We start from the raw sequence: 115,343 nt of genomic DNA on the forward strand, positions 1-115,343 counted from the left end.
GTTGATTACGGTGTGGTCCTCATCCGCCAATAATGGGAAAGGAAATTCATATTTTTTCTTAAAATTAGATTGCTTTTTCTCGGAATCCGCACTTACGCCCAAAAGTTCATAGCCTTGCGCTTGCAATTCCTTATAATTGTCCCTTAAATTACAGGCTTCCGCAGTACAGCCCGGGGTATTTGCTTTGGGGTAGAAGAAAACCACCAATTTCTTGCCTTTATAATCGGTAAGATTAATTGTGTTACCGTCTTGGTCTTTTGCTGAAAAATCAGGTACTTTATCACCTACTTTTAACATATTCATGTGCGTCGCTCTTGAATTAATTGTTTAATATTTACTTTATCAAAGTTAAACAAATATGACCAAACAAGAAAAGGTTGATTTTACTATTAAGACCCTGGATGAGCTTTATCCCACCATTCCTATTCCTTTAGACCATAAAGATCCTTATACCCTGCTGATCGCAGTTTTATTATCGGCCCAAAGTACCGACGTTCGAGTCAATCAGATCACACCCTTATTATTTGCAAAAGCAGATAATCCTTTTGATATGGTAAAACTAACGGAAGAGGAAATCCGGGAAATCATTAAACCTGTGGGCCTCTCCCCTATGAAATCAAAGGGAATATATGGTCTGTCGAAAATTTTGATAGAAAAATATAATGGTGAAGTTCCGAGAAATATCTCCTTATTGGAAGAATTGCCCGCTGTGGGACATAAAACAGCAAGTGTTGTGGTTTCCCAAGCCTTTGGAATACCTGCCTTTCCTGTGGACACCCACATTCATAGGTTGATGTACCGTTGGGGTTTTAGCAATGGAAAAAATGTTGTCCAAACGGAACGCGATGCCAAGCGTTTGTTTCCCGAGGAAATCTGGAACCGTTTGCACCTTCAGATTATTTGGTACGGCCGTGAATATTCTCCCGCAAGGGGTTGGGATTTGGAAAAAGATATAATTACCAAGACGATTGGGAGAAAAACTGTGATCAATGACTATTATAAAAACAAAAAGAGCCGCTAATTGCGGCTCTTTTCGTCAGTTTGATCCTTAAATTAATTCAATGTTACTTCAAACTGGTGTTTTTTGTAGTCAACTACATGAATCGATTTTGAAAAGCTAAGCAAGAAATCAACAGTTTTCTGGCTCGCTTTTACCGTTTTTACGGATTTTTGTTCTTCAGAGTAAATGTTTTCCATATTCTAGCGTAAGTAATTGTTTCCATAGTATAACGGCGCTAGATTGGAAATATTGCAGGCTTCGACGTAATGCTCGATTAATTCGTTAAAACGATATTCTTACGCTCAACAATCTTTCTTAGGTTAATAAGTGCATAACGCATTCTTCCCAAAGCTGTATTGATGCTAACATTCGTGTTTTCGGATATTTCCTTAAAGCTCATGTCCTTATAGATTCTCATGATCAATACTTCCCTTTGGTCGTCCGGCAATTCATCTATCAAAAGGGTAAGATCGCTCTCGATTTGATCTTTGATGATTTGCTTTTCGGCATTCAACTTTTCGTCATGGATAACGGAAAAGATGTTGAAGTCATCACTGCCCTCGAATTTGGGCATTCTTTTGTTCTTACGGAAGTGGTCTATCACCAAGTTGTGCGCAATACGCATCACCCATGGTAAAAATTTACCTTCTTCGCTATACCTTCCCTTTTTCAAGGTTTTGATGACCTTGATAAAGGTGTCCTGGAAGATGTCCTCTGCAACATCTCTGTCCAAAACTTTGCTATAAATAAAGCTGGTGATTCTTTGGTTATGCCTGTTGATCAAGATTTCAAGAGCCTTTTCGTCTCCGTCAATATAATTTCTTACTAAAATCGAGTCATTAATCTGTAGTTGTTCCATACAAATTACTTTTTTTGGGTTAAAATCACAGTCCTCCCCATAAAAGGAAAACCTTAGTTATTCAGTTTTTAATCTTTAAAAAGTAATTATTCTGTATAGGCCTATCAGGATTTTAATTACACTTCAAATATAGATAAATAGCTAGGCGATCTAAAAATCTATGTTGTGAGTTGACGATTTTTATATGTTAACTGATGCAATATACGTATTAAGTGTGGCGTATCGTATCTTTGAGACCCTAATTTTAACGAATGGCAATCAATATAAACGTAGATCCCAAGCAGAATATTATCATAAAAGGTGCCAAACTGCATAACCTTAAAAACATAGATGTAGTCATCCCAAGGGATAAGTTAGTGGTTATCACAGGTTTATCAGGTTCAGGGAAGTCCAGTTTAGCTTTTGATACTTTGTATGCAGAAGGCCAGCGTAGGTACGTGGAGAGTCTTTCCTCTTATGCTCGTCAGTTTTTGGGCAAATTGGACAAGCCCAAAGTGGACTATATTAAAGGTATAGCCCCAGCCATTGCCATTGAACAAAAAGTAAATTCCACCAACCCTAGATCCACTGTTGGGACGACTACCGAAATATACGACTACTTAAAGTTGTTGTATGCAAGAATCGGGAAGACCATATCCCCTATTTCTGGCAAGGAAGTAAAAAAACATACCGTTACCGATGTCATTAATTATATAAAGGAACTTAACGAAAGGGACAAACTCCTATTGTTGGCGCCTATCGTTATTACTGAAGAACGGGAACCTTTAAAATCGTTGGAGCTGTTCTCCAAGCAAGGATATGCGCGTATCAAATACAACGGAGAAGTTATTAGGATCGACCAAGTTCCTGAAGATATCGGTAGGGAATTCGACCTTGTTGTGGATCGTATTATTGTAAAGGATGATGAAGACTTTTACAACCGTTTGGCCAATGCAGTTGACAATGCCTTTTTTGAAGGAAAAGGCCAGTGCGCCATTGAAAACCTTCAAACGGGTGAAATAAAAACGTTCAGTAACCAATTTGAGCTGGATGGAATGAAGTTTTTGGAGCCGAACGTTCATTTGTTCAGTTTCAACAATCCATACGGAGCTTGCCCCAAGTGTGAAGGATACGGTGATGTTATCGGTATTGATGAAGATTTGGTGATTCCTAACACGGCCCTATCCGTTTATGAAAATGCAATTTTTCCATGGCGTGGCGAAAGTATGGGCTGGTACCGATATCAGTTGGTGAATGCTGCTTATAAATTTGATTTTCCAATTCACAAGCCTTGGTTTGAACTTTCCGAAGAGCAAAAACAATTGGTCTGGGACGGGAACGAACATTTTATAGGAATCACTAAATTTTTTGAGCAGCTAGAAGAAAAAAGCTATAAGATACAGAACAGGGTGATGCTTTCCCGTTACCGAGGCAAAACAAAATGTACTGTCTGTAAAGGAAAACGACTGCGCAAAGAAGCTGATTATGTTAAAGTAGGTGGCAAATCCATTTCAGATTTGATCGAACTGCCCATCAACCAGATAATGCCGTTTTTTGAAGCATTGCAGCTTTCCGAACACGATACCTCTATTGCCAAAAGATTATTGACCGAAATCACAACGCGGTTGGACTTTTTGGAGAAGGTAGGCCTCAGTTACCTTACTCTAAACAGAAAATCCAACACACTTTCAGGAGGGGAAAGCCAACGTATCAATTTGGCGACTTCTTTAGGTAGTAGCTTGGTAGGTTCCATGTATATTTTGGACGAACCCAGTATTGGATTGCACCCACGCGACACCGAAAATTTGATTGAGGTCTTAAAATCGCTTCGGGACTTGGGCAACACCGTTATTGTGGTAGAGCATGACGAGGATATAATGAAGGCTGCTGATGAAATCATCGATATTGGACCAGAAGCAGGAACCTTGGGCGGAAACGTAGTGGCCACGGGAAATTGGGAAACTATCCTTCAATCGGATTCATTAACGGCTTCCTATCTTAATGGAACCATGGAGATTCCAGTTCCTAAAGAGCGTAGGAATTCCAAACATTATATTCAGATTAAGGGTGCACGCGAAAACAACCTAAAAAATATAGATGTTACCTTTCCATTGAATGTGCTTACGGTAATCACCGGAGTATCAGGAAGCGGAAAAAGTACCTTGGTCAGAAAAATACTTTATCCTTCTATATTGAAGGAAACAGGCGGATACGGAGAAAAAGCAGGTCAATTCTCTGCAATGGAAGGCAAGTTTTCCCATATTAAACACGTGGAGTTTGTGGACCAGAATCCTATTGGCCGTTCCTCACGGTCCAACCCTGTCACCTATATCAAGGCCTACGATGACATCCGAAGTCTGTTCGCTTCACAAAAGCTAAGTAAACTACGAGGCTATCAAGCCAAACATTTCTCGTTTAATGTTGATGGTGGCCGCTGCGAAAAATGCAAGGGCGAAGGCGAGATTACAGTAGAGATGCAATTTATGGCCGATGTACACTTGGAGTGTGATGCTTGTGATGGAAAACGTTTCAAAAAGGATATCCTAGAAGTACAGTTTGAAGGAAAGAACATTGACGACATCCTTAACATGACCATTGATGATGCCGTTGAGCATTTTTCAATCCACCAACAAGACAAAATCGTAAACAAGTTAAAACCTTTGCAAGATGTCGGATTAGGTTATGTTGCTTTGGGGCAGTCCTCCTCTACCCTTTCTGGTGGTGAGGCACAGCGGATAAAACTTGCTTCGTTTTTGGTAAAAGGACACACTAAGGAAAAGGCATTGTTCATTTTTGATGAGCCAACGACCGGACTTCACTTCCACGACATTAAAAAACTACTTAAATCCTTTGATGAACTGATAGACAAAGGACATTCTGTAATTGTGATCGAACATAATATGGAACTCGTAAAATGTGCCGATTACATCATCGACCTTGGTCTTGAAGGAGGCGATAAAGGTGGAAATTTAGTGGTTGAAGGAACTCCCGAGGAAATTATAAAAAATAAAGAATCGTACACAGCTAAATATGTAAAGGAAAAGTTATAGGGATAGTTCTATTTTTTCAAAAAACATACAATCAATTCCTATCCAAAAATTGGTGTTTTATACCAAGGTGTATAAAAATCGATTAGTTCATAACGTGCATATATCAATTCATTTGGGGCATCCGTCAATTGACCTAGTAAATAATTAGGTCGATTCCTTAATATTGTGGGTTAGAACTCAACTCATATAGCCATGCTCTTTTCCAAATCATCCCCCGTAAAGAAACACGACTTCCTACTTGTGTTTTTTATTCTAGTTGGTATTATCTCGGTTTTGTTTGATAATGCAGCCAAAAAATACCAATTTTAAGAATCCACGGATTTTATAGCAGGTATTTCGGATGAAGAATCTCTGAATACCATAACAAGGTCTTTGGGGGCTGAAAACGCCTTTGTTCCGAGAATTGCTATAACATTGGGAAGCAGCACCTTGACGCCCTACAACGATTCTCCAGGTTGTACCACCATACGATATGCGATATGGGTGTTCAATACAAGTACAAATAATGAAACCTTTGATGGAAACAATATTGTAATAGACATGGGGCCGGATATTGTTTACACGGAACAATTATATCAATGGTAAAAAGAAAAGAGGGGAAAAAAAGAGGGAAAAAGAGATTGGTGAGCTTAAAAATTTACAAGGCACCAAAAAGGATGATGGTACATAGGGCAATGTCGTGGTACTTCCCTTTAACGATGATTCTTATTCAACAGCACACCCAGCACTGAACAATGAAGAAACAAAGCTCTACTTTTCTTCCAACATGGAAGGTACTTTGGGCGGATCGGATATCTGGTATGTGGATATTCTAGAGAATGGAAGCTTATGGCAAACCAGTGAACATAGGGCCGGAAATAAATACACAAGAACGTGAAACGTTTCCTTTTATAAGTGATAAAAATAAACTCTTCTTTTCCAGTGATGGTCATATTGAACTTAGGGGCTTGGATATTTTCATGGCGTCTTTTAATGATGGGATGGGCTATTGGAGCATTCAAAACCTAGGTCAACCGATAAACTCCAATCAGAATGATTTTGGATTTATTGTTCGCGAAGAAGAAAAAACAGGTTACTTTTCCTCCAACAGAGGAGGTAGTGGCAGCAGTAGTTTTGATGATATAAAACTGTAAACCTGTTGTATATGGTGCCGTTACGGATGCCAAAACAGGAAAGCCTTTGGAAGGTCCAATAGTATATTTAATAGACAAGGGCAATAAAATCGTATCACAACAAATCACCGAACAGAATGGCAATTATGCATTTGAAGAAAACATAGCTTGCGAAAATCAATATGTAGTAAGGGCTTCCAATGATGAAAAGGAATATCAACCCTTGGAAAAAGTGATAAGCACACCCTCAGGTTCAATGTCTTTACAAGTTGATCTAACCCTTGTTCCGCCCGATTGTCCTGTGAATGATCTAGGATGCAGATTGGATCTACAACCTATTTATTTTGACTTTGACAAACACAATATACGTTCAGATGCTGAGGTAGAATTGGCCAAAATACTGCAGGCCATGAAACAATATCCTCAATTAAAAATCCACATAGAATCACATACTGATTCGAGGGGCGACGATAATTACAACATGCAACTGTCGGAAAGAAGGGCTAAATCTACTCTTGAATGGCTTGTAGAAAAGGGTATTGACCGAAATAGATTGACTTCAAAAGGATATGGGGAAACACAACTGATCAATGATTGCGACAATGACGCAAATTGTACGCAAGAAGCACACCAATTAAACCGAAGGTCAATGTTTATTATTGAGAAATAAGTCTTAATACACTAATTTTTTACTGATAATCAGCGTTTTACATTTTTTGGCACGCTGATTGATTTATACAGGGTGGATGTAAATAGTTGCATCTAGAACTTAAAACCTTGTAGTATGAAAAAGTTAGTACTCATTATAGCAGCAGTGGTTTTCGGAATACCAAGTATTCAAGCAGAAACAACCAATTCAATGGTTGATGCCACAAATTACAATTATGGAAACTCCTTCATCTTTGTGGAAGATGGTGTTACATTTTCCGTATACCCAGATGGTGAGTTTGATTTTTATATCGACAACAGGGTAAATGTAGGCGTTGGAGCCCAGATTGGAAATGTTGGAATCACCTTCAATTCAGGATACAACTATAATCCATTTGTTCAATACGATGATTATGGGGCCGTAATCCAAGTAGAGAACACACCTATTTTTTATGATTATTACGGACGTGTTTCTCAAATCGGAAATGTAGATATCTGGTATAACAATGGTAGGGTTCGCAGAATCGGTGGATTGCATGTTTACTATAATGGTGGCGTTTTTAGCCACTATACAGGATACATCAACATTTACAACAGAGGATATGTGTACAGACCGTTCCATAGATATTTTGCAAGACCTTCAATAGGGTTCTGTAATGTATATGCAAGGCCCTATAGAAGATATTATAGACCTGTTAGATATACCTATTATGCTCCGTACAGACATAACACAAGACGTGCTTATGCCAGATTGGGTAAGGTTTACAGAAACAATAATACCTATAGAAGGGAAAATATCTATAGAAATGACAGAAGAGTTGCTGTTAGGGACAACAACGTTAGAAGAGCTGATTACGGTAGAAGCAATGCTACGGTTTCCAATAATTCTTCTAGGAGAGGAAATAGCAATGTGAATCGCTCCAGTAATTCTGTGCAGAGACAAAAAGTTGCCACTAGAGATTCTAGGAGCAATGCAAATAGAAAGTCGAATAATGTAACAAGATCATCTGGAAGAACAACGGCTTCCAATAATAAAGCTACAAGAGCGTCCAATAATAGGAGCTCAAGTGCAAGAAAGGTAACCTCTGGTACAAGCAGTAGAACCGTGAATCGTTCTGCCCAGAGTACTTATAGAAAGCCTCAGACCACATCGAGAACACCAAATAGGTCTGAGATTAGCAGAGGGAACTCTTCTTCAAGGAAAACCGTTTCCAGAAGCTCCAGCCCTAGTGTTAGAAAAAGCTCTGTAAGTAGAAAGAGTAGCTCTAGGCCAAGTGTGAGCAGAAGTTCAAGTGCAAGGAAAAGTAGTGCGAGAACAAGTAGCTCCAGAGGTTCTTCCAGAAGAAACAATTAAAAATAAGTTTTTAGGTTGGTTAGTTGTTTACCCCGTAGTTGAATTTATTCGCTACGGGGTATTTTTTTTGAGCCATTTGGATAGGAAGCCCGTCACATCTTCAGAAATATTGAAGCGATACAAAATACCTACGTACATAACCACCACAAGTAGTGATTTTAAACCGATATTGATAACGGGGTGAAATTGAAACTGCACCAAATCGAACAACACCGCCAAAAGCACCAAGGTTGCAAAAACTTTGAACGTAGCCGATGTAAACGGCATTATACCAAACTTCATTTTCACAAAAACCAGCTTTACCAGATTGAATATGAAAATGGAGACAAAACTTGCCAAGGCCGCTCCTTCCAAACCTAACTTTGGAATCAGCAAATAGTTTAGGATAATCGTCAAAGCTGCCAAACACACTCCAAATACGAGTACCGTTTTGTAATAATCGGAATTGTACAGAATAGAATTAATGTTTCCCAAAATGGAATCCATCACTTTGGCCAAACCAATCAAAAACACAATGGTAAAACCGTTTCTGTAATTCTCCGGCAACATTAAATAGAGGTCGTTCAGGTTAAGAATAATGAGCACAAACAATATCCCAGAAGCAATAAAGAGTGTCAGCGAACTTTTCTGATATAACTTCTCCAATTCCGATTGATTCCCAAGGTTCATGAGTTCGGCGGTGAGTGGATATGTAATCTGGTGCATCGCACGGGAGGGCACAATAATCACCGTTGCAATATAAACCGACACCCCATAATACGCTACATTTTCAATACTGATGAATTGGTTCAGCATCACCTTGTCAATTTCCAAAAGAATGAGCGCAGCGGAACCACCTAGAATAATCAAAAAGGAATAGGATAAAATTTCTTTGGTAAAGGGTGGAAGATTAAAATCCATTTTGGGCATCCGAAGGGTAAACGCATAAATTTTGATGATGATGGTTCGCAAAAGATACAGCCCCACCAAACACTTAAAGAAAACGTCCAATGAAATTACATCAAAATAAAAAAGGAGAAGTAAAATAGATACCCCTATCCTTGCGAAAACCTCTTTCATAAAGTTTCCAAAAACCGATTTAAGGTATACCCGGCACCACGAATAGAACACCTCAAAATATGCCATGGCCAATCCCACAAAAAACACGTACCAAAGATAATCCTTCACCATAGGGTTTACTTGTGAAACCCAATTACCTATTGGCTCGTACCAAATCAAACCCACCAAAGTAACGGGAAGTATTCCCAACAAAGGAATCAACAACATCAAAGTGAAAAAACCATCCTTTTCACCCTCTTGATGGTTACTGTAGAACTTTACCAAGGTATTATGCACCCCAAAAGCCATCAATGGCATCAAAATGGCGCCCGAAGCCAAAATAAAAGTCACAAGACCGTAGTATTCATCAGGGAGAATCTTGGTATACAAAAACAACGTATTGATGGCCCCAAAAAAGAACCCCAAATACGTAACCACAGTATTTTGTATGGATTGTTTTAGAACAACGCCCATTAGATAAATTTAGCCAAAGATTCCGTTAATGCCTTTCTGTGGTACTGCTCCACTCCTTCTGAATCACAGGACAAAGTACCATTTTGATATTCTTGAAATGCATTCAAAAGTACATTTTTTAAGGTCGCAACATCGGTATGCAAGCACATATTTCCAGCGTGGTGCCGTTCCACCATTTCACCTGCCTCCCATCCTTCGGGGCCGATGGCCAGAATAGGCCTCCTGGCGTTCAAATACTCAAACAGTTTTCCTGGGATGATGCCTTGGGTCTCTTTGGAATCAATTTCCAATAAGAGAAGTATCTGTGATTTCTGCTGGGTTTCCAAGACCTTATCGTGCGAGAGATAGCCTAATTGCTCCACATAATCCGAAAGTCCAAATTCTTTGATGGATTGCAGTACTTCCTCCCCTACTACACCCGCCAATTGTATTTTTAACGCCTGCTTGAGATCTTCGCTCTCTGATATCAATTGCTGTAGCGCTTCCCATAAACCCAAAGGGTTTCTTCCTGTCAATAGCGAACCTATATGGGAGATGGTAAATTTGGAATCTAGGGCTACGGGTTGCAATTCATCATCAAAACCATTGGTGACTACCTTTATGGGTTTTGGAGTAATGGCTTCAAATTCCGTTTTAGTAGTGTGGCTGGTAACCACAATCTTATCCGCTTTAACCAAAACTCCTTTTTCCAAAGCTTTGTGTTTTGCTTTTGATGATTCCGTCAATCTTAGGTTTTTATGGTAGCCTATCGATGTCCAAGGGTCGCGAAAATCAACAATCCATTGAATGTTGTATTTCTTTTTAAGACCAAGTCCTATCAAATGCAAACTATGTGGTGGTCCCGTAGTAACAATCGTTTCAATTCCCTCGTCCGCAATTACTTTTGCCAAAAAGGAAATAGATGGTTTCACCCAAAATTTCCTCGCATCCGGAATAAAAAGATTACCACGAATCCATAGCAACACCTTCTCGATTATCGACGGGTCTTTTTCTTTGATGATTCCCGAACTAATGGTCTTCGTCTTTTTTTTGGAAAGCAATGAAGCCCAACCATATGGCTCCTTAATGGGCTGTTTTAGGATTTTGATGGATGATGGAACTTCATCAATCAATTTTTCGTCCATTAAAGGATAGCTGGGGTTTTCGGGAACATACACAATAGGTTCAATACCAAAATCGGGCAAATATTTAACGAACTTCAGCCAGCGCTGTACCCCTGGTCCCCCAGCAGGAGGCCAATAGTACGCTATGACCAAAATTTTTCGCATTAGGATTCTTCCTTTTTACCACGGAATAGCGTGAAGCCCAATCCCCCAACAATGATCAATCCCAATAAAATATTGGCTGCCAAGGTAATCTGGCTTCCTGTTTCCACCACTTCGGGCTCGAACTTGAACTCGATTTCGTGCTGACCGGCAGGCACTTTCATACCACGAAGTGCATAATCCACTTTGTAATGGTCCTGTGGTTTCCCATCGATAAAGGCATTCCAACCCGATGGGTAATGCATCTCGGAGAATACGGCAAAACCGTCATTGGAATTGTTGGAGCTGTATTTTAGATAATCGGGGTGGTAATCCACCAAATCGATACTTGCAGTAGAATCGACCATATATCGAAGTTTGGTCAATTCCGGATATTCCTTGGTATTCACCACTGCCTGCGTTTTGGAATTGAAGTCCTTGAGCTTTAAAATTTCTTCATTGGCAGACGAAACAGGCACTAATTGATCTACAAACCACGCGTTTCCATTGGCATCGGGGTTAACGGCAGGGTAACTGTTCCCTTCATCATCTTGCTGAATTACATATTTAACATTCAACATATTCATTACCTGAAGATTGTTCTGGTACAAATGGTATTCGAACAGGTTCTGAAGCGCTCTAGGTTTTGCCGCATGATACCCTCCAACGGATTTATGAAAATAGGAAGTCCTTGCTCCATTGAGTCCTTCTTGCGGGTCAAAAACCCTGTAGATAGAATCATCCTGCTGAATCATCTGGTCCAGCTGACTGGCTTGGAAGGGTTCGTTCACCTGACGCTGGCGTACAAAATCATCCTCGTTCACATATCTGAGGTCCACTCCTACCAAATCAAACAGGATCAGTGCGCCCAAGGCGAACACCAATATATTTTTATTGATTTTATCTTTGATAAAGAACCAAAGTGCCGCGGCTGCCAAAGTCACATAAATCAAAGAGCGGATAGTGTCGTTAACATAGACAGCTTCACGATCGCGCTGAATCATTGTCATTACTTCATCGCCAAAATATCCACGATACGTTTCGTCCCTCATCCCTTCAAAATCGAAGAAACCTTTTAACAAGAAAATCACAATACCCAATCCCAAAGAGATAAAGAAGCTCAGCTTTAAAGCCTTTAGTTTTTCTTTTTGTTCCACGGATGATTTGAACAATTCCCTAATTCCCAAAACTCCCAGTAAAGGCAAACAAAGTTCCAATACCACTTGAATAGAAGAAACTGCCCTGAATTTGTTGTACATTGGGAAGTAATCAATCATAAAATTGGTGAGCAGCGGAAAATTACGTCCCCATGAAAGTAGAAGTGACAAAATAGCACCTGACAACAACCACCATTTCTTTTTGCCATCCACCAGAAATACACCCAATAAAAACAAGAAGAACACAATGGCCCCTACGTAGGCAGGTGCAGCCACAATGGGCTGATCTCCCCAATATAGTGGTAGACTGCTTGAAAATTCCATGGCTCTGGTTGGAGAAAGACCTTGATTGGTCAAATACTCGTAAGCTTTTGAATCCTTACCTAAATCCTCCCCTCCTGAACCTCCGAACAATCGAGGAGCAAATAGATTGAGTGATTCGGCAATTCCGTAGCTATATTGCGTGATGTATTCTTTGTCCAGTCCAGTGGAAATCTCCTTTTCACTCCCATCAGGATTTATAGTGAGTTCGGATTTACCACGGGTACTCCAATCGGCATACTCCTTGGTGGCCATAAGGCTCGTAGCATTGGTGAAAATAGAAAGTACTACGGCCAATATCAAAATACCGACAGACGCAAAAAAATGTTTAAGCTCCTTTTCCTTGATGGCATAAATAAGATAGACCAATCCCATTACCAATACCAAAAGCATAAAATAATAGGTCATCTGGTAGTGGTTGGCATTTATCTCCAAGGCCATGGCCAATGCCGTGAGGATAAACCCTAGAATGTAATTTTTTCGAAAAACGAGAACGATTCCACCCAAGACCATCGGAATATATCCCAATGCATGGGCCTTGGCATTGTGCCCCACACCAAGAATAATAATCATATAGGTGGAGAACCCAAAAGCAATGGCTCCCAAAGCCGCCAATCTAAAATCAACTTTTAAACATAAAAGCAGAATGTAAAAGCCTATCAAATACAAAAAAAGATAATCTGCAGGTCTGGGCAAAAACCGAATCAAACGGTCCAATTCCTTTACGTAGTTGTGCGGATAGTTCGCCCCCAATTGGTAGGTGGGCATGCCGCCAAAAGCGCTATTGGTCCAGTAAGACTCCTCGCCCGTTAGGTCTTTGTAAGCATCTCGTTCCTGAGCCATGCCCTTATACTGGGCAATATCCGATTGGTAAATGGCCTTTCCCTGCAAAACTGGGTAAAAGTAAACCAGCGAAGCGAGAATGAATAAAGCGATAACACAAATATGGGTGATAATGGCTTTTGGAGAAAAGTTCATGGATAGGTTTTGATAGCGCAAATATTAATCAATTTCCTCAAAATCTATGTATTCTCCAACTTTTTTTGAGGGATTGGACTTGCGCGGCGGTTTTTTGGAAATGGTAGTCTCCCCTTCGGTACGTTGTCCACGGTCAAAATCTTGGGGATTCCCGAATTGTTGTACAAATCGTTCGCTCGTTTTTTTAACTGCATAATTTAACAGCTTCGGGGCCAACCACTTTAAGAGGAATTTGAACCCGTAGTATACTAATATGACAATTAAAATCGTTTGTAGTAAAACCATATAACCTTCGTTATTGAATCAAATTTACACTGTTAGTCTCGTAAACCCATCAAACGTATCTTAAAATAGTATTAAAAACCCAGTTATATGGACATTTCCATGATCAAAAAGTTATTATTTCTTTTCGTTCTAATCCCAACCTTTACTTTCGCCCAATATACCGATGTCATCAACTCCAACCGACCCGGAAGGGCTGCCAGTGCCTACGCTGTTGGAAAAAATGTGGTACAGGCCGAAATTGGGATGCTGTACGAGCAGCAGGATAATGCAGATTTAAATTCGGACTCCAACATTTTTGGGGCCGATTATGCTTTTAGGTACGGTTTGCTTTTTGAAGAACTGGAAGTAATCGTTGAGGGATCGTTCATCACACAGAACATTACCTACCCCGATCTTGGCATTGAAGGTACCTTGACGAATTTTTCAAGGAATCGGGCTGGGCTAAAGTATTTGGTTTTTGACCCGTATAAAAATCCGGAGCGCAATAAACCCAACCTATATAGCTGGAGGGCCAATAATTTATTCCAATGGAAAAATTTGATTCCTGCCGTATCGGTATACGGGGGAGCCAATTTTGTAGTGGGCGATAATCCTTTTTACCCTGGGGAACCTACGGTTTCGTACCGTGGGGGCATACAGACACAGAGCAGGCTTTCCCCTAGGTTTGTATTGATTTCCAATATTGCCTATGATCGTATTACCACCGATTTCCCTGAATGGCGCTATGCTCTTTCGGTTACGCATGCTTTTCGTGATCCTAGATGGAGCGTGTTTTTTGAAGGCCAGGGCATTTCTGGGGACCGCTATTCCGATATCATTCTTAGAACAGGTGTAGCCCGTTTGATCAATCCGAATTTTCAGGCCGATTTTCATTTAGGTTCTAATTTTCAGAGCGACCCTTCGCGCATTTTTGTGGTACTCGGCTTTTCTTACCGTTTGGATTTTCACAAGGATGAACTCATCCCTATCAACGAACAACAATCGGGCATGAACGGAAAAATCAAGAAGAACTCCAATAAAAAATCAAAAAGGCGTAACAAAAAGAATGGCGGGGGCATAGATTTTTAAGTTTTCCGTCAACTTCATTTTTCTACCGCAAGTAATATTCATAATATTGAGCATTAATTTGCATGTATGATATCCGTTAAGCAAGTTCAGTCCAAGTCCGACCTTAAGCGTTTTGTAAAATTTCCTTTTTCGCTATACAAGGACACCCCGTATTGGGTTCCGCCTATCATTAAAGATGAAATGGCTTCGTTTGATAAGAACGAGAACCCTGTTTTTAAGACAGCGGAAGCGCTGTTCTTTTTGGCCTACAGGGACAACAAGATTGTGGGTCGTGTAGCGGCCATCATCAATTGGTTGGAAGTAAACGAACAAGGCCTTAAAAAAATGCGTTTTGGATGGTTCGATTTTGTGGACGACCTTGAGGTTTCCAAAGCTTTGTTGGACAAAGTGCAAGAGATTGGGAACGAAAATAAGCTTGAGTATATGGAAGGTCCCGTGGGATTTTCCAATTTGGACAAAGTGGGCGTACTCACCGAAGGTTTTGACCACATCGGGAACATGATCACTTGGTACAATCATCCATATTACCAATCGCACTATGAGCATCACGGGTTTAAAGTGGAGAAAAAATACAGCGAGAGCAAGTTTTTGGCTGCCAATGCGGACCCAAAACTATTTTATAAGGCCAACTTGTTGATTAAAAAGCGATATGGTCTCCGAGAACTTAACTTTGAAAAAAGTTCCGAGATTATGCCATGGGTGGACAAGATGTTCGACCTTTTTAACGACTCCTACGCCAAACTGTCCTCTTTTGTTAAGATCACGGACATTCAAAAGGAATATTTCAAGAAAAAATATATCAGTTTCATCAATCCCGAATACATCAAATTTGTGGTTGATGGAGATGATAACCTAGTGGCCTTTGCCATTGTTATGCCTTCTTTTTCGGAAGCACTGCAGAAGGCGAACGGCAAGCTGTTCCCTTTTGGTATTTTCCATTTGTTGAGTGCTCGAAAGAATAGCAAGGATGCCATTTTCTACTTGATCGGTATTCATCCGAAATATCAGAATAAAGGGGTTACCTCCATTATTTTTAATGAGTATTACCATACTTTTAAAAAGCGGGGCGTGGTGAACTGCATTCGTACACCCGAATTGGAGGACAATATTGCCATACACCAAATGTGGAAGCATTTCGACCCTAAGGTCATTAAACGTAGGCGTACTTATGTAAAGGATTTATAGGCCTTCACCTTTCTCGGTTTTGATGATGCTTTAAAGGATTTGTGCAGGGCATTAAATTGTTTGGTGGAATGTCATATCATTTTGTAATTTGAGCTTTATTATCGATTTCCATAGTGCAGCAACCCCTTTATCGTAAAACATCTATGGATGAAAACCGTAAAATTGATTCCGGGGGAGCTACATGGTGAAAAAATCATTTTAATCCTTTTTGACCCCAATCCTGTGATACATAATCACGTCCTTGGTTTGCAGGGCATAAAAAGAAGACCTTTAGATGGAAACCTTTATTTGAAGTATTCTGCCACAAGCGTAGGTGTTCTGTTCCATCATCTGCGAAAGATAAATTGCTATGTGGACTACTCCGAGTTTCCTCCCAAGCCATTTGAGGCACCAATTAAGGAAAAACGGCTCTCTTTACCCCCCACTGACCCGTTTCACCATGAAGAATTAATAAGGTTCCGGCGTTGGCTTGAAGAAAAAAGGCTGAGTCCCCACACCGTAAACACCTATGTGGAAGTAACCCGTTTTTTTATGCGGTATTCCATCAATCTTAAACACAAAACCTTGTTGGCACTTATTTATTCTGGAGGTCTACGCATTGGCGAGGCCGTTAACCTGAAAGTGAACGATATTGATCGCCATCGGATGCTGATACACATTAAGGGCGGAAAAGGGAAAAAGGATAGGTATACGCTGTTATCCCAAAGTTTTTTGACCCTATTCCATGAGTATTATAAGCACTTTAAACCGAAGGTGTACCTGTTTGAAGGGCAGAATTCTAAAAAATACAGTACGAGCAGTGCGCAGCGCGTTTTACGAAATGCAGTTGTAAAAGCTGGAATTCAGAAGGAAGTTACGTTGCATACGCTTAGGCATAGCTTTGCAACGCATTTTCTGGAAAATGGAACGGATATCCGCTATATACAAGAGTTATTGGGGCATAGCAGTCCTAAGACCACCATGATCTACACCCATGTTACCGAGAATAGCATACAGAATATTGGCAATCCATTCGATGAGCTATAATAATGGTTATATTGCGATGTAAGAAAATAAAACATGCAACTATACTGAACGAATATTATCAAAACCTAAGCATAGCCTTCCAATTTGGCGGCCTAATAGGGAGAAAGTTCAGTTACCTGCAAGCTAAAAAAACATCGTGCTTAAATAATGAACAGTCATAAAATCAACAATATTTTAGAACATTTCGATTATCGACTGTTGGAAAACCCTGAATTTAAGGAAGATTCAGTTCGTGAAGAAATAGTTCTTCCAATAATCAAAGGTTTAGGGTATAGTGCAAATAAACCAAACCAAATTATTCGGAGTAGAAATTTAATCCATCCATTCGTTGCAATTGGCTCGCAGAAAAAGAAAATTTATATTATTCCAGACTATCTTTTTGAAGTCAATGACAAGCCAAGCTGGATTTTAGATGCAAAGTCACCTACGGAATCAATAATAAAATCTAAAAATGTTGAACAGGCATATTCTTACGCAATTCATCCTGAAATAAGAGCAAGATTTTTTTCGCTCTGTAATGGAAAAGAATTTGTCCTTTATAGTGTAGACAATTTTGAACCACTTATGCATTTCCAAATGCAGGCAATACCATTATACTGGGAAAATCTTAAAGCTATTTTATCACCTAAAAATGTATTTTCAACAAATAGTCTTGAATACAAAAAAGATTTAGGATTACACCTTAAACGGCTTGGATTTGACAAAAATACGATTTTAATTTTCCCTCAAATACCAGTTACAAACATAACTCAACTTGACAATGATATGTTCACTATCAATGTCGGCGGAGCTACTTTAAATGAAACAACTTATGTGGCAACGTTTGATTTTCATCTGGACGTTCTAAAACAACTGAAAGGAAAAATTCCTGATGACGGATTTGAAATGTTATTGACTCGTAAAAAAGAAGGTCGTGTCGCTGTGCGATTTCCGGACAGAGCTTATATGGTGGATGTAGAATGTGAAATCGGACAAAAATTGGAGGAAAATGATAAAGAAATTTTCTTGCCATTAAAATTAACACGAATAATAAACTGAAAAAAGCCAGCAGGTAACAATGTATATAAAAAATAGGCGAAATAGTAATGAAATCAAGGCTTTTGGCTCGTTTGAAACTTTGTGCTCAACCGAAAGTTTAGAGCTTCGAAATCGCCTACTTTCCATATACTAACCGTTGTGCGTAATTTAAAATTAGTACTCTGAAGCAAACATTTGAATATAAATCAAGATGGATTTGGTACTTCTTTTGGAGTTGGCTCCTCTTAGGAATAGTTTTAATTTACTGGCTGTTTATTGAAAAGTCTGAAATTTTAATTGCATTAAAAAATCTGGACTTGCCACAAATACTCAAATATGGAATTCTTACATATTTTTTAGTTCTAATCATCAACGAATTACTTTGGTTCTTATTTGGTAAGTATGAGATAATTATTGACCGAAAGAATATATCGACAAGAAAAGGATATGGACTTTACAAGTTGAAAAAGAATTACAAAATTTCAGAAATTGCTAACCTCAAAATTCTTCACAATGTCAAAAGTGACCCCTATATCAGACTGAATATTTTTTGGAGTCTATATGCACCTCACAAGGAGGTTATTGGATTTGAATACAACGGAAAGGAAAGAAAAATAGGAATGGGAGCTAAGGATTTTGACGCAAATGGAATTAAAAGTAAAATTGAGGAAAATAAAAACTACGCACAACAAAGAACTGAGTTAAAAAACAAGTTCTTTTAGTTTAATTTCGAAACATAGTTTTCATCATAGGGCAGCCCAGATTTTGCAATGGCAAATGCCTGCTTCAACAGTTTGTTCGATACCGCTATCAATGCCAGTTTCTTGCTTTTTCCCTTGGCCGTTGCGTTCATAGATTTCCAGGCACGCTTTGTTGTGCTTGCAGGCGGAAAAAGCGCATAGGAACAATAGATTTCTCAATTTTCTGTTACCGACCTTACTTATCCTGCTCTTTCCCCTTACGCTGCTGCCCGAACGTCTGGTCGTGGGAGTTATTCCCGCGTAATTGCACAACTGTCCCGCATTCTCGAACTTGGTAAAGCCATCCGTCAATATGATCAGCAAGGCCACCGTTTTGTCCCCAAGTCCCGGTATGCTCTTCAAGTTCGTCAGCTGCCTTTGCTGCGTTTTCTTGACCAATGCTAGCAATCTCGACTGAAGGGCCTCCAGCTCCCTGTCCAGGCTTTTCAATGTTCGCACCAAGGATGAATGGACTGCCCTTGAGGGTATGCCCAGGACCTTTTCACCGTGCAGCTTGTTCTTTACCTGTGTCCGCTGTTTGAGATAGATGTCCATCAGGGCCAACAATTGGAGACTCTCCGCTTGGTCCTCGCCCTTGCCGTCGTACAGGGGAACAGCGTTGACCTTGGCATACTCCGCTATGGCCTTGGCATCGCTCTTGTCCGTCTTGACCTTGGAAAGCTTCATCTGCACAAAACGTTTTACGGACAAAGGGTTCACAACCGATACGGCCATGCCCTGGTCATAAAGGAACTGGGCCAATAGATAATGGTAATAACCAGTGGCTTCCATTACCACTAGACTGTTGGGGTTTAAACTCCTGAAATAATCCCTGAACCCCTTCAAGGTGTTCGGGTACTGATGGTGAACACCCTCATGGTGGAACACATCAAATACATCCTTGCTGATGTCCACTCCGTGGATTTCTTTATCTTTATTCATAGGAAAATGTTTTGGAAAGGACGCTCCACTTAAGCTTCAACAACTTGAAATCGAGATCTAGGTCTCACAGAACTGAACGAATTCTTGAGTGGAAAAGAGAGGGGGTCATCAATGTTGACGGAATCGATACTTCCTATGGCTATATTGACCTTGTTCCTCTCTTTTGTTCTTTCTGATTTATGACTATAATTTAATCAGAATCAAACTTAAGATGGCTATAAGTAATTGCTTGTTCTCGCCTACTTCTGAAAATCCTAGCGGATTTTCAGTTTGGTGTGTACTTGCAAAGTTAATCGCTAAACCACGCAACTACTCATAGCCGAGACCGTTGTAAGCTATTTGAGAAAACGCAAAAAAATAAAGCTACTAATCTAAGATGAGACTAAACGAATACTTAGCGGACCGACTAAAAGAGGTTTTTACAGAAGGCAAATGGGTTATTGGCACAAATTTCAAAGACCAAATAATTGACCTTGATTGGAAACAAGCAACTCGAAAAATAGATGACTTCAACACTATTGCCGATTTGACTTTTCACATTGATTACTATATAGCCGGGGTGGCAAACGTTCTTAAAGGCGGAACACTTGATATTCGAGATAAATATAGTTTTGATTACCAACCAATAAAGTCTGAACAAGATTGGAAAAATTTAGTGAATAAGTTCTGCCTTGACTCGGAAGAATTTATTGAACTTGTGGAAAAGATGACTGACGAAAAAATATTATCGGACTTTGTAGATAAACAATATGGAACTTATTACAGGAATATTGATGCTATGATTGAACATACTTATTATCATCTTGGACAAATAATACTAATTAAAAAACGGATTAAATAAAAACTGCTTACAACAATGGGTATAAAACCGTTACCTGCAAGCAAAAGAAACTGAAGATTGAAATTAAGAACAGCATCAATACAAGACCTAGATTTGGTCCAATATTGGGACACGAAACAGCACGTGATTGACTGTGACCCTGATGACGATTGGGATTGGGAAAAAGAACTTAACCAAAATCCTGAATGGAGGGAACAATTGATAGCCGAAGTAAACGGAGAATCAATTGGATTTATACAAATAATTGACCCTCTATTGGAGGAAACTCATTATTGGGGAGAAGTTGAACCGAACAAAAGAGCTATTGATATTTGGATTGGAGAAGAACATAATCTGAATAAGGGATACGGCACAAAAATGATGAATCTCGCTATTGAGAAATGTTTTGAAAACGAATTGGTGGATGGAATTTTAATTGACCCGCTTAAATCCAATACTAAAGCTCAAAGATTTTACGAAAGACTAGGATTTGAATTTGTTGAAGAAAGGGACTTTGATGGTACAACATGTATCGTATATGAATTAAAAAGAATAAAGCCAGCAGGTAACAATGTATACAAAAAATAGGCGAAACAGTGATAAAATCAAGAATATAGGCTCGTATCAAACCTTTTGTTCATACGAAAGTTTGGTGCTTCGAAATCGCCTACTTTTCATATACTAAACCGTTGTCCATAACATAGAAATCAACAGAATGTATAAAAATATCATTGCAGTACTACTTTTGTTATTAGGTATTAATCAGGTAAAATCACAAGATGTTGGACAAATTGTCATCGGCACAAAATATTCGCTTAGGTCTAATATCTTGCAAGAAGACAGGGAATATTGGATTAGTCTTCCTGATTCATATAATAATAAAGAATCATCCTATAAGAGATATCCGGTGCTTATTGTACTTGATGGAAATTTGCACTTTAAGCCCATAGCAGGAATGGTAAACTACATGAGTTCTGATGTATATAGAAGCTGGAAAATTCCAGAGATGATTGTGGTTGCTATTCAAAATGTAGATAGAAGAAGAGACTACACACCAGACAAGGTCATTACAGTTAGAGAGAATAATACAGGCGGTGGAGATAGTTTTCTCAGCTTTTTGGAAGATGAACTTTTGCCTGAGTTAGATCAAAAGTTTAGAACTGCCCCCTATCGAATACTTTTTGGACATTCTTTAGGTGGATTACTAGCTGCCCATACCTACATGAAAGAAGAGACTCTTTTCAATGCGTTCATTGCGGTTGACCCAAGTTTTGGAACATGGGACGAAGAAACCATGGATAAAAAATTAGATGCCGTAACCGAGCAGTCATTTGAAAGATTCATCTACATAGCCACTGCCAATTGGGGCAAAAGGAATATCAGAAATCGTGACCGCCATGTTAGGTTATACGAGGCATTGAATAGTAAATGTGAAGGTAAGTTTCCTGCAAAATTGGAATACTTTGAAAATGAAACCCACGGTTCTGTTCCTCCAATAGCTTTTTATAATGGAATTTCAAGCATTTTTGAAGACTATGGGATTTCCTATCGAGATGTGGAAAGCAAAGAACAACTAACTCAACATTTCAAGTCTCTTTCTCAGCGACTATCTTGGAATTTTAGTCCACCAGAATCTCTTGTTAACCGAATAGGTTATAGAATGTTACGGAGTAGAGACGAAAATGAAAAATCTAAAGCACTGGCCTTCTTTATCTTAAATACAGAAAACTTCCCCAATTCATTTAATGCTTTTGATAGTTTAGGAGAAACTTATGAATCTCTCGGAGATAACAAAAAAGCAATCGAAAATTATAAAAAGTCACTTGAGCTAAATCCTAATAATGAACATGCCAAAATGAAGATACAAAGCTTAGGCAATAACCAATAAACACGATTGGCAACAATGTATGAAAAGTAATCGTCAAGATGGTATGAATTAGTGGTCTTTAGTACTAACAAACATTCTTGTAATTTGAAAAGATACTATCAACTAATCGGCTACTATACTTATACTAAAGGTTATATGCAATGCGAACAAGCCTAGGAGCAGTCATCACAGACACCGGTCAGAACACAATTTGCATTTTGAACTTCATAGCCATTGGGAACTGAATACTCTACCGGAACTTGCAGGCATTCAATCGTATCACATGACAGACACCTAAAATGAAAATGATGCTGAAAAACTTCTGATGGATCATCACACTTTTTGCAGATTGCAAAATATTGTTTTCCATCTTCTGCTACAATTTTGTGGACTATATCATCCTCACAAAATCTATTCAGCACTCTATAAATTGTAGCTCTATTAATTTCAATATCCAACTGCCGTTCAATAGCATCTTGACTTAATGCTTTTTTTGAACCTGAAAGCAAATCTAGTATCGCTTCTTTTGAAGGTGTATTTCTTCGATTCATATTTTATTGCGAATATGTTGCAATAATACGAAAAGATAGTATATTTGACCACATTTACTATTGCGACATATTCGCGTTAGCAAAATAAATGATAGGAAGAAAAATAATCAGGCTATTTGGGGGAAGGATGTTAGTAATTGCCCTACCTATACCATTATCTCTCATTGGTCAATACAATAACAAAATGAATAAAAAAGATTTTGAAGTAATCATTATAGGTGGTAGCTATGCAGGACTCTCAACAGCAATGGCTTTAGGCCGTTCACTTCGTGAGACCTTGGTAATTGATGCAGGAAAACCGTGTAATCGACAAACACCACATTCGCATAATTTTTTAACTCAAGACGGAAGTACACCAAAAGAAATTTCTGAAATTGCAAAGAGCCAAGTAGCAAAATACGACAGTGTCAAATTTTATAACGGACTTGCTGTAAGTGGAAAGAAAATTAAAAAAGGTTTTCAAATCACTACCTCAAGTGGAGATATTTTTACTGGAAAAAAATTGGTTTTCGCCACAGGAATTAAAGACATAATGCCAGATATAAATGGCTTCTCGCAATGTTGGGGAATTTCCGTAGTGCATTGTCCTTATTGCCACGGTTATGAAATACGAAATAAGAAAACTGCAATTATTGCCAATGGGGAAAGAGCATTTCACCTAGCCACTTTAATCAATAATTTGACGCAAGATATCACAATCATTACCTCTGAAAAGAAAGATTTTGAAGAAAACCAGCTCAAAAAATTAAAGCAACATACTATTCAAATCATCGAAAAAGAAGTTTCTTCAATCGAACATACAAATGGGCAATTAAAAAGTATTGTGTTCAAAGACGGCAGTGCGGCAAGTTTTGAATGTGCCTACGCTTCAATTCCATTTGAACAAAGCTCTAATATACCAAATGAATTAGGCTGTGAATTTACAGAAAGCGGACATATTGAAGTAAATTTTATGCAAAAAACCACAGAAGAGGGCATATTTGCCTGTGGCGACAACAGTACAATGATGCGTTCTGTATCAATGGCCGTTAGCAGTGGGAACATAACCGGGGCAATGGTAAATCATGAACTCACACAAGAAAATTTTTAATTATGGTAGAAGTGTTTATAACCAATGTAAAGTCAGAAATTCTATCAATAGAAATTCTACAATTTTTGGAAAAGGAGTATCCACAAATAGAATTTATTTTTGATTTGGAAGATTTCAATAAACCATACCCTTGCGGTCATTCCATTTTAAGAATAGAAGGAAAAGTGATAGACACAAATTACATAACTCAACAACTTAGAAGTAAAGGAATTGAATGTGAATTATTAGAAGATAAAATTTGTTTATAGGATGACAGAATTTTGGGAAACTGCTTTTAGAGATAAGCAAGAAATGTGGGGAATGGAACCTGCAAAATCGGCTGAATTGACAAAAACCTTTTTTGTAGAAAATTCGGTAAAAAATATTTTAATTCCCGGAATTGGATATGGTCGAAATGCCTAAACATTTATCCAAAATGGAATAACCGTAAGTGGAATTGAAATTTCAAAAACAGCCATTCAACTCGCAAAAAAACATTATGGAAATGAAGTGACCATTTTTCATGGCTCTGTAACCAAAATGCCTTTTGATGGTAATAAATATGACGGAATATTTTGTTACGCTCTTATTCATTTATTGGACAGCAAAGAAAGGAAAAAGCTAATCCAGGACTGTTACAATCAACTGACCGAAAACGGATTCATGGTTTTTACAGCTATAAATAAAAACGCATCTCAATTTGGGCAAGGTGAATTGATAGGTAAAGACCGTTACGAAACCCATAAAGGAGCAAGAATATTTTACTATGACCGAGAATCTGTCAAAACAGAATTTGAAAAATTCGGACTTTTTGAAATCACTGAAGTGGACGAAAATCAGCCGATGTATCTGATCATATGCAAAAAGAAATAATAGCACAGCACACAATACTAGCTTTACTTCATTGCTCCACTCTCCCCTAAACTAAATTTCCTACTTTTAAAAAAGATTGATTTCGTCCCGCGGCCCTAGCTCGCTGGAAAATCCTTCCTATTGGTAGGTACAACGAAATCATAGCCGAGACGTTGGCGATCATTTAAAATCACTATCAACAAAAAATAAAAGAAATAATTATGGATACAGAGTTTGAAGCAGGAATTAACATTGCAATAAAGATTCCCAAAAATAAATATGAGAAAACCGTTGCTTTTTACAGAGATATATTGAAGTTGGATGTGGAAGAAAAACCAATTACCAATCCAACCGTTTCAAGAACCCATGAAGTTAAATTTGGAAAAAATGTAATTTGGTTGGACTGCGTGGATAATTATACACATTCAGAAACTTGGTTACAACTTACAGTCCCCAATGTAGAACAAGCCACAAGCTATTTGGAATCGAAAGGAGTGGAAACCTGTGATGAGCTTGAAGAACTTCCAGAAAATATGCACTGGATTCAAGACCCTGCAGGAACAGTATTCAATCTACAAAAGAGAGAAAAGTAACAATTTTGACCAAAAACAAACCATTGGCGGTAATGTGAACAAGATGACATTCTATCAAAAAGAAATAAATCGGATAAAAGGGATTTGCTACTCAAATAAAGATCAAATTCAAATCGCAATCGGAACGAGAAACTATATGGAGAACAACTTCGATAGAAAATTGAATCTGGATTTGCTCTCACACATCAAATTTACTTCAAAATTCCATCTTTTGCGACTTTTTAAAAAGTACTACGGACAAACACCAAAACAATATCTTATCGACAAAAGGATTGGGCAATCAAAAAGCTATTTAAAAAAGGGAATGTCTGTATCAGAAACTTGTTACGCTGTGGGATTTGAAAGTCCAAGTTCATTCAGTACACTTTTCAAAAAAAAGATTGGACAAACGCCAACTGATTTTCAAATCGAGCAATTTTCACAAAGTCAATCGAAAAACGATTTTTGAAATTTGGATGTTAAATTTAAAAATCAAAAGAATGAAAGTAAAAGTATTAAGTATTCCTGTTCAAAACCAAGAAAAAGCATTGAAATTTTATACTGAAACATTGGGTTTTGTGAAAAAAATGGACGTTCCGTTGAGTGAACAAAATAGATGGCTAACCGTGGTAAATAAGGAAGAACAAGACGGAACGGAAATTTTACTGGAGCCTTCGCCCAACCATTTTGAACCTGCAAAAGTTTATCAAAAGGCGCTCATGGACGCAGGTATACCATACGCCCAATTTAATGTTGAAAACACACAAATGGAATATGACAGACTTAAAAGCCTTGGGGTTGAATTTAGTGTAAAACCAACTGAAATGGGAACTGTAAAAATTGCCGTGTTTAACGACACTTGCGGCAACAACATACAAATAGTGGAAATATTATGAAAAATGAAAAGCGGCTTTGTGCATTGACTCATTTAACTACTGTAAAAAACAGCTAATGGCAACTTTTGGGACATTGGAAAAAATAATACTGGACTTTCCAGAAATTACGGTAGAACCCCATTTTGAAAAAATATCGTTTCGGGTTAAAAATAAAATTTTTGCAACGTATGATGAAAAAAACAATCGCGTTACGGTTAAACTATCTGAATGCGAACAAGATAAATTTTCATCATTAGATTCCCAAATTTACCCAGTAGACAACAAATGGGGAAAACAAGGCTGGACATTCATTGATTTGAGTGAAGTTAATCAAGATTTGCTGACCAAGATATTGATAGTGGCATATTGTGAAGTTGCACCCAGAAAGCTGTGGGAACAGATAAGAAAGAACTAAAAATAAAAACGAACCGCCAAAATCGGGGATAGTTAATAAAAATAACTACAACTAATACTGGCTATTTCATTGTTCCCTCCTGCCTTAAACTAAATTTCCTACATTTAAGACAACAAATACGTGGAGAAATATGAATAGAATAACTGTCAAAGTTTCTGTTAAAGCTGATATTGACAAAGTTTGGAATTGTTGGACAGATCCAGAGCATATTACGAATTGGAATTTTGCAACGGACGAATGGTGTTGCCCAAAAGTTGAGAACAATCTTCGACCGAATGAAAAATTTTCGTGGAGAATGGAAGCTAAAGATGGTAGTATGGGGTTTGATTTTGAGGGAACATATAATAAAATCGCTGAAAAAGAATGGATTTCGTATAAGATGTCAGACGGACGAAAAGTTGACATTGAATTCACTCAAAACGGAAATGAAATTCAAGTCAGCGAAACCTTTGATGCAGAGGGAACGAATTCCGACGAACTGCAACGTGCAGGCTGGCAAGCTATACTAGGGAATTTTAAAAAATACGTTGAATCCGAATAAGACATGCCGCTATAATTCATTGCCCTTCCTGCCCTCAATTAAACAACAATACTAATTTTGTACTGCAGCCAAGGCCCACCAGCCACAACTTTAGCAAAACCAAATCCGTTGTATTAAGTTAAATATAGACGATAATGGGATATCAAATACACATATTTAGACCTAAAGAGGCTAATGTAATCTCATATGAGGAACTGAAAAAATTGATTGATTCGGACGATAGCTTACTACTATCTGAAAGCAATATAAACGAAATTTTATGGGTCAATCATCCATTGGGTGGAATAGATGGACATACTCCAGTATTATATTTTGAAGAAAAACGAATTTCAAGTAGATATCCAGACGAGTTTGTAACAAAGAAAATGTTTGATATGGCGCAACAAATAAATGCTGCGTTGGGGGATGATGAAGAGGCGTTCGATGACAATTATAGACTAGAAATAGATAAAAGTTGTGAGAATATTTTGCGTAGAAATAATAGAAAATCAAATAAGCCAAAATGGAAATTTTGGTAGCAAGCCTTTCTGTAAAAAGTAAAATGCCGCGAAACTATCGCAAGCCATAGGGGAAAAAACCTTCTCTATTGCTTTTTCCTATTTTTAAACTCTAAACATTAGTGCGTAAAATCCGCTACGACCAATAAGCGATTTGATTACCCATGATTATGAAAAAAAAGAGAATACCACTAACATTTATTATTCTGCTCACAGTAACAATAAACGGATCTGCTCAAGAAACAACCTTCTTTAATGCAGATGGATTCTTTTCAATAGGAACGCAATCAAACCGAACCGCATCAATAACCTTGTTTGACATTGACAAAGACGGGGATTTGGATGCACTCGTTGCAAATGGTAGACATTGGGCAGAACAGAACTATATTTATTACAATGACGGAAAAGGAGGCTTTAAGATGGCTCAACCACTCGGAAAATTTCTTGATGCTTCCTATGCTATCAAAAGTGCCGACTTCAACAATGATGGATTTATGGACATTGCTGTCGCCAATGACAACGTACCCAATAAAATTTATTTTGGTTCGGACAATCAAAACTTTGATCATGCAACTTCTTTTGGTTCTATATCGCCTTCAAGAAATCTTGAAATAGCAGATATTGACAATGATGGAGATTTTGATTTAATCCTATCGAATCGAAAGGCTGAAAACGAAATTTGCTTAAATGATGGAAAGGGAAATTTTGAAAATATAATCGCTTTCGGGAATAAATCCGACCAGACAATACAAACTAAAGCGGTAGACATTAATAAAGATGGCTTTTTGGACTTGATAACAGCGGAAAGACAGAGCAAAAATCGAATTTATATAAATGACGGGGAACAGAATTTTATAAAGATCATAGCATTTGGCAATGAAGAGGATCAAACTCGTTCAATCGATATTGGGGATTTTGATAAAGATGGATTCTTGGACATTGCAACTGGAAATTTAGGTTCTAAAAACAGTATCTACTTCGGTGATAAAAGCTTGGCTTTCAATCGCGTTTTTGATTTTAAATCAGAACGTAATACTTCCTCGATTAAGATATCTGATTTAAATCAAGATGGATATTTGGACATCATTGAGGGAAATTCGGAAGAACAAAATTATGTCCATTTGGGACAAAAAAATGGAGAGTTTAAAGAAATTGGGTTGAGGGAAGATTTAATGGACGATACCTATAATATAGAAACAGGAGATTTGAACGGCGATGGTTTTCCAGACATTGTAGAATCGAATTCCGGAACTTGGAACTTATACTATAGAACACAAAAAAAATAGCTTTGGCTACAATGGTTCGAAACAAAATAAAAAACAGGACTGTACTGAAATGAAAAAAATAGGATTGGTAGGCGGATTAAGTTGGACTTCCACTTTGGACTATTATAAATATATAAACCAAAGCATCAACGAAAAATTAGGAGGACTAAACTCTGCCGAATGCATACTATATTCCCTGAATTTTTCTGATATCCAAAATAGAGGATGGACAAACTCTTACGATTTGATTCTTAATTCTTGCAAGAGTTTAAAATCAAACAATGTAGATTTTATTGCCCTTTGTGCCAATACGGCTCATTTATTTGCTGACGAAATCCAATCAACACTTGGAATTCCCATCATTCATATAGCATCTGCCACAGCAGAGGAAATACAACGACAAAAACTATTAAAGGTCGGATTATTAGGCACAAAATTTACAATGGAGATGGATTTTTATCGGAATAAACTGAAGGAACATAATATTGAAGCTATCGTTCCATCAGAAAAAAAAGATATTGAAGAAATACAGGATATTGTAAAAAACGAACTTGGAAAAGGAATTATAAATCAAGCATCTAAACAAAAATTTGTACGGTATACCAATGAATTGAGAGAAAGAGGAGCTGAAGGACTTATTTTGGGATGCACAGAGATACCTATGCTAATCGAACAAACCGATTTTGAATTCCCTGTATTCGACACAACAAAAATCCACGTTGAACGCATTGTAAATTTTGCACTGGATAAGTAAAAGCCTCTACGTTGAAAACATCGGTTATTATCCATTGCTGCTTTCTTGTTAACTTTAATCCAACAACTTATGAGGACCCAAACCTCCGTGAAAAGCCCAAACCGATAGTATGACAAAAATTGTATCGACCCCCAATTGTGGAAATTCCCCAAAAATGGAGTTTTTAAAAAATTTCAATATTGCATTTGCCAAAGGGGATGTAGCGTTTCTTGAGAAGAGCGTAACGGAGGATATTGTTTGGAACATAATTGGAGATAAAAAAATTGAAGGTCAACAACAGTTTATCGTTGAACTGGAAAAAATGAAAGAAGAGAAAACTTCTGAATTAATTCTTCATCAAGTAATGTCTCACGGTAAAGAAGGGGCCGTAAATGGAATTATTACCACAAAGAACAACCAAAAATATGCCTTTTCAGATTTTTATATGTTCAAAGGGGCCAAAGGCGTCAAAATAAAATCCATAACTTCATACGTAATACAGGTTTAATTATTAAGTAATATGAAAACCACACCGGAACATGATCAGCGAGTGGCAAAACTGACTTTTGCATCGGTATATCCGCACTATGTTACCAAGGTCGTAAAGAAAGGAAGAACCGTAGAAGAGCTCGACGAAGTAATAACATGGTTAACTGGTTTTGACAAGAAAAAAATGGAAGAACTGATTGCTGAAAAGGCCACATTTGAAACCTTTTTTAATTTAGCGGAATTGAACCCTAATGCAGAACTGATAAAAGGTGTGATTTGCGGTTATCGCATTGAGGAAATTGAAAACCCCATCACTAGGCAAGTCAGATATTTGGATAAATTGGTAGATGAGCTCGCCAAGGGTAAAAAGATGGAGAAAATTCTTAGGACAGGTAATTAATTGACGCATAGATTCTACAGCAAAACCGAAAAAGAGCAAAGCTGGATTCTGATTTGGATTCTTCTGTTGGCCCTATTTGTCATAATTCTATCCTGTTGGTTGGCTTGGGTTTCCCAATTTTATTTTTTTGGTGTTATCGTCATTTTGGGCGTACTCACGCTGGTAGCCCCTTTCATTGATGTCCCGTCCATGAAAAAAAGCGGTAAACTTCGTTATCATTCATTATTGATGCTCTCGGAAAAACCCAAAGACGGTGTTATCAAAATTCATGGAGGCACATTGTTCGACTATGTTTTTGTGATAGATAAAAAAATGACCAGGAATCAGCGGAAAACCTTTATTATTCAGCAATATGTGGAGGGATTGCTGAATCTACTTAAAAATACTGACTTGGAATCAAGTACCACGATACAGGGTACAAGCTATATCATCAATAAAAGAACAGCACAGCGAATAGGTTTTGAAGTGGTGCCTACAGACCATCTCCAAAAATTTATTCTCGCCTACAATTATTTAAATGTACTGGTCACCTACTCCATCGCCAAAGGAAAACTATCGTTCCCAAAAATAAACAAGACCATAACGTTCGAGGCAAACCTTAAAGATATTGGGCAAAAAAAAGATTTTTTAGTTACCTTGAATAAAAAGTTGAAAAGTGAAACAGGATTTTGAGTAATCCCAACAACACTTAAATATAAGCCTATTCAATCCTTGGAAAAATCCCATCAACAATACCTCGAAGCCTACCTCCAATTATTTACGCATTTATCCTCCGAAGAACTGTCGCTCTTTCGCTCACAACTGTCAATAAAGGAGTATGCGAAAAAGGATTTCTTTTTTGAGAGCGGGGAAATTCAAAAAAAAATGGGGTTCGTTTGCAAAGGATTGTTAAGGCGATACTACATCAACGAAAAAGGGAAAACCATTACCACAGGGTTTGTGAAAGAAAATGAATATGCCACAGACTATCCGGCTTTTATACAGCAACGTCCCAGTAAATATTATATGGAATGTCTGGAACCCTGCATTATAATTGAACTTGCCTATGATGATATCCAAGAGGGGTATACCAACTTTAAGAGTCACGAAAGGTATGGTCGTCTTATTGCCGAAAAGGTACTGACAATTCAAACTGATCGAGTAGAAAGCTTTCTTTTTGATACTGCTGAACAGCGCTATTTAAACTTTATAAAAGACAACCCTGGGTTGATAAATCGTATAAGTCTGACACATTTGTCCTCGTTTTTGGGTATTGAAAGACAATCATTGAGCAGAATACGAAGTAAAATCGCCAAAAAATAAGATTGTCACATATGTGTCAGGTAGCACCTAATATTCCTCTGCATCTTTGTTGCATCAAACAAAACAAAATTAATAATCATGCTGAAGACACCATCTAACACATTAACTATATTCTTTTTCCTATTGGTAACCATTTCCACTTTAAGTCAAAATACCACTAAAAATATCCATACGGAAATTCAACAACATACCGAACAGATTTTTGATAGTTTGGTCAAAATAAGAAGGGACCTGCACATGTACCCCGAAGTAGGCGGAGAGGAAAAAAGAACATCGACAAAAATTGCCGAGTACTTAACGGAACTTGGGCTGGAGGTTAAAACAGGAATTGGCGGTTATGGCGTTGTTGGCATATTAAAAGGTGTAAAACCTGGTAAAAAGATTGCTTGGCGGGCCGATATTGATGCAATGCCATCCAAATCTCCCGACGTAGTTGACTTTCCATCAAAACATGAGGGAGTAAGGCACATTTGTGGTCACGATGTACACACAGCGGTCGCCCTTGGCATTGCAAATACTTTGGTACAGCAAAAAGAGGATTTAGAGGGAACAGTATATTTTGTATTTCAGCCATCTGAAGAAAATATAAAAGGCGCTCTGGCCATGATGGACGATGGCTTGTTCGATATGATTCAGCCTGAGGAAATGTACGCCATGCACGTTACCCCATTCCCCGCAGGCACTATTGCCGCTAAACCTGAGGAAATGTTTTCGGATTATAAAAAAGTAGACCTTCTTTTTAAGAAAGGTAATAATAAGGATGGGTTGTTCGAATTTGCAAAGCAAGCAATCTTATCCCTTGAAAACGTCTCTCCCGAAAGTAAATTCTGGGATATGCAGAACATGGGTGACCCAGAAATAGGAATCGCTGGAACAAAATCCATTTACAAAAATTATACTACGGTTGACAAAAATAATTTTTCAATTAAGGAAACCAATGATGGTGTAAAAATCAGTGGTTTTATAAGTTTTAGTGACAAAAAACAACGAGATGCCGCCATTCCTTCTCTAAAAAAGAAGATAGCAGATTCTGAATTTGCGGAAGATTTTAGTGCCGGCGAACTTGTAAACGTCTTCCCTACCCTTGACAACAATGAAAGATTGGTCAATGAGAGTTTGGACCAATTATCGGATATCTATGGGGAGAACAGAGTGCTTCGTTTACATGGGGTTGTAGCTGACGGTCGTAGTGATGACTTCGCATTTTTTCAACCCAAAGTACCAAGTGTATACTTTTTTATGGGGGGATCCAATTACGAAAAAGGTATCATTGCACAAACGCATTCACCCAATTTTGCAGTGGATGAACGCTGTATAAAAACAGGCGTGAATTTGTTTTCGTCCTTGATTGTTGAAAGATTGAATCCATAAACCTAAATGTTGGCTTAAATAGTGCCAGACATCTAATAATATTGTGGGTCAGCCTTCTTTTTGATAGCTTTATTGTATCAACCATTAGCTATGAAGAAGAATACGCTGACCTTAACCGTTACCATTCTATCGATATTTAGTTGTTTTGGACAAAGTTCAGATTTTGTCGGGACTTTCGTTAATGGGTCCAATAGCATTTCAATTCAGTTTAAACGTGTTGGTGATGAGTATCATGGTTTGCTTGCTGCAGTAGGTGCCAGCTTTGCCATTAGGGCCACAGGATCGTTCAATAAATTAAATGGTGAAATATATGGATTGGATGGTCCTGAGGATTTCGAGGCCACATTGTCAGGAACCAACATGAAGGTTCGCGCAACTGGATATAACGAGCCATTTTATAAATACTCGGACCTACATAATCTCGGTGGTTTTGATTTGACATCTTACATGAAGAACAACAGTGGGCCAGCTAATACTATCAGTACTCAATTAACCGAAATCTCCCCTGCTGAGATTGTAAATGACCAATATCCAGAATTGGACAATCAAGGTTTACTGAACATAATTTCTGGAAGTCAGTTGGTGTTTTATCAGCGAACTTCCAATGTAAACGATAGCATGGCCAGTTCCATTACTTATGTAAATTTTTGTGACAATGGCACTTTTTCCATGAACATGGATGGTTCGTTCAGTGTGGAAGATGATTATGACGGAAATGTCCAAGCAGCTTCCTACAGAAACAGTTCGGGAACTTGGCTACTGGTTTCCTACCAAGGGTCGCCCGCAGTTTATCTGCAATACTACAATGGTGATACCAGCTTAAATCTTTTTAATGAAAACGAGGTCCGGCAAGGCAGGTGGCGCCGAGGCAACACCCAATACGCATTGCAGCGGAACAAAGTCCGCTGCAATTAATATTATATTAGAAATATTGTAATGGGGACATTATTTATTCTCCCATTGCCGCGGCAACAGCTGCAGAAAGTCTTTTATAGGTTCCATTCTCCAAACGCTCTCTAATAGAAGAGAACGCATCAAGGGTCTCTTCGATATCTTTCATCGTATGTGTCGCTGTTGGAATCAAACGAAGTAGAATCAATCCTTTTGGAATTACCGGATATACCACTATGGAACAGAAAATCCCATGGTTTTCACGCAAATCCTTCACCAAGGCCATTGCTTCTGGAATGCTACCGTTCAGATAAACAGGAGTCACACAACTGGTGGTGGTTCCTATATCAAAACCTCTTTCTTTCAATCCATTTTGAAGTGCGTTCACGTTCTCCCAAAGCTTAGCTTTAAGCTCTGGCATGGTACGCAACATATCAAGCCTTTTCAATGCTCCTTTTACGTATACCATCGGTAACGATTTGGCGAACATTTGAGACCTTAGGTTATATTTTAAATACTCAATAATCTCTTTATCTGCGGCCACAAAGGCTCCAATACCTGCCATGGATTTGGCAAAAGTGGCCAAGTACACGTCAATGTCATCTTGTACGCCTTGCTCCTCTCCTGCCCCTGCTCCTGTTTTACCCAGCGTACCAAATCCATGAGCATCATCAACCAACAATCTAAACAGGAACTTTTTCTTAAGGGCAACGATTTCTTTCAAAATTCCTTGCTCGCCGCGCATACCAAAAACACCTTCGGAAATCACTAAGATTCCTCCTCCGGTTTCATTGGCCAATTTGGTAGCACGCTCCAAGTTTTTCTCCAAACTGTCAGGGTCGTTGTGCTTAAAGGTGAAACGCTTGCCCATATGCAAACGAACACCATCTATAATACAAGCGTGGCAATCCACGTCATAAACAATAATATCATCTTTGGAGACCAAAGCATCGATTACCGACATAAAGCCCTGATATCCAAAATTTAATAGGTAAGAAGCCTCCTTTTTTACGAATTCTGCCAATTCGTTCTGTAGTTGTTCGTGATAATCGGTGTGACCGCTCATCATTCGGGCACCCATTGGGTAAGCAGCTCCATGCTCCATGGCAGCTTCCCCGTCCACTTTTTTGATTTCAGGTAGATTGGCGAGGCCCAGATAGTCATTGATACTCCACGTTATCACGTCCTTTCCTTGAAACTTCATTCTGTTGGAAATGGGTCCTTCCAATTTCGGGAAAACAAAATAGCCTTCTGCCTGCGAAGCCCATTTTCCCAAAGGTCCTTTGTTCTCAATGATTCTATCGAATAAATCTCTCATCTACCTTAATATTAATTCATCTGCAAAAGTATATATTTTTATGAACCTTCCATAAAGAATTATGAACATAAAAAAACGGCAATGGAAAACATTGCCGTTCATGAGGTATTATAGGGTACTGGTTTATTTAATGTACTTGATTTCTTCTGGAACCTCGGCATTTTGAATATCAAAAAAGCCTTGGTTTTCCATCCATTCGTTGCTGTATACCTTGCTCATATACCTTGAACCGTGGTCAGGGAAAACTACTACAACATTGCTGTCCTCCGTGAATTCCCCTTCAGTATTCAATTGATACAATGCCTGGGTGGCGGCACCACTGGTATAACCTGCAAAAATACCTTCGGTATGGGCCAATTTACGGGCCATGTGGGCACTTTCGCCATCGGTTACCTTTACATATCTATCAATTGCGTTGAAATCTGTAGCTGCTGGAATCAAGTTCTTGCCCAAACCTTCAATTCGGTAGGGATATACTTCATTATGATCAAACTCACCAGTTTCATGATATTTTTTCAAAACGGAACCATAGGCATCAACCCCTAAAATCTTTATGTTAGGATTCTGCTCCTTAAGATAGCGAGCAATACCTGAGATTGTTCCACCTGTTCCGCTACAAGCCACTAAATGGGTAATCTGACCGTTGGTCTGTTCCCAAATTTCCGGTCCTGTACTGGAATAATGTGCATCTATGTTCAACTCGTTAAAATATTGGTTGATATAGATGGAATTTGGTGTTTCGCCATGCAAACGCTTGGCCACTTCGTAATAGGAACGTGGGTCGTCCGCACTAACATGGGCCGGACAAACATAAACATTGGCTCCCATGGAACGCAACATATCTATTTTATCCGGAGATGATTTTGAACTTACGGCCAAAATACATTTGTATCCTTTAACAATACTGACCATAGCTATACTAAAGCCAGTATTACCGGATGTGGTCTCGATAATCGTACTACCCGGCTTAAGAATACCTTTACGCTCGGCTTCTTCTATAATATGAATTGCAATTCTATCTTTTGAAGAGTGTCCGGGGTTAAAGCATTCCAGTTTAGCATAAAAATTTCCTGTAAGCGGGGCGGTAATTTTGTTAAGCTTGACTAAGGGGGTACTTCCAATTAGGTCTAGAATATTGCTGTGCGCATTTATCTGTTTCTTCATAACTGGTATTAGGTAGGGGAACAATTCTTATTTAAAAAAGTAATTGTTCCGTGCAAATGTAACATTTTATTTTTAAAGGGCTTTTCCTTCGAGATCTAAAATGAAGGCATATTCCTTTGCTGTTTCCTTTAAGGCTTCAAATCTTCCAGAAGCTCCACCGTGTCCCGCATCCATATTGGTGTCCAAGAACAACAAATTATCGCCTGCTTTATATTCTCTTAATTTGGCCACCCACTTGGCTGGCTCCCAATATTGCACCTGGGAGTCGTGCAAGCCTGTGGATACATATAAATGCGGATAATTTTTGGCCTCTACATTGTCATATGGGGAGTAAGACTTAATGTAATCGTAGTATTCCTTTTCGTTCGGATTGCCCCATTCATCATACTCACCTGTTGTCAACGGAATGGTATCATCCAGCATCGTTGTAACCACATCCACAAAGGGTACGGAAGCAATTACACCATGGTAGAGTTCAGGTTCCATATTAATGATAGCCCCCATCAGCAATCCACCCGCGGAGCCTCCCATAGCGTATAAATGCTCTGAACTGGTATATTTTTGGTCTATCAAAAACTTGGAAACATCAATAAAATCTGTAAAGGTGTTCTTTTTGTGCAACAATTTGCCATCTTCGTACCAAGGTCTTCCCAAATATTCACCTCCTCTTATATGCGCTATGGCATAAATAAATCCTCTATCCAATAAACTCAATCGAATCGAAGAAAAATAAGGGTCGATTGTAGCACCATAGGAACCATAACCGTATTGCAACAACGGACTGGTGCCATCCAACGGCGTATCTTTATGATAGATTATAGAAATGGGCACTTTTTTTCCGTCCCTTGCGGTCGCCCACAAACGTTCTGTTTTGTAGTTGTCCTTATCAAACTTTCCTCCCAAAACCTCTTGTTGCTTCATAACGGTTTTGGTTTGGGTTTCCATGTCAAAATCGATAATGGCATAAGGCTCCCCCATTTCATTGTAATAATAACGTAGTACGTTGGTATCAAAATCCAAGTTGACGGAAGGGCCGGCCACATAGGTCTCACTATCAAAGGGAAGGTAATAACTATCGGAACCATCCCATTTGGCAATTTTCATTTGGTTGAGCCCATTGTTACGCTCGGTTACTACATAATAGTCACGAAAAATCTCTACATCCTCCAACAAAACATCCTCTTGGTGCGGGATAAACTCCTTCCAATGTTCCGATGATGTATCGTTTTCATTAGTTTTCATCAACTTAAAGTTAGTTGCGCCATCCTTGTTGGTCAACACATAAAAATCTCCTTCAAAATGAGAGATGGAATACTCCACTCCTTTTTCTCGCGGTGAAAATATTTTAAATTCCCCTTCGGGATTATCCGCATTCAAAATCCTGTATTCGGAAGTCAATGTACTACCTGAGCCAATCACAATATATTTTCTGGACTTGGTCTTGTACACAAACGTGTTATAGGTGGAATCCTTCTCATGAAAAACCAATTCGTCTTCCCCGGAAGAGGATCCCAAAACATGCTTAAAAATTTTATCTGAACGCAAGGTTACCGGGTCTTTCTTGGTGTAAAAAAGCGTCTTGTTATCGTTGGTCCATACAGAGCTTCCCGTTGTATTTTCAATAATATCCGGATATATCTCCCCCGATTCAAGATTTTTAATCTGGATATTGTACTGCCTTCTAGAAATGGTATCCGTACCAAAAGCAGCCATGGTATTATCGGGGCTGATGGAAACACCTCTTAAGTTGAAAAATTCATGATTCTTCGCCATTTCGTTGCAATCGAACAACAATTCCTCTTCAGCTTCAAGGCTTTCCTTCTTTCTTGAATAAATTGGATACTCTTTGCCCTCTTCGTATCGGGTAATGTACCAATAACCATCCAATTTATAAGGAACCGAAGAATCATCTTCCTTTATTCTTCCCTTCATTTCCTTAAAAAGTTCGTCTTGGAACTTTTGGGTATGGGCCGTCATTTTTTGGAAATATTCGTTCTCAGCGTTCAGGTAATCAAGAACCTGCTGGTCTTCCCTATTGTTCATCCAATAGTAATCATCGATTCGCACATCGCCATGCTTTTCAAGTTGCGTTGGATGTTTAGGGGCCACAGGGGGTGTTATGTTCATGGATTTGTCTTTGTTGTTTTTGCAAGCGGTCGCAAAAATAAGGCATAAAACCAGAATAGAAATTCTTGAATTGATTAGTTTCATGGGATAGTGTTTTAGCCAATTTACTACTTTTGACCTTACCTTTTGCAATCTTTAATGTTTTGAGTCATCCTGAGCGCCGTCGAAGCGTGAATGTCTGGACATCGCTCGACATATAGCTGCATTGAAAAAATATGAAAACTAAAAATTGAAACTATGTTTGGAGATTTAATGGGAATGATGGGTAAGATAAAAGAAACCCAAAAGAAGGTTGAAGCAACCAAGGAACGATTGAACACCGTGATGATAGATGAAGCATCATCGGACGGACTCCTTAAAGTGACCTTGACTGCAAATCGTAAAATAAAATCCATCTCAATAGATGATTCCCTCTTGGAAGATAAAGAACAGTTGGAAGATTATTTGGTGCTCACATTAAATAAAGCCATCGAAAAAGCCACTAAAGTAAATGAAGCAGAATTGGCTGCCGTGGCCAAAGAGGGCATGCCAAATATTCCTGGTATGGATGCTTTTATGAAGTAATTTGTCAGGTCAAGCGCGGTCGAGGCCTTTTTGACTTCCCGACTGCGCTCGAAGTAACACACTCTTACCCTATACTTTTCAAAACTTTTAGGAAATGTTGGTGCATGGCATCGGTATAGTCCAAATGGGTAACGATGCGCAATTTACCTTGTCCCATCCCTATAATGGACACTTGATTGGTGTTCAATTGATCCAAAAATGCTTCGGACGACATTTTAGCCTCATTTATTTCAAATATGATGATGTTGGTCTCGATGGGTTCCACTTTTTTGATGAAATCCAACGATTGGAGCACCTCTCCTATTTCAGCTGCTTTTTTGTGATCTTCTGCCAGTCGACCTACATTGTTTTCCAAAGCATAAATGCCCGCTGCTGCCAAAAAACCGGATTGACGCATCCCGCCACCAAACACTTTTCGAATGCGCAAAGCCTTATCTATATCTGATTTGCTCCCCACCAGAACAGAGCCTACCGGACATCCCATGCCCTTGCTCAAACATACGCTGATGGTATCGAACAACTTGCCGTATGCCGTTGGATCCTCATCTTTTTTTACCAAGGCGTTCCAAAGTCGTGCTCCATCCAGGTGATATTTTAGATTGTGCTCATCGCAGACTCTTCTGATTTTTTTAAGTTCCTCAAAATCCCAACAGGCTCCACCTCCTTTGTTCGTTGTGTTTTCGATGCAGACCAAAGTTGTCAACGGACTGTGGTAAAAATCGGGCGGGTTTATAGAGGCTTTCACCTGCTCGGCGGTCATCATCCCACGGTCTCCATCTACCAATCTACAGGAAACTCCGCTATTAAAGCTCACTCCCCCACCTTCGTAATTGTAAATATGGGCGTATTTATCACATATCAATTGATCTCCGGGTTGGGTGTGTATCTTTATTGCCGTTTGATTGGTCATGGTACCGCTTGGGAAAAATAGGGCCGCTTTCATACCAAAGTACTCGGCAACTTTGGCTTCCAATTCATTTACCGTAGGATCGTTTTTGAATACATCGTCCCCAACTTTTGCATTCATCATGGCCTCCAACATCCCGGCCGAAGGTCTAGTGACCGTGTCACTTATCAAATTTATCTCCATATAATTATTTAGTCCATGCAATCCATTCCAATGGGTGAACCATCTGGAATGGTAGAAACTGGAATAAGTTTGAATTCCGATGGCTTTTCCATAAACGCATCAATTCTTTTCACCATTTCCGCAGAAATCGTGTTTTTACCATCTGTCAACAATTGGGTTTTTAAATCGTTCAAAGCTTCATTTGCAATAGCATTTACCTGCGGATGTACTTCATCGTGGGCAGCAAGGTTCATGATGTGATAGAGCACCCTAAAGTTGATGGTATTCTGAACTTCAGCTTCGTAATCATCACGATGGGAAAGGTCGAATGTCCCTTTTATGGTTTCGTCCAGAACCTCTTTAAGCCCCATTTGATTTTTATCCAAACTTTTTTGCTGGATCAAACGGGAAGCTCGCTCAGGATGAAGCAATAGTTCCAAAGTCATATCAGCAGCGGTTTCAGCAACGGAAAGAGCATCAAAACTTACGCCGGTCCTACCTTTGAAGGATTCCCTTGAACGACCGAAACCAATAGCTCTTGGAGGAAAAAGATCCAGCTTTTCCTTGGGAACCGAAATCACTTCGGCATCCAATGTTTTTAAAATGGACTCCATCGCCTTTTCTTGTATTGTTTCATTAACGGGCTTCACCGGTATTTGTCCACCATCTTTTACAGCATAATTGTAGTCCAATCCCCCGATAACTTTTGAAACTGCCTCGGTCTGATATCTATGGAAGAAATATATTGGTACAAAAACATCCTCCAAAACGGAATAGGCTTCACCTGTTCTTATATTATCCACTGAAAAGTTCTTGATGGCCTTTTCACGGATCTCCAACATACTTTCCAATTCCTGGCTGGCGCTTTTACCGTTGTCCCATAAATGTGCCAGTGCATGTGCCCCTCCCTTTGGGCGTGCATCACTATCGGATATGTAGCGAAGACCATCGTCTTGTGCTTTCTTTAAAATGGCATTCAATGCTTCTTGTTCGTTGGTTCCGCTTGGAAAATCCGAGTAGGCATAGGCGACAATAACCTTATCCCATTCTCCTATTCCTGTATCGTAAGCATTTTTAAAACTGATTTCCCCTCCTTCCAACTCAAATTGCGGGTGTGGATAGTCCATAACCGAGGCTCTATCATTGGTGCTGGCTGCAAAGTTGTGGGTAAATCCTAACGTATGTCCTATTTCGTGTGCAGAAAGTTGGCGTATTCTGGCCAAGGCCAGTTCCAACATGGGCTGGTAGTTGTCGTCCCTTTCTTCAAAAGGCTTGTTCATCAAGGCCTGTGCTATCATAAAATCTTGACGAATTCTCAAGCTTCCCAAACTCACATGTCCTTTTAATATTTCCCCGGTCCGTGGGTCTACAACACTAGCCCCATAGCTCCATCCCCGAGTTGAGCGATGTACCCATTGCACTACATTATATCTGATGTCCAGCGGGTCTGCATCATCCGGTAATATTTTCATTTGAAAAGCATTCTTGTAACCTGCTGCTTCAAAAGCTTGATTCCACCATTTACCACCGTCCATCAATGCAGAACGGATGGGTTCCGGGGTGCCATTGTCCAAATAATAGATGATTGGCTCCACTGCCTCGCTTATTTCGGCATTAGGGTCTTTCTTTTGTAAACGGTGTCTTCTGATAAATCGCTTTACCAATGATTCTTGTACAGGAGTGGCATAGTCATAATAAGAGAATGGGTATCCGCCACTTCGGGGGTCATACAATCTCTTTTCATAATTTTCATCAGGTAGTTCAATCAGCGAATGATGCTGGGCTACGGTAACCAGGCTCGGCGTAGGGGTCACGGAACGAATCCAAGCTCCTTCCGGTTCTCCCTTAAAAGTCAGGGTAACATCAAACTCAACATTTTTAGGGAACGCCTTGGTACGATCAAAGGCCCAAGCGCTTTTGCCCTTATCCAAACTATACGAACCTTGCTTGGAGCGTTTCAATCGGTTGGAAACTCCGTGGGCGTCTCGCATTAAAAAATCGGTAATATCTATCAAATAACTGCCTTTGGACTCCTCAACTATCTCAAAACCTTCCAAAATGGATTTTGCAAAGGCTTGCTCCACCGATTTACGTTCCAATTCGTTATCGGTTATGGCCCGATACTCCAAATTGGGCTGAACCAATAATAGTTTCTTGCCCGCTTTGCGGAAGAACACCACTTGTTCGTTACCCAACTGCCCGCGGTCCAGGCCAATATCGTTGCTGCCTATACCACTGCTCAACGAATAGACGTATAAAAAATCCTTTTCCAGATTATCTACTTGCAGATAGATTTTATCAGTAGAATCATCATAGAAAAAATTGAAATATCCACTGAATTTTTGAAAATCCTTTGTCTTTTCGAACGTTTGTGCTCCCAAAGAAAGGCAAGTAAAGTAAAATAAAGCGATTAGAGTAGTTGTGTTCTTCATAATTTGGTTGAAATATTGCTTAAAAATATGGAAATCATTTTTAAAAAGCGTTACCCTAAATCTTTAACTGACCGTAAAATAGAAATTGATAAAATTGAGTACAGAATTTTACATATTTCCATTTTTGCATCCATTGTTTGCTGCTGAGACTTTAATTACAGTATTCCATATTCGGCAAGGTCATGTGAAGAAAGAAACTTATTTTTACCCCAAAATATATTTAGATGATAACTACAGATCAGCAAAAAGATCTTATTGAGCGCCTTGGTGCGTTAAGGAGGTATCTTTGACATCGATGCTAAACTTATTGAAATAGAGAATGAGGAAGAAAAAACCCTTGCTCCAGGCTTTTGGGACAATCCAAAAGAGGCCCAATTACAAATGCAGTCGATAAAATCCAAAAAGAAATGGGTAGAGGATTTTGAGGAAGCCAAAACATTGGTAGGCGACCTTGAGGTTCTTATGGAATTTCAGCAGGTTGATGAGGTATCCGAAGACGAGGTTACCCAGCAGTTTGAAAAATCCATCTCGGCCATTGAAAAATTGGAGTTCCGGAATATGCTCTCCGATGAGGGTGATGAGCTTACCGCAGTTCTTCAAATAACAGCAGGTGCCGGAGGTACGGAAAGTTGTGATTGGGCATCCATGCTCATGCGCATGTATATGATGTGGGCCGAAAAGAACGGTTACAAAATCAAAGAACTTAACTACCAAGATGGCGACGTTGCAGGTATAAAGACGGTAACCTTGGAAATTGAAGGTGAATATGCATTTGGTTGGCTCAAGGGAGAGAATGGTGTACACCGTCTGGTGCGCATCTCCCCTTTCGATAGCAATGCGAAAAGGCATACTTCGTTTGCATCGGTTTATGTGTATCCTTTGGTTGATGATACCATTGAAATCGAAGTGAATCCTTCGGATATTGAGATTACAACAGCACGTTCCAGCGGTGCAGGAGGACAAAATGTGAACAAGGTGGAAACCAAGGTTCAATTGGTTCATAAACCTACGGGAATCCAAATTTCCTGTTCAGATTCCCGCTCACAGCACGATAACAGGGCTACAGCAATGAAAATGTTGAAATCCCAACTGTACGAAATCGAGCTTCGAAAAAAGCAAGAGGCCCGCGCCGAAATCGAATCATCCAAAATGAAGATTGAATGGGGTTCACAGATCCGAAACTATGTGATGCACCCATACAAATTGGTAAAGGATGTACGAACAGGTGAGGAAACAGGAAATGTGGATGCCGTTATGGACGGTGATCTTGATGCATTTTTAAAGGCCTATTTAATGATGATGGGGCAAAAAGAGGAACAAGATTAATAAATAATCATGATTAAAATATACCATAATCCAAGATGCCGAAAATCCCGAGAGGGCCTCGCCATCTTGGAAAAATCAGGAAAAGAATTCGAAGTGGTAAAATACTTGGACGATGTTCCTACGAAAGAAGAGCTTACTACGTTAGTGGAATATTTGGGGATTGCCCCTATTGATTTGGTCCGTAAGACCGAAGCCATCTGGAAGGAAAAATTTAAAGGTAAGACCTTAAGTGACGATGAGGTTATTATGGCACTCTCGGAGAACCCAAAATTGATTGAGCGACCCATCGTTGTAAATGGTGAAAAAGCAGTCGTGGGGAGACCTCCAGAGAACATAATGGATCTGCTATAATTCTGATAACCAATTATATTTAACACAGGTTGCACAGATAAATACAACCTAAATAGTATCTTTAACCCTATGAAAAGCAAACAAACTCTCTTTCTAATAACCTTATTTATTGGCCTACTGGCCATGAACGATGTTGTCGCCCAATACGGCTACGGCTCCCCTTATGGTTATGGTAGATACGGAAGAGGACGAAGTTATGTCCCCCAAGCAGGCCCTGTTGAAAGTCAAAAAGAGGAAACACCACCTACAGCCGAAGAACTTGTGGACGAACAAATGCCCTCCATTACCGAGGCCATTGATTTAGATCCTTTTGAGCAGGCCGTTGTGCGCACCTCATTGGTTACATCAGTCCAACAACGAATAGAGCTTCAAATTCTTGGGTTGGAACCTCTAAAAATGAAAGAAGAGGTCGAAAAAATCAAAAGACGGCAAGATGCCGAGTTAAAGGCCGGTCTACCAGAGGATAAGTACGAAGCCTTTATGGAACTTCAAGAAAACCAATTCAAGGCCAAGAAGAAAAAGAAAAAGAAGAAAAAGAACAAGGGTTAACAATTCTTTAAGGTCATTCGCAGGTTCAATTACGTTGTTGGGGGATTTATATTTCGCATCCACTTTTTTTCCTTCAATTTTTGCAGCGTAAAAATCAAACTATGCAAAGGATATTTATCCCATTGCTACTAATCTTATTGACTGCATTTCAAGGATTAGCCCAGCAAAACCAAAAACCCATTACAATTTCAGGAAAGGTAACCGATTCAGAATCAGGTCAACCTTTGGAATATGCGACTTTCGTGCTGCAAAAAGCAGATAGTCCAGATCAGGTAACCGGAGGAATTACGGACCTCGATGGTAACTTTGAAATAGAGACTGCTCCCGGAACTTACAACATCAGGGTCGAGTTTATTTCTTATAAAACGTATTCCCGACAAGGACAAACCTTTAATTCCGATACCGATTTAGGTTCAATTACCTTATCCCCGGACGTGGCGCAATTAGCCGAAGTTGAAGTTGTAGGAGAAAAAACTACTGTGGAAGTTAGGCTGGACAAAAAAATCTATAATATCGGAAAAGACCTTACTACAAGTGGTGCCACTATTAGTGACGCCTTGAGCAATGTACCTTCCGTAAATGTTGATATTGACGGTGCCATCAGTCTTCGTGGAAACGAAAATGTTCGTATTCTAATCAATGGCAAGCCATCTGCTTTGGCAGGTTTTGGCTCCACCGAAGCACTTCAGCAGTTGCCGGCCGACGCCATAGAAAAAGTGGAAGTGATAACCAGTCCTTCCGCCAGATATGACGCCGAAGGTACTGCTGGTATTCTAAACATTGTTTTAAAAAGAGAGAAAACTCTTGGGTTCAATGGATCCATCAATTTGTATGGAGGCCACCCGACCAATGGTGGTATCACGGCCAATGCCAACCTTAGGACCAACAAGTTTAATTTTTTCACTACAGTTGGTTACCGCTATAGAGAAGGGCCTGGTAACGGATTTTTTGATACCAGATATTTCGACCCAAGACAGGATGCATTTTTGGACAGTATCGCTTACGACAGGAATATCGAAGATAGGGATATAAGCAGGATCAATCGTGGAGTCAATGCAAATTTTGGCATGGAGTATTTCTTCAATGAACAATCCTCCATTACAGGTTCTTATTTCTACAGAACAGGGAGCGATGAGGATCTTACCACAAACATAAACGATTACTTTTTAAACAATGATCCACAGGTAGGTACCACAAGAAGCGAACTGGAAACAGAAAAAGACAATACCCACCAAGTTTCGCTTAATTACATCAATAGATTTGATAAGGATGGACATGTATTGACCGCTGATTTTCAATATTCTGTGGATGAAGAAGTACAAAATGGGTTTATAGCCGAACCTGTTCGTTATAACAATACAAACAATAACGATATAGCTATTCCAATGGAAGAGACCTCTACCCTAGAGGACCAAACAGAATACTTGGTACAGAGTGATTATGTGCTCCCATTTGGTGAAGATTCACAATTTGAAGCAGGATATCGTGGGACTTTTGAAAACGAGGTAACAGATTACCGACTACTACAAGAAAATGCAGGGGGAGTTCTTGAAGTCAACGTGAATCAAACCAATGTTTTTGATTTTACTCAGAATGTTCATGCACTATATTCCCAATATGGTTCAAAATTTGGGGACTTTAATTTTCTCTTGGGACTTAGAATGGAGAGTACCCAATTAAAGGGTAAAATTGAATCCGAACTTACCGAAGAGGAACTACAGGAAGAGTTTTCGTTCCCAATAGATACAGATTTTGATAATAACTACACAGGTCTCTTTCCTACGGTAAATTTGATTTACGAATTCACCGAAAGAGAGAATGTTTCTTTGGGATACAATAGAAGAATCAATCGTCCATGGAGCTGGTTTTTGAATCCGTTCCCATCAAGAAGCAGTAGAACCAATATTTTTCAGGGTAACCCTAACCTTCGACCTGCATTTTCAAATGCATTTGACCTTGGGTACTTAAAACGATGGGACAAACTAACCTTGACTTCATCGGTATATTATCAAAGAGAAACCGATGCATTTCAAAGAGTTCAGGAACAAGTATTCATTACCGGGCCAGGGGGTTCCCAAGTTGAGGTGATCAGAAACATTCCTTTTAACTTGGCAACAAACGATAGAACAGGTGCAGAAGTGGGAATGTTATATAATCCTACAAAGTGGCTGCGACTAAATGGTAGTGTGAATTTCTTTAGATTCAGTCTTGATGGAGAATTCAATGGAGTCGATTATAGTCAATCCAACAATAGCTGGTTTGGTCGCTTTAGTTCCAAAGTTACATTGCCTTGGAAAATTGACTGGCAAACCAATGCATTCTACCGAGGTGCATCCGATGATATACAAGGGCGGTCTGATGGTATTTTATCAATTGACCTAGCGTTTAGTAAAGATCTTTTAAATGATAATGCCACCATTTCTTTGAACGTACAGGATCTGTTGAACTCAAGAAAACGCAGCTCGTTCACTACAACGGATTTTTTCGAGCAAGACAGTGACTTTCAATGGAGACAGCGCCAGTTAAGGGTTTCGTTCATCTATCGTATCAACGAACAGAAAAAACGTGGACGGCCCGAAAGACAAGATGATTATGAAGAAGGACAGTTTTAGAAAAAAATAGTTTCCCCGAAACTTAAACCTAAGAGCAGCCGTTTGGCTGCTTTTTTTATACTCTTTTTTATAAGGAACCATCCTTAAAATAAGTGCAAAAAAATAGTCTTCAAAACCATGAAGACTATTTTAGGAAACAGCTTAAACAAAAAAAGAAGCCTTTTGGCTTCTTTTCATATATATTATTCTTCCAGTTGGGCGCGCTTGGCCTCTTTTCTTTCTTTATACATTTCCCTTAGGTTGCCAATCAACCAGTAAGGTACTACAAAGGTCAACAAGAATATCATCAACCAAAAACCGATTGTCAAAATTGTTAGAAAAGCTAGAAAACCTAAATATTGGTCAAAATCAAACATCTTTTTTCCTTTTGTTTTAACAAAGATACTTTCTTCTTATCAAAAAATGCAAATAGATGTACAAAAAAAGTGTATTTATCTAGATCAATTACCATATAAATCCCCTATATCCTACCTTTGTGCGACAAAATTTTAAACTATGAGTTTCAGGATTGAAAAAGACACCATGGGCGAGGTAAAAGTACCCGCCGATAAGTATTGGGGCGCCCAAACCGAACGTTCCCGAAACAACTTTAAAATTGGTGCGCCTGCATCTATGCCTTTGGATGTGGTATACGGATTTGCATATTTAAAAAAGGCCGCGGCCTACACGAACCATGAACTTGGGGTGCTCAGCCAAGAAAAAAGAGATTTGATCGCACAGGTTTGTGATGAAATTCTCGAGGGCAAACACGATGACCAGTTTCCTTTGGTCATTTGGCAAACAGGCTCGGGAACCCAGAGCAACATGAACGTGAACGAAGTGATTGCCAATAGGGCTCACGAAATTGCCGGTAAAAAAATTGGGGAAGGCGAGAAAACCATCCAGCCCAACGACGATGTGAACAAGAGCCAATCCTCCAACGATACTTTCCCCACGGGAATGCACATTGCTGCCTATAAAAAGATTGTGGAGGTTACCATTCCCGGTGTGGAGCAACTGAGGGATACTTTGGAGAAAAAATCCAAAGAATTTAAGGATGTTGTGAAGATAGGTAGGACGCACCTTATGGATGCCACTCCCCTAACCTTGGGCCAAGAATTTTCCGGCTACGTTTCGCAATTGAATCATGGTTTAAAAGCGTTGAAGAATACGTTGCCACACCTTAGCGAGCTTGCCCTTGGTGGAACGGCCGTAGGTACAGGACTGAATACACCAAAGGGTTATGATGTTCTTGTGGCTAAATATATTGCTGAGTTTACTGGAAAACCTTTTGTTACTGCAGAAAACAAGTTTGAGGCACTTGCAGCGCACGATGCCATTGTTGAAAGCCACGGTGCACTGAAACAATTAGCGGTTTCTTTGAACAAAATTGCGAACGACATCCGTATGATGGCGTCTGGCCCTCGTTCTGGTATCGGGGAGATTATAATACCTGCCAACGAACCGGGAAGCTCCATAATGCCCGGCAAGGTAAACCCTACCCAGTGTGAAGCCATTACCATGGTATGCGCCCAAGTTATGGGGAATGATGTGACCATTAGCGTTGGTGGCACACAAGGCCATTATGAACTAAACGTTTTTAAACCGGTTATGGCCGCCAATATTCTACAATCTGCCCAACTTATTGGTGATGCTTGTGTAAGTTTTGATGAAAACTGTGCTGCTGGAATTGAGCCAAACCATGCTACCATAAAGACGTTGTTGAACAATTCTTTGATGCTGGTTACCGCTTTGAACACCAAGATTGGTTATTACAAGGCGGCAGAAATTGCCAATACAGCTCATAAAAATGGTACTACATTGAAAGAAGAGGCCATTAATCTTGGATACGTTACTGCTGAAGAATATGATGAGTGGGTAAAACCGGAAGATATGGTGGGAAGTTTAAAATAAGTTTCAAACCAATAGCAATAAAAAATGCCCATCCAAAATTGGACGGGCATTTTTAGTTATGGTGATAGTGTGTGTTTACTATTTCAACTCAAAGCTGGAAGTACCCAACAGTTTCAATTTGTTATCATAAACATTTACCATGTAGTTTCCATCTTGGAAATCACCACTAGGCTTGTTTATATAATCACAAACATCCAAAGCATCGTTCTCGTAGTAGAAGTTGGTTCCTTTACTGTAGGTAAGAGAATTACCTTCTTCGGTAGTTTTAGTCAAACCTTCACCCAATACATTACCTTGTGGTCCAAGAACTTCGATATAAAATTCTCTGTCACCAGCTTCAGCGATTACGTTATCGGCAATGGTAAAACAAACTTTGAATTTATCAGTGGCTCTAGCTCTGGAAGTAGATACCAATTTACCACTGTTTCTCTCCTTAATGGCATCAACGCTTATAGTACTAAGGTTAAGTGCAGATCCTTTTTCAACAGCGTCTGCCAATTGAGTGTTCTGGATGATCAAAGAATCGTTGAATACAGTTTGTTGTTCCAATTCAGCAAAAGTGCTGTCTCTTTGCATAGCCAACAAGCTGTTGGATTGCGTCAAGGAATCAACTTGTTTCAATAATTCTTCTCTTTCTGCTTTAAGTACGCTTACTTGTCTCCTGTAACGGGAAAGTGTAGCAATATCAGCTTTCATGCTACTTACAGAATCAATGTATTTAGCGATGTTGTCTCTAGCGGCAACCAATTCTTCATTGGTAGCATTGCTTTCCAAAATAGCTTTATCGTACTCGGACTTCAAATTGTTCAAATCCTCTACGACCAATTCTTTCTCTTGAGTAAGTGCTTCTGATGTAGCTTTTTTATCTTGATAAAGACTAACCGTGTAAATAATGGTTCCCAAAAGAACTACCCCTAACAGACCTGCTATTACTTTCAATCCGTTATTGTTATTTTTTGTTTCAGTCATAACTTTTTGTTTTAATTGATTCTACGTTTAAGGTTTTTTAATCAATCGTGTTTGGTTTATATACGCACCAGATTTACATTTGGATTATTCGGATGAAAATAATCTTCACAAAAAATTACAATTCTGCTTATAATCCCTTATTTTTAAAAGGATAAAAAAGAATCCATTATGAGAAAAAATATATTCGTAACCATCGGTGCACTAGCACTTTTTATGGTTTCTTGCAAGGAAAAGGAGAAACAACAAGAAGAAACAGCGGATGTAGAAGAAACCACAATCGAGGTTGAAGCTCCAGCGGAGGCTAAAATCATACCTATTGAACATGCGACTGCCGTAATCGAATGGGATGACAATACCATATATATAGATCCTGTTGGTGGGAAAGCCGCTTTTGAAGGTCAAAAATCGCCTGATATCATTTTTATTACGGATATCCATGGAGACCATTTTAATCCGGAAACTTTAAACGAATTGGATTTGGAAGGGGTCCAAATAATTGCTCCCGATGCCGTGGTTTTACAAATGGAAGAAAACCTTTCCTCCAAAACAACCACTATGAAAAATGGGGAAAGCAAAGAGATTGCCGGTTTTCAAGTAAAAGCCATACCTATGTACAACTTACGGGAAGAAGCTAAAGACTTTCATGTAAAAGGAAGAGGAAATGGCTATGTATTCACCTTTGGTGATGAACGCATTTATTTCTCTGGAGATACTGAGGACATTCCTGAAATGCGTGCTTTGGAAAGTATAGATAAAGCATTCATTTGTATGAACCTTCCGTATACCATGACAGTGGAAAGTGCAGCCGATGCTGTATTGGAATTTAAACCTGCCCAAGTTTATCCATACCACTTTAGAGGCAGACCCGACGTAAGTGATGTGGGCAAGTTCAAAACATTGGTGAACGAGGGTGATTCTGACATTGAGGTTGTACAATTGGATTGGTATCCAACAGAAGATTACTAAAAAATGAAATAATATTGTAGTTTAGCCGTTAGAAAACAAACTTAGTAACCTAAATCAAATACTCGAATATGGCTCCCAAATCCCATGTTTTTGTAGTGTTGGCACTTCTATTTGCCATACAAACTACCTACTCCAATCAATGTGATAATTTTTATGCTAAAGTTACCTATGCGCTGAGTCATGGCAAAAAAGCCATGGAAGCCACCAACTTTGAGCACCAAATGTACTACGCTGAAAGAGCCCTTACCGCTTTGGAAAGCGGGCAAAGTTTTATGGAAGAATGCAGTTGTGTTAAGGCCAAGAACAAGACCTTGGATGCCATGGAAACCCTAGATAAGGCCATAGAGCCCGCTGACTGGGAAGCTGGAAGGTTCTTTACCAAAAAAGCTATCGGCGAAATCAACGAACTCATTACCATTATAGATGAGTGCACTCTTGGAACGTCCCCATCGGTCGTTTCTGAAGAAATTTATACTGATGATGGAACTGCTATCGCAGAAAGTACCGAAACCGCTTCCGTACAGTCCATGGAACTGGAAATGATAAAAGTTTTTGAAAAGCATGCAGGTGATAAACTCCATTCCGCGGAACAGGCCATTCAACAATTGGTAGAACTTTCAAATTCCATTGGATCTTCTTCGGGAAACAGTCAAGATGCCAATAGCTTGGCTGCCCACCAAAAAGCTTATTTGGAAAAAGCGAAAAGATTGTTGGAGGAAGGAATCAAAAATCTCGGTGGAGAAGAATAATTCCTCCCCTTTTATTAACGAATCAGTTTTTTGTATTTGATACGCTTGGGCATGATATCCGTTCCCAAGCGTTTCTTTTTGTTCTCCTCATAATCCGAGAAAGAACCTTCAAAGAAGTATACTTGTGAATCGCCTTCGAATGCCAAAATGTGTGTGCAGATTCTGTCCAAGAACCATCTGTCGTGAGATATAATCACAGCACAACCTGCAAAGTTTTCCAAACCTTCTTCCAACGCACGTAGTGTGTTTACATCCAAATCGTTCGTGGGCTCATCCAATAGCAGAACGTTGCCCTCTTCTTTTAAGGTCATCGCCAAATGCAAGCGGTTTCTTTCACCTCCGGATAGCATATTCACCTTTTTGTTCTGTTCGCTTCCCGAAAAGTTAAATCGACTCAAATAGGCACGGGAATTTACTTGCTTCCCTCCCATCATGATCAACTCTTGGCTATCACTGAAGTTTTCCCAAATAGATTTCTCAGGGTCAATATTTGAGTGTGATTGATCCACATAGGCCAACTTGGCGGTATCCCCAACAATAAATTCTCCTTTGTCGGGTGTTTCCTCCCCCATGATCATTTTGAATATGGTGGTCTTACCAGCACCGTTCGGACCAATTATACCTACGATACCTGCTTGTGGAAGATTAAAATTAAGTTCTTCGTACAACAATTTATCTCCAAAGGCCTTGCTAACACCTTTTGCCTCTATTACATTGGTTCCCAATCGAGGCCCATTTGGAATATAAATCTCCAACTTCTCCTCTATTTGTTTTTGGTCTTGGCTAAGGAGCTTGTCATAATTTTTTAAACGGGCCTTTTGTTTGGCCTGTCTTCCCTTTGCTCCTTGGCGAACCCAATCCAGCTCCCGCTCCAATGTTTTTTGACGTTTGGAGGCTTGTTTGTTTTCTTGCTCCAGTCTCTTGGCTTTTTGATCCAACCAGCTAGAGTAGTTCCCTTTCCATGGAATTCCCTCGCCGCGGTCCAGTTCCAAAATCCAGCCTGCAACATTATCCAAGAAATAACGGTCGTGCGTTACGGCAATTACAGTTCCTTTGTATTGTGCCAAATGATGCTCCAGCCAGTGTACGGATTCGGCATCCAAGTGGTTGGTAGGCTCATCCAACAATAAAACGTCCGGTTCCTTTAACAACAGGCGGCACAGGGCCACCCTTCTTCGTTCCCCACCAGAGAGCACTCCTATTTTTTTGTCGGATTCAGGCGTACGGAGGGCATCCATCGCAATCTCCAATTTTGTATCCAGTTCCCAAGCATTGGACGCATCAATCTGATCTTGGAGCGCTGCTTGCTTATCCATCAATTTCTGCATCTTGTCTGCATCCTCATACACTTCTGGAAGACCGAACATATCATTGATCTTATTGTACTCATCCAAAATGGCGACAGTTTCGGCAACACCTTCTTTTACTACTTCAAGAACGGTCTTGTTCTCGTCCAGCTGTGGCTCTTGTTCCAAATAGCCCACGGAATACCCTGGTGAAAACACCACATCTCCTTGATAATTTTTATCGACCCCTGCAATAATTTTGAGCAAAGTGGATTTACCTGATCCATTAAGACCCAAAATCCCAATTTTGGCTCCGTAGAAAAAGCTTAAATATATATTTTTAAGCACTGGGGTATTCGCCGTTTTATAGGTCTTGGTAACCCCAGACATTGAAAAAATGACTTTTTTATCGTCTGACATCTACTAATAAATTAAATTGTTAAGAAAAAGAGCCTACACTCTACCTTTTAGGGCATTGAACACCCAAGCTACGGCAAAAAAACCGATTCCAACAGCAGCAAAGCCCCAGCCCGCTACTTCATCATATTTAAAAGCTCCTAGTGCAATCATACCGACTCCCACAAAAATCATAATCCATGTGGCCCAAGCTAGCACCGTGTTTTTATTCATTCCCATTCTGTTAGTTTCTGAAGAATTTCAAATATCGTAAAAATCGAGATAATGTAAAGTTATTATTAAGGATTATGTTTCAAAAGGAAAGCTAACACCACACTTTTTTCGGACAATGTCCAATAACTCTGACAAATCAAGGCTATTTTGATGCGACCATAGATCACTCTCAATCTTATTGTTTCTTATACATTCATGAACCTCTAAGATTTCATAATAGTAACCAATACCTTTCAGGGGCAGGCTGAACTTTTTGGTTTCGTCTTCCTTCACCATCGTATATTCGTCCGCTTCGTGCCATCTCGATTTTAAAAATAATTGTCCTTTGTTACCAGAAATCTCAGCTTCCATTCGCGAGCGGCTTGTAAAACCACTGTACAACATGGCCTGTGCCTCGGGATAATCAAAAATCATGCTGGTCTGGAGTTCCGTACCATTATTGTGAAATTTGGAAGTAGCCAGAATATTTTCGGGCATGCCCAATAATAGGTACGATAGAAAAATGGGGTAAATACCGATATCCAAAATTGTTCCCGAAGCCAAGTCTGGATTCAATAATCGGGAGTCCTCATCCCTGTCAAGCGCGTAGAATGCAAAATCCGCATAAAGATATTTTAGCGCCCCTACCTCACCAGCATCGACCAATTCTTTCACTTTTTTGATGGATGGATTAAAACGGGACCACATGGCTTCCATCAAAAACGCATTGTGCTTCTTTGAGGCATTTACCTGCTCTACCACTTCGTTCCTATTGACACCCATCGGCTTTTCACACAAAACCCCTATGCCATTCTCAAGTGCCTTAATGGATAAATCTTTGTGAAAATTATGTGGTGTGGCAATGTAAACAACATCTACAGTTCCCGATCGGAACAATTCATCGTAACTTCCAAAAGTATGTTTTACATGGTACTCTTCGGCAAATTCCTGAGCTCTTTCGATTGACCTTGATGCTACTGCAGTGACTTCTGCATCATCTACGAGCAAAAGGTCCGAAACAAATTTTCTAGCTATTTTTCCCGGGCCAACAATGCCCCATCTTATTTTGGTTTCCATATCTTCAAAAGTAATAATTATAACTCCTTATCTTTAACCAGCTAAATGAATTTATAGTAGAATGGATATAAACTTCAATAAGAACGAAGACCATAATAAATTAAAACTGTCCGACCTTAAGCGCAGATTGGCGAAAGTTAAGCTCGGAGGTGGCAAGAGCCGTATCGAGAAGCACCATGCCAAAGGTAAAATGACCGCACGGGAACGTATTGACTATCTTCTCGATGAAGAAGTCCCATCCATTGAAATTGGAGCCTTTGCAGGAGAAGATATGTATGAGGAACACGGAGGGTGTCCATCCGGCGGAGTGGTCGTTAAAGTTGGTTACGTTAAAGGCAAGCAATGTGTGGTTGTAGCAAACGATGCCACGGTAAAGGCCGGTGCTTGGTTCCCAATTACTGGAAAGAAAAATTTGCGGGCCCAAGAAATTTCAATTGAGAACAAATTGCCCATCATTTACTTGGTAGACAGTGCGGGGGTTTATTTACCCATGCAGGATGAAATATTTCCGGATAAAGAGCATTTTGGCCGCATTTTCAGGAACAATGCCGTGATGAGCAGTATGGGAATCACACAAATAGCCGCAGTTATGGGAAGCTGTGTTGCCGGTGGTGCCTATTTGCCCATTATGAGCGATGAGGCCCTGATCGTTGACAAAACCGGAAGCATCTTTTTGGCGGGGAGTTATTTGGTGAAAGCGGCAATCGGCGAAAGCATCGATAATGAAACTTTGGGCGGTGCCACTACCCACTCCGAAATTAGTGGGGTAACCGATTACAAGGCCAGGGATGATAAAGATGCTTTGGACAAGATTAAAAATATTGTGGACAAGATAGGTGATTTTGACAAAGCCGGTTTCAATAGGGTTGAATCGAAAAAGCCTACTGAAAATCCAGATGATATTTTTGGCATATTGCCAGCATCCCGAAGCGACCAATACGATATGGTAGAGATCATCAAGCGATTGGTGGACGACTCCGAATTTGAACAATATAAGGAAGGCTACGGACAGACCATTTTAACCGGATACGCACGTATTGATGGTTGGGCCGTGGGCATCGTCGCCAATCAACGGAAGGTAGTAAAGACCAAGAAGGGCGAAATGCAGTTTGGCGGTGTCATCTATTCCGACTCTGCGGACAAGGCTACCCGTTTTATAGCGAATTGCAACCAGAAGAAAATTCCTTTGGTGTTTTTGCAAGATGTCACCGGATTTATGGTGGGCAGCAAAAGTGAGCACGGTGGCATTATAAAAGATGGTGCCAAAATGGTGAACGCTGTCAGCAATTCAGTCGTGCCTAAATTTACCATTGTCATTGGAAATAGCTACGGAGCAGGAAACTACGCCATGTGCGGAAAAGCGTATGACCCTAGATTGATAGTTGCCTGGCCAAGCGCTGAGCTTGCCGTGATGAGCGGAAACTCCGCCGCGAAGGTACTTTTGCAGATTGAAAAAGCCAGTTTGGAGAAAAGCGGTAAACCAGTAGATGCAGAAAAGGAAAAACAGCTTTTTGATGAAATAAAGCAGCGTTACGATGACCAAATATCACCGTATTACGCTGCTGCTAGACTTTGGACGGATGCCATAATCAATCCGTTGGATACCCGTAAATGGATTTCCATGGGAATCGAAGCGGCGAACCACGCACCCATTGAGAAAAAGTTTAATATGGGAGTGCTGCAGGTATAACTGAAACAATTAGGTTTAAGAACGTCGCTTATATTTCTTGTCAAGAAATTCGCCTACTGCTTCACAATCATCGGTTTCATATAAAAAAACATCCACTACTAGGCCTTCCTCATTTACATCAAACAAAGACCAAAATGGGTTGCCTGTATATTCATTTATGTAAAAATCATATTCTTCTTTGGGGAGTTCACCTTCCTCTATCATTTTATTTGGATCATATAAATCCAATACATAATTAAAGCAGGCTTCCATATCCCCATTGGAAATGGGTCCTTCATAAATCTCATTATTGCTTTCTAGAAGGTCTCTAATATTAAACTCCCAATTCTCCGTTGCTTTAGCTTGCTCTCGAAGCGTTTTGGCATGCATGCAAATCTCATCCATGCTCATATCTTTGAATTTCTCCATAAATACGTTTAAAATATTTTCTAAACTAAATATTTATGGGCATGTTGTGCGTGTCGATTTATGAATGCGCCTTTTCAATTGATGAAATAATGATATGAATTGATGGATTAATTTTGCCTCAACTTCAAAGAAGACTTTTTTTTCACTCTATAATGATGGAAATATGACCATTGGTCAAAGACAATTTGCCATCGGCAAATCGACCTTCTTTATAGGTTGACCATAAACCAAACTGGGAAGCTAAATGAATATTCCTTCAAAAATCAGATGCTTTCCTAATTTACATATAATCAGTTGCCCAAGTGCGATTTTGGCCTTGGAATAAGCAGTAATTCCGTTTGTCTACCATTAATATAGCGGAAGCCATCCTCACCAAAAAAACCAGGCTCCTCCAGCATAATTCGGATATCCCTGTTCCACTCAGGAATGTTCACCGTGGCATTCAATTCAATAGCGTAGGCGGTGTTCGGGTTCAATGGGTAATTTTCGCCATCGTCCTTCATGACTCCCTCTTGGGAATCCCACATACCTATGGTTGTACCGGCAGAATGGCCATACATGCCCAAAGGATGGGTGTAAATGGATGGTTGCAAACCTGCATCCCTCGCTTCCTGCAAGGCTTTGGCCAAAATATCGTTGCCGACTCTACCCTTTACCATGTTTTTGGTCAAGAAATCTTGTACACGATTTCCATCATATAGGGCATTTACCAAAAACGAAGGAGCCTCCGTTTCTTCCGGTTTTAGAACATAGGCCAATTCTTGACAATCCGTGTTCAACCGTAAGTAGGTGATACCAAAATCACAATGTAACAGGTCACCGCGCTGAATTACTTCATCGTCGGGCCTTCCTGAAAATGAATATAAGTGTCCCACCAATTCCTCACTTGTCCGTTGTACATCAACCGTGGGATGAAACCAAGTTTCCAATCCCAAACCGGTGACTTTTTGACGCATCCACCACTCTACCTCAGTGGTTGTAGTAATTCCCGGAGTGATTACTTTTTCGGAAAAGGCCTCGGCAATAATATCGTGGGTAATGTCCGTCAACTGGTTAAAAATAGTCATTTCCCGTGGTGTTCTCGTCTCTATCCAGCGTACCGCCAATTGTTCTGCAGATACTACCTTGGAATGGTGTTTTTTGGGCAAATTAGCCATGAATTCATCATAATCGGTTTTATCCAGCCCATCCGCAATATTATGGTCCTTAGAAAAATTAAGTCCTATTTTCTCCGGGTTCCGTTCAACGATCAATTCCATCAAACGTTTCCACTGATTGGGCTCTTTATCCTTATCCCAAGCGGATATAATGCTTTTTCCGATATTATAACGGGCGACGGCCAATTTGTCAATGGTATTCTTTTCTTTGTCCCTGTAAAAAAGAATTATTGTTCTTCTCCTAGCATTGAGCCAAGTTGCAGGCAACATGGTTCGCAACACAGGGTCTTCGTTGTACTCTCGGGATATCAATACCCACATATCCAAACCTGCATCGTCCATTAGTTTAGGAAGGAGATTGTTGAACCGCTCATCAAGTATTTCGTCAACGACCCTTGCCCGTTCCACTTCGGGAAGGATTTGTTGGGAAATAACAATAAAAGGTAAAAGCAGCAGTACTAGGTTGATGGTTTTTCGCATGGTTGATTTTTAAAATTTTGAATGTACAAAACTTAGCCTATTTGTTCCAAGGTTTTTTTTCTATCCACCTTTCTTGTTGAGGTCTCCACAAAGGATTTCATAAAATACACTTGTTTGGGAACTTCATATTTTGATATCCCCTCCAAAGCCTTGATGGCTTTTAGTAGTCCTGCCTCATTCATTGGTCCACATTCCATTACAAGCACCAATTTTTCACCCAATCGGTCGTCTGGTAAGCCTGTTACAAAGAAGCGTGGTTCTATTAGGGTGGAAAGCTTTTGTTCTATTTTTTCAGGAATGAGTTTGATCCCTCCTGAATTGATTATGGAATCATGGCGCCCCAACCAAAGAAATTGATTTTTGTTGATAAGCTCAACCACATCATTAGTGATGATATTACTATCTGAAATTTTCGGCGCATCAATCACAAGGCATCCTCTGTCATCTTGTGAGACAGAAACATCTGGAAGCGTTTCAAATGGATTCACTTTCTTCCCATCCATTTTCTTTACCGCAATATGGGTAATGGTTTCCGTCATACCATAGGTTTCATAAGCACCAACGGGCAATTTGGATAGCTCGTTCCTTAAATTCGAATCCACAGGAGCACCGCCGATTATAATTTGGCCTACCCTATCCATTTGATGTATCGAATTTTGGACCTGTAACGGTACCATGGCCACAAAATCATAGATGTTATCAGTATCTTTTAGTGGGCTTGAAGAAGGTTCCACCATATCTAAATGCAGTCCGAGAACCATGGCACGGACCAACATCATTTTGCCGGCAATACCTGTGCAAGGAAGGCATAAAAGTGCTCTCTGTTCTGGCTTTAACCGAAAATATTCACCTGTGGCCAAGGCCGAATTGACCATGTGCTCTTTTTTAAGGACTATGGTCTTTGGTTTTCCTGTAGATCCCGATGTTTGAACTTGTACAGTAGATTCTTGGGAAGTCCAATCCAACAAAAACTCACCGATAGATCTTTGAAAATCTTGGCCTTCCTCCACTAATTCATCAGCGAACTTTTCAAGTCCTCCAACCGAGTAGGAGGCTTTATTTAATTGAAAGTCAGGATGAATTTTATGCCAAGTCGGATTCTCCATCATTTAGTGCCATATATTCTTCTCTGGACAAAACTCTTCCAAAAAGTTTCTCCTTCCAGTTTTTCCAACCATACTTTTTAGAGAAAATAAACAGTAAAATTGGATAAATTACAAACACCGGAATTAATACATCCCATCCTATAACCGGTTCGGAAACATCCCTGTAAATGGAATGGGTCCGGAATGCGGTCCAATCAGCGGTGACAAGGAGCGCCGTAAAGAAGTTGTTGGCCGCATGAAAACCCAAGGGCAATTCCAATCCTTCGTCCATCAATGTCAAAATGCCCAAGAAAAAACCTGTTCCTATGTAATAGATCAAGATGCCATACCCCAATTTATCAACCTCTGGATTGAGAATATGTAGCAATCCGAACAAGGACGAACTCACCACAAAGGGCAACCATTTATTTTTTGATGCGATACCGATAGACTGCATAAGATAGCCTCTTGTAAAATATTCCTCGAAGCTGGTCTGGATAGGTATAAAGATGATGGAAATCAACAATAGCACTAAAAATGGACCTGCTTCAAAGGAAAACTCATAGTTCTCCGGTGAAAAATAAATATCCAAAAAAACCAGGGCCGATGATACCACTCCCCATAAAACGAATGAAAACGTGATTCTTTTCCAATCGATTCGTTTTCTTGATGTGGTAAAGTCCTTAAATGAAAGTCTGTGTATGAATTTAACAGCTACCCATAAACTTACCATGGCCGCAAAAAAGGTAAGCAGCACCAATAAAAAGAAAAAATTGAGGCCCAAGGTATCGGCCATAGCTCCATAATCCGTGGATATTGAATTGATTGAGTCCGACTTTAAGATCATTGCTGCAATTAAGGGTATGCCTCCCAAAAATTGCCACCCAACGATGACAATCAGAAATCCAACAAAATATCTCCAACGTTCGGTAAATCCTTTGTATGCTTGTTCTATGTACATATTTCCTGTATTAAATCCATGTTCCAGGTCCTCGTTCGCCTATAAAAAAGTTTGCCTTCGAAAACTTCCAAAGGGCTATCAATATTATTGGTGAACAGACTTCCTGTTCCCAGCCCTTGTGGCATTTTAGTGTTCAAAGAATATGTGAACTGTGCTATTGCGTTCAATCCAATATTACTTTCCAATGCACTGGTTATCCACCAATCTATGTTATCATTTTCGGCCAAAGTTATCCATTCATTACTGCCGCCAATACCCCCCACTAAACTTGGTTTTAGAATAATGTATTGTGGTTGTATGGTTTGTAGTAGTTTCTTCTTTTCCGTTACATCAAAAACACCGATTAATTCCTCGTCCAAGGCAATAGGAAGTGGAGTGCTTTCACAAAGATTTGCCATTTCTTCCCATTGGCCCGCTTTAATGGGCTGTTCAATGGAATGTATCTTGAACTGTGCCAGCCTTTCCAACTTTTCCTGTGCTTCTTTGGGTTTAAAAGCGCCATTGGCATCCACTCTTAATTCGATGTCCTCAGGGGAAAATCTTTCTCGGATGGATTTTAGTATGGATATTTCCTTTTCAAAATCTATGGCCCCTATTTTCATTTTGATGCACCCGAAACCATCCTTTAGTTTTTGTTCCAATTGTTTGAGCATATAATCCGTATCCCCCATCCAAATGAGGCCATTGATTGGAATCGGTGATTCCTTTTGGGTGAAATCTGAAGCGAATAATTCAAATGGATCGGTGGATTGTAAGGACAACAATGCTTGTTCAAGTCCAAACTGGATGGAGGGAAACTCTTTAAGTTGATTCAACAACTCTTCCTTATCCAAATGGATGTTGGCACAGGTCCACTGCAATTTTTCTTGGAAATCAGGTCGGTCATCCACGCTTAATCCACTTAAAATACCACATTCCCCTATACCAAATCCTTTTTCACTTTTTATGATGATGAACCAAGTTTCCTTTTGCGTCATAACCCCGCGCGAAGTACCGCTGGGAACTTTAAAATTGAGGGTATACTTTTTATAGGTTGCTTTCATGGAGTGTGGATTCAAATTTAAGTTTTTTTTGAATCCTACAAGACCGGATAGGGCCAAATCAACTAAAGTTGAACCAAAAACGAACGCCCTCGACCTGTCTGTCCACATTCAATTTGGACTGAAGCTGATTGACCAACCTATTGATCAAACGAATACCCATAGAGGAGTTTGACCGTTCATCGGTATCATCTGGAAGTCCCACACCATTGTCGGTATATTCAAAATAGCCCTGGTCCCCATTTTTTCGTAGATGAATGTAGATTTTTCCGTTTTCGTCGTTTTCGGGAAAAGCATATTTAAATGAGTTGGAAACGAGTTCATTCAAGATCAACCCGAACGGAATTGCACGGTCAATGTCCAGTTCGGTACCTTCCGCATCAATGGTAATACTGATATTGTGTCCGCCTTTTTTGTAAACAGATTGCACGCTATTGATCAAACTTTCAATATATCCCTGCATCTCAATCACGGAGAGGTCATCGTTCTGATACAATTTTTGATGAATCAATGCCATGGCCTTCACCCTACTCTTTCCTTCTTCCAGAGCTACTATTGCTGCTTTGCTTCGCGTGTTCTTCGTCTGCAAGCTTAATAGGCTGCTCACCATCTGAAGATTGTTCTTGACCCTATGATGGATTTCTTTCAACAATGAATCTTTTTCAACAAGCGAGTTTTCGATAATATGCTTTTGTTCGGCAATCAATCGCTGGTTTTTGATACTTTTTAGATAGGCATAAACCAGTCCAGCAAAACCCAATAAGGTAAATATCAATGAAATAAACACTAAGTTGATCCGCTCATCCTTGGCTTTCATTTCGCTACGGGCCAGCTCATTGATACGTTTTTGCTCGTCGATAAGCCTTTGGGAATTCTCTAAATCCTCGTTGGCAACAATGGTCACCAACTGTTGTTTGATCAATGCCGACTGTTTTTTTGCCAACGAATCTTTTATTCTTTCGTTACGCTTGTAATAGATGGAAGCATTCTTATAATTTTCCACTTTGTCATAAAAAGCAGCTAAAAGACTGTTCTTTTTAATGATCTGAAGAACGGTAATATTGTCAAATTCGGTATCCAAATGCTTTTTTGCTTCGGTAAATCGTTCCAATTGCAGATTGGCCTCGGCCAAGTACATGGTATTCTCCACCACCTCGCTCTGATCGTTATTGTTCGGTGATTTCTTTAAAGTTTCAATGCTCGTTTCCAAAAGAGGTATGGCTTCCTCATATTCTCCCAGCATTACATGGCATTTAGCAATATTCCCCTCTATTTCCGCTTTTAGAAGTTCACTTTCGAATATGTCCGATTCACTCTTTTGAGTGGAAATATCGTTCATGTAAACCCCAAGGTAGGAATTTGCTTTTTTTAGCTCGCTCAAAGCCGTAGGTGCAGAATCATCAAGACGTAAATAGTTTCCAACCTTGCTGTGGTATTGGGCCAGCTTAAAGCTTTCGTTATCGGCAATGGTGGGCTTTACCTCCATTATGTACTGATTCCTGGCCTTTCTATATAAACCAAGATTGCTGTAGATATCGTAAAAGGAAACGTTGTTTGTGATGCCCAACTCCCGTTTTTGCTTCCTTATTTCAATTTGTTTGTCGAACAATTGAAGATTTGCATAGTTATCGTCGAGTACCTCCAAAACAATTTTCTGTGACTCAGGATCCAAGGAACCCTTGATATCATAAAGTTCCTTGGCCAAAGCAGTGCTCTTGTCATATTCGCCCAGATCATTGTATATCTGTGCCTGCATCACCTTATATAGCTGTACCGCAGTGGAATCTGAGGTTTTTTCGGCGTTGGCCATGTAAATTTTAATGGTATCCAACCAATCGTATGCCGAGTTCACATTGTAACGGTCCAAGGAATTGAAGAATACCTCAAAACGAGCCGATGGTAGATCGGTGTCCTCGAACTCCTTTAGTACACTTTGCTCATTATCATCAATATTCTGAGCGGTAGAGGTAAAAAGAAAAACAAAGTATACTGCGGTAAATAAAAATCTTACGTAACGTCCCATTAATTAAATTGATACAGTGACCCGGAATCTTCCAACAGCCCTAGTATTATTATCGTGCCCTTTTTTCCTTTATTGTACCCGATATCCTAAATCAATGCCAAAATTGAACATTATGTGAAATTAAAAGGTATGGGGTATATAAAGAACGTTAGTTTGACCACAAAATTAAATGCCAAGCTATAGACTTGACCGTTATTGTTGTGAAAGTGTTGTTTTGTGTTGTGAAACTACCCAAGCAGTATGTGAAGTTGTATTTTATCGATGTTTTCTGCTTTTTATGGAATCTTACAGTAAGATAGGATACTTGTAAAATTGAAAAAGGCCCTGCTTTTTACAACAAGACCCTTTTACGAGAACACTATATGAAAATGAAAAAATTACTTTCTGAATTATTAACACTGCTAAAATATGACCGATTCACCCATCAAGAAAAATATTGTTGCGAACTCCTTAAAAGTTGTGGTCTTTCTCTTTTAAAAGTGTTGTAGCAAAAAAAAAGCGTCCTAACGGAACGCTTATATATATCTTTTGTTAAATCACTTGAACATTAACTGTTCATCGAAGAAAGGATGAACTCCTTAAAGTCTTTTGAAATAGGTATCAAGTTATTATTGATCATAATATCCTTTGAGTTGATGGCATCAATATGATCTACATTAACGATATATGACTTATGCGCCCTATAAAATTTATTCTTTGGTAATTTCTCCAAATAATCCTTTAAGGGGGAACGTACCAAAAACTTTTTGTCGGCCGTGTTTACTTCCAAATAAACGTTATCGGCCTTAATAAACTGAATATCACTAAACTGGATTCTATAATAGAGATGTTGCTTCTTGACAAAAATAGAATCTTTCAATATGGAATTGGATGTTATCTCATCTGCTGCATCGTCATCCGCTACCTTCTGGTTCCCTTTTTTCTCGTAGTTAAAATTGGAAAGGGCAATTTCAATAGAGGTATAAAGATCTTGTTGTTCAAAAGGTTTTACCAAATAGCCATCTGGTTTTACTGTCTTGGCGTTCTCTACCGTGGCGCGGTCTGAGTTGGAGGTAACAAATATGAAAGGAATGTTATAGGTATCGCGAATATGCTTTCCAAGGTCGATACCTGTTTTGTCCGAGGCCAAAATAATATCGATAAGCACAAGGTCCACGTGATTATTCTTCAATACGTCCACGGCCTGCTCATAAACAATGACATTGTCCACAATCTCATAGCCGATTTCCTCCAACATGGATTGCATGTCATCTGCGATGATGACATTATCCTCTACGATCAAAATTTTTATCGGATGTTCCAAGTTCCTCTAAGTTTATTTGGTTGTATTCAAATTTACAAAAAAATATTAACAGATATTAAGAATAAAATAGCTAAAAGAAAGGTACTCAGGGCTACTTTTTTTAATTCCGTGTCCAAATCTCCAGGGTTTTGTGTCAGCCCTACTTTGCGTAAATGTATCAAAAGGGGAACAAATGCCAACATAAAAAAAGACGTTTTCCAATTTAAGTCTTCTATCCAAATAAATAATGCGAAACAGAACAAAGCCATCAATATCAAGAAAAAGTGATAACGCTTCCCATTATCGAACCCCATTTTTACGACCATTGTGATCTTACCATGTTTTTTGTCAGATACCGCATCACGAAGATTGTTCAGGTTCAATACCGCTACGCATAAAAAACCAATGGCAACAGCTGGCAAAACATCGTTCCAACCCAAGGATTTTGTATAGAGAAACTTGCTGCCCAACACTCCGAGCAAGCCAAAAAATAGGAACACAAACAAATCCCCCATCCCTCGATAACCATAAGCATTGGAACCAACAGTATATTTTATAGCGGCCCAGACGCTTAAAAGACCAAGTACAAAAAAAATAAGTATGTAAAAGAAATTCTCCAAGCCAAAAGCCATATAAATCAGTGCTATGGCGATTAGCATACTTATAACAATGGAGATAATTATCCCTTTTTTGAGAGATCCTCTGGTTATGGAACCACTTTGGATGGCCCTAGCAGGCCCTATCCTATCTTCGTTATCGGTTCCCTTTACCCCATCTCCATAATCATTGGCGAAATTTGAGGTGACCTGAAAACCAACAGTGGTCAAGAGGGCCAAAATAAATATAGTACCATCGAACTGGCCTTCCATTACGGCCAATCCAGTTCCTACAATGATTCCCGAAAAAGAAAGAGGGAGTGTGCGCAGTCTAGCAGCTTGTACCCAAGCCTTAGTGTTTCCCAAGATTAATACGGATCTTCTATTTTAACTCTTTGGCCATCCTTATAAGATGCCACAAATGCATCTTGGAAACCCATTTGCACCAATTGTTTTCTAAATTTCTGAGCTTCTTCCAAAGTCTCAAAATTACCCAGTGAATAGGCATAAAAAGGGTTGGTCTTCACAAAAAGTGTATTTGTCAACGCCTCGGAGGCCAAGGTCACATTGTTTTCGACAAAGGATTTTACCTGAACAGAATAGATTTTTTCTTTGTTCAAAAACTCCTTTGCCAAGTAAAATTCCTTTACCAAGCTCAATTCTTCGTTCTGGGATTTCAGATTGTTTATTCTTGCCTTTATCACGTCCAAACTATCCAATGATACCAAAACATTGCTTTGGTTTTCAAAGGACTGTTTACTGCTCAGTCCGGCCGTAAACGATGTGATGGCCAATGTTCCGATTACAAAGAGACCTACAAAACCCAACAAGATGTTTCGTTGTAGTTTAATCTTTTTTAGATCTTTATTTTTGAATTTTATTTGATCGAGCAGTCTCTCGTTGATAATCTGGGCCTTGTCTATATCCTTATGAAGGTCCAATAAATCGCTTTCTTCAATAAAAGGCATATTGTATAGGGAGTTATAATTATGCGCTACGCTAAAAGCGTAGCTACCAATAAGTTAATCTGAATTGTTACAAAAATAAAATATTTGTTCAAAGAAAAAAACTTTATGGCTCTAAAGCTTGCAATAATCTGCTCTTCAAGACTTTTATTACAATAAATAGATGCCATCTTCTTGAATGTTTATTTTTCGCTGTCGATATAAAATGCCCGCTCCTTTTTTGAAAGCTTTTTTGCTCATGTGAAGGGTACTCATAATTTCATCAGGTGATGATTTATCGTGCAATGGTAAAAACCCATCGTTTTGCACAAGCTTGTCCAAAATCGTTTTGGCCGTGGGCTCCAGCATTTTCGAACCAATGGGCTGCAGGGAAATATCCAATTTTTTATCGTCCCTTACGTTCTTGATAAATCCTTTAAGGTAATCACCAACATTGACCGGCTTAAAAATATCACTATCAAATATGAGTCCTTTGTGACGATTATCCACGATTACTTCCCAGCCCAAAGGAGTCTTTCGGTGCACCAAAAGATCGACTTCATCATTCTGTTCGTACGCTACATTTTCATTGGATAAAAACTTATCTACCCTACTCGAACCGGTCAACCGCATACTCTCCTCGTCCATATAACAATGAACTATGTATGTATTGCCTTCCTCCATGCGTTGGGACTGTTCCCTAAAGGGAACAAGTAAATGTTTCTCCAACCCCCAGTCCATAAAGGCTCCGTATGCCCCCACTTCTACCACTCTTAAATAGGCAAATCCGTTTCGAATGACCTTGGGCTTCAAAGTGGTCGAAATCGGACGTTCCGCATTGTCCAGATAACAGAACACCTCCATTTCTTGGTCAATTTCAAAATCCTCGGGCACATATTTGTTGGGCAAAAGTATTTCCGTGCCTTCATCATCTCCCAAAAAAAGTCCTATGCTGGTGCTCCTGAGCACCTTAAGGGTGTTGTAGTTTCCCAATTCTATCATAAGGCAAAGGTAGCTGTAAATTATGGGTATAAAAAAAGCTGCCCTAATTTGGACAGCTTCTTTACATGGTTCGTAATCTTAATTATAAACCGATTCCTTTCCAAAGTGTTTTGTCAACATATAATAGATGACAGCACGATGTTTATTTTTTTCCGACTTTCCATACGCATCAATAACGCTGTTAACAGATTCCATTAAAGCCGGTGTCTCCGCCAATCCCAATTTCTTGATCAAGAAATTGTTCTTTACCGTTTCCAGTTCCTTTTCGTCAGACCCAGAAACTTTGGAAGCATCCAAATTATAAATGGCTGGCCCCAAACCTATGGCAACTTTTGTCAACAACTCCATATCTGGAGTTTGTCCAAATTTACTTTTGATGTCCTCGGCGTACTTTTCAATTAATTCGTCTCTTTTACTCATAGTGTGTTAGTGTTGTAAATGGATTTTATAGCTAGGCTTCTAAGATATAAAATCGAAGTACCCAAGCAAAATTTTATTGTTCAAAACCCGTGGTGTGGCGACTTCTAGGATTTTTGGCCTTTCCGATCCTGAATAAAATTCCTCCAATCCAACTTCTAATTCATTCTTGTTCTTTGCAGTGATGTGGTCAAAACCATACATTTCTGCTAGATGCTTTGCAGATAGTTGGTGGCTGGTCTCAAAAAAGGTCTCAAACTCTTCGGTATCCTCCTTGCCCGGTAAGATCCTAAAAATGCCACCTCCTGAATTGTTGATGAGTACGATTCTGAAATCAGGTCTCAAATACTTGTTCCACAGTGCATTACTATCATAAAAAAAACTAAGGTCGCCTGTGAGTAAAACGGTTGGCATGTTGCTGTAAATGGAACTGCCTATAGCTGTGGATGTTGTGCCATCGATTCCACTTGTCCCACGATTGCAGAACACTTGCAAGGAAGGGTCCATGGCAAAAAGTTGTGCATACCTTACCGTGGAGCTATTGGCCAAATGTACCTGATACCCTTTGGGTATGTTTTTGATGATGCGGTCAAAAGCCATAAAATCAGAAAATGGGATTTCCTTCAAATAGTCCTTGCGCTTTCTCTCATAGTTATCTTTTCTATGTTCCCAAAACGTTTTAAAATCGCTCTCATCAGAACCATTTGCCCCCATTCTTTTAAAAAACTGATTGGGATTGGTTTTGATGTGCTTTGTCAAACAATAAAAAGTGTCATTGGCTTTCTTGGTATCGATATGCCAATGCTGCTTGGACTTGTACTCCCTCAAAAAAGCCTTTATTTTTTTGGACACGATCAAACCTCCAAAGGTTACCAAGAGTTCAGGTTGCAACTTTTGGAAAAGCTCTTGCCTGTTTTGAGATTTTTCAATTGGCGCGATAATGCTGTCTATACTCTCAAAAAAATCTGGATGATGCAGGTTAGATGTAGTCTCGGTGAACAAGACCGTATTCGGGTCGTTGGCTAATATCTCCAAAACATCCTTATCAATGGCATTGGGACGATTAACACCGACCAAAACCATTTTTCTAGAACTGTTGTTCCAAATTTTGGCCAATTCATCCCAATTTTCTTCCGTCGGGTTACCTAAGCCTGTCTCAATCTCAACGTTTTGTATCTGGACAGAAGGCTCCTCTTCCCTTCCATACAAAGGCTCCTCGAATGGAATGTTGATGTGAACGGGGTACTTTTCATCAAAGGCAACTGCCAGTGCTTTGGCAATCTCTTTCTCGTTATGCACCTGTACTTCTTCTTGACTATTTCCCAACAAGGATTCTCCATATTTTGAAATGGTATTGGTTGCATGGGAAACGTCCTGCTTCAAATTAGCAGAATAGCCAATATGTTTTTCCAGCACATTTTCCTGTCGTATGGTCTGTCCATCGCCAATATCTATTCGATAGCTGGGTCTATCCGCAGATACCACGATCAATGGGATATCGCTATAATATGCCTCCGCTACGGCTGGGTAAAAATTCAACATGGCACTACCGGAAGAGCAAAGTACGGCAACGGGTTCTTGTAAGTGCTGCGCCATTCCCATCGCAAAAAAAGCGGCACAGCGTTCATCAACAATGCTGAAACAGTTAAAAAATGAATTTTTGGTAAAACTAATGGTCAATGGGGCATTTCGGGACCCCGGAGAGATAACTATATTTTTAACACCCTTTGATTTAAAATACAAAACCAAGGTCTGCGCAGCGGGTATATCTGAGTACATCATGGACTACAAAAATACATTATCTGGATGGTAAAAAGCCTAAATAACCAGCATCAATTTACAGGACACCCAGCATAGTCTTGCTCTTGTTCTGGGTTTCTATCCATTCGCTTTCAGGATCAGATGCTTCCGTGATTCCGCCTCCTACAAAAATAGAAGCGACATCTGTTTCCAATTGCATACACCTAAGGTTAACAAATAGGGACAGCTCTCCTTGAGCCCGCAAATTTAACTCGCCCAAAAAGCCCGTGTAAAAGGTTCTTTGGTAATTTTCGTTGGCCTGTATGAATTGTTGTGCCTCCTTGGTTGGAATTCCGCATACGGCAGGGGTTGGATGCAAGGCTCTGATTACTTCCTTAACCTTTAGGTTAGGTAGCATGGTGCCGCGTACCTCCGAACGCAAATGCCATAAGTTACCGGCTCGTACGGACTCTGCTTCATCTATTTCCAAGCGTTCCATGGTATGGGCCAATTTATCGCCAATATACTCGGATACCATTTGTTGTTCCTCGATTTCTTTGTCTCCCCAATCGGGCTTTTTGTTCTCCACATAGGGTAAGGTGGCTGCCAGGGACATGGTCTGTAATTTCTTATCTTTTATCTTCACCAACGTTTCTGGAGTTGCCCCGCACCACGTCCCAACTTTGGGGTGGTAAAAAAGATATCCAAAGGCATTCTGATATCTGTTCAGAAGGGTCTTGAATATGTTGATGGGCGATTTGGTCAAAGGAACCTCAATTTTTCTGGAAAGTACCACTTTTTGAAGTCTCCCCTTTTGAATTTCCCTTATGCCATTTTTCACCAGTTTGATATGACCTTCCTTTCCCGAATCATCGAGGGAAATATCCGAAGTATTTTCTGCTTCTTCGCGCGTGTAACTGCTTTTCCAGAATGTATCGGGCGTCACCAAAACTGTTTGTTCCCCCTCCTTAAAAGGGGCAAAAACAAAACCTTTTTCCGTAAAATCCAAGGGTTGATAGTGTTCCGCGTCGGTTTGAAAAACACCAAAAATATCGTTCTCTCGGGGCTTACGATAGATTACAAAGGGCAGATGATCTTTAAAACTGGCCTCTACCCTATTCCAAATTTCTTGAAGCTCCTTACTTTCTGGGTAACGCAATGGTGGTCAATTTACAGTTGGAAATCAAACGGTCCTCCTCGTCGGTAATCCGTATCTCCCACAATTGGGTGGTTCGGCCTTTGTGAAGAATGGAGGCCTTAGCATATACAAAGCCTTCCTTAATGGAACGTACATGGTTTGCCGCAATTTCGATACCGCGAACAAAAAACTTTTGACCATCCAAAAAAATATAGGATGCGGCGCTTCCCACGCTTTCGGCCAAAGCCACCGATGCTCCTCCATGTAGAACGCCATCGGGTTGGTGGACTTTGGGCGTGACGGGCATTTTGGCCAAGAGAAAGTTTTCGCCAACATCAATATAGGTAATATCCAATGTTTCCATTAATGTGCCCTTGCAAATTTCGTTGCAAACGGACAGAATCTTCTCTTTATGCTCGTTCATCCTTCTACTTTTTTGTAAAATTACATAAAGCTTTGCCAATATCTAAATCAGCAATTTTAAACATGTCCAATACCGAAAAGACTGTTACCTACACTACTGAAAATACATACTTGACCCAGAACGATTTAACCTCCAAAACCAAGAATATATGGTTGGTTTTTCATGGAATAGGCTATTTGAGTCGCTATTTTGTGAAGTATTTTAAAGGGTTAAATACTGATGAAAATTACATTATAGTTCCCCAAGCACCTTCCAAGTATTATCTGAAAAATGAGTACAAATATGTTGGTGCCAGTTGGTTGACCAAAGAAAATACGGAAGCTGAAGTAAATAACGTCCTTAATTATATTGATGCAGTGCTTGAAGCCGAGAGCATACCAAAAGACGTAAATCTTATTCTCTTTGGATTTTCGCAAGGAGTTTCCGTAGCTACGCGATGGCTGGCCAGCAAAAAGGCGAGTTGTAAACTAGTTGCATTATATGCCGGGGGCATTCCCAATGAATTAAAACCCGAGGATTTTGATTTTATGGACTTCGACTCCACAAAGATTAAAATAGTTTATGGCGATCAAGATGAGTTTTTGACACCGGATAGATTAAAAGGCGAAAAAGTGAAAATTGACAGACTGTTTCAAAACAAAGCAGAAACCTTGGTTTTTGAAGGTGGCCACGAAGTGAAGCCTGAAATTATTGAAGGACTGCTGAAATAGGTTTAATTATTTGTCTCTTCCTTTGCTGTTTCTTCTTGATAATATTCGATGTTCCTTGTAATATAGGTATTATTGGGTGTTACAATTTGTTTTACCCAATTGCTGGGCGTGTGATTATCGAACTGAAAAATATATTTATCGGTAGATTCTGTGTTCACCGTTTTCTTTACCATTCTGCTCAACTTACCATCGGTGTAATAGTAAAATCTCTTTTTCTGCGATACAAATTCCTTCCCTGCCATGTCATATAAAAAGTCTTCGCTGGTCACCACTTTTCCGTCTGCATTGAAAACTTCTTCCAAGGCAGTATTGGGCTCGCCGTCAATATATTCTTTGGTCAACACAACCTTTTGGTTGCCATTTGGTCCCTTTTTGGTAGAGGTTCTCACGGTTTTTTGTAAAATTCCATTGGTGAAGGTGCTCACTGTTTGCTCGTTCTTTACCTGGGAATATTCAAAAGTGGTCTCATCGACCCCTTCATCGTTAGAGGAAATCATTTTTATCAATTTCCCTTCGTCATCATAATGGTATTGTTGCTGCTCCAAGAACTGTTTGTCGTATGAGATGATTTTTTCGATAACCTTTCTGTTGGGAACTGTATCGATCTCATAGAAATTGGCCATGGAAGTAGACTCGTCCAAAACCTTGCCCTTATAACTTTCCATCCGCTTCTCCACCAACTCACCATAATCATATTTATAATAAGTAATATCCTGGTCGGTGTCGTTGTACTGGGTTATGGTCCTTGTCAATGTGCCATCTCGGTTAAACTCGAACAGTTCCTTACCGTAGTCCGTGGTGACCAAACATGACTTTACAGGGCCTTTAAGGTCGAAATCCTCTACTTTGAAAATCTGGATTTCTTGGGACCAAAGTCCAAGAACCTGTATCAATGAAAAAAGGGAAAAGATGGTGTAGTGTTTTTTCATGCTGTAAAATTACTTGTAAAAAATTCAACTGAAAAATCTGAACCGCATATATCCTGCCAGAATCGACAAGAAATCACTTAAAATTTACGTAGGGGATCAAATGGGGAAATATCCATAGAAGTTTTGGCCCCAGATATAATCTCGGTAACCAATTTTCCCGTGGCAGGTCCAAGGCTCCATCCCATCATGGCATGACCTGTGGCAATGGTTAGGTTATCTATATTCTTTGGCTTCCCAATGTAGGGAAGACCATCGGGTGATACGGGACGAAGCCCACATTTTGCATTCTGTTTTGCCTCTTCCGGAATTTGAAGTCCCCTATAATAATGTTCAACGCCCTTGGCAATGGCCTCTACCCTCTCTTTTCGGATAGTATGATTGATACCGGAAAACTCCATGGTCCCCGCAAAACGGGTAAAGCCCTCCATTGGTGTAACGGCAATCTTTTTCTCCATTAAAATGGCCGGCATGGTAATGTTTGTGGGTTCTCCCACATTGATTCGATATCCCTTCCCGGCCTGCAATGGCAGTTTTAGGTTTAATTTTTTGGAAAGTTCTGATGTCCAAGACCCCGCGGCAAAGACCACTTCGTCAGCTTTATAGGATGTGTTTGCTGTCTTTACCTCGGAAACTTTTCCTTCTGATACAGATATATCGGTAACCTCTTCATTTTTATGGATGTTTACACCTGCTCTTTCCAAATAGGCCACCATTCTTTTCATGATCAGCGGTGGTGTGGTATGCCTGTCACATTCCCAAAGTATGGCACCCTCTGCATTAAAATCAACCCCTGGCTCTATCTCTTTAAGCTCCTCTTTTGAAAGATGCTTTCCAACCAAACCCATTTCAGCTCCTTTTTTCACAACTTCCATTTCATGGTCGAACGCCTCATTGGTCTGGTAGACCATCATCAAACCTTGATCTCCAATGTTAAAATCCCCTAGATCGCCGGAAGCCCGAATGCCCTCATATAACTCCCTGCTCAAAAGGTTGATATCCCTAATAACGGGCATTGCCTTTTCTACCTTGGCCTTGGTTGACGATTTTTTGAAATATAATGTCCATCTCAAAAAATCCAAGTCCAATCGCGGCTTCATATAAAATGGACTGGAAGAATTGAACATATATTTCAACCCTTGTGTAATCATTCCCGGAGATGCCAAGGAAACGATATGGCTCGGGGTAAGGTACCCTGCATTTACGAAGGAAGCGCCGGAAGTAATATCCGATTTGTCCAGAACGGTAACCGTATGCCCTGCCTTATGTAAATAGTATGCCGTGGATAGCCCCACGATTCCACCACCGACCACTACAACACTTTTGTTCTTGCCCATTGCCACAACTTTAAGGTATTCATCAAAAGAGCAGCCAAGATACATAAAGGCCTTGAAAATGTTAATCGGAACAAAGGGATTTCTTTATCAAACTTTTGACTATTTTTGGAAGATTTTGAAAAATACAGACGAATGAAAAAATTATCCTTACTGGTCTTGGGCTTGGCCTTTGCCTGCAATTCTTCACAAAAAACAGTTTCAGAGGCTCCGAAACCAGTTGTTGATCCTGTTCCCTATGCGGAAACAATAACTCAGGATGACCTAAAGCAACACTTGTACACTTATGCTTCGGACGAGTTCGAAGGCAGGGAAACCGGTACTCCCGGCCAAAAGAAAGCGGTGGAATACATTAGGGCACACTACCAGTCCTTAAATGTACCGGCTGCACAATCCAACGGCGACTATTTTCAAAAAGTTCCTTTGGAGGTGTCCAAAGTTCCCGAAGGCAGTTTAAGCATCAACGGTACGTCCTTTGAGGTTGGTGAAGATGTATTGACCTTCGCACAAGCCAAGGGAAACTATAATACGGTAGTCTATGCCGGATATGGAATAGAAGATGGTGACTATTCAGACTATAGTGGAATTGATGTGAAAGGAAAGTTTGTTTTGATCAAAGCTGGCGAACCTGTAGATGATAGCGGAAACTATTTGATTACAGGAAATATGGAAAAATCAGTTTGGAGCAACGCATCCGAAGCGATTGGAAAAAAACGTGACATCGCAAAAGAAAAAGGGGCCATCGGTGTACTTTATTACGATATGTTGAGCTTTCCTCGATTCCAAGGCTATTTTCAGTTTATGAAGAACAATGACAGCGGCAGAATGCAATTGGCCGCAGATAGTAGCGATGAAATCCTTATTTATTTAAATGATGAAGCTGCTAAAGCCTTGAAAAGTGATATTGAAGAGGACAATGTTCCCAAATCCATTTCTGCCGATATAAAAATGGATATCACCAGCGGAAATGAGCAAGTCGGTTCAGAAAATGTGGTGGCATTCATCGAAGGAACAGAAAAACCTGATGAATACGTGATTATCTCTTCACACTTGGACCACATTGGTATTACAGGGAACGGAGATATTAATAACGGGGCCGATGATGACGGTTCTGGAACCGTGGCATTGCTTGAGATTGCCCAAGCCTTTAAAAAAGCTGCCGGTGAGGGCAATGGGCCAAAACGATCTCTAGTATTCTTACATGTTACAGGCGAGGAAAAAGGACTATTGGGCTCTAGATATTATACCGACGTTGAACCCGTTTTTCCATTGGAAAATACGGTTGCGGACCTAAATATTGATATGATAGGTAGAATAGACCCAAATTATGGTGGAGCCAGAAACTACTTGTATTTGATAGGTTCGGATAAATTGAGCACAGAATTGCACAAGCTGTCCGAAGAGGTCAATAAAAAATACAGTAATATTGAATTTGATTACACCTATAATGATGAGAACGACCCCAATCGTTTTTATTACCGAAGCGATCACTACAATTTTGCTAAGAACAATATTCCCATCATTTTCTATTTTAACGGTACACACGCGGATTATCACCGACCCAGCGATACTCCCGATAAAATAAACTATGACCTATTGGAAAACCGTACCCGTCTTATTTTCCATACCGCTTGGGAAATCGCCAACAGGCCCAGCAGATTATTGGTGGACAAAGCTGCTGATTAAAAGCTTGATTGACAAAATAGTAAAGCCCTCTTGATGAGGGCTTTTTTTATAATCTAAGGATTTAAAACAAAAAATCCCAAACCATTTTGGCTTGGGATTTTACAAACTCAAGGGTGGAAGACCGGGTTCGAACCGGCGACCTCTGGAACCACAATCCAGCGCTCTAACCAACTGAGCTACAACCACCATTTAAAGCGGATGCAAAAATACTTTTTTGTAATGATTCAACCAAAATATTTTTAAATTTCCAGTGATTTATTATTTCAATCCATATCCATTGCCATTCCAACCTTCTGAAAATGTGATGGTCAATTATAAATCCCCTGAGGTATAATTTTCCGACAAAAAGCACGTTTTTAAGACCAAACACACATTTTTGAACATTTCACAACAATTAGTTTCCAAAATCGTGTTGTCAAATTATTTTTGCCACATATATTTTTAACTGGGTGCTGTCAGAAAAAAACCTCATAATCAACCATAAAAAAACACTATATTCCATAGTGGTTTGCACCCTTTTGCTCTGTACCTCGTCCTCAGTTCAAGCACAATCTTCCAACGAAAGAGACAGCTTGGCCTACAAACTACAGAGCCTCAAATCCACCAATAGGTTCAACCCTAAGGATACGACCCATATCAAGCTTGTGGCCGACCTTGCTTTCTCTTATCAATATTTGGACAGCGATAGTTTATATTCCATCGCTAACAAAGCACTGGAATACAGTAGGGAAATCAACTACCCTCATGGCATTATAAGGGGGCTCGATGCACTGGGGTCCTATCATTACAATAAGGGGAACAGAGAAAAGGCCATTCCAATGTTCAAAGAGGCACTTGAACTTGCCAAGTACATAGGTGACGTAGACTCCGAATTGTCCATCATTAATACCATGGCCCAAAACTACAGCTTTGAAGGGAACTATGCGGAAGCTTTGAACCTTAACCTCAAGGGAATAGATTTGGCCAGGGAAATCAACGACCAATCAACACTATCTGTACTCAACGAAAATATCGCCGGCTTATACGCTGACCAAAAGGATTTTAAAAATGCACTGATGTTTTATGACACCGTGCAAAAATTCAATAGAAATCTGGGCAATGAGGTCGTGGATGCGGAAACACAGAGTAACATGGCTTCTCTTTATAAAGATGCCAAGGACTATAAAAATGCAATGTTCAATATCAACAGAAGCATCGTTACGTTTGAAAAGCATAAAGTTTACGACTGGCTTGCTTATGCCTATCAAGTGAAAGGAGATATTTATCTAGATCAAAAAAAATACAAATGGGCCCTCTATTGGTATGATCAAAGTGATATGCTCTTTAAACACCAAATTGAGGACGACCGTATTCAAATTCAGTTGATGAATGGTATGGCAAAAGTATATTTTGGATTGGAAAACGATAGTCTATCCTTGGTATATGCGAAAAAAGGATTGGCCATGTCCAACAAGATCAAGTCCTTGCAAGGTCAAATAGATTGCTCTGAAACCTTGTACAAAGTCCACAAGAAAAAGGGTGACAATACAGAAGCTCTAGCTTATCTTGAATCTTTCAAGACCTTGTCCGATTCATTGTTTATGGACAAAAACAAGCAGAGTTTATCACTTTTGGAAACCAAGTTAGGATACGAACAAGAGAAAAAGGAATTAATCGAGGCCAACGAAGAAGCTCTTGCCAAGCAACGGAATTACATCTATTTTTCCGTTATCATACTTTTGATTTTGAGCATCATCACTTTTGTGATCAGAAGGAGTGAGAATATCCAGAAAAAACTGAACAAAGAGCTTAAGGACAAATCAAAGGCCGTGACACAGCGTGAAGCCCAGTTGCATGAAATCAATAAAACCAACACCAAGCTTTTCTCTATAATTGGTCATGACCTGCGTGGCCCCATCGGTGGTCTACAGAGTATTTTGAAAATGTTTACGGAAGGAGATATCTCCACAAAGGAACTGATCTCCTTCATTCCTAAATTAAAAACGGATGTGGACAATATTTCCTTCACATTGAACAACCTTCTTTCATGGGGGCTTAACCAGCTTAATGGTGTGGTAACCAAACCAAAAAGATTCTCTCTGTCCTATTTGGTAAACAATAATATTAAATTGCTTTCGGAGATTTCCCAGAGCAAATCCATAAAAATAATCAATCAACTTCCTGAAAATCCACGAATTTGGGCCGATAACAACCAAATTGATATCGTAATAAGAAATATTTTAAGCAACGCAATAAAATTCACCCCAGAGAATGGGCTTATTACTATTGAAGCAGAGGAGAAGGGCGATATGTGGCAAATTTCCATTAGGGATACCGGAGTTGGAATGACCGCTGAAGTGCAAAGGACCATTTTCCGGGATTCTTCCAACATTACCACGTATGGTACCAATAATGAAAAAGGGACAGGACTTGGTCTTTCCCTATGTAAGGAAATGGTACACAAAAACAATGGTGAAATTTGGGTGGAAAGTATACCCCGTAAAGGCACAACCTTCTATTTTACCCTCCCAAAGGCTCAAAATAGATATCAAAAAGCCTCTTAGATCAAATCCTCAAGGCTATCCACCCCAATGAATCGTTCCACTGTGAAGCCTTCCGCATATTCCACACCTATAATTCTTCCTAGGTCTCTAGCACGGTAATTTATACTATCGGTAAAGTTTTTGCTACTAATCGGTGTTTCCGGTTCTTCGCTGTCTGGATCATAAAATTGGGACCCGTAGGCCATTATGGCCTTGGTCTTTGTATCAATAAATCCAGAAACATCAACTACAAAGTCTGGCTCCAAGTTCTTCCATTGGATAAAATGATAGACCAACTTCGGTCTCCAAGCCTCTTGCCATTGGTCGTCTCCGTCCATTTTGGTCTCAATTTTCATCAAACCGCTCAAAAAGCAGGCATCACTCACCAATTTACTGCCCTTAGCGTGATCAATATGACGATCCTCGACAGCATTGCACAATACTATTTCCGGCCTATATTTTCTAATAATCTTAATCAATTCCAGTTGATGCTGCTTATCATTTACAAAAAATCCATCGGTAAATTCCATGTTTTCCCGTACGGCCACACCTAAAATTTCTGCAGCCTTGGCAGCTTCCCTGTCCCTGATTTCCGCAGAACCACGGGTTCCAAGTTCGCCACGGGTCAAATCAACAATTCCAACCTTTTTTCCTTTGGAAACTTCCTTTGCTATGGTGGCACCTGCCCCCAATTCGGCATCATCTGGATGCGCTCCGAATACTAAAATGTCTAATTTCATATAATTCTTAAGCCGTAACGGTCATAGATTTTACTTTGGCGATCGCCTGTTCGATATCCGCTATTAAATCTTCTGCTTCCTCTATTCCCAGGGAGAAACGGATCAAAGAGTCCTTTATCCCTTGTTTTGCCCTATCCTCCGGGCTCATCAAAGCATGAGAGGTCTGTGTCGGCGAAAGCACAGTGCTTTCGATTCCGGCCAAACTCATGGATGGTTTTATCAACTTTAATTCCTTGAAGAACCGGGAAGCATCTATCCCCTGGTTCAGTTCAAAAGAGAGCATTCCTCCAAAACCTTTCATCTGCGATTTGGCCAGTTCATGACCTGGGTGGTCCTTAAGTCCGGGATAGTACACATTGTCCACATCCTTGCTTTGGCTCAAATAGGTGGCCATTTGCATCGCATTCTCATTTTGGGCCTTTACACGAATGGCCATCGTTTTTAAACTACGTTCCAATAGCCATACAGTATAATCACTAAGGCTTCCTCCAAAACAAATTCCTGTTTGCCACACCTTGTCCATGTACTCCTGTGATGCGGCTACCACACCAGCACAGATATCGGAATGTCCGCCCATATACTTTGTGGCACTGTGCACCACCACATCGATTCCAAAATCAACTGGGTTTTGGTTGATGGGACTGGCAAAGGTATTGTCGATCATGGACAGGATTCCTTTCTGTTTTGCCAAATCGGCCACTCCTTTCACATCGGTAATGGTCAATAAGGGGTTTGATGGCGTTTCCAAATACAGCACTTTGGTGTTGGGTTTGATTTCTTTCTCAAAATCTTCCACTTCCCAACCTGTGGTAAATGAATACTCAATGCCAAATCTCTCGAATTGACTTACAGCAAAATGATAGGTGCCACCGTAAATAGTCTGCTGCAGCACCACATGGTCACCAGCCTGCAGAAATGCCATCAAAGCTGTACTTATAGCAGCCATTCCGCTACCAAAAATCAAAGCAGCCTCGGTATGCTCCAAGGCTGCCAGTTTTTTGCACAATGCCTCTTGATTGGGCGTGTTGTAATATCTTGGGTATCTTTTGATGTCCACATCCTCAAATTGATAGGATGTACTCATATATAAAGGGGAAACAGCTCCCTTGAACTCCTTGTCCTCCAACTCCCCTACATGGGTACAGATGGTATTGAGTCCTTTTTTATCGTTTTTCATGTTGGTTTTCTTTAGGATAAAGATACGAAACCCATCATACTTGGACTTTCTTCCACTTTCCTTTTTTAAACCATATCATGGCCAAAACCGCTATAAGTATTTCCGCCGCAGTAATGGCAACAAAAACGCCGGTTGCGCCCCAACCCAAAACCAATGCAGATATATAGGCCAATGGTAACTGGAAAACCCAAAAAGCGATCAAATTTATCTTGGTCGGGGTTCCCGTGTCCCCTGCTCCGTTGAAAGCTTGGGTCATGACCATGCCATAGGCATAAAAAATATACCCCAAAGCAATCACCTGAAGACAAAGTGCACCACTTTTTACAACTTCTGGTGTAGTATTGAACCAAGAAACAATGGTATTTGCAAAAATCAGGTAGACCAAAGAAACCGTTCCCATAAAATAGGCATTGTATTTACCCGTTTTCCAAACGGACCGTTCTGCCCTATCTGGTTGTTTGGCTCCGAGATTTTGACCCACCAAAGTGGCTGCTGCATTGCTCATACCCCAAGATGGCATCAAGGTGAACATCATTACACGAATGGCAATGGTATATCCTGCCAATACTTCGCTTCCAAACTCCGACATAATGCGCATCAAGAAAATCCAACTGGAGGTTCCTATCAAGAATTGGGCAATACCGCCCAACGAAACTTTAATCAAATTAAGCATCACCTTAAAGTTCAAAACCAAGTCCTTGGCCATTAGTTTGATTTTGCCCCAACCAAAGAACAAAATCCCCAATTGAAAAAGTACCGCGGTTCCCCTACCAATATTCGTAGCTACGGCCGCACCCTTAACTCCCATTTCTGGAATGGGTCCAAACCCAAAGATGAACATGGGGTCCAATATAATGTTGAGCCCGTTAGAGAGCACCAAAGCCCACATAGCAATGGATGCATTGCCTGCACCACGAAAAATGGCATTGATCAAGAACAAAAGTACCACGGTAATGTTTCCTCCGATCAAAAATTGGGTATAACCATATCCTTCGGCAATTAAATCGGGGTCACCTCCCATTAATGCCAAAATATCCTTGGCAAAAATGATTCCCACGACCCCAATGACAATGGAAATTACCACACCCAAACTAATGGCCTGTACGGCTGCAATTCGTGCACCGTCAACATCTTTTTCGCCAATTCTACGGGCAACAATGGCAGTTGCTGCCATACTAAGGCCAATGGCAAGTGCATAGACCAATGTAATCACGGATTCAGTAAGGCCGATGGTGGCCACGGCATTGACGCTCACTTTGGAAACATAGGCAATATCCACTAGCGCAAATATGGATTCCATGAGCATTTCCAAGATCATGGGAATGGAAAGCATAAAAATGGCCTTTCGGATGCTTCCTGTGGTAAACTCTGTTTCTTTACCAGAAATAGCTATCCAGAAATACTGAATAAATTTTTTAAATGAATTTGTATGTTGATGTGTCATTATCTAAGAATTATGTGTAAAAAAAGAAGTAAAATGTCAAGTTTCCGAAAAGTGTTCGGTTACATAAATCGGGTTTCCCCAATGGTGACATCTATCGCGTACATAATTCTTATAGCTTCATGATGATGCAAATATGCAAAAAAATCCGATATATTATCAAAAATTTTTATTTAGAACTTCGACTCATGTCGTTACCTTCGTAACCAAACCAACTCAAATAATTCAAAAACCATGCGTATCAAAAGTTTGATTGCCATTGGAATATTATCCTCCATGGTGCTTTCATCATCTTGTAAAAAGAAACCAGAAACTGCCGAAACCGAAGAAAAAACAGGATACCAAGGTCAGGGAAAAAGCCCTGTTGTGCCCACGGTGGACAAACCCGTTCAAAAACAATGGAGAGGCATTTGGGCCTTTAACGATAGTACTACTTTCTTTTCCAATAAGTTTGACGGTGCCCGTTTAAACGGTGTCGCCTACGACGGTGACGATCATTATACCATTTGGGTGACGGCAGAAAACACCCCCATCAATGTGAGCCCTTGGTATGCTTTTCAAGTATGGTCGGATGAGCCCCGCGATATTACGGTTCAGTTGAATTATCAGGATTCCAGAAGTAGGTATTACCCGAAAATCAGTACGGATGGAAGAAACTTTGCTCCACTAGACAGTACAAAATTTAAGGCCATCAATCCCGGCGAAGGTGAATTTGGCATAAAAGCAGCTCCCGAATCTGCAGAGCTTACCATTAGTGTGACCAAAGAACCGACTTGGATAACCGCACAAGAGCTTTACACATCTTCCGTTGTGCAAGAATGGGTGGATTCCCTGAGCCAAAAACCATTTATTGAAAATTATCCCATTGGGCTTTCCAAGGAGAAAAGAACCATGCATTTGATGGAAATCAATGAAAATAAGGATTCCAAAAAGGCAATTATGATTATTTCCAGACAACACCCACCAGAGGTTACAGGATTCTTAGCTATGAAATCTTTTATCGAAACCATCTCCGGTGATTCTGAAATTGCCAAGGAATTTAGGCAAGAACATACGGTTTTTGTGGTGCCATTGATGAATCCCGATGGGGCCGACAACGGACATTGGAGACATAACATGGGCGGTATTGACCTGAACAGGGACTGGCAAAACTTTAATCAGCCTGAAACTAGAAACGTTCGAGATTTTCTTGTGGAAAAGGATAAAGAGTATGATTTTGTTTTCGGAGCAGATTTTCATTCCACTTGGGACGACATCTATTACCCTATTGATACGACCGTGACCGGTGAAAAAGGAAAAATAGTGTTTGATTGGATTGAGAACATCAGCCAAAGACTACCACAAAAGAAGACAAACGTTAGTGCATCCGACGAAATTGACCCAACGATGGTTTCCAGTAAGTATTTTTACGTACACCACGGAATGCCTGCCATTGTGTTTGAGCTGGGCGACAATACCTCCAGACCTTTCCTAAAGGAAAAAGGCAAGGTGGCAGCAGAGGAAATCATGAAACTTTTATTGGAGCAATAACCTATTTTTTGGCGTAATGCACTTTGTAACGCCAAAAACTGATTCCACCCAGAATAAAGACCCCGAGTACTGTGTACCACACAAAGCTTGGGGTTATTACTTGGTCTCCACTAGCATAACTGTGCAGTCCTACCAAATAGAAGTTTACGCCAAAATACGTCATCATAATGCTGGCATAAGCCACAATACTGGCAAAATTATAGACCCATTTGCCACGAAGACCAGGGACCAATCGCATGTGTAGAACAAATGCATAGATCATAATCGAAACCAACGCCCAAGTCTCCTTGGGGTCCCAGCCCCAATAACGGCCCCAGCTTTCATTGGCCCATTGGCCTCCCAAAAAGTTACCTATGGTCAGCATCACCAAACCTGCTGTTAGTGCCAGTTCGTTGATAACGGTCAGCTCCTTTATATTGATGTCCATTCGTTTTTTGTTCTTTTTGGTGGTAAGCACCATCAACAACAAGGCAACCACACCCAAGATCATTCCTACGGTCAACGGCCCATAGCTACCTACAATTACGGCTACGTGAATCATCAACCAATAACTATCGAGAACGGGTTGTAGATTGGCAATAGCGGGATCAACCCAGCTTTGGTGCGCGACCCACAATAACATACAGGTAACAAATGCGCTGGAAGCTATGGTCAACTCACTCTTTCTACCAAGTGCCAATCCAATTCCCATGGTTGCCCATGCCACATAGAGTATACTTTCATAAGCATCGCTCCATGGTGCATGCCCGGATATGTACCAACGCAAAATCAAACCAATGGTATGCCATATAAAAAATATGATGATGGTACCTTTTAACGCATAAGCGGTAGCGTCAAGAAATTTACGTTCCTTAAAAATTTTGGCTATCAAAACAAAGAACAACAACAAACCAACTATTGCGTAGTACTTGTACAACCGGTTAAAGAGATCTAACTTATTATAAATGATCTCGATTTTTATCTTGTTATCCGATGGCAATATTTCCTCCCCATGATTGGTTTGGTTCTGCTTGAAGGCCTCCAACAATTTATCCGGTTGGGAATAGTCGCCTGTTACTATGGACTGCTGCAATGAATTCAAATAGTAGGGCATTGCATTCTTGATGAAATTAGCATAGAGCGAATCCTGAACCTGATATTCTCCACCACGATATTCCACGGCAGAGATCCATTTGTTGTTCTCATCGTTCAGCAATGGGAATATCTTCACCATTTGACCGCTCAGGGCAACATCCAATAGACTTAAGCGCTCCCCTACTTTCTTAAAATCCTTTTCGAATTTGTTAGGGTTTGCCTTGGAGGTCGCCTTCTCCAAAAAAGGCCTGAGTTTATAGCTTCCCTTGGCATCAAAGAAATCTGTTGCCTTAACAAATTTTGTTTCTTCAGGAACACCGATAACCTTACGAATACTGTCATTTCCCTTATCTCCCAATGCAATAATGTCGGTAGTGTACCAAACGCCAGGGTTCAGCATCATGGAAAGGAAAACTTGATTGGCTGAAAGGTCTTGATATTTGTCGTTCCCGCTTAATTTTCGCAAAAGTTCAGAAGCGAAAGTGTTCACGGGCTTCATTCGTCCATTTTCATCCTGTATGATCAATGCGCCAAATTTTTCGGCATGCTCTTCGGCCACTGTGGTTGCAGTGATTACAGAATCTATTTGTTTTTGAGTGGGTATGGTTGAATGTTCGTGCGCATCTTGTGCATTTATAGATACAAAGGCAAATAATAGTACAATCGTGGTCAACGCAGCCTTCTTTTCCTTTATTTTTTTGAGCATGATCTGTAAATCCCTAAAACGTGTTTTACCAAAAAACATAATGCCCATTAACCCGATGTAAAGCAGAAAATATCCAATATAGGTTATCCAGGTACCCCACCAATCATGGTTTACGGAAAGACCGGTACCTTTTTCATCTGGATCAAAATTCGCCTGAAAAAAACGGTATCCCTTATGGTCCAAAACGTGGTTCATATAAATATCGTAATCAAAAGGGCGATCGTCGTGTACCGTAACCTTGCTCATAAAAGAAGCATAGCCCGCTTCTGTTCCGGGATATTTTTCCGCGATAAAATCGTTCAATTCAATGGAGAAAGGAAGTTCGTATACTTTTGATCCATAGCTCAATGAAAAATCCAAGCCTCCAACGTTTATCTTATCGGAGAAGTTGGCACTCCCCTTGCCTCCCAATAATTTCACCTCTTGGGTATCCCCATTTGCAGAGATGGATACCACCAATGCGTCTTGTGTTGCAGGGGTAATTTCTTCCTCGGGCACATCGACGACCCCATACCTACCTTTGATCAAGGGCTCGGGCACCACAAACTGCATCCCCCCCATGTTGTAGAGCGAACGTAGTTGTAATTGCTGAATGCTATCACTGGCCACTACACCCTTAAACTGGTCGGCCATACGCATAAAATCCCCTTCAAAAGGTGATTTGATACGATAACCGTTCTCTTTATCATAAAAAATATTGATGGCACCGTCGGTTTCATTGTTCAGGGCAAAAAGAATATTGTGGACACTGGCTATTTTCCCATTTTCCAAATAATGTTCATGTCGTTGTCCATCGCCCGCTTCCACAATTTGTAAATATTCAGCTCCATTTTCATCTGGCACCAACCCTTCTTCCGCTCCCTGAATAAAATCAACATAGGAGATGGAAAATGGTTTCCCATTAAAATCGGATTTCCATGGTAGACTGGTACGTTTCCCTTCAGGCGTTACCAAGATATCGTCCTCCAGCACCCTTCTTTTGGTTTCTCCATTGATCTCACCATCAACAAACGCCGTTAAAAAGGTCTTGTCCGAATAAAAAACTTTTTCAGTAGCACCTTCCCTAATGGGCATCATACCCTCGTAACTGATGTAACGGGTCACAAAAGCACCAATAATGATCAAAATCCACGAAAGGTGAAGAACAAGTACTGGCCATTTTTTCCACTGCAACAACCGATATCTGTAAATGTTTCCGAAAAAATTGATTACAAAAAATACCATAATGGCCTCGAACCAAGTAGCATTATAGATGTAAATTCGTGCGGTTTCGGTACTGTACCAAGTTTCCACAAAAGTTCCCATGGCCAATGCCGCAGCAAAAACCAAAAATAGAACAGCCATAAGTCTTGTGGAAAAAAGCGTTTTTTTAAGAATATCAATCATGGAAATTCGGTCTACTTTCGGCTTGCAAAAATACGGCCTTTTTAGAACTTCCTTACTGCCCAGAAGAATAAAAATCGTACATATTTGTTAATTCTCAGTATAATCCATCAACCCTAAATTTGTAGTTTTGGGCATGCTAAAGATTGTGATTTTTGGTACCGGAAACCTCGCCAAACACCTCTACACTGCTTTTTTAAAAGCCGATGATGTCGATGTGGTGCAGGTTATAGGCCGTAATGTGAAAGAATTACAGCACTTTTCGGAATATTCCAATATTTCCAATGATTTTGATGCTATAACTGATGCCGATGTCTACGTGATAGCGGTAAAGGACGATGCCATTGGCGAAGTCTCTAAATATCTATCAAACAAAAAGGGAATCGTGGCCCACACTTCGGGGGCCATCGATATGAATACTTTACAGTCCGTGAAAAAAGGGGTTTTTTATCCCTTACAGACTTTTACCAAGGATAAAGAAGTGGATTTTTCAAACATTCCGATCTGTATCGAAGCTGATCATGAAAAATCCTTGAATACCTTGAAGAGTTTGGCGATGTCCATTTCCAAAAACGTGCATCAGATTGACTCAGAACAGCGAAAAAAATTGCATCTTGCGGCCGTTTTTGTGAACAACTTCACCAATTGCCTGTACAGCATTGGCGAAGAACTTTGTTTGGAAGAAGGCCTTTCTTTTGATTTATTGAAACCTTTGATCATGGAAACGGCCCATAAAATTCAGACCATGTCACCCCAGGAGGCGCAGACTGGTCCAGCTCGCCGAAATGATATCAAGAGTATGGAAGGCCACCTAGAACTCCTGAACAAGAAAGAACACATTACACTCTATAAATTATTGAGCCAAGCCATAAAACAAGCCCATGAAAAAGAATTATAAAGAGCTATTGAGCAACATTACCACCTTTGTATTTGACGTTGACGGTGTTTTTACCGATGGAACGGTTTTAATCACCACCGATGGAGAGTTGCTTCGCAAAATGAGTGTTAAAGATGGGTATGCCCTAAAAACTGCGATACAAAAGGGATACAATATCTGTATAATTACCGGCGGGACCAATAAAGGGGTAAAAGAGCGCTTGAAAGGTCTTGGGGTAACCGATTTTTATATGGGTGCCCACCATAAACAAGAACCTTTGGAAGAATATTTGGAGATTCATGGGATTGACCCACAAACCGTTGTTTACATGGGAGATGACATGCCGGATATTCCTCCTATGAAAATGGTCGCCCTTGCTACTTCTCCGCAAAATGCGGTGCCGGAGGTAAAGGCAATTTCCGATTATGTTTCGCATAAAAATGGTGGCGATGGCTGCGTTCGAGACATTATTGAACAGGTTTTAAAGGTTCGTGGGGACTGGAACGATAATTTTAGCGCAGAGAATGACTAAAAATCCACTTAAAGAAAAACTCAAGGATAAAAAAATCATTCTGGGCTCCGGTTCACCAAGACGGAAAATGTTTTTGGAAGAATTGGGAATCGACTTTGAGGTACGGCCCAAATCCGTGGAAGAAATCTACCCCGAAGAACTGAGAGGGGGAGAAATATCTGAATATCTGGCCAAATTAAAGGCTACACCGTTCATGAATGATTTGGAAGACAATCAAATTGTGATTACTTCGGATACCGTGGTGTGGCACAACGGTGTATCTTTAGCGAAAGCGGCCAACCATGATGAAGCATTTAAAATGCTGCGGACCCTCTCGGGTGATTGGCACGAGGTAATCTCATCCGTATGTTTTACCTCAAAACATTTCCAAAAAACCGTTAGTGGCGTCACCAAGGTGAAGTTGAAAGACTTTTCGGATGACGAAATCAATTACTACATTGAAACTTGCCAACCGTTTGATAAAGCTGGAGCTTACGGTATTCAAGAGTGGATAGGAATGATAGGCATCTCGGAAATCCAAGGGTCATATAACAATGTAGTGGGACTTCCTACCGATTTGGTCTATGAAACCTTGATAAATCTGGTTTCTTGAGTTTGGATGCGTAACTTTACGTAAACCCTGTTCTATGAAACCTTTATCTTCAGCTAAGATTTTAGTCAGTTTAGTGGCTTTTTCCCTATTGGGAGCATGCAATGACAACCGTCAAAAAACTGATGGTTCCACATCTTCTACCCCATCAAAAGAAGACACTCCAAAACCAAGAGCAACTATTTCTGACGAGTTCAAGGCATATTGGTATGCCGGTGAAGCAGAAATCACATCCTATAAACTGGAACAAGCAAGATATGGTGAGCTCAGGGATGGAAATGCAGTTTTAATTTATGTAACCGAGCCCTTTTTGCCTCAAGAACAGGTAAAAGCGAACAACAACAATCCAGAAAGCATATCCGTCTTAAAATTGAATGCCACTAAAAAGTTTTTGACAGGTATTTACCCCTACTCCATTATGAGCAGCACCTTTTATCCCGTATATGACAATCAACATGCGCTTAAAACAAGTTTATCCGTACAGGAGTGGTGCGGGCACGTGTATTCCCAGTTGAACAATAGGAATCAATTTGAGTTTACTTCGCATTCTTATTTTGAAGGGGAGGCAGACCAAAATTTCTCCATGGAAAAAGTAATCCTAGAAAATGAAATTTGGACCAAAATCAGAATAAACCCAGAAAATCTTCCTACCGGTGAAATTTCAATAATACCTTCTCTGGAGTATTTAAGGTTAAGGCATCAAGAAGTGAAACCATATAATGCCATTGCCCAAATTTCATCAAAAGAGGGGATTACAACCTACACTATTTCCTATCCAAATTTGGAACGAAATTTGATGATAAATTTCACGACAAACTTCCCATATTCCATCGTAAGTTGGGAGGAAAAATTTAAAAGTGGATTTGGTTCAAACGCAAAAACATTGACCACGTCCGCATCCAAAATCAAAACATTGAAAACGGCCTATTGGAAACAAAATGAAAATAAAAATCTAGTTTTAAGGGATAGTTTAGGGCTATAAGTCCGTTTAATAACACTCGGGGAGCGTTAAAACTCTTCTAAACAAACCAATAACTGAATACAAACTACCTATATTTGATTTAACCGCTAAATGACCAACTATGAAGCATTTTTGGGTACTCCTTTCCTTAACCATATTACTAGTCACAAACTCCTTTGCCCAAAAGCCCGATAAGCCTACCTCTGCTGAGCTTTTTCATGAAATCCAAAAATTGAATTTTTTGGGAACGGCACTCTATGTTGCCGCGCATCCGGATGATGAAAATACTAGCCTTATTTCTTATATGGCCAACCATGAAAAGGCAAGAACAGTATATCTTTCCATGACACGTGGAGATGGCGGGCAAAACTTGATAGGCCCTGAATTACGTGAACTTTTGGGAGTGTTGCGAACCCACGAACTTTTGGCGGCAAGACATATGGATGGCGGAGAACAACGTTTTACACGCGCCAACGATTTTGGTTTTTCCAAACATCCAAAAGAGACATTGAAAATTTGGGACAAAGATAAAGTCTTGGCCGATGTGGTCTGGACAATCAGACAAATTAAACCCGATGTCATCATCAATCGTTTTGACCATAGGACCCCGGGCTCGACCCATGGACATCATACCTCCTCAGCCATTTTAAGTATGGAGGCATTTGATTTGGCAAATGACCCCAATGTTTATTCCGAGCAATTGGAACAGACAACCCCTTGGCAGCCAAAGCGTATTTTCTACAACACATCTTGGTGGCAATATGGAAGTCAAGAAGCATTTGAAAAGGTGGATAAATCAGGTATGGTAAGTTTGGATGTTGGCACCTACTATCCCGAACTAGGGCTTTCCAATAACGAAATCGCTTCAATGGCGAGAAGTCAACACCTTTGTCAAGGGTTTGGTAGGTTGACCGATAGGGGTTCCGATATGGAATACATTGAACTTCTGAAAGGTGATATGCCTAAAAGCAATGATGTTTTTGAGGGTATCAACACGACCTGGTCCCGAGTAAAAGGAGGCGAGGCCATAGGGGATATTTTATACAAGGTAGAGGCTAATTTTGATTTCCAGAACCCATCCAAGCACATTCCCGAACTTGTCAGGGCCTATCAATTACTTCAAAAAGTGGAGGATAAGCACTGGAGGACCCTTAAATCTGAAGAGTTAAAAAATATAATTTCGGCCGCTGCAGGATTATATTTGGAGGCCAGTTCAGCAAGTGCTTCCACAACTCCGGGCAGCAAAGCAACAATCAATATTGAAACTATCAATAGGTCATCACAAAATGTAACTTTAAAAGATATTCAAATTGTTGGGGCCGGTGCCAAACTAACACCGAATAAGGTTTTGGGAGACAATCAAAAGGAGAATTTCGAGGTCAACTTTACTGTACCCGCAAACACACCATACACCAGTCCATATTGGTTGAACGAGCCTGGAACCTTGGGGACCTATACGGTAAATAACCAAAGCTTAATTGGCAAACCCGAAACCCCAAGTGCCTTTAAGGCCATTTTTAGTCTGGAAATCGATGGTGTGGAAATTCCATTCGAGAAATCAGTTGTCCACCGCTACTCTAAGCCAGATAGAGGCGAACTTTACGAGCCATTTGCTATTTTGCCCGAGGTTACCTCCAAAATTGATGAAAAAGTCTTGATATTCGCCAATTCCGACACAAAAAGCGTACAGGTAAAAATCAGAGCCGGAAAAAATGATGTGTCGGGTATAGTCGAATTGGACCATCCAATGGGCTGGAAAGTTTCCCCAAACAGCATTCCATTCTCCATAGCCCAGAAAGGAGAGGAAATTCCAGTAATATTTGAGGTTACCCCTCCAAGTAATGAAAGTGAAGGAAAAATTGAACCTAAAGTAAGTGTCGGCAGTAAAATTTATGCAGATGAACTTGTAGAAATTGATTACAATCATATTCCGAAGCAATCCATTCTACTACCATCAGAAGCCAAAGTGGTTCGTATGGATATAAGAAAATCTGGTGAACACATTGCCTACATAATGGGTGCGGGAGACAATGTTCCCGAAAGTTTGGAGCAAATCGGTTACCAAGTGCATGTGGTAGACCCAAATGATATTCAAAATGGAGATTTGGACAAGTATGATGCTGTAGTGGTGGGCATCAGGGCCTACAATGTTGTAGATGCCCTAAAATTCAAGCAACCCGTTTTGTTCGACTATGTCAAGAATGGTGGCACCATGATCGTGCAATATAACACAGCAGGAAGATGGGCAAGTCAATTTGAAAATATTGCACCTTACGAGGTCACCCTTTCCCGCGACAGGGTTACTGACGAGAATGCAGAAGTCAAAATATTGGCGCCCAACAATTCATTGGTAAACTTTCCAAATACCATCACGGAAAAAGATTTTGATGGATGGGTACAGGAACGGGGATTATACTATCCAAGCCAGTGGAGCTCGGAATTTACACCTATCCTCTCCATGCAAGATGAAGGCGAGACCGAGAAACAAGGCAGCCTCATAGTAGCACCATATGGAGAAGGTCACTATATTTACACAGGACTGAGCTTTTTCAGGGAATTGCCTGTTGGGGTTTCGGGAGCATATAAACTGTTTGCAAATATGCTTTCCATAGGAAAAGATGAAGTAAAAAGCGACAATAATGTCAAAGGATAATATGGATACCAAATTCGAATGGAAGAAAGAATACAGCATTGTTATTCTTTTGAATGCCATATATATTTTAGTGTTTTACCTCATAATGATTTTAAACAATTAAACCCTGAATGGCATTACTCGACTGGATTATTCTTGGTAGCACCCTGATTTTCATCGTTGCTTACGGTGTTTGGAAAACCCGTGGCAACAATAGTGTAGACGATTATGTTCGCGGAGGTGACGATGTAAAATGGTGGACCATTGGCTTATCCGTAATGGCAACACAAGCAAGTGCCATCACATTTTTGTCCACTCCCGGCCAGGCATTCCACGACGGTATGGGGTTTGTTCAGTTCTATTTTGGACTTCCCTTGGCCATGATCGTCATTTGTTTGGTATTTATTCCTATTTATAAAAAGCTAAAGGTATTCACCGCTTACGAGATGCTCGAAGGTCGTTTTGACCTTAAGACCCGTACATTGACCGCCCTACTATTTTTGGTACAACGCGGTTTGGCAGCAGGGATTACCATTTTTGCTCCTTCAATAATCCTCTCCGCCGTTTTGGGGTGGGACTTGAGGACTTTGAACATAATCATAGGGATTTCGGTTATTATCTATACCGTTTCGGGTGGTACCAAAGCGGTAAGTGTTACACAAAAGCAACAGATGTTCATCATAATGCTGGGGATGTTTTTTGCGTTTTTCTTTATTTTGGGAGCTCTTCCCACCGATATTTCATTTGATAAAGCTTTAAAAATAGCGGGGGCGAACAACAAACTCAACATTCTTGATTTTTCTTTTGACACCAACAACAGATACACGTTTTGGAGTGGAATCACAGGTGGTTTCTTTTTGGCCTTGGCCTATTTTGGGACAGATCAAAGCCAAGTACAACGCTATCTGTCCGGTAGGAGCGTAAAAGAAAGTCAATGGGCATTGATTTTTAATGGAATTTTTAAAATACCCATGCAGTTTTTTATTCTGTTGGTAGGTGCAATGGTGTTTGTCTTTTATCAGTATAATTCTTCCCCCTTGAACTTTAACCCTGCTGCCACAGAAGCTATCATGAAGTCAGATTACGCCAATGATTATCAAGCCCTGGAGAACGACCATAAAGAATTGGAAAAGGAAAAACGCATGGCACAACATTCCTTCTCCGCGGCCCTAGAATTAAAGGAGTACAATGCCATTGAACAGGCCAAACAGGATATCATAAAAATCAATGAAAAAGAAACAGCAAATAGAGAAACTGCCAAGGACCTGATTGCCAAAGCAGATGCTACAGTTGAGACCAATGATAAAGATTATGTTTTTATCCATTTTATACTGAATAATCTACCGGTGGGACTAATTGGTCTTCTTTTGGCCGTTATACTCTCAGCCGCCATGTCATCAACAGCTTCTGAGTTAAATGCGCTTGGCACCATTACCGCATTGGACCTATACAAAAGGAACGTAAGAAAAAAGCATGGCCAAGAACATTATTTAAAGGCAACCAAGGCCTTTACCCTACTATGGGGAATAATTGCTATCATAATTGCAAACGTTGCCAGTCTCTTTGATAATTTGATTCAGCTGGTCAACATCATAGGTTCCATTTTTTATGGAAATGTGCTGGGTATCTTTTTACTGGCTTTCTTCTTTAAGTTTGTGAAGGGAAATGCGGTTTTTGTAGCGGCTATTGTAACCCAAATTATTGTGATCATTGGCTGGTATTTGGACTGGATGTCCTATCTATGGTTGAATGCTTTCGGGTGTGTCTTGGTAATTCTGTTGGCAATAATCACACAATTGTTCGATAACTTCTTGGGCAATTCTCCCATTGAACAATAAAAAAACCCACTAAAAAGTGGGCTTCTTTATCATTATATGGGAATAAGACCTATTTACATTTCGGCCCACTCCTTTAAAGAGTCCTTGTTCATTTTTACATAATCTTGGTTGCCAGCGGCCTGAGCAGCAGCCATGGATTTTTTAGCAGCTTCGATAGCAGCCTTTTTATCGCCCATTTTAGCATAGATCAACGATTGTGTGCGCATCATCCAAAATGCTTTGCCATCACCCATCTCAACAGCCTTATCAACCCATTCTTTAGCCTGTTCCATGTTCATGCCCTCGGCAAAATAATAGGAACCTGCGGCAAAATAATCATTGGCGGTCAGGTCCTCTTTCTTCGCCATTGTCGCCTCGATGCTTTTAATCGCCTTGTCCACAGTTGGAACAACAAATTTTACCCCTACATAGATGTTCTCCCACATGATGCCAAGAGTTCCTCCATTATTGTGAAGGTCATCAAAAGTAATGGTGAAAGTTTCAATGGGCATTGGAATGTCAAATGTTTCAACTTTTACTGTAGCAGCAACTTTGGAGGCATCCCATTCCTGCGGAGTCCCCCAATTGTCAGTTGCAGTATAAAAGAAAACTTCCCAAACAGCCTCATCCGGCCTTGTATAAATGGCATAGGTGCCTGCTTTCAATTCCTTTCCCTCCACAATAACATCGTCACTAAAGGAAATTGTAGTGTTTTCATTGGCGCCAGTTCTCCAAATAGCTCCAAAAGGAACCAAATCGCCAAATATCTTTCTTCCCTTCATTGCGGGACGGGAATATTTAACGGTAACATCGGTCAATCCCACTTTTTGCTCCAAAGTTGAAGCCGGACTGGGCGCTGGTGTCTGTATTTGTGCCTGTAGCGAAAAACACATGGACACCGCAAACAATAAGAGTGTAAATTTTTTCATAGTTGTTGTATATATTAAATGTTCAGCAGATCAAAATTAAGATAAAGCGATGCCCTATTTGTTAATTAAATCTTAAAACAAAAATAAGCAATAATTGCTTTCATTTTAATTTTGTTTAACTATTTATTATTTTTATTGAACATTTTACTGCTATCTTTGTGTAAAATCGTTAGGATGCAACTGTATCAATTGAAATCTAAGCAAGTATTTCCCATAAGCAAAAAGAGGGCTTGGGACTTTTTATCTGACCCAAAAAACCTGGCAGTAATAACTCCACAACACATGGGTTTCCATATTTTGGCCGGAGCGGATAGACCCATGTTCCAAGGTCAAGTTATTCAATATATAGTAAAACCGTTTCCTTTTGTTTCCACAAAATGGGTAACTGAGATAACCCATGTTAAAGATGGCGAATATTTTGTTGACGAGCAGCGTTTTGGCCCCTACTCCCTTTGGCACCACAAACATTTTTTAAAAGAAGTTCCCGAAGGTGTGGAAATGGAAGACATCATTGATTACAAATTACCCTTTGGTTTTTTGGGGCAACTCACTCACCCCTTGTTGGTAAAGAAACAACTGCAAAAGATTTTTGAATTTCGGGAGCAAAAACTTGCCGATTTATTTGGCCAAGTGGATGGAAAGGAGAATTATTTAAGCATCAGAAAAGTATAACATGAAAAAGAATATATTATTGATCGGTGGCTCTTATGGCATAGGTTTGGAAATGGCAAAAATGCTTTCCAAAGAGAATGAAGTATTCATTGCCAGTAGAAGTAACGAACACCTTTCAAACATTGACGCCACCCACATCCCTTTTGATGCCCTAAATGAGGACATTAGCGATAAAGCCATTCCTGAAACACTGGACGGTTTTGTGTACTGTCCCGGAAGCATCAACCTGAAACCTTTTAAAACAATGGGAATCGACACCATTCAAAATGATATGGAAATTAATTTCATTGCTTTGGCCAGAACGGTCAAATCCATCATCAATAGAATGAACGAAGGTTCTAGCATGGTTTTTTTCAGTACTGTGGCCGTGGCGACAGGAATGCCCTTCCACACCAGTGTATCGGCGGCTAAAGGAGCTATCGAAGGTTTTGCCCGAGCCTTGGCGGCGGAATATGCTCCTAAAATTAGAGTGAATGTTATTGCTCCATCTTTAGTGGACACTCCCCTATCGGAACGACTGCTGAACAATGATAAGAAAAAAGAGATGATGTCCGAAAGACACCCCATGAAAAGAGTCGGCAACGCAGTGGATATAGCCAATATGGCCACCTTTTTGTTGAGTTCCGATAATTCATGGATTACAGGGCAGGTTATTGGGGTCGATGGTGGAGTGTCCAGCTTAAACGTGAATTCATGAAGGATAAAATCAATATTTTTTGGTTTAGGCGTGATTTGCGTCTGGATGATAACGTTGGACTATATCAAGCTCTTCAAGATGATGTTCCCGTTTTGCCAATATTCATTTTTGATACCGAAATACTGGAAAATCTCCCAAAAAATGATGCTAGGGTAACCTTTATCCATGAACAACTGCAAAAATTAAATAATCAGTTAGGTGCCAACCATGATAGCGGAATTGCCCAGTTTTACGATACCCCAAAAAAGGTCTTCAAGCAAGTATTGAAAGACTATAAGATTGAAGCCGTCTACACCAACCATGATTACGAGCCATATGCCAAAAAACGTGATGGTGAGATAAAATCATTTTTGGAAGAAAATAAAGTGGAGTTCAAGACTTTCAAGGACCAAGTGATTTTTGAAAAAGATGAAGTGGTGAAGGACGATGGAGATCCTTACGTGGTGTATACGCCATTCATGAAAAAATGGAAGGAAAATTTTAATCCGTCTATTCATCTTGTCGAGTATGATACATTGAGTGACCTTGGTAAAAACTTGTATCCATCCAAAAATCTACCAAAACTTTCGCTGAAAGATATGGGGTTTGAGGAGTCATCCATAAAAGTTCCCGATTTTACCGTCACTTCCGATTTGATTCAGAAATATGAAGACACACGGGACTACCCCGCCAAAGAAAAAGGAACTTCCCGATTGGGCCCACACTTGCGGTTTGGAACGGTTTCCATCCGAAAAATGGTCAAAAAAGCCATTGATGAAAAGAATGAGACCTTTTGGAACGAACTGATTTGGAGAGAGTTTTTTATGCAGATTCTGTGGCACTTTCCACATACCGTAAACGAAGCGTTCCGAGCCAAATACGATAGAATTGAATGGCGAAACAACGAGGATGAATTCGAAAAATGGAAAAATGGAAAAACAGGCTATCCTTTGGTAGATGCAGGAATGCGCGAGCTGAATAAAACCGGTTATATGCATAATCGGGTACGTATGCTGGTGGCAAGTTTTCTCTGCAAACATCTTTTAATCGATTGGCGGTGGGGCGAAGCCTATTTTGCCGACAAACTCCTCGATTATGAAATGGCCAGCAATGTGGGCAACTGGCAATGGGCAGCGGGAAGCGGTGTGGATGCTGCACCCTATTTTCGAATATTCAATCCTACCACACAGATAAAGAAATTCGATAAGGACAAAAAATACATCAATAAGTGGGTACCAGACCTTCAAGAAATGAATTATCCCGACCCTATTGTTGATCATAAAACAGCCCGTGAGCGATGCTTAAAAAGATATAAAGAAGCGGTAAGTTGAAGCTTTTTCGTTAATTTTAGTTCTCTGTTGGGACGATTTTGTTTTATCTCAAAAAAACTAAATCAAATCAACGGAACATAACTAACTCAAAACCTTTAAAATGAAGAAACTTTCAACCTTACTCCTTTTGGGATTGGTGTCGATTAACCTAGCGGCCCAAAAGATGTCCAAGGACAAAAATGCCGTTGTTGCTTCCGTAGAAAAACACAAAGAAAACCTTATCAAAATCAGCGATTCCATTTGGGCTTTGGCCGAAACTGCTTTTGAAGAATCCATTTCTGCCGAATTGCTTGCCGATTATGCCGAAGAAAATGGAATGACTGTTACCCGTGGCGTGGCCAATATCCCGACCGCTTTTATAGCGACTTATGGTTCGGGGTCTCCCGTAATCAGTGTCTTGGGCGAGTTTGATGCACTTCCAGGCCTTTCACAAAATACCGTCCCCACCAAAGACCCAAGAATCGAAGGTGAACCCGGTCATGGCTGTGGACATAACATGTTCGGTGCCGCAAGTTTAGGAGCGGCCATTGCCATTAAAGAACAAATTGAAGCGGGTACAATCAAAGGAACTGTAAAGTTCTTTGGAACACCTGCCGAGGAAAAGTTCTTCGGAAAAGTTTGGATGGTAGAAGCCGGCCTTTGGGACGATGTTGATGTTAATGTAAGCTGGCACCCATCAGCTGAAATCGAAGCCGATGTACAGAGTGGTTTGGCTTTGGTTGATTTTATGGTAGAATTTTATGGACAAGCCGCTCACGCTTCCGCAGACCCATGGAATGGTCGTAGTGCCTCCGATGCCCTAGAATTATATACGACAGGAATCAATTACTACAGAGAGCACATTAAACCCACATCCCGCATCCACTACCACATCCAAGATGGCGGACAAGTGGTAAACGTGGTTCCCGACTACTCAAGGTTATGGGTACGTGTTCGTGATCCAAAGAGAGATGTAATGCTTCCCACTTTTGAGCGTGTTAAGGCAATGGCCGAAGGTGCTGCCATCATGGCCAATGTCGAGTACAAATATTCTTTGATTTCTGGTATCTACGAAACATTGGTCAACCGTGAAGGCGGTAAAATCATGCAGAACAATTTGGAGCTTTTAGGCCCGATCACTTACACCGAAGAAGAGATTACCTATGGTAAAGCCATTCAAGAAGCTACTGGAAAGCCACAAGTGGGCATGGACGGGGAAGTCCATCCCTTGAAAGAAACACAGGAACTGCCAGGTGGTGGCTCTACTGATGTGGGCGATGTAAGCTGGAATGTACCGAACATTAATCTCGGTGTTACTGTGGCTCCAAAAGATACGCCATGGCACTCTTGGGCCGTAGTAGCCTGCGGTGGAATGAGCATTGGGCACAAAGGAATGATCTATGCATCCAAAGCAATGGGTATGACCATGCTGGACCTTTTTGATGACCCCAAATTGGTAGAAAAAGTAAAAGAAGAATACAAAACCAGAAAAGGTGATGTAAAATATGAGGCCATGATAGATGGTCCACCACCTATCCCTGGTAAATAATTAAATTACAATTTGATTGAAAAGCCTGCCCTTCGCAGGCTTTTTAATCTTGAAAAATTAAACATTACGCTATGAAAAATCCTATTATTCAAACCTTTCCGTTAAGCTCCCCTTGGCAAACCCTTGACCCTTTTTTGTTCAGTGTGTACCATTTGGACCGTTTTCCAAAAGGAAACGGAGATATGGGACCAGATGAATCTTTGCTGAAAGGGCGAAATCTAGGTAGTGATTTTAACCCCAATGCCAAATGGCGTATGTACCACGGTCAGACAATTCCTGGGTTCCCTTTCCATCCACATTGTGGTTTTGAAACGATTACCATCGTCAACAAGGGGTTTTGTGACCATTCCGATTCCCTTGGTGCGGCCGGTAGATTTGGTAAGGGCGATGTACAATGGATGACAGCAGGAAGAGGCGTACAACATTCAGAAATGTTTCCATTGTTAAAAGATGATGAGGAAAACACGTTGGAACTTTTTCAGATCTGGTTGAACCTTCCCAAAGCCGGAAAGTTTGTGGATCCACACTTTAAAATGCTATGGAACGAGGATATTCCGATTATTGAAGAAGAAAATGCGAAAATAAAAGTAGTTGCAGGCAGCTACAAAAATGTGAATCCAATTGACCCCGCACCGGATTCATGGGCAGCCAATCCCGAAAACGAAGTAGCGGTTTGGAACATTCATGTGGATGCGGATTCAGAATATACGCTGCCAAAGGCAAATTCTTCTGAAGTAAACCGTGTGCTCTATTTTTATGAAGGTGATGAAATTTATATCGATGACAAAAAAATCAATCCAAATTTTGGAATTGTTCTGGACCAAACGCAAGATGTCAACATCAAAATAGGTTCTGAAACAGCTCATTTTATGATTCTGCAAGGAAAACCCATCGGAGAACCCGTTGCCAAATACGGCCCTTTTGTGATGAACACACAAGAAGAAATTCAAAAAGTAATGGAGGAATACCGCCTTACACAATTTGGTGGATGGCCATGGCCACATCCTGATAACGTGCACGATAAAGACCGTGGCCGGTTCGCACTTTATCCTGATGGGAAATTGGTCGAAAAATAATCAACATTGATTTAATGAACCTAAAAAGCAAAATAGGGTTAATCTTTTTATTCATAACCGGTCTATTAAATGCCCAATTAGAGGAAAACCCGATTACTATGACCACAGAGACCGGAAACATTCAAGGAACCATGCTCTTGCCCAAGCATTCCGATAAAATTCCTGTGGTATTGATTATAGCAGGGTCTGGCCCCACGGACAGGAATGGAAACAACCCTATGATGAAGAACAATTCTCTTAAAATGCTTGCGGAAGGATTGGGAAATCATGGTATTGCATCGGTCAGGTTTGATAAACGAGGAATAGCCAAAAGTACAGAAGCTGGTGTTGAAGAAAGTAACCTCAAATTTGAAACCTATATTGAAGACACCAAGGATTGGGTAGATCTACTTGAAAAAAATGATGGCTTTTCAGAAATTGTGGTCTTAGGTCACAGTGAGGGCTCTTTAATCGGTATGATTGCGTCCCAAAACCCAATGGTGGACCGATTTATATCTGTTGCCGGTGTGGGGGAACCCGCCGCCAAACCATTGGAACGACAGTTGAAGGCACAACCCTCATTTGTATGGGAACAATCCGCTCCTATTCTTCAGGATTTGGAAATGGGAAAAAAGGTGGACTCTGTTCCACCATTTCTTTATTCACTTTTTAGACCCAGTGTGCAACCCTACCTTATTTCTTGGATCAAATATGATCCACAAGTGGAACTGGCAAAGTTGGACAAACCTGTTTTGCTTGTTCAAGGAACTACGGATATACAGGTAGACATGCAGAATGTTGAGAAACTTCATGCCTCAAATCCAAACTCAGAAAAAGTTATTCTGGAAGGAATGAACCATATTCTGAAAGAGGCGGAGATGGACAGAATGAAAAACATTGAAACCTATTCAAATCCAGACCTTCCGCTTAAAGATGGATTGATTACAGCCATTGTGGATTTTATTAAAAATCCTGATAACTAAATAGACTGAAATAAATAACCTTACTAAACCCTAACAATATTGGCCCCGATGGCACGCAAGCGCTCATCGATGTTTTCGTAACCACGATCTATTTGTTCGATATTATGGATAGTGGAAGTCCCTTTGGCGGACAAAGCCGCAATCAAAAGGGAAACCCCTGCCCTAATATCGGGAGATACCATGGTGGTGGACTTTAATGTGGATTTGAAATCATGCCCAATGACCGTGGCGCGGTGTGGGTCGCAAAGAATGATTTTTGCTCCCATATCGATTAACTTATCCACAAAGAACAAACGGCTCTCGAACATTTTTTGATGGATGAGCACTTCTCCTTTGGCCTGTGTTGCCACAACCAAAATGATGCTCAACAAATCTGGGGTAAGGCCAGGCCAAGGAGCATCTGCAATGGTCAGAATGGACCCATCAATAAAATTCTGGATCTCGTAACCGTCTTCATGCTTTGGGATAAATATGTCATCACCCTTTCTTTCCACGGTTATTCCCAACTTACGGAACACGTTTGGAATCACTCCTAAATCATCCCAACTCACATTCTTAATGGTGAGTTCACTTTGGGTCATTGCCGCTAGACCGATCCAGCTGCCAATTTCAATCATATCGGGCAACATGGTATGCTCGGTACCTCCTAAGGCATCCACACCTTCAATGGTCAACAAGTTGGAACCGATGCCAGAGATTTTAGCTCCCATGCGGTTAAGCATTTTGCACAATTGCTGTAGATAAGGCTCGCAAGCAGCATTGTAGATAGTAGTTGTGCCTTTGGCCAAAACCGCGGCCATTACAATATTTGCCGTTCCAGTAACCGATGCTTCGTCCAAAAGCATATAGGTTCCCTTTAGTTTATCGGCTTCTACCCCATAAAAATGGTCTTCTTTATTGTAACGGAACTGTGCTCCCAGTTTAATGAAACCTTCAAAGTGGGTATCCAATCGCCTTCTTCCTATTTTATCTCCGCCAGGTTTTGGAATATATCCTTTTCCAAATCTTGCCAATAGTGGACCCACTAACATAATGGAACCACGAAGCCCTCTTCCATCTTCTTTGAATTTGGCGGATTGCAGATAATCCAGGTTTACATCATCTGCCTTAAACGTGTAAGACCCCTTGCCTTTCTTCTGGATTTTTACTCCCAAATCCTCTAGAAGGGCAATCAACTTATTGACATCTACGATGTCGGGTATGTTATTAATGGTAATTTTTTCTTCTGAAAGCAATACAGCGCAAAGAATCTGTAGTGCCTCGTTCTTTGCCCCTTGGGGTGTAATTTCACCGTGCAATTGGTGTCCACCCTCTATTCGAAATGTACCCATGTATTCCTTAGGAGTTTAATATCTTTTTTTACGGCCTCTCTGTCCTTTCTTTCCTCTATTATTGTTGTTATTGTTGGACCTGCTTGGTTTATTTTTAAGAAACTGCCCACTTTCGGTAAGGCTCTCGTCGCTTTTTTCCAAATCAATCTGTCCATCACTAAGCTCCTTAAGGTGATTAAAGATGACGCTATCCTCCACCGTGTCCTTGTTCCAAACCAAGTAGCACTTTTTCATGTGGTTGGCAATGGCATACTCCAAGCCAGAGCGCATATCACCTTTGTCCCAGCTTACGGCAACATCTATCATTCTTTTGATGTTGTTCCCGTAAAAACGGTACTTTGGATGGTTCTGTGGGTAATCCAATGGTTCTGGGCGTTGTTGCAAAACCTCTTTTGACGTAATCGGAAACGGGGAATCGACATCCAATTTAAAATCGGCCATAATAAACAATTGGTCCCAAAGTTTATGCTGGAAATCAGGAACATCCCTAAAGTGAGGTTGTAAATTTCCCATTACACTGATAATGGATTTGGCCACTCTGTTACGTTCGTCGCGGTCTTCAATCGACACAGCATGATCTACCATTTTTTGGAAATGACGACCGTACTCCGGGATAAAAAGGTGTGGACGTTCCGTGTTGTATTCTAAATTAAATATTTCGTTCAAAGTAATGTGTTTAGAGATTTGATACTTGGAAAGTAATCCGATAATGTTCGCAAAGTAATAAAATTATAGCAAATAAAGGGTCTACAAAGAAATAACCCCTTCAACAACCGAAACTTCTTTATATTTTTGGATTACTGCATCCGGATCCTCCAGATCTACAGTAATGGACAAACTGGTATATGTTCCTTTTTTAGATTTTTTTGATTCGATTACGGCACCGGTATTATCAAAAATATCTTGAATCTGCGAAATACGTTGCTCATCCGTCGGAACTATGAATTTATAGAGATATGTGGATGGCCAAGTGGTACTTTCCTGTAACTTTTCTTTCAGCTTTGCGTAAAACTCTTCTGTATCCTTATTATCCATACCTCAATTTTATACAAATATATGGCTTACCCATCAATTTTTTTTCCTTAAGTCGATTTCATTACTTTGTAACATAAATTCAAGGTCTTTGGGAAAGAAGAAAATAGTTGTCACGGGAGCACCGGGAACCGGTAAAACTTCCATCGTAAATGGATTGGAAAGCATGGGTTATCATTGTTTTCATGAAATTATCCGTGATATGACCTCAAAAGCGAAAGAAGAGGGACAAACGGAACACTATATTTCCAATCCCTTGGTTTTTGTGGATGATGCGTTGCAGTTCAACAAAGATCTGTTGGAAGGAAGAACGTCCCATTACAGGGAGTCACTTCAGATAGATGTCCCCATCAGTTTTTTTGACCGTGGTATCCCCGATGTACTGGCGTATATGGATTTTTTTGGACAGGAGTATGATCATTTTTTTACTTCCCATTGCGAAAATCACAGATACGATTCCATTTTTATTGTTCCACCTTGGAGAGAAATCTATGTTTCCGACAATGAACGGATGGAAACCTTTGAGGAAGCAGAGAGCATTCATGATTCCTTGATGAAAACATATACACAATTTGGCTATAACCCCATCGAAGTGCCAAAAGATGATGTCCCAAATCGGATTGATTTTATTTTGAAGACACTTAAAAATTTATAGTGGATAAGAAGGATACCACAAGCATTTTAAAACGATTTTGGGGGTATGATGATTTCAGGGGATCCCAAAAACAAATCATCAACACCGTTCTTTCTGGGCAAGATGTTCTCGCATTGATGCCCACTGGAGGAGGAAAATCTATTTGTTATCAGGTACCTGCACTGGCCAAAGACGGTATTTGCATTGTAGTCTCACCGTTGGTTGCATTAATCCAAGATCAAGTATCCCAATTAAAAAAAAGGGGCATTAAGGCCATTGCGTTAACAGGAGGTATCTCGCCCAACGACTTGAACGACCTTTTGGATAATTGTGTCTACGGCAACTATAAATTTTTGTATCTATCTCCCGAACGCTTGCAGCAGTCTATCGTCCAGGAACGCATTCAGCAAATGAACATCAACCTCATTGCTATTGACGAGGCCCATTGTATTTCGCAATGGGGAAACGATTTTAGGCCCGCTTACCTTGAATGCTCCATTTTAAAAGAACTGGTTCCCGGCACACCCATTATAGCCCTAACGGCAACAGCGACTCCGAGCGTAGTAGCAGACATTGTAGAGAATTTGGAGTTGAAGGATGTCTCCATATTCAAAGATTCCTTTTCCCGTTCCAACATTAACTTTAAAGTAAAACGTTCGGAGGATAAGCTATACCAACTCAAAAAGTATATGGAGAAAATTGGCGGGAGCTCCATTGTGTATGTGCGTTCCAGAAAAATGTCCATATCGTTGGCCAACTTTTTGATAAAAAACAGCATTTCCGCATCATTTTTTCATGGTGGGATTCCCAAATCCGATAAAGAAGAAAAACTTAACCTTTGGTTAAGCGGCAAAGTTAGGGTGATGGTGGCCACCAACGCTTTTGGAATGGGAGTGGACAAACCGGATGTTCGGTTGGTGGTTCATTATCAAATACCCGACAGTTTGGAAAGTTATTTCCAAGAAGCCGGTAGAGCTGGACGTGACGGGGAGCCATCAACAGCAATCATCATCACTTCCAACGAAGATGAAGGTAAGGCCAAACAGCAATTTCTATCCACCCTGCCCGATGTGGCTTTCGTGAAACAGGTTTATTCCAAGCTCAACAATTATTTTCAAATATCCTACGGCGAGCTTGTTTCCGATTCTTTGTCCTTTAAGTTCAATGAGTTTTGTAAGCGATACGAGTTTAACCCGAACATGACCTTTAATGCCATTCGCATTCTTGATCAGAATTCCGTGCTGTCGCTTGCTGAGAATTTTAAGGAGAAAACCACGCTTCAATTTATAGCTTCCAAAAATGAGATATTCAATTATCTGGATAAAAACAGGAAAACGGCCCCCATCATCCAAACCATTCTTCGCACATATGGGGGCATTACGGAATATGAGACAAAAATCGATCTATACATGTTGTCCCGAAAAACAGATGTGAACGAGGGTCGTTTAAAAAAGATATTGCAGCAACTTGCAGACGATAGGATTGCGGAATATGTGAATAATACATCTGACCTAGAAATCACTTTTTTGGTACCTCGTGAAGACGACCTTACCATAAACCTGTTCGCCAAGAAAATCAAAGATTTTAATCAAGTGAAACAGAACAACATGGCGGCCATGTTGGGGTATGTTTCCAATAAAAAGTTGTGCCGTAGCATTTACCTATTGAATTATTTTGGAGAAAAGACTGCGGAAAAGTGTGGCACATGCGATATTTGCACCAAGAAAAAAGTAGTGGCTTCTCCCCATGATTTGGAGAAAAGGGTCATGGAACTCCTGGAAATTCGCCCCCATACGTCACGACAGCTCGAAAAGGCCATTGGAGCAAAGGAAAAAGAACTTTTAAAAACGTTGGAGCGGCTGCTGGAAGATGAGCGTGTCTCCCTAAATTTTAAGAATGAGTACATCAAAAAATAATCCACTTCGCATTGTATTTATGGGCACTCCCGACTTTGCCGTGGGAACCTTAAAAAATATATTGGAAGCCGATTTTAACGTAGTCGGTGTAATAACCGCACCCGACAGGCCCGCTGGCCGTGGCCGTAAGGTCCAAGAATCGGCAGTGAAACAATTTGCGGTACAGCATAACTTAAAGGTATTGCAGCCCACAAATTTAAAGGACGAGGATTTTCTCGAAGTATTGAAAGCACTTGATGCCAACTTGCAGGTAGTGGTCGCTTTTAGAATGCTGCCCAAAACTGTTTGGCAAATGCCGGAGTATGGGACCTTTAATCTTCATGCTTCGCTCCTGCCCCAGTATCGCGGTGCGGCACCCATCAATTGGGCAATAATCAATGGAGAAACCGAAACGGGCGTCACCACTTTTTTTATTGATGAAAAAATAGACACCGGAAACATTGTCCTTCAAAAAACAGAAAAGATATTGCCCACCGATAGTGTAGGCGACTTGCACGACCGATTGATGGAGATTGGGGCCGACCTTGTAGTGGAAACCTGCAAACAGATTGAAGCTGGCACGGCTACCCGACAACCACAGAACGAAAGCAATACTCTTAAACCTGCTCCAAAAATCCATAAAGATACTTGCCGTATTGATTGGAACGCGTCCTTGGATAGTATTTATAACCATATTAGGGGATTGAGTCCATATCCCGGCGCTTGGACCATGTTGGTGAACGATGGCAAAGAGGACCAAATGAAAATCTTTAAAACTGAAAAGCTTCAGGCAGAGCACAACCTCAGTATTGGAAAAATATTGGTAGAGAAAAAATCATTGAAAATAGCGGTGAAAGGAGGTTATATTTCGCTTTTGGAGTTACAACTTCCAGGGAAACGCCGAATGCAGGTCAACGAGGTTTTAAATGGCCTAAATCTGGAAAATGACGCCTATCTTCGCTAAAGCCTTGCTGTGATTGGGCTAGGAAATGTTGTCATTTTTTTCCCACTTTATCAACAAACGTTTCAAGTTATCAACAAAAACCCTTATTTCCCTTGGTTTTACTTGCGTGAGACGCAAATCCATATAAATTTGTTCAGCATTAAAATTATATTAACAACAATTAATTTAATTCCATTATGAACAAAACAGAATTAATCGATGCTATGGCAGCTGATGCTGGCATCACTAAAGCAGCAGCAAAAAAAGCATTGGAATCTTTCTTGGGAAATGTAGAAGGAACGCTTAAAAAAGGAGACAGAGTTTCCTTGGTAGGTTTTGGTTCTTGGTCAGTTTCTAAAAGAAGCGCTAGAGAAGGTAGAAATCCACAAACTGGAGCTACTATTAAGATTGCCGCTAAGAACGTTGTAAAGTTCAAAGCAGGTGCTGAATTGAGCGGTGCAGTTAACTAATCAATTATTTATTTAATATACGAAAGCACTCCTTTAGGGGTGCTTTTTTAGTTTATATGCGTTGTGTTTTTTGCATATGTAGAATAATATGTTAAATTTAAGTACAAGAAAAAATGTAAATGGTAAGTCAAAAGCCTAAAAAAGGGAATTTACTTGTTGCAGAACCATCACTTACCGGTGACGTTTCTTTCAACAGGTCTGTTGTACTTATTGCCGAACACAACCACGAGGGTTCGGTTGGCTTTATTCTGAACAAACCTTTGGACTACACCATTTGCGACCTTGTTTCTGATATCACCATTCCTTTTCAAGTTTTTAATGGCGGCCCCGTGGAACAGGACAATCTTTATTTTATCCATAAGGTTCCTGAGCTCATTGAAAACAGTATCGAAATTTCCGATGGTATTTTTTGGGGCGGTAATTTTGAAATGACCGTTGAGCTCATCAATAGTGGAACCATCACCGAACAAGACATCAGGTTCTTTTTGGGATACTCTGGTTGGGGTATCAGCCAACTGGACCAAGAACTATCATCAAAATCTTGGGTAGTGTTGCCCAATGAATACGAAAGCAGCATTCTGGAAAAAGCTGCGAACGCATTTTGGAAAGAAAAGATGATGGAACTTGGCGGAGATTATGTTCTATGGTCCAATGCCCCCGAAAATCCTTCGCTCAATTAACCGATACGCGCCTTAGCATTCAATTTTCCCACGAGGCTTTTTGCAACCTTGGCCTCAAATTCTTTCTTCCTGTATTTGCTGATGGGTTGAATGCCTACAATGGAATTGGTAATGAACAGCTCATCCACTTTTTGAAGTTCGAAGGGAGAGATGGAATCCTCGACCAAATCGTACTCTTCGGAACCTGCAATGATTTTCATCAAATTTTTACGGATGATACCATCCATACAACCATCACTTAAGGGTGGTGTCTTGATTTCATTTCCCTTCACCAAAAATAGGTTTCCGTTAATGGCCTCTACCACCTTTTTATCGGTATTGACCAATAAACAATTGGCATAGCCATTTTCTTCGGCATACACTCCTGCCACAACATTCAACATTTTGTTGGTGGATTTTAAGTTGGAGAGCATATCCTTGTTCACATAGTAATCTTTGAACAATTCCACTTCATACTCCCCTTCATTAATAATAAAGAAAGGGGATTCCATGGCACTTGTCTCTATAACGTAGGATACATCATTTGTGGATGGGGTATACAATCCTCCCTCATTTCTAAAGACGGTTAAACGGGCGCGAACCGCTCCACTATCCAATTTATTTGAGGTAATGGTCTTTTTAATTTCCTCTTCCAAAAACTCCAGTGTGAATTCCATTGGAATTTCCATACGCAAGATGCGCATAGAGGCCATTAACCTAAAATAATGATCTTCCCAAAAAAAGAGGGTTCCGTTTACGTATCGAACCGACTCAAAAAGGGCATCTCCATATTTAAAGGCCCTGTTATTGTTCGTAAAAATTGGCTTATCCTCTGTTAAAAGTTCTCCGTTGTAATTGACCATAAAAAAGTCCCGATTTAAATCGGGACCAAAGATACGGTTTACTTGAGAATAGGACTAGGTTGAACCAAGAACCTGTTTAAGATCGGAAACCTGGTTTTCCCAAAGCATTTTTGCCTCATCCACCTCGTCATCCTCGGCAAAGTCCGTTATAAATAATGAAACATCCTTTGTTATTTCATCGACTATTATCCGCATTTCAAAAAATGAACCATCCTCATTTTCTTCCCATGCCAGCTTTACAAATTCCTCACTTTTTCGTTTGAGCAGTTTTGCCCGTTCTTCCGAACCATCCCAAATAAAGGTGAATATTTCTCCACGGGAATTTACATTATCGGCATACCATTCAGACAGTCCCGAAGGAGTGGAAATATATTGGTAAAGCAACTGAGGTGAAGCTTGAATAACAAACTCCAGTTCAAATTTAACCTTATCACTCATTGTCGTGTTCTTTAATCGTTCTTCAACTTTTGTATAATTTGGGAAGATATAAAAATAAATATCAAATAATAAATTAATAATGAATTTTGATTCAGCGAAAATTTAAACATATATTTGCACCCGCTTAGCAAAATGACGGCGAGGTAGCTCAGCTGGTTAGAGCGTCGGATTCATAACCCGGAGGCCGGGGGTTCAAGTCCCCCTCTCGCTACAAAAAAGACCACTTTAAAAGTGGTCTTTTTTTGTTTTGACAGTATTACTCCCCTTCCATAATTCACATTAATCTGGACATTAAACACCTGACTGACTCAATGCCCATTAAAATAGCCATAGACCTGATAAGCGAACAGACCGATACCCGCAATAATCAAATAAACATTGGATCCTTTATAAAAGGCTTCGTAGCTAGGTTTACCCTTCCAAGCCTTTATAAGAAGAATGATCGGGATTAGGGCGGCTATTTGGCCCAACTCAACACCAACGTTAAAGCTAATAATCTTCAGTAAAAATTGGTCTTGGCCCATATCAAAGGTTTGCAAACGTGTGGATAGCCCCAACCCGTGGATAAGTCCAAATAAAAATACCATCATCAATAAATTTGGAGCTCTGGTTCCAAGTTTTTTAAAGCCTTCCAAGTTCTCAAACCCCTTATAAAGTACGCTTAATGCTATGATGGCATCAATTAGGTGTTCATTGACCTGAACCCCTAGGTACGTCCCTCCTAAAAGCGTAATGCTGTGTCCTATGGTAAAAACGGTGATAAACTTTAAAATATCCCGAAACCCTTTCAGGAAAAAGATAACCCCTACCAAAAACAGCAAGTGGTCATAACCTGTAAGCATATGCTTGGCCCCTACCCAAATATAGGATAACAACCCACCGCTATCCAATATCTGCTGGTCACCTGAGCTAACATCATGAGCCAGTAACAGCATTGGAAAAAGTAACATTACCAAAAGAGAGAAGCTAGCTCCTACTGGTTTTATGTACATTATTTCTTCTTGCTTTTAAAGTAAAAGAAAAGGCCGGCAACAATTACCAAACTTACAAGGAGAAAAATGTAAGATGAAAAACTTTCTTCTTCATGTGTGTGATGATTTTCATCTTTATCCGTCCCATGCGCTGCACTATGACCTGAACCCACGGCGAAGGTAAGCGTGGCCCAATTGGACTCGTGGGTGAGACCCTCTTCCTCCGACTGTACCATATAAATGGTTCTCATATGCCATACTCCTGCATTGGTTATTTCAAACTCTAAAATACCGGCATCATCAGTACGAAGTTGCAAACCAGAATTATGGTCATGGTCTGGGGTTTCTCCACTTTTATGCGTATGCGGGTCCCCTCCATCATGACTATGTTCTATTGTGGTATTTTCTTCGGATTTCTCCGTACCAATAATTACCAATTGGTTGGCCAAAGGCTTCCCCTTATACAGCAATTGTACTTTTAAGGAATGCCCGGCATGAATATCATAGGGGTTTTCTTGTGGAATAAATTCAATAGGATACCCCAATGCAGTTTTCCAGTCATCAGACAATTCCTCTCCTACTTGAAAAATAGTTTTAACGTGCTTGGAGTATTTCTCAACCGCATCCTGGTCCAGAGCATTGTTCTCTTTTCTCCATTCCAACATGTCTACCACTCCATCATGTTCCAAATAATCGTTGAACGATTTTGCATCCAATGCAATATTCTTTGCTGCAGTTGAAACACCTGCTACCCAAGTACCGGGGCCACCGGTCTTAAAATTCAAAAATGTAATACTGTCCTTTTCGGTCCATTGAGCTGAATCTACTTGGATACGCTGACCATTACCTACCAAGCTCATATCGAGCATACGGTTCCTGTCTATTACATTTTCACTTTTCTCAAAAGTGCCATTAAATAGTTGAATTGCTGCATTTGTGTTCGGGTCAAGGAAATAATTGTCCATTTTCAAGAACATATCGTGACTACATAATAGCACGATGGCCAAAAGGCCAAAAAAAACTTTCTTCATTATGATTTTGTTTGTTAAAGATCAGGTGGTGAAATCAATTTCCTACCTTGTGGTACAAATATCCGCAAATCATCTATTTTGTCCATACCCAAAATTTCAAAAACATAAAAATATCGTCCGTTTTGAAGTCTGGATAATCGGCTACATATTTACAAATCGATAGAGCTCATCGGAAGCTTGTAAGAGTTTTCCTTTTAATGAAGGTTCAAGGCCTGGGTGATTTTTCAAATATTCCTCCACTATTTGATAAGCTTCTTTGGACTGATATTGCCCCACTGTAGCTGACAACCATCTTTTAGGAAAGAAAATATCACCTGTCCTTTGAATCTCCTCCAATAAGTCCAATGCCAACGGAAGTTGTTGTATTGCGGTTTTTTGTCGTAAAGGATGGTGCAGATATCCACAAGCGGTTCCCACCCAAGATTCTTTTTCCCTGTTTTTGGTATCTCGGAACGATTTAAAAAAGGTTTCCCTCACCGCAGCATCAGATGAAAGTGCGGGCTGTAAGAATTCAAATCGTTTTATCTTGTCTGCATTATCCAATTCGGATTTGGCTGTTTCCAGAATTTCACCAGCTTTTTTATGATCATATAAGGCCAAATCCATTGCCATATCGGTATAATCGTCCTGATTAAACTTTAGACCTGGTATTTTTATGTTTTTGCTCCAAACGGCATACAGCCTCTCCTTGGCCCTTTCAGAATATGCTAAACCTTTCCAGAGTCCAAAAATATTTTTCTTGATATTGGGCTCATATGTATCCTCGAGCAGTTCTTTCCATAGCAAGTTTTCGACCAATGGCTGCTTTTCCGCTCTTTGTTCTTCGGTAAAGTAACTCCAAAACAATTGTGAAGCTTCTCCACTGACCATTCCATGAACAAATTCGTTTTCCTCTTGTAGGATGACATCCATATATAAATCAAAAACCTCGAGAGGAGGGATTTGCCCAGATAGAACGTTCTCATAGGCATTGAGATAGGCATATCCACGGGCGACTTCATCTTTTAGCGTTGGGATTACGTTCAATTTGGACGAATCCAAAGGAAAAATACCATAGCCAAAGGCATTTGAGTTATAAATTATCGTCTCGGGTCGTGGAAGTCCCTCCGCTAACTTCACATTTACAATACTATCGGATATCGTGACTGGGATTATTCTGGTGCTATCCGGATATACCAAGGTTATTTCAAAAGATTGTGGCCATAATTTATCACTTCCATCTTCTGCTTTTTGAGAAAGCGTGAAACTTGCTATTTTCCCATTTTCATACTCAATCCCCTCAGTTATCATAGGCCTACCTGATTGATTTACCCATACTTCACTCCAATCTTTTAGGTTTATGGGCGTCCTTTCATCCAAAATCTCCACCAAATCGTTCCAAGTGGCATTTCCATAGGCATAGGCCTGAATATATTCGCGTATACCATCTCGGAAAGCCTTCTCCCCGATTGCAGCCTCTAGTTGCCGCATCATAATTGGTGCCTTGTTATATATGATGCCCCCGTAAAGACTACCAGCATTTTTTAGGTTATCCAAATGTTGCCGTATAGGGTTGGTGCCACGAGTCCTGTCCTCACCGTAGGCACCACGGTAATGGGAAATCAAAAACTGGAGTTTATGGTTGATTTCGGGAAAGGTCGGGTTCATGATCTTATCGGCCATAAAATTGGCAAACACCTCTTTCATCCACACATCGTTGAACCAATCCATGGTGACCATATCCCCAAACCACATATGGGATGTTTCATGTGCTATAAGTTTGGCACTGCCCATAAGACGGCGTTCGGTAGCACTTTCATCCAAGAAGATAGAGGATTGACGGTATTGAATGGCTCCAATATGCTCCATTCCTCCGTATTGAAACCCTGGAATGGCGGCAAAATCCAATTTCTTGAAGGGAAACTCATATTGGGTGTAATCCTTTAAAAAATCGATTGATCGCTGATGAAGGTCGAAAATCTTGGGAACACTGTAAGCAATTTTTGCGGAATCTGTTTCACGATATAGCATTGTCATATCAAACATACCTGGGTTTTCGGTAACCGATTCAAACTTTCCTGCAACCAAAGAAAACAGATAAGTACTCATAAAATCGCTTTCCTCAAATGAGTAATGTACCGTTTCGCCTTTTGGCTTCGCTTCCTTTAGTGGTGCTCCACAAAGAACTTTCCAGTCGGCAGGTGCCATAACATCCACTACATAACGTCCCTTGATGTTGGGCTGATCAAAACAAGGGAACAATGTACTGGCACGATCAGGTACCAAAAGGGTATATAAATAGTTTTCATTCCTGTTCAAGGACAGTTCTCCCGCATTAAAGGTAATTTCAATCGTATTGGGCCCTTCCTCAAGGTTTTCCGAAATAATAATATGTTCTTGTTGATGAACAACTTCTTGCTCTTGACCATTTACCCGAATAGTTTTTAACAATGAAGCGTCTGCATTAAAATCAAGATATAAGGGTTGCGAAAGATCATGAAGGTCCACATCCAACTTTAATTTTGAGGCTATTGGACGATTTTTATCCGCTGGGATATCAAAAGAAAGTCCATACACCACATTGGATACTTGGCCAACTCGATACTCTGCCAGTTGCAGCGGAATACCCTCTGCCAATAAATCTTCTTTTTTTGTTGACTCACAGGAGGTTGAAATTATCAATACACTCACACAGGCCAGAATGCTTGTTTTCATAAAAACTTGGTTGATTCGGTTCCCTTTTGCTCATCAAGGTAGCTAAAATCATCTTGATAAAGCATTAAAAAACAAATACTTAATCCCTTACCACATAGTTGACGATATCCACTCCTGTATTCCCGGTTTTTGGGTTGTAGGCATAAACGGTGATTTGATAATATCCAGCTTCCTTGATTCCAAAGTGGCCTTGAAAGCTGTTTTGTGCTGGATTGTCCAATTCGACCTCCCCTACACTCTCTCCGTCTTTTTTGACCATGGCTTTCACTTCAATTAATTTGGAATCCCAAATTCCATCTACTTCTATCGGGCAACCGCACATCATAACGATATGGGCCTCTATTGGTAACCCTGAATCGGGTATAGATCCCAGATTAATATATTGATGGGTATTGGGCTTTAAAATATCCACCACAAAACCAGGTATTTCCAATACTATACCATCTCCTAAAATGTGTTTACCTGGAATCAACCAAAGTTCCGTACTGGCCTGTACGCGAGCATTTTTTTTATGGATTGGCGATAGTATTTCCACCTGCACAAAAACGGGCTCGTTGATATCCAAAATGGCCAAAAAACCTGCGGTCTTATCATCGCTGAGTTCCGTGTAACGTTCATGGACACTCTTCATGATCAGGTCAGTGTTTCCCGTTGCACCAGTGGTATTGCCCTCGGCCATGATCTCACCGTTCAAACTGTTACGGACGATTACGTGGGCTCCTCCTATGGAACTTCCAACGAACTTGGCATCCTTTGCCTTGGCACGTACCATGAGTTTTGTCTCGGTGGCAAAACCATGTAAACAAATAAGGAGTAATGTTAGGGATAGAATTGATTTCTTCATTTTGGTTGATTTTTCAATCCTAAAATTAAGGCTTTTAAAAAGTTCTCAGGGGCGAAATCCGTTTTTTATCCCAATTCAATTACTACGAACCAACTTGTGAACGTAATTGCTTAAGTTCATCTCTGGCCGCCCGTATAAGTTGTTTTAGTTGATTGGAATCCTTTTTGGGGCAATCTTGCCCCAAATGATATTCGGAGCTTTCTATAACTCTTTGACAATAGGAAATTTGTTCTTGCAATGGACATTTGCAGATGGTCTGGCCGTATAAATTGTCCAATTGGCGCAAGGAAGG

General features: G+C 40.1%; 109 protein-coding genes, 2 tRNA genes and 1 pseudogene (2 of these 112 cut by a window edge). 63 read left to right on the plus strand and 49 right to left on the minus strand.

From position 1 onward, the window contains the following. On the minus strand, window positions 1–303 hold the 5' portion of the coding sequence (gene bcp, locus K1F36_RS01340) for a thioredoxin-dependent thiol peroxidase (RefSeq protein WP_220112179.1). It extends 150 nt beyond the left edge of the window; 303 of the gene's 453 nt are visible here — the first part of the coding sequence; the start codon lies at window positions 301–303; the stop codon falls past the left edge of the window. 55 nt (window positions 304–358) lie between these two features. Here bcp and K1F36_RS01345 point away from each other — a divergent pair, with 55 nt between their 5' ends. Further along, a complete protein-coding gene (locus K1F36_RS01345) occupies window positions 359–1,021 on the plus strand; it encodes an endonuclease III domain-containing protein (protein ID WP_220112180.1) in 663 nt (220 codons plus the stop codon). 253 nt (window positions 1,022–1,274) lie between these two features. Here the strand turns inward: K1F36_RS01345 and K1F36_RS01350 are convergent, their stop codons facing one another. Beyond that, window positions 1,275–1,859 (minus strand): RNA polymerase sigma factor, encoded by a 585-nt coding sequence (locus K1F36_RS01350; RefSeq protein WP_166247981.1) that lies wholly within the window; start codon window positions 1,857–1,859, stop codon window positions 1,275–1,277. 251 nt (window positions 1,860–2,110) lie between these two features. Here K1F36_RS01350 and uvrA point away from each other — a divergent pair, with 251 nt between their 5' ends. The 5 genes from uvrA to K1F36_RS01375 all read left to right on the plus strand — a co-directional run bounded on the left by uvrA (window position 2,111) and on the right by K1F36_RS01375 (window position 8,002). Next, window positions 2,111–4,888, plus strand: coding sequence for an excinuclease ABC subunit UvrA (gene uvrA, locus K1F36_RS01355; RefSeq protein WP_220112181.1), 2,778 nt, complete (start codon window positions 2,111–2,113; stop codon window positions 4,886–4,888). Window positions 4,889–5,260: 372 nt separating this feature from the next. Further along, window positions 5,261–5,473, plus strand: a complete 213-nt coding sequence (locus K1F36_RS01360; RefSeq protein ID WP_220112182.1) for a hypothetical protein — start codon at window positions 5,261–5,263, stop codon at window positions 5,471–5,473. Between the two features lie 233 nt (window positions 5,474–5,706). Further along, window positions 5,707–6,021, plus strand: a complete 315-nt coding sequence (locus K1F36_RS01365) for a hypothetical protein (RefSeq protein WP_220112183.1) — start codon at window positions 5,707–5,709, stop codon at window positions 6,019–6,021. 46 nt (window positions 6,022–6,067) lie between these two features. Next, on the plus strand, window positions 6,068–6,670 hold the full coding sequence (locus K1F36_RS01370) for an OmpA family protein (protein WP_220112184.1): 603 nt from the start codon (window positions 6,068–6,070) through the stop codon (window positions 6,668–6,670). 114 nt (window positions 6,671–6,784) lie between these two features. Continuing rightward, complete coding sequence (locus K1F36_RS01375) at window positions 6,785–8,002, plus strand: hypothetical protein (RefSeq protein WP_220112185.1); 1,218 nt, start codon at window positions 6,785–6,787, stop codon at window positions 8,000–8,002. Window positions 8,003–8,053: 51 nt separating this feature from the next. Here the strand turns inward: K1F36_RS01375 and K1F36_RS01380 are convergent, their stop codons facing one another. Genes K1F36_RS01380 through K1F36_RS01395 form a run of 4 tightly spaced genes read right to left on the minus strand, consistent with a single transcriptional unit; the run spans window position 8,054 to window position 13,499 of the window. Next, entirely contained in the window at window positions 8,054–9,514 is a 1,461-nt protein-coding gene (locus K1F36_RS01380) for a lipopolysaccharide biosynthesis protein (RefSeq protein ID WP_220112186.1), read from the minus strand. After that, window positions 9,514–10,782 (minus strand): glycosyltransferase, encoded by a 1,269-nt coding sequence (locus K1F36_RS01385; protein WP_220112187.1) that lies wholly within the window; start codon window positions 10,780–10,782, stop codon window positions 9,514–9,516. Before K1F36_RS01385 ends, K1F36_RS01380 begins: the two co-directional genes overlap by 1 nt. Beyond that, a complete protein-coding gene (locus K1F36_RS01390; RefSeq protein ID WP_220112188.1) occupies window positions 10,782–13,214 on the minus strand; it encodes a YfhO family protein in 2,433 nt (810 codons plus the stop codon). Before K1F36_RS01390 ends, K1F36_RS01385 begins: the two co-directional genes overlap by 1 nt. A 24-nt stretch (window positions 13,215–13,238) precedes the next feature. Then, window positions 13,239–13,499, minus strand: coding sequence for a DUF4834 family protein (locus tag K1F36_RS01395; RefSeq protein WP_220112189.1), 261 nt, complete (start codon window positions 13,497–13,499; stop codon window positions 13,239–13,241). Between the two features lie 87 nt (window positions 13,500–13,586). Between K1F36_RS01395 and K1F36_RS01400 the strand changes: the two genes are divergently transcribed. The 5 genes from K1F36_RS01400 (at window position 13,587) to K1F36_RS01420 (ending at window position 18,517) form a co-directional block, all read left to right on the plus strand. After that, entirely contained in the window at window positions 13,587–14,567 is a 981-nt protein-coding gene (locus K1F36_RS01400; RefSeq protein WP_220112190.1) for a transporter, read from the plus strand. 66 nt (window positions 14,568–14,633) lie between these two features. Continuing rightward, on the plus strand, window positions 14,634–15,752 hold the full coding sequence (locus K1F36_RS01405; RefSeq protein WP_220112191.1) for a GNAT family N-acetyltransferase: 1,119 nt from the start codon (window positions 14,634–14,636) through the stop codon (window positions 15,750–15,752). Between the two features lie 147 nt (window positions 15,753–15,899). Then, on the plus strand, window positions 15,900–16,778 hold the full coding sequence (locus K1F36_RS01410; protein ID WP_220112192.1) for a tyrosine-type recombinase/integrase: 879 nt from the start codon (window positions 15,900–15,902) through the stop codon (window positions 16,776–16,778). 147 nt (window positions 16,779–16,925) lie between these two features. Then, entirely contained in the window at window positions 16,926–17,816 is an 891-nt protein-coding gene (locus tag K1F36_RS01415) for a type I restriction enzyme HsdR N-terminal domain-containing protein (RefSeq protein WP_220112193.1), read from the plus strand. 296 nt (window positions 17,817–18,112) lie between these two features. Then, window positions 18,113–18,517 (plus strand): hypothetical protein, encoded by a 405-nt coding sequence (locus tag K1F36_RS01420; RefSeq protein WP_220112194.1) that lies wholly within the window; start codon window positions 18,113–18,115, stop codon window positions 18,515–18,517. Here the strand turns inward: K1F36_RS01420 and K1F36_RS01425 are convergent. Further along, a pseudogene (locus K1F36_RS01425) lies at window positions 18,514–19,477 on the minus strand (IS110 family RNA-guided transposase). The gene K1F36_RS01420 and the pseudogene K1F36_RS01425 sit on opposite strands and share 4 nt — an antisense overlap. A 376-nt stretch (window positions 19,478–19,853) precedes the next feature. Between K1F36_RS01425 and K1F36_RS01430 the strand changes: the two are divergent. The 3 genes from K1F36_RS01430 (at window position 19,854) to K1F36_RS01440 (ending at window position 22,185) form a co-directional block, all read left to right on the plus strand. Beyond that, a complete protein-coding gene (locus tag K1F36_RS01430) occupies window positions 19,854–20,318 on the plus strand; it encodes a DinB family protein (RefSeq protein WP_220112195.1) in 465 nt (154 codons plus the stop codon). A 57-nt stretch (window positions 20,319–20,375) separates the two neighbouring features. Next, on the plus strand, window positions 20,376–20,885 hold the full coding sequence (locus K1F36_RS01435) for a GNAT family N-acetyltransferase (protein ID WP_220112196.1): 510 nt from the start codon (window positions 20,376–20,378) through the stop codon (window positions 20,883–20,885). A gap of 127 nt (window positions 20,886–21,012) precedes the next feature. Beyond that, entirely contained in the window at window positions 21,013–22,185 is a 1,173-nt protein-coding gene (locus tag K1F36_RS01440) for an alpha/beta hydrolase-fold protein (protein WP_220112197.1), read from the plus strand. Between the two features lie 152 nt (window positions 22,186–22,337). Here the strand turns inward: K1F36_RS01440 and K1F36_RS01445 are convergent, their stop codons facing one another. Then, complete coding sequence (locus tag K1F36_RS01445; RefSeq protein ID WP_220112198.1) at window positions 22,338–22,715, minus strand: Fur family transcriptional regulator; 378 nt, start codon at window positions 22,713–22,715, stop codon at window positions 22,338–22,340. An 88-nt stretch (window positions 22,716–22,803) separates the two neighbouring features. Between K1F36_RS01445 and K1F36_RS01450 the strand changes: the two genes are divergently transcribed. The 18 genes from K1F36_RS01450 to K1F36_RS01530 all read left to right on the plus strand — a co-directional run bounded on the left by K1F36_RS01450 (window position 22,804) and on the right by K1F36_RS01530 (window position 34,011). After that, complete coding sequence (locus K1F36_RS01450) at window positions 22,804–23,805, plus strand: NAD(P)/FAD-dependent oxidoreductase (RefSeq protein WP_220112199.1); 1,002 nt, start codon at window positions 22,804–22,806, stop codon at window positions 23,803–23,805. A 2-nt stretch (window positions 23,806–23,807) separates the two neighbouring features. Continuing rightward, a complete protein-coding gene (locus tag K1F36_RS01455) occupies window positions 23,808–24,053 on the plus strand; it encodes a hypothetical protein (protein WP_220112200.1) in 246 nt (81 codons plus the stop codon). Between the two features lies 1 nt (window position 24,054). Further along, on the plus strand, window positions 24,055–24,207 hold the full coding sequence (locus K1F36_RS20050) for a hypothetical protein (protein ID WP_258538893.1): 153 nt from the start codon (window positions 24,055–24,057) through the stop codon (window positions 24,205–24,207). Window positions 24,208–24,225: 18 nt separating this feature from the next. Next, complete coding sequence (locus K1F36_RS01460) at window positions 24,226–24,657, plus strand: class I SAM-dependent methyltransferase (protein WP_313790057.1); 432 nt, start codon at window positions 24,226–24,228, stop codon at window positions 24,655–24,657. Between the two features lie 200 nt (window positions 24,658–24,857). Then, the gene (locus K1F36_RS01465) at window positions 24,858–25,229 is read left to right on the plus strand and encodes a VOC family protein (RefSeq protein ID WP_220112201.1); all 372 of its coding nucleotides are present in this window, start codon (window positions 24,858–24,860) and stop codon (window positions 25,227–25,229) included. A gap of 43 nt (window positions 25,230–25,272) precedes the next feature. Further along, window positions 25,273–25,677, plus strand: a complete 405-nt coding sequence (locus K1F36_RS01470; protein WP_220112202.1) for a helix-turn-helix domain-containing protein — start codon at window positions 25,273–25,275, stop codon at window positions 25,675–25,677. Window positions 25,678–25,708: 31 nt separating this feature from the next. Continuing rightward, the gene (locus K1F36_RS01475) at window positions 25,709–26,104 is read left to right on the plus strand and encodes a VOC family protein (protein ID WP_220112203.1); all 396 of its coding nucleotides are present in this window, start codon (window positions 25,709–25,711) and stop codon (window positions 26,102–26,104) included. A 55-nt stretch (window positions 26,105–26,159) separates the two neighbouring features. Continuing rightward, window positions 26,160–26,498, plus strand: coding sequence for an MmcQ/YjbR family DNA-binding protein (locus tag K1F36_RS01480; protein WP_220112204.1), 339 nt, complete (start codon window positions 26,160–26,162; stop codon window positions 26,496–26,498). Window positions 26,499–26,628: 130 nt separating this feature from the next. Continuing rightward, complete coding sequence (locus K1F36_RS01485) at window positions 26,629–27,039, plus strand: SRPBCC family protein (protein ID WP_220112205.1); 411 nt, start codon at window positions 26,629–26,631, stop codon at window positions 27,037–27,039. 134 nt (window positions 27,040–27,173) lie between these two features. Then, window positions 27,174–27,557: a hypothetical protein gene (locus tag K1F36_RS01490; protein WP_220112206.1), complete on the plus strand. Its 384-nt coding sequence runs from the start codon at window positions 27,174–27,176 to the stop codon at window positions 27,555–27,557. Between the two features lie 149 nt (window positions 27,558–27,706). Further along, the gene (locus K1F36_RS01495; RefSeq protein ID WP_220112207.1) at window positions 27,707–28,822 is read left to right on the plus strand and encodes an FG-GAP repeat domain-containing protein; all 1,116 of its coding nucleotides are present in this window, start codon (window positions 27,707–27,709) and stop codon (window positions 28,820–28,822) included. 49 nt (window positions 28,823–28,871) lie between these two features. Next, window positions 28,872–29,555: an aspartate/glutamate racemase family protein gene (locus tag K1F36_RS01500; protein ID WP_220112208.1), complete on the plus strand. Its 684-nt coding sequence runs from the start codon at window positions 28,872–28,874 to the stop codon at window positions 29,553–29,555. Between the two features lie 109 nt (window positions 29,556–29,664). Continuing rightward, window positions 29,665–30,042 carry a nuclear transport factor 2-like protein gene (locus tag K1F36_RS01505; protein WP_220112209.1) on the plus strand — a complete coding sequence of 126 codons (378 nt, stop codon included), beginning with the start codon at window positions 29,665–29,667 and terminating at the stop codon, window positions 30,040–30,042. Between the two features lie 12 nt (window positions 30,043–30,054). Next, window positions 30,055–30,423 (plus strand): DUF2200 domain-containing protein, encoded by a 369-nt coding sequence (locus tag K1F36_RS01510; protein ID WP_108244138.1) that lies wholly within the window; start codon window positions 30,055–30,057, stop codon window positions 30,421–30,423. Further along, window positions 30,424–31,095 (plus strand): hypothetical protein, encoded by a 672-nt coding sequence (locus K1F36_RS01515; RefSeq protein WP_220112210.1) that lies wholly within the window; start codon window positions 30,424–30,426, stop codon window positions 31,093–31,095. Window positions 31,096–31,134: 39 nt separating this feature from the next. Continuing rightward, window positions 31,135–31,725 carry a Crp/Fnr family transcriptional regulator gene (locus tag K1F36_RS01520; protein WP_220112211.1) on the plus strand — a complete coding sequence of 197 codons (591 nt, stop codon included), beginning with the start codon at window positions 31,135–31,137 and terminating at the stop codon, window positions 31,723–31,725. A 78-nt stretch (window positions 31,726–31,803) separates the two neighbouring features. Beyond that, window positions 31,804–33,096: a M20 metallopeptidase family protein gene (locus K1F36_RS01525; protein ID WP_220112212.1), complete on the plus strand. Its 1,293-nt coding sequence runs from the start codon at window positions 31,804–31,806 to the stop codon at window positions 33,094–33,096. 90 nt (window positions 33,097–33,186) lie between these two features. Then, window positions 33,187–34,011, plus strand: a complete 825-nt coding sequence (locus K1F36_RS01530) for a hypothetical protein (protein WP_220112213.1) — start codon at window positions 33,187–33,189, stop codon at window positions 34,009–34,011. A 34-nt stretch (window positions 34,012–34,045) separates the two neighbouring features. Here the strand turns inward: K1F36_RS01530 and K1F36_RS01535 are convergent, their stop codons facing one another. The 3 genes from K1F36_RS01535 to K1F36_RS01545 all read right to left on the minus strand — a co-directional run bounded on the left by K1F36_RS01535 (window position 34,046) and on the right by K1F36_RS01545 (window position 38,680). Continuing rightward, on the minus strand, window positions 34,046–35,305 hold the full coding sequence (locus K1F36_RS01535; protein ID WP_220112214.1) for a cysteate-C-fatty acyltransferase: 1,260 nt from the start codon (window positions 35,303–35,305) through the stop codon (window positions 34,046–34,048). Window positions 35,306–35,428: 123 nt separating this feature from the next. Further along, complete coding sequence (locus K1F36_RS01540) at window positions 35,429–36,469, minus strand: cysteate synthase (RefSeq protein WP_220112215.1); 1,041 nt, start codon at window positions 36,467–36,469, stop codon at window positions 35,429–35,431. 72 nt (window positions 36,470–36,541) lie between these two features. Continuing rightward, window positions 36,542–38,680, minus strand: a complete 2,139-nt coding sequence (locus tag K1F36_RS01545) for a S9 family peptidase (protein ID WP_220112216.1) — start codon at window positions 38,678–38,680, stop codon at window positions 36,542–36,544. 153 nt (window positions 38,681–38,833) lie between these two features. Here K1F36_RS01545 and K1F36_RS01550 point away from each other — a divergent pair, with 153 nt between their 5' ends. Next, window positions 38,834–39,160, plus strand: a complete 327-nt coding sequence (locus tag K1F36_RS01550; RefSeq protein ID WP_220112217.1) for a YbaB/EbfC family nucleoid-associated protein — start codon at window positions 38,834–38,836, stop codon at window positions 39,158–39,160. A 64-nt stretch (window positions 39,161–39,224) separates the two neighbouring features. Here the strand turns inward: K1F36_RS01550 and K1F36_RS01555 are convergent, their stop codons facing one another. Together K1F36_RS01555 and K1F36_RS01560 are read right to left on the minus strand one after the other, a co-directional pair. After that, window positions 39,225–40,250 carry a threonine aldolase family protein gene (locus K1F36_RS01555; protein WP_220112218.1) on the minus strand — a complete coding sequence of 342 codons (1,026 nt, stop codon included), beginning with the start codon at window positions 40,248–40,250 and terminating at the stop codon, window positions 39,225–39,227. An 8-nt stretch (window positions 40,251–40,258) separates the two neighbouring features. Next, the gene (locus K1F36_RS01560; protein WP_220112219.1) at window positions 40,259–42,661 is read right to left on the minus strand and encodes a zinc-dependent metalloprotease; all 2,403 of its coding nucleotides are present in this window, start codon (window positions 42,659–42,661) and stop codon (window positions 40,259–40,261) included. 224 nt (window positions 42,662–42,885) lie between these two features. On the opposite strand from K1F36_RS01560, the gene prfB reads away from it, so the two are divergent. The 5 genes from prfB (at window position 42,886) to fumC (ending at window position 49,392) form a co-directional block, all read left to right on the plus strand. Next, window positions 42,886–43,987 (plus strand): peptide chain release factor 2 gene (gene prfB, locus K1F36_RS01565; protein WP_220112220.1). Its coding sequence is split into 2 segments (ribosomal slippage): window positions 42,886–42,948 and window positions 42,950–43,987, totalling 1,101 coding nucleotides; the frame shifts between segments, so codons are not numbered across the junction. A 9-nt stretch (window positions 43,988–43,996) separates the two neighbouring features. After that, on the plus strand, window positions 43,997–44,338 hold the full coding sequence (gene arsC, locus K1F36_RS01570) for an arsenate reductase (glutaredoxin) (protein WP_220112221.1): 342 nt from the start codon (window positions 43,997–43,999) through the stop codon (window positions 44,336–44,338). Between the two features lie 69 nt (window positions 44,339–44,407). Further along, window positions 44,408–44,887, plus strand: coding sequence for a hypothetical protein (locus tag K1F36_RS01575; protein WP_207031774.1), 480 nt, complete (start codon window positions 44,408–44,410; stop codon window positions 44,885–44,887). 101 nt (window positions 44,888–44,988) lie between these two features. After that, window positions 44,989–47,499 (plus strand): TonB-dependent receptor, encoded by a 2,511-nt coding sequence (locus K1F36_RS01580; RefSeq protein ID WP_220112222.1) that lies wholly within the window; start codon window positions 44,989–44,991, stop codon window positions 47,497–47,499. 495 nt (window positions 47,500–47,994) lie between these two features. Then, window positions 47,995–49,392, plus strand: coding sequence for a class II fumarate hydratase (fumC, locus tag K1F36_RS01585; RefSeq protein WP_220112223.1), 1,398 nt, complete (start codon window positions 47,995–47,997; stop codon window positions 49,390–49,392). Window positions 49,393–49,470: 78 nt separating this feature from the next. Here fumC and K1F36_RS01590 read toward each other — a convergent pair whose 3' ends face one another. Further along, window positions 49,471–50,361: a hypothetical protein gene (locus tag K1F36_RS01590; RefSeq protein WP_108244153.1), complete on the minus strand. Its 891-nt coding sequence runs from the start codon at window positions 50,359–50,361 to the stop codon at window positions 49,471–49,473. 168 nt (window positions 50,362–50,529) lie between these two features. On the opposite strand from K1F36_RS01590, the gene K1F36_RS01595 reads away from it, so the two are divergent. Further along, window positions 50,530–51,327 carry an MBL fold metallo-hydrolase gene (locus tag K1F36_RS01595; RefSeq protein WP_220112224.1) on the plus strand — a complete coding sequence of 266 codons (798 nt, stop codon included), beginning with the start codon at window positions 50,530–50,532 and terminating at the stop codon, window positions 51,325–51,327. Window positions 51,328–51,395: 68 nt separating this feature from the next. Further along, a complete protein-coding gene (locus K1F36_RS01600) occupies window positions 51,396–52,076 on the plus strand; it encodes a hypothetical protein (protein WP_220112225.1) in 681 nt (226 codons plus the stop codon). 14 nt (window positions 52,077–52,090) lie between these two features. Here K1F36_RS01600 and ettA read toward each other — a convergent pair whose 3' ends face one another. From ettA to K1F36_RS01615, 3 genes are all read right to left on the minus strand, one after another. Continuing rightward, complete coding sequence (gene ettA, locus K1F36_RS01605; RefSeq protein ID WP_220112226.1) at window positions 52,091–53,782, minus strand: energy-dependent translational throttle protein EttA; 1,692 nt, start codon at window positions 53,780–53,782, stop codon at window positions 52,091–52,093. Between the two features lie 33 nt (window positions 53,783–53,815). Beyond that, window positions 53,816–53,998 (minus strand): CAL67264 family membrane protein, encoded by a 183-nt coding sequence (locus K1F36_RS01610; protein WP_108244157.1) that lies wholly within the window; start codon window positions 53,996–53,998, stop codon window positions 53,816–53,818. 66 nt (window positions 53,999–54,064) lie between these two features. Then, window positions 54,065–55,048, minus strand: coding sequence for a Gfo/Idh/MocA family protein (locus K1F36_RS01615; RefSeq protein WP_220112227.1), 984 nt, complete (start codon window positions 55,046–55,048; stop codon window positions 54,065–54,067). Window positions 55,049–55,109: 61 nt separating this feature from the next. On the opposite strand from K1F36_RS01615, the gene K1F36_RS01620 reads away from it, so the two are divergent. Beyond that, window positions 55,110–56,738: an acyl-CoA carboxylase subunit beta gene (locus tag K1F36_RS01620; RefSeq protein WP_220112228.1), complete on the plus strand. Its 1,629-nt coding sequence runs from the start codon at window positions 55,110–55,112 to the stop codon at window positions 56,736–56,738. A 15-nt stretch (window positions 56,739–56,753) separates the two neighbouring features. Here K1F36_RS01620 and K1F36_RS01625 read toward each other — a convergent pair whose 3' ends face one another. From K1F36_RS01625 to K1F36_RS01690, 14 genes are all read right to left on the minus strand, one after another. After that, on the minus strand, window positions 56,754–57,146 hold the full coding sequence (locus K1F36_RS01625) for a hypothetical protein (protein ID WP_220112229.1): 393 nt from the start codon (window positions 57,144–57,146) through the stop codon (window positions 56,754–56,756). Between the two features lie 290 nt (window positions 57,147–57,436). Beyond that, entirely contained in the window at window positions 57,437–58,783 is a 1,347-nt protein-coding gene (locus tag K1F36_RS01630) for a M24 family metallopeptidase (RefSeq protein WP_220112230.1), read from the minus strand. 32 nt (window positions 58,784–58,815) lie between these two features. Further along, entirely contained in the window at window positions 58,816–59,892 is a 1,077-nt protein-coding gene (locus K1F36_RS01635) for an AMP-binding protein (RefSeq protein ID WP_258538894.1), read from the minus strand. Further along, window positions 59,867–60,829 (minus strand): CPBP family intramembrane glutamic endopeptidase, encoded by a 963-nt coding sequence (locus K1F36_RS01640; RefSeq protein WP_220112231.1) that lies wholly within the window; start codon window positions 60,827–60,829, stop codon window positions 59,867–59,869. The genes K1F36_RS01635 and K1F36_RS01640 overlap by 26 nt, the downstream gene beginning before the upstream one ends. Next, window positions 60,820–61,872, minus strand: coding sequence for an o-succinylbenzoate synthase (menC, locus tag K1F36_RS01645; RefSeq protein WP_220112232.1), 1,053 nt, complete (start codon window positions 61,870–61,872; stop codon window positions 60,820–60,822). The genes K1F36_RS01640 and menC overlap by 10 nt, the downstream gene beginning before the upstream one ends. Before the next feature lie 58 nt (window positions 61,873–61,930). Further along, on the minus strand, window positions 61,931–63,892 hold the full coding sequence (locus K1F36_RS01650; RefSeq protein WP_220112233.1) for a histidine kinase dimerization/phosphoacceptor domain -containing protein: 1,962 nt from the start codon (window positions 63,890–63,892) through the stop codon (window positions 61,931–61,933). Window positions 63,893–64,439: 547 nt separating this feature from the next. Next, window positions 64,440–65,195 (minus strand): LytR/AlgR family response regulator transcription factor, encoded by a 756-nt coding sequence (locus tag K1F36_RS01655; protein WP_207031793.1) that lies wholly within the window; start codon window positions 65,193–65,195, stop codon window positions 64,440–64,442. Between the two features lie 32 nt (window positions 65,196–65,227). Next, on the minus strand, window positions 65,228–66,136 hold the full coding sequence (menA, locus tag K1F36_RS01660; RefSeq protein ID WP_220112234.1) for a 1,4-dihydroxy-2-naphthoate octaprenyltransferase: 909 nt from the start codon (window positions 66,134–66,136) through the stop codon (window positions 65,228–65,230). A gap of 2 nt (window positions 66,137–66,138) precedes the next feature. After that, a complete protein-coding gene (locus tag K1F36_RS01665; RefSeq protein ID WP_108244167.1) occupies window positions 66,139–66,738 on the minus strand; it encodes an SPOR domain-containing protein in 600 nt (199 codons plus the stop codon). Between the two features lie 147 nt (window positions 66,739–66,885). Next, a complete protein-coding gene (locus K1F36_RS01670; protein ID WP_220112235.1) occupies window positions 66,886–67,716 on the minus strand; it encodes a CvfB family protein in 831 nt (276 codons plus the stop codon). A 78-nt stretch (window positions 67,717–67,794) separates the two neighbouring features. Continuing rightward, window positions 67,795–68,136: a DUF2853 family protein gene (locus K1F36_RS01675; RefSeq protein ID WP_220112236.1), complete on the minus strand. Its 342-nt coding sequence runs from the start codon at window positions 68,134–68,136 to the stop codon at window positions 67,795–67,797. A gap of 39 nt (window positions 68,137–68,175) precedes the next feature. Next, window positions 68,176–69,915, minus strand: a complete 1,740-nt coding sequence (gene menD / locus K1F36_RS01680; protein WP_220112237.1) for a 2-succinyl-5-enolpyruvyl-6-hydroxy-3-cyclohexene-1-carboxylic-acid synthase — start codon at window positions 69,913–69,915, stop codon at window positions 68,176–68,178. A gap of 55 nt (window positions 69,916–69,970) precedes the next feature. Further along, a complete protein-coding gene (locus K1F36_RS01685) occupies window positions 69,971–71,032 on the minus strand; it encodes a chorismate-binding protein (RefSeq protein ID WP_258538895.1) in 1,062 nt (353 codons plus the stop codon). Then, on the minus strand, window positions 71,013–71,435 hold the full coding sequence (locus K1F36_RS01690) for a PaaI family thioesterase (protein WP_207031802.1): 423 nt from the start codon (window positions 71,433–71,435) through the stop codon (window positions 71,013–71,015). The genes K1F36_RS01685 and K1F36_RS01690 overlap by 20 nt, the downstream gene beginning before the upstream one ends. A gap of 62 nt (window positions 71,436–71,497) precedes the next feature. On the opposite strand from K1F36_RS01690, the gene K1F36_RS01695 reads away from it, so the two are divergent. Then, window positions 71,498–72,145 carry an alpha/beta hydrolase gene (locus K1F36_RS01695; RefSeq protein ID WP_220112238.1) on the plus strand — a complete coding sequence of 216 codons (648 nt, stop codon included), beginning with the start codon at window positions 71,498–71,500 and terminating at the stop codon, window positions 72,143–72,145. A gap of 2 nt (window positions 72,146–72,147) precedes the next feature. Here the strand turns inward: K1F36_RS01695 and K1F36_RS01700 are convergent, their stop codons facing one another. Both K1F36_RS01700 and K1F36_RS01705 read right to left on the minus strand, forming a co-directional pair. Beyond that, on the minus strand, window positions 72,148–73,074 hold the full coding sequence (locus K1F36_RS01700) for a hypothetical protein (protein ID WP_220112239.1): 927 nt from the start codon (window positions 73,072–73,074) through the stop codon (window positions 72,148–72,150). Window positions 73,075–73,151: 77 nt separating this feature from the next. Continuing rightward, complete coding sequence (locus K1F36_RS01705; protein ID WP_220112240.1) at window positions 73,152–74,408, minus strand: NAD(P)/FAD-dependent oxidoreductase; 1,257 nt, start codon at window positions 74,406–74,408, stop codon at window positions 73,152–73,154. A gap of 132 nt (window positions 74,409–74,540) precedes the next feature. Here K1F36_RS01705 and K1F36_RS01710 point away from each other — a divergent pair, with 132 nt between their 5' ends. Further along, window positions 74,541–76,091, plus strand: a complete 1,551-nt coding sequence (locus K1F36_RS01710) for a M28 family peptidase (protein WP_220112241.1) — start codon at window positions 74,541–74,543, stop codon at window positions 76,089–76,091. Window positions 76,092–76,202: 111 nt separating this feature from the next. Here the strand turns inward: K1F36_RS01710 and K1F36_RS01715 are convergent. After that, window positions 76,203–76,278, minus strand: a tRNA-His gene (locus K1F36_RS01715). 262 nt (window positions 76,279–76,540) lie between these two features. On the opposite strand from K1F36_RS01715, the gene K1F36_RS01720 reads away from it, so the two are divergent. Then, window positions 76,541–78,634, plus strand: a complete 2,094-nt coding sequence (locus K1F36_RS01720) for an ATP-binding protein (RefSeq protein WP_220112242.1) — start codon at window positions 76,541–76,543, stop codon at window positions 78,632–78,634. Here K1F36_RS01720 and bshB1 read toward each other — a convergent pair. From bshB1 to K1F36_RS01735, 3 genes are read right to left on the minus strand one after another with little or no spacing between them, the layout of a single operon-like run. Continuing rightward, the gene (gene bshB1 / locus K1F36_RS01725; RefSeq protein WP_220112243.1) at window positions 78,631–79,353 is read right to left on the minus strand and encodes a bacillithiol biosynthesis deacetylase BshB1; all 723 of its coding nucleotides are present in this window, start codon (window positions 79,351–79,353) and stop codon (window positions 78,631–78,633) included. The genes K1F36_RS01720 and bshB1 overlap by 4 nt on opposite strands. Before the next feature lie 7 nt (window positions 79,354–79,360). Further along, complete coding sequence (locus tag K1F36_RS01730) at window positions 79,361–80,530, minus strand: trans-sulfuration enzyme family protein (protein ID WP_220112244.1); 1,170 nt, start codon at window positions 80,528–80,530, stop codon at window positions 79,361–79,363. Between the two features lie 34 nt (window positions 80,531–80,564). Continuing rightward, a complete protein-coding gene (locus K1F36_RS01735) occupies window positions 80,565–81,974 on the minus strand; it encodes an MATE family efflux transporter (RefSeq protein ID WP_220112245.1) in 1,410 nt (469 codons plus the stop codon). A gap of 231 nt (window positions 81,975–82,205) precedes the next feature. Between K1F36_RS01735 and K1F36_RS01740 the strand changes: the two genes are divergently transcribed. Next, window positions 82,206–83,501: a M14 family metallopeptidase gene (locus tag K1F36_RS01740; protein WP_220112246.1), complete on the plus strand. Its 1,296-nt coding sequence runs from the start codon at window positions 82,206–82,208 to the stop codon at window positions 83,499–83,501. A 1-nt stretch (window position 83,502) separates the two neighbouring features. Here K1F36_RS01740 and K1F36_RS01745 read toward each other — a convergent pair whose 3' ends face one another. Beyond that, complete coding sequence (locus K1F36_RS01745) at window positions 83,503–86,667, minus strand: cytochrome c biogenesis protein (RefSeq protein WP_220112247.1); 3,165 nt, start codon at window positions 86,665–86,667, stop codon at window positions 83,503–83,505. Between the two features lie 133 nt (window positions 86,668–86,800). On the opposite strand from K1F36_RS01745, the gene K1F36_RS01750 reads away from it, so the two are divergent. From K1F36_RS01750 to K1F36_RS01775, 6 genes are all read left to right on the plus strand, one after another. Beyond that, window positions 86,801–87,562 carry a Rossmann-like and DUF2520 domain-containing protein gene (locus K1F36_RS01750; RefSeq protein ID WP_166247912.1) on the plus strand — a complete coding sequence of 254 codons (762 nt, stop codon included), beginning with the start codon at window positions 86,801–86,803 and terminating at the stop codon, window positions 87,560–87,562. Further along, on the plus strand, window positions 87,546–88,073 hold the full coding sequence (locus K1F36_RS01755; protein WP_220112248.1) for a KdsC family phosphatase: 528 nt from the start codon (window positions 87,546–87,548) through the stop codon (window positions 88,071–88,073). The genes K1F36_RS01750 and K1F36_RS01755 overlap by 17 nt, the downstream gene beginning before the upstream one ends. Then, window positions 88,066–88,665, plus strand: a complete 600-nt coding sequence (locus K1F36_RS01760; protein WP_220112249.1) for a Maf family nucleotide pyrophosphatase — start codon at window positions 88,066–88,068, stop codon at window positions 88,663–88,665. The genes K1F36_RS01755 and K1F36_RS01760 overlap by 8 nt, the downstream gene beginning before the upstream one ends. A gap of 34 nt (window positions 88,666–88,699) precedes the next feature. Continuing rightward, window positions 88,700–89,644: a septum formation inhibitor Maf gene (locus K1F36_RS01765; protein ID WP_220112250.1), complete on the plus strand. Its 945-nt coding sequence runs from the start codon at window positions 88,700–88,702 to the stop codon at window positions 89,642–89,644. A gap of 100 nt (window positions 89,645–89,744) precedes the next feature. Further along, window positions 89,745–92,276 carry a PIG-L family deacetylase gene (locus tag K1F36_RS01770; protein ID WP_220112251.1) on the plus strand — a complete coding sequence of 844 codons (2,532 nt, stop codon included), beginning with the start codon at window positions 89,745–89,747 and terminating at the stop codon, window positions 92,274–92,276. A gap of 110 nt (window positions 92,277–92,386) precedes the next feature. Further along, on the plus strand, window positions 92,387–94,093 hold the full coding sequence (locus K1F36_RS01775; protein WP_220112252.1) for a sodium:solute symporter: 1,707 nt from the start codon (window positions 92,387–92,389) through the stop codon (window positions 94,091–94,093). 53 nt (window positions 94,094–94,146) lie between these two features. On the opposite strand, the gene K1F36_RS01780 is transcribed toward K1F36_RS01775, so the two are convergent. Further along, window positions 94,147–95,001 carry a DUF2911 domain-containing protein gene (locus tag K1F36_RS01780; RefSeq protein WP_220112253.1) on the minus strand — a complete coding sequence of 285 codons (855 nt, stop codon included), beginning with the start codon at window positions 94,999–95,001 and terminating at the stop codon, window positions 94,147–94,149. 174 nt (window positions 95,002–95,175) lie between these two features. On the opposite strand from K1F36_RS01780, the gene K1F36_RS01785 reads away from it, so the two are divergent. The 6 genes from K1F36_RS01785 (at window position 95,176) to K1F36_RS01810 (ending at window position 101,246) form a co-directional block, all read left to right on the plus strand. Continuing rightward, on the plus strand, window positions 95,176–95,673 hold the full coding sequence (locus K1F36_RS01785) for an SRPBCC family protein (protein WP_220112254.1): 498 nt from the start codon (window positions 95,176–95,178) through the stop codon (window positions 95,671–95,673). Between the two features lies 1 nt (window position 95,674). Beyond that, window positions 95,675–96,370: an SDR family NAD(P)-dependent oxidoreductase gene (locus K1F36_RS01790; RefSeq protein WP_220112255.1), complete on the plus strand. Its 696-nt coding sequence runs from the start codon at window positions 95,675–95,677 to the stop codon at window positions 96,368–96,370. Continuing rightward, a complete protein-coding gene (locus K1F36_RS01795; protein ID WP_220112256.1) occupies window positions 96,367–97,680 on the plus strand; it encodes a cryptochrome/photolyase family protein in 1,314 nt (437 codons plus the stop codon). Before K1F36_RS01790 ends, K1F36_RS01795 begins: the two co-directional genes overlap by 4 nt. Window positions 97,681–97,780: 100 nt before the next feature. After that, window positions 97,781–99,208: an amidohydrolase gene (locus K1F36_RS01800; RefSeq protein ID WP_220112257.1), complete on the plus strand. Its 1,428-nt coding sequence runs from the start codon at window positions 97,781–97,783 to the stop codon at window positions 99,206–99,208. Between the two features lie 71 nt (window positions 99,209–99,279). Beyond that, window positions 99,280–100,284 (plus strand): pirin family protein, encoded by a 1,005-nt coding sequence (locus tag K1F36_RS01805; RefSeq protein ID WP_220112258.1) that lies wholly within the window; start codon window positions 99,280–99,282, stop codon window positions 100,282–100,284. A 98-nt stretch (window positions 100,285–100,382) separates the two neighbouring features. After that, window positions 100,383–101,246, plus strand: coding sequence for an alpha/beta hydrolase (locus K1F36_RS01810; RefSeq protein WP_258538896.1), 864 nt, complete (start codon window positions 100,383–100,385; stop codon window positions 101,244–101,246). Window positions 101,247–101,269: 23 nt separating this feature from the next. Here the strand turns inward: K1F36_RS01810 and murA are convergent, their stop codons facing one another. The 3 genes from murA to K1F36_RS01825 form a co-directional block, all read right to left on the minus strand. Further along, on the minus strand, window positions 101,270–102,577 hold the full coding sequence (murA, locus tag K1F36_RS01815; RefSeq protein WP_220112260.1) for a UDP-N-acetylglucosamine 1-carboxyvinyltransferase: 1,308 nt from the start codon (window positions 102,575–102,577) through the stop codon (window positions 101,270–101,272). A gap of 15 nt (window positions 102,578–102,592) precedes the next feature. Continuing rightward, the gene (locus K1F36_RS01820) at window positions 102,593–103,243 is read right to left on the minus strand and encodes a DUF4290 domain-containing protein (protein WP_220112261.1); all 651 of its coding nucleotides are present in this window, start codon (window positions 103,241–103,243) and stop codon (window positions 102,593–102,595) included. An 81-nt stretch (window positions 103,244–103,324) separates the two neighbouring features. Then, a complete protein-coding gene (locus K1F36_RS01825; RefSeq protein WP_207031839.1) occupies window positions 103,325–103,612 on the minus strand; it encodes a DUF493 family protein in 288 nt (95 codons plus the stop codon). An 88-nt stretch (window positions 103,613–103,700) separates the two neighbouring features. Here K1F36_RS01825 and K1F36_RS01830 point away from each other — a divergent pair, with 88 nt between their 5' ends. The 5 genes from K1F36_RS01830 (at window position 103,701) to K1F36_RS01850 (ending at window position 108,231) form a co-directional block, all read left to right on the plus strand. Next, the gene (locus K1F36_RS01830; RefSeq protein WP_220112262.1) at window positions 103,701–104,264 is read left to right on the plus strand and encodes an AAA family ATPase; all 564 of its coding nucleotides are present in this window, start codon (window positions 103,701–103,703) and stop codon (window positions 104,262–104,264) included. Further along, on the plus strand, window positions 104,264–106,159 hold the full coding sequence (locus tag K1F36_RS01835) for a RecQ family ATP-dependent DNA helicase (RefSeq protein WP_220112263.1): 1,896 nt from the start codon (window positions 104,264–104,266) through the stop codon (window positions 106,157–106,159). The genes K1F36_RS01830 and K1F36_RS01835 overlap by 1 nt, the downstream gene beginning before the upstream one ends. Further along, on the plus strand, window positions 106,140–107,102 hold the full coding sequence (gene fmt, locus K1F36_RS01840; protein ID WP_220112264.1) for a methionyl-tRNA formyltransferase: 963 nt from the start codon (window positions 106,140–106,142) through the stop codon (window positions 107,100–107,102). Before K1F36_RS01835 ends, fmt begins: the two co-directional genes overlap by 20 nt. Window positions 107,103–107,278: 176 nt before the next feature. Beyond that, the gene (locus K1F36_RS01845) at window positions 107,279–107,551 is read left to right on the plus strand and encodes an HU family DNA-binding protein (RefSeq protein ID WP_014034238.1); all 273 of its coding nucleotides are present in this window, start codon (window positions 107,279–107,281) and stop codon (window positions 107,549–107,551) included. A 119-nt stretch (window positions 107,552–107,670) separates the two neighbouring features. Beyond that, window positions 107,671–108,231: a YqgE/AlgH family protein gene (locus K1F36_RS01850; RefSeq protein ID WP_207031847.1), complete on the plus strand. Its 561-nt coding sequence runs from the start codon at window positions 107,671–107,673 to the stop codon at window positions 108,229–108,231. On the opposite strand, the gene K1F36_RS01855 is transcribed toward K1F36_RS01850, so the two are convergent. Beyond that, window positions 108,228–109,073, minus strand: a complete 846-nt coding sequence (locus tag K1F36_RS01855; RefSeq protein WP_220112265.1) for an aminotransferase class IV — start codon at window positions 109,071–109,073, stop codon at window positions 108,228–108,230. The two genes, K1F36_RS01850 and K1F36_RS01855, sit on opposite strands and share 4 nt — an antisense overlap. A gap of 54 nt (window positions 109,074–109,127) precedes the next feature. Further along, a complete protein-coding gene (locus K1F36_RS01860; protein WP_220112266.1) occupies window positions 109,128–109,511 on the minus strand; it encodes an START-like domain-containing protein in 384 nt (127 codons plus the stop codon). Between the two features lie 137 nt (window positions 109,512–109,648). Between K1F36_RS01860 and K1F36_RS01865 the strand changes: the two genes are divergently transcribed. Next, window positions 109,649–109,722 (plus strand) — tRNA-Met (locus K1F36_RS01865). Window positions 109,723–109,819: 97 nt separating this feature from the next. Here the strand turns inward: K1F36_RS01865 and K1F36_RS01870 are convergent. From K1F36_RS01870 to K1F36_RS01890, 5 genes are all read right to left on the minus strand, one after another. Beyond that, complete coding sequence (locus K1F36_RS01870; RefSeq protein ID WP_220112267.1) at window positions 109,820–110,503, minus strand: HupE/UreJ family protein; 684 nt, start codon at window positions 110,501–110,503, stop codon at window positions 109,820–109,822. Next, complete coding sequence (locus K1F36_RS01875; RefSeq protein WP_258538897.1) at window positions 110,503–111,513, minus strand: DUF4198 domain-containing protein; 1,011 nt, start codon at window positions 111,511–111,513, stop codon at window positions 110,503–110,505. Before K1F36_RS01875 ends, K1F36_RS01870 begins: the two co-directional genes overlap by 1 nt. A 141-nt stretch (window positions 111,514–111,654) precedes the next feature. Continuing rightward, window positions 111,655–114,207 (minus strand): M1 family metallopeptidase, encoded by a 2,553-nt coding sequence (locus K1F36_RS01880; RefSeq protein ID WP_220112268.1) that lies wholly within the window; start codon window positions 114,205–114,207, stop codon window positions 111,655–111,657. Between the two features lie 79 nt (window positions 114,208–114,286). Further along, a complete protein-coding gene (locus K1F36_RS01885) occupies window positions 114,287–115,051 on the minus strand; it encodes a hypothetical protein (RefSeq protein ID WP_220112269.1) in 765 nt (254 codons plus the stop codon). An 82-nt stretch (window positions 115,052–115,133) separates the two neighbouring features. After that, window positions 115,134–115,343, minus strand: partial view of a hypothetical protein gene (locus K1F36_RS01890; RefSeq protein ID WP_220112270.1) — the 3' portion only. The gene runs 33 nt beyond the window's last position; only the last 210 of its 243 coding nucleotides appear in the window; its start codon lies off the right edge, out of view; the stop codon is at window positions 115,134–115,136.

The sequence above is a fragment of the Flagellimonas abyssi genome, assembly GCF_019457905.1.
Classification (GTDB): domain Bacteria; phylum Bacteroidota; class Bacteroidia; order Flavobacteriales; family Flavobacteriaceae; genus Flagellimonas; species Flagellimonas abyssi.

Bases quoted from the DNA above. Each gene is read 5' to 3' on its own strand.
- K1F36_RS01345 (WP_220112180.1), top strand. From the start codon at position 359: ATGACCAAACAAGAAAAGGTTGATTTTACTATTAAGACCCTGGATGAG.
- K1F36_RS01350 (WP_166247981.1), bottom strand. From the start codon at position 1,859: ATGGAACAACTACAGATTAATGACTCGATTTTAGTAAGAAATTATATT.
- uvrA (WP_220112181.1), top strand. From the start codon at position 2,111: ATGGCAATCAATATAAACGTAGATCCCAAGCAGAATATTATCATAAAA.
- K1F36_RS01365 (WP_220112183.1), top strand. From the start codon at position 5,707: ATGGAAGCTTATGGCAAACCAGTGAACATAGGGCCGGAAATAAATACA.
- K1F36_RS01375 (WP_220112185.1), top strand. From the start codon at position 6,785: ATGAAAAAGTTAGTACTCATTATAGCAGCAGTGGTTTTCGGAATACCA.
- K1F36_RS01380 (WP_220112186.1), bottom strand. From the start codon at position 9,514: ATGGGCGTTGTTCTAAAACAATCCATACAAAATACTGTGGTTACGTAT.
- K1F36_RS01385 (WP_220112187.1), bottom strand. From the start codon at position 10,782: ATGCGAAAAATTTTGGTCATAGCGTACTATTGGCCTCCTGCTGGGGGA.
- K1F36_RS01390 (WP_220112188.1), bottom strand. From the start codon at position 13,214: ATGAACTTTTCTCCAAAAGCCATTATCACCCATATTTGTGTTATCGCT.
- K1F36_RS01395 (WP_220112189.1), bottom strand. From the start codon at position 13,499: ATGGTTTTACTACAAACGATTTTAATTGTCATATTAGTATACTACGGG.
- K1F36_RS01400 (WP_220112190.1), top strand. From the start codon at position 13,587: ATGGACATTTCCATGATCAAAAAGTTATTATTTCTTTTCGTTCTAATC.
- K1F36_RS01405 (WP_220112191.1), top strand. From the start codon at position 14,634: ATGATATCCGTTAAGCAAGTTCAGTCCAAGTCCGACCTTAAGCGTTTT.
- K1F36_RS01410 (WP_220112192.1), top strand. From the start codon at position 15,900: ATGAAAACCGTAAAATTGATTCCGGGGGAGCTACATGGTGAAAAAATC.
- K1F36_RS01415 (WP_220112193.1), top strand. From the start codon at position 16,926: ATGAACAGTCATAAAATCAACAATATTTTAGAACATTTCGATTATCGA.
- K1F36_RS01430 (WP_220112195.1), top strand. From the start codon at position 19,854: ATGAGACTAAACGAATACTTAGCGGACCGACTAAAAGAGGTTTTTACA.
- K1F36_RS01440 (WP_220112197.1), top strand. From the start codon at position 21,013: ATGTATAAAAATATCATTGCAGTACTACTTTTGTTATTAGGTATTAAT.
- K1F36_RS01445 (WP_220112198.1), bottom strand. From the start codon at position 22,715: ATGAATCGAAGAAATACACCTTCAAAAGAAGCGATACTAGATTTGCTT.
- K1F36_RS01450 (WP_220112199.1), top strand. From the start codon at position 22,804: ATGATAGGAAGAAAAATAATCAGGCTATTTGGGGGAAGGATGTTAGTA.
- K1F36_RS01455 (WP_220112200.1), top strand. From the start codon at position 23,808: ATGGTAGAAGTGTTTATAACCAATGTAAAGTCAGAAATTCTATCAATA.
- K1F36_RS20050 (WP_258538893.1), top strand. From the start codon at position 24,055: ATGACAGAATTTTGGGAAACTGCTTTTAGAGATAAGCAAGAAATGTGG.
- K1F36_RS01465 (WP_220112201.1), top strand. From the start codon at position 24,858: ATGGATACAGAGTTTGAAGCAGGAATTAACATTGCAATAAAGATTCCC.
- K1F36_RS01470 (WP_220112202.1), top strand. From the start codon at position 25,273: ATGACATTCTATCAAAAAGAAATAAATCGGATAAAAGGGATTTGCTAC.
- K1F36_RS01475 (WP_220112203.1), top strand. From the start codon at position 25,709: ATGAAAGTAAAAGTATTAAGTATTCCTGTTCAAAACCAAGAAAAAGCA.
- K1F36_RS01480 (WP_220112204.1), top strand. From the start codon at position 26,160: ATGGCAACTTTTGGGACATTGGAAAAAATAATACTGGACTTTCCAGAA.
- K1F36_RS01485 (WP_220112205.1), top strand. From the start codon at position 26,629: ATGAATAGAATAACTGTCAAAGTTTCTGTTAAAGCTGATATTGACAAA.
- K1F36_RS01490 (WP_220112206.1), top strand. From the start codon at position 27,174: ATGGGATATCAAATACACATATTTAGACCTAAAGAGGCTAATGTAATC.
- K1F36_RS01495 (WP_220112207.1), top strand. From the start codon at position 27,707: ATGAAAAAAAAGAGAATACCACTAACATTTATTATTCTGCTCACAGTA.
- K1F36_RS01500 (WP_220112208.1), top strand. From the start codon at position 28,872: ATGAAAAAAATAGGATTGGTAGGCGGATTAAGTTGGACTTCCACTTTG.
- K1F36_RS01505 (WP_220112209.1), top strand. From the start codon at position 29,665: ATGACAAAAATTGTATCGACCCCCAATTGTGGAAATTCCCCAAAAATG.
- K1F36_RS01510 (WP_108244138.1), top strand. From the start codon at position 30,055: ATGAAAACCACACCGGAACATGATCAGCGAGTGGCAAAACTGACTTTT.
- K1F36_RS01525 (WP_220112212.1), top strand. From the start codon at position 31,804: ATGCTGAAGACACCATCTAACACATTAACTATATTCTTTTTCCTATTG.
- K1F36_RS01530 (WP_220112213.1), top strand. From the start codon at position 33,187: ATGAAGAAGAATACGCTGACCTTAACCGTTACCATTCTATCGATATTT.
- K1F36_RS01535 (WP_220112214.1), bottom strand. From the start codon at position 35,305: ATGAGAGATTTATTCGATAGAATCATTGAGAACAAAGGACCTTTGGGA.
- K1F36_RS01540 (WP_220112215.1), bottom strand. From the start codon at position 36,469: ATGAAGAAACAGATAAATGCGCACAGCAATATTCTAGACCTAATTGGA.
- K1F36_RS01545 (WP_220112216.1), bottom strand. From the start codon at position 38,680: ATGAAACTAATCAATTCAAGAATTTCTATTCTGGTTTTATGCCTTATT.
- K1F36_RS01550 (WP_220112217.1), top strand. From the start codon at position 38,834: ATGTTTGGAGATTTAATGGGAATGATGGGTAAGATAAAAGAAACCCAA.
- K1F36_RS01555 (WP_220112218.1), bottom strand. From the start codon at position 40,250: ATGGAGATAAATTTGATAAGTGACACGGTCACTAGACCTTCGGCCGGG.
- K1F36_RS01560 (WP_220112219.1), bottom strand. From the start codon at position 42,661: ATGAAGAACACAACTACTCTAATCGCTTTATTTTACTTTACTTGCCTT.
- arsC (WP_220112221.1), top strand. From the start codon at position 43,997: ATGATTAAAATATACCATAATCCAAGATGCCGAAAATCCCGAGAGGGC.
- K1F36_RS01575 (WP_207031774.1), top strand. From the start codon at position 44,408: ATGAAAAGCAAACAAACTCTCTTTCTAATAACCTTATTTATTGGCCTA.
- K1F36_RS01580 (WP_220112222.1), top strand. From the start codon at position 44,989: ATGCAAAGGATATTTATCCCATTGCTACTAATCTTATTGACTGCATTT.
- fumC (WP_220112223.1), top strand. From the start codon at position 47,995: ATGAGTTTCAGGATTGAAAAAGACACCATGGGCGAGGTAAAAGTACCC.
- K1F36_RS01590 (WP_108244153.1), bottom strand. From the start codon at position 50,361: ATGACTGAAACAAAAAATAACAATAACGGATTGAAAGTAATAGCAGGT.
- K1F36_RS01595 (WP_220112224.1), top strand. From the start codon at position 50,530: ATGAGAAAAAATATATTCGTAACCATCGGTGCACTAGCACTTTTTATG.
- K1F36_RS01600 (WP_220112225.1), top strand. From the start codon at position 51,396: ATGGCTCCCAAATCCCATGTTTTTGTAGTGTTGGCACTTCTATTTGCC.
- ettA (WP_220112226.1), bottom strand. From the start codon at position 53,782: ATGTCAGACGATAAAAAAGTCATTTTTTCAATGTCTGGGGTTACCAAG.
- K1F36_RS01610 (WP_108244157.1), bottom strand. From the start codon at position 53,998: ATGGGAATGAATAAAAACACGGTGCTAGCTTGGGCCACATGGATTATG.
- K1F36_RS01615 (WP_220112227.1), bottom strand. From the start codon at position 55,048: ATGGAAACCAAAATAAGATGGGGCATTGTTGGCCCGGGAAAAATAGCT.
- K1F36_RS01620 (WP_220112228.1), top strand. From the start codon at position 55,110: ATGGATATAAACTTCAATAAGAACGAAGACCATAATAAATTAAAACTG.
- K1F36_RS01625 (WP_220112229.1), bottom strand. From the start codon at position 57,146: ATGGAGAAATTCAAAGATATGAGCATGGATGAGATTTGCATGCATGCC.
- K1F36_RS01630 (WP_220112230.1), bottom strand. From the start codon at position 58,783: ATGCGAAAAACCATCAACCTAGTACTGCTGCTTTTACCTTTTATTGTT.
- K1F36_RS01635 (WP_258538894.1), bottom strand. From the start codon at position 59,892: ATGATGGAGAATCCGACTTGGCATAAAATTCATCCTGACTTTCAATTA.
- K1F36_RS01640 (WP_220112231.1), bottom strand. From the start codon at position 60,829: ATGTACATAGAACAAGCATACAAAGGATTTACCGAACGTTGGAGATAT.
- menC (WP_220112232.1), bottom strand. From the start codon at position 61,872: ATGAAAGCAACCTATAAAAAGTATACCCTCAATTTTAAAGTTCCCAGC.
- K1F36_RS01650 (WP_220112233.1), bottom strand. From the start codon at position 63,892: ATGGGACGTTACGTAAGATTTTTATTTACCGCAGTATACTTTGTTTTT.
- K1F36_RS01665 (WP_108244167.1), bottom strand. From the start codon at position 66,738: ATGCCTTTTATTGAAGAAAGCGATTTATTGGACCTTCATAAGGATATA.
- K1F36_RS01670 (WP_220112235.1), bottom strand. From the start codon at position 67,716: ATGATAGAATTGGGAAACTACAACACCCTTAAGGTGCTCAGGAGCACC.
- K1F36_RS01675 (WP_220112236.1), bottom strand. From the start codon at position 68,136: ATGAGTAAAAGAGACGAATTAATTGAAAAGTACGCCGAGGACATCAAA.
- menD (WP_220112237.1), bottom strand. From the start codon at position 69,915: ATGATGTACTCAGATATACCCGCTGCGCAGACCTTGGTTTTGTATTTT.
- K1F36_RS01690 (WP_207031802.1), bottom strand. From the start codon at position 71,435: ATGAACGAGCATAAAGAGAAGATTCTGTCCGTTTGCAACGAAATTTGC.
- K1F36_RS01695 (WP_220112238.1), top strand. From the start codon at position 71,498: ATGTCCAATACCGAAAAGACTGTTACCTACACTACTGAAAATACATAC.
- K1F36_RS01700 (WP_220112239.1), bottom strand. From the start codon at position 73,074: ATGAAAAAACACTACACCATCTTTTCCCTTTTTTCATTGATACAGGTT.
- K1F36_RS01705 (WP_220112240.1), bottom strand. From the start codon at position 74,408: ATGGGCAAGAACAAAAGTGTTGTAGTGGTCGGTGGTGGAATCGTGGGG.
- K1F36_RS01710 (WP_220112241.1), top strand. From the start codon at position 74,541: ATGAAAAAATTATCCTTACTGGTCTTGGGCTTGGCCTTTGCCTGCAAT.
- bshB1 (WP_220112243.1), bottom strand. From the start codon at position 79,353: ATGAAATTAGACATTTTAGTATTCGGAGCGCATCCAGATGATGCCGAA.
- K1F36_RS01730 (WP_220112244.1), bottom strand. From the start codon at position 80,530: ATGAAAAACGATAAAAAAGGACTCAATACCATCTGTACCCATGTAGGG.
- K1F36_RS01735 (WP_220112245.1), bottom strand. From the start codon at position 81,974: ATGACACATCAACATACAAATTCATTTAAAAAATTTATTCAGTATTTC.
- K1F36_RS01740 (WP_220112246.1), top strand. From the start codon at position 82,206: ATGCGTATCAAAAGTTTGATTGCCATTGGAATATTATCCTCCATGGTG.
- K1F36_RS01745 (WP_220112247.1), bottom strand. From the start codon at position 86,667: ATGATTGATATTCTTAAAAAAACGCTTTTTTCCACAAGACTTATGGCT.
- K1F36_RS01750 (WP_166247912.1), top strand. From the start codon at position 86,801: ATGCTAAAGATTGTGATTTTTGGTACCGGAAACCTCGCCAAACACCTC.
- K1F36_RS01755 (WP_220112248.1), top strand. From the start codon at position 87,546: ATGAAAAAGAATTATAAAGAGCTATTGAGCAACATTACCACCTTTGTA.
- K1F36_RS01760 (WP_220112249.1), top strand. From the start codon at position 88,066: ATGACTAAAAATCCACTTAAAGAAAAACTCAAGGATAAAAAAATCATT.
- K1F36_RS01765 (WP_220112250.1), top strand. From the start codon at position 88,700: ATGAAACCTTTATCTTCAGCTAAGATTTTAGTCAGTTTAGTGGCTTTT.
- K1F36_RS01770 (WP_220112251.1), top strand. From the start codon at position 89,745: ATGAAGCATTTTTGGGTACTCCTTTCCTTAACCATATTACTAGTCACA.
- K1F36_RS01775 (WP_220112252.1), top strand. From the start codon at position 92,387: ATGGCATTACTCGACTGGATTATTCTTGGTAGCACCCTGATTTTCATC.
- K1F36_RS01780 (WP_220112253.1), bottom strand. From the start codon at position 95,001: ATGAAAAAATTTACACTCTTATTGTTTGCGGTGTCCATGTGTTTTTCG.
- K1F36_RS01785 (WP_220112254.1), top strand. From the start codon at position 95,176: ATGCAACTGTATCAATTGAAATCTAAGCAAGTATTTCCCATAAGCAAA.
- K1F36_RS01790 (WP_220112255.1), top strand. From the start codon at position 95,675: ATGAAAAAGAATATATTATTGATCGGTGGCTCTTATGGCATAGGTTTG.
- K1F36_RS01795 (WP_220112256.1), top strand. From the start codon at position 96,367: ATGAAGGATAAAATCAATATTTTTTGGTTTAGGCGTGATTTGCGTCTG.
- K1F36_RS01800 (WP_220112257.1), top strand. From the start codon at position 97,781: ATGAAGAAACTTTCAACCTTACTCCTTTTGGGATTGGTGTCGATTAAC.
- K1F36_RS01805 (WP_220112258.1), top strand. From the start codon at position 99,280: ATGAAAAATCCTATTATTCAAACCTTTCCGTTAAGCTCCCCTTGGCAA.
- K1F36_RS01810 (WP_258538896.1), top strand. From the start codon at position 100,383: ATGACCACAGAGACCGGAAACATTCAAGGAACCATGCTCTTGCCCAAG.
- murA (WP_220112260.1), bottom strand. From the start codon at position 102,577: ATGGGTACATTTCGAATAGAGGGTGGACACCAATTGCACGGTGAAATT.
- K1F36_RS01825 (WP_207031839.1), bottom strand. From the start codon at position 103,612: ATGGATAATAAGGATACAGAAGAGTTTTACGCAAAGCTGAAAGAAAAG.
- fmt (WP_220112264.1), top strand. From the start codon at position 106,140: ATGAGTACATCAAAAAATAATCCACTTCGCATTGTATTTATGGGCACT.
- K1F36_RS01845 (WP_014034238.1), top strand. From the start codon at position 107,279: ATGAACAAAACAGAATTAATCGATGCTATGGCAGCTGATGCTGGCATC.
- K1F36_RS01850 (WP_207031847.1), top strand. From the start codon at position 107,671: ATGGTAAGTCAAAAGCCTAAAAAAGGGAATTTACTTGTTGCAGAACCA.
- K1F36_RS01855 (WP_220112265.1), bottom strand. From the start codon at position 109,073: ATGGTCAATTACAACGGAGAACTTTTAACAGAGGATAAGCCAATTTTT.
- K1F36_RS01860 (WP_220112266.1), bottom strand. From the start codon at position 109,511: ATGAGTGATAAGGTTAAATTTGAACTGGAGTTTGTTATTCAAGCTTCA.
- K1F36_RS01870 (WP_220112267.1), bottom strand. From the start codon at position 110,503: ATGTACATAAAACCAGTAGGAGCTAGCTTCTCTCTTTTGGTAATGTTA.
- K1F36_RS01875 (WP_258538897.1), bottom strand. From the start codon at position 111,513: ATGAAGAAAGTTTTTTTTGGCCTTTTGGCCATCGTGCTATTATGTAGT.
- K1F36_RS01880 (WP_220112268.1), bottom strand. From the start codon at position 114,207: ATGAAAACAAGCATTCTGGCCTGTGTGAGTGTATTGATAATTTCAACC.
- K1F36_RS01885 (WP_220112269.1), bottom strand. From the start codon at position 115,051: ATGAAGAAATCAATTCTATCCCTAACATTACTCCTTATTTGTTTACAT.